Here is a 115,343-nt window from a genome sequence, read left to right on the forward strand (position 1 = left end):
GCTTCGATCATGATTTCCAGGTCGAAAGCTATTTGCGCCATCAGGGCAAATCCTTTGTCGACCGGTTTGATGCCAACAGTTACCTCTATATCACCCGCGCGATGGATTATTTTGACCTGTCGGTGGAATTTGATGGCCGCCTGGCAGAGGCCTTTCGTGGGTCCAACACCCGGTTCTGCGTGATTTCATTTTCATCGGACTGGTGCTTTACCACCGCCGAAAGCCGCCGGCTGGCCCATGCCCTTAATGCGGCATCGTGCAATGTAAGCTGTGTTGAAATCGAAAGTGACAAGGGCCACGACGCCTTTTTGCTCGACGAACCCGATTTTCACATGGTCCTGAGCGGCTTTATCGAGGGGGCCGCCGAAGCGCGCGGACTGAAATAACATCATGACACAGACACCCAATCAGGGCGCGGTTAACGCGCCTTCGGCCACACCGTCCGACCGTATCCGCGTTGATTTGCAGTTGATTGCCGACATGGTCGAACCGGGCACGCGCGTGCTTGATATCGGCTGTGGTGATGGCGAATTGCTGGGATATCTTAAACGCACCAAAAATGTCGATGGTCGCGGGCTTGAACTTTCCAACGAAGGGGTGCGCAATTGCGTGGCACAGGGCCTGCCGGTCATGCAGGGCGATGCCGATCGCGACCTGCTGGATTACCCCAATGGGGCCTTTGATTACGCAATCCTTAGCCAGACCCTGCAGGCCACCAACCGCCCGCGCGAAGTGCTGGGCGAATTGCTGCGTATTGGCCGCAAGGCGATTGTATCCTTCCCCAATTTCGGCCATTGGCGCGCCCGTTTTGATTTGATGTTTCATGGCCGCATGCCGCAAAACCCCAACCTGCCGATCATGTGGTATGAAACCCCGAACATCCATTTCTGCACCGTGCGCGACTTTGTTGCGCTTTGCAAAGACATGGATCTGGTGATCGAACGGTCAATGGTCCTGAATGAAAGCGGATCGAAGGTCAGCCTTGGCAGCCATTCCGCCCTTGCCAATTTCTTTGGCAACCAGGCCCTGTTCATGCTGAGCAAAAAGGGCTAGGCACGCGCCCTTTCCTATTTTTCAAAGGCCCTGCTGGCAAATGTGCCGCAGGGCTTTTGCATGTTTGAAGCTGCCCCCACGGTTCACAAATGCCCCCTGCCCCCGTCAGCAAGGCAATGAATGCAAACCGGGGAGATCAGGGTGCAAAACACCATCATCAAAAAATGCGGCCAGCGCGGCATGGTGCTGCTGATGCTGGGCCTGCTGGCAGCATGTGCGCAAAAGGCGGATGCACTTAAACTTTCCGCCCATCAATTCAGCCTGGCAGCCGACAAAGCAATTACATCGCTTGATGACATGCGCACCGCCGAATTTGCCGCACCAACCCAAAGTACGGATGCACAGCAGGCGGAATTTATCGCTAATCTGAACGATTTTACCGGCACATTGACGGCCAGTAATATCCCTGTCCTGATAAATCCCGATGCCATCACCATCGACCCGGATGTGAACGCCAAATGGGAACAGGATATGGCGAACCTGCACAGCGATTATCAGCGCTTTGACGCCATCTTTACCGATATTGGCGAAGACGACCTGTTTGGTATTGGTGCGATCCACAAGGCGGGGCCAATCCTGCAAAAACTGCGCAGCCAGCTTGCGGCACTGGGCCAGACATTGGGCACAACCCCGCCGGTTTTTCTGGTCCGGCGAAATGCCCTGGTCGCAACGATCAACAAAATCCACAACGACAAAACCACCAGTGCGGATACCCGCACCGGCCAGATCAAGGCCTGGTGGCAACAATGGCAACAATTGCAGGCCGATGAACAGCAAAGCTATCAAACCGCCCTGCAGGATTTTGTCAGCGCAGGCCAGCTTGGCGCACAGTTGCAGGACCAGATCAGTAATTACAGCAAAATCAGCACGCAATCGGTGCTTAAGGACATTGATGACGGGCTGAATTTTGTTGCCGAAAACCGGGGATTGGGCATCAAACAGCTAAAACACAAGGCGGGCACCATGCTGTTGCAAACGCTGGCCGATCAGGAAATGGGTGCGGGAAATGCGGCGGCAAAAACGCTGCCTTCCGCCCAAAACAGCCCGGCAACGCAATAGCACGCAATCGGCACACCAACCTGCCCAGTCACCCAAATTGCCTTTAAATGGAGCCTTAAATGTCCGACCTGACCAACATGATTGCCGCTGCCATTGAAGCGTTCAATACCATCGACGCAAAATACCAAATGGCCGATATCAATACCCAAGCCAAACTTTCAGACACACGCAGCCAGGCCGCCACGGCCCTGGTAAAACTGCGTGACAAGCAGCTGGAACAGGATACCAGCATCAATGAAGCGGATATTGCGGAAATGAATCAGCTGACAGCGCAGATCAAGGACGGTGCAGCCTTGCAAAAGGATTTTGCGGATTTTTTAGGGATATTGGCAAAATACGTTGCCGTTTAGGACATTCCCCTAACGCCAGCACTGCGGGGCTGGCGGGAGCCGCCCCGATAAACCCGACTGAAAACAAAAGCAGATTTGGCGTTACCAGCGCTTTAAATCTGCTTCATCGCTTTGTTTGGCGGTGACCCATTTTTCACCGCTATCGGTTTCTTCACGTTTCCAGAAAGGCGCGCGGCTTTTCAGGAAATCCATGATGAAGTCACAGGCTTCAAATGCGGCCCGGCGATGGGCGGAAAGCGTAATCACCAGCACAATCCGTTCCCCGGCCAGCAAACGGCCAAAACGGTGAATGATGCGCACATCATCCAGCGGCCAGCGTTCGGCGGCATCTGCGGCAATTTTTTCAAGCTGGCGTTCGGTCATGCCGGGATAATGTTCCAGCGTCATCGCGCTAACGGCTTCATCCCCGGCGATATCGCGCACCAACCCAACAAAACTGACTGCCGCACCAATATCGGTTCGGCCTTCGGTCAGGGCTGCAAGCTCGAAACCGGGGTCGAAATCGTTTTGTTGAACCGTAATACGCGCCATATGCGCCCCCTGAAATACAATCAGTCCAGATGCTTAAGCCCGGTGCGCAGATAGATATAGCCCGTCTGCACCGTCACAATACCGGCAATCCACAGCAACACATCGCCGATCAGGATGGACGGAATCATTTCAGGCGAGGCATCCCCCACCAGCAAAAAGCCGATTGCCAAAATCTGGGCGGTTGTTTTCCATTTCGCAAGGACCGTAACGGGCAGTGGTACCTTCAATTCGGCCAGATGTTCGCGCAGGCCCGACACCATGATTTCGCGGCACATGATGACCACGGCAGGCAACACCGCCAAACCGGAAATACGGCCAAACGCCACCATCATCATCAGGGCCGCCGCCACCAGAAGCTTGTCGGCAATCGGATCAAGGAAACGGCCAAGTGGTGAAACCACATTCATGCTGCGCGCAAGATAGCCATCAAAAAAGTCGGTCACACCCGCAAAGGCAAACAGGGCAAACCCGATCCAGTTGCCTGCCGGTCCGTTGATATAGAATGATATCACCAATGCCGGAATCACGATGATGCGCGACAAAGTCAGCAGATTTGGAATCTGGTTTTTCATTAACGGGCCTGTATACGGATATTTGGGGCGTTCAAATGGATGATAACCACCCATCAGCGGGGCCAGCCGACCCCGGGACGCCCAATTAGTAAAGGCTTGCGCCTGCAACCACAAGGGCCGTGTTCATTTGCCATAAAACGAAAACACGGCCCTTGCAGCGAACATTAAATTCAGTCGTTTTCCGTGGCCTGCGCAGCGGCAAGATCCGCCTTGCCACGCCCGATGCTAAGCACCTGGTATAGAATAATCGCCGCCAGGGTTGCGGTGCCAATACCACCAATGGCAAAGCCACCCACATTGACGGTGAAATTACCGGCCCCGAAAATCAGGGTGATGCCCACGGTAAACAGGTTACGCGGATCGGAAAAATCAACCCGGTTATCGACCCACAAACGCACCATTGCCGCGGCAATCAGACCAAATACCGCAACACCAAGCCCCCCCAGCACCGGGGCAGGAATGGTATGAAGCAATGCACCAAATTTGGGCGAGAACCCCAGCAGGATGGCAATGATGGCTGCGATCACAAAGATCAGGGTTGAAAAGACGCGGGTAACCGCCATGACACCCATATTTTCAACATAGGTCGTCACCCCGGTCCCACCGCCGGACCCTGCCAGCATGGTTGCCAAACCATCGCCAACAAAACCACGGCCGATATAACGGTCCATATTCTGCTTTGTCATGCCGCCAATGGCCTTGATATGCCCAAGGTTTTCAGCCACCAGAATAAAGGCCACAGGGGCGATCATGACCATGGCAGAGCCTTCAAATCGCGGCGCGACGAAATTGGGCATCCCGAACCAGGCTGCCTGCGATAATTCGCTGAAATCAATGGCGGGCATCAGGCCCAAGCCGTTCCCCAGAACCAGAACCAGCAAATAGCCCAGTAAAATACCGGCGAGAATCGAAATACGGCGCAGCGCAATCGGCGCATAGACCGACACCAGCGCCACCGACAGCAGGGTTAGCAGGGACACCAGCATATGAATGCCGTTCCCGGAAATGCCGTTGATCCCGACCGGCGCCAGATTAAGGCCAATTGCCGCACCAACGGCCCCGGTTACCGCAGGCGGCATCAGTTTTTCAACCCAGCCGGTCCCCGTTGCCATCACGATTACGCCGATCAGCACATAGACCGCGCCTGCGGCAATAATACCGCCCAATGCCCCGCCAATATCGGGATTGGGGCCTGTGCCTGCATAGCCGGTAGCCGCAATCACCACCGCGATAAAGGCAAAGGACGACCCCAGATAGCTCGGTACACGCCCGGCAGTGCAGATAAAGAATATCAGCGTGCCGATACCGGAAAACAGAATGGCCAGATTGGGGTCAAACCCCATCAGCAGCGGCCCCAAAATGGTGGAGCCTGACATTGCCACCAGGTGTTGCAAGCCCAGCGGAAACATTGTTCCCCACGGCAGGCGTTGATCAGGCAGCACGGTAGAAGACCGGGTCAAAGACCAGGAAGGAAAATAGCGCATCTTTGGTAAGCCGATTTTTATGGACGTTTCGCGCGAAGGTGCCCTGCCACGGCAGCAAGACGCACCGGGTATCGCGCCCCTGACCGGAAAAAGCAAGGTCATATAGGCAGGTAAAGGACGATGCCGGGTGATAGAAGGCAAACGCGGTGGATGTTCGGTGCTATCTGGTAACGTTGGGCGACGTTAAGAGACATTAACGGAAGTCAGGGCAAGGCGGGTGATGCTGATGCCATTTTGCCAGTGCGGGGAAGCGGGGCGAATCAGCAATCCCGATTTTGGGAATCGCGACCATGTGAGCGATGCGAAAACAAAATTGAGTGGATAAAACCTGTCAGGGCGGATTTACAGGACCGCGACTGACCGCGCTGGCATTCCCGGCAATTGCGGATTACAAGGGCACGCAAGCGGGCGGCCCTGCCCGTGGATCAGGCCGAACTGGGCGCGCAACGCCATTTTGCGCGCCGCATCAATTGCGGCAAAAGAATCCGCAGTGTTTTTGCCGGCCTGATTTTATCGTTCTGTTTTGAGAACGCACAGTTGCCACATTACCGGCTATGCCCTGCCCGCCCCAATCGTTAAGTTAGGTTCATACAGCAAGCCAATCTAACGAAACGAAGGAGGCTGCCCTTGAAAATACTTAGGAATGCAATGTGATAAAAACCCGGCGGTATGTGCCCATTTGCCGCCTTGGTTAAATTCCCCGCATTGCCCATTCCCTTAACGTTTTCTCTTTCCCTTTTGTCGTGGTCAACTTCCCCCCCCCCCGACCCCGTGACCACGGCAGATATAGCGGCCCCCTTCCCCGGGGGGCCGTTTTTCTTTTTGGGGTTGGTGCGAAGCTGCGCTAGCGTTCCGTTTTTAGGGCGAATGCCGCCCTGCTTGGCTGCCCGCCGCCACCGCATTTTTGTGTGCAGCGCAAAGCGCGGATATTTCCGCAAAATTTTTTCCCGCCAATTTTTATAATTATCCCTGCCCCTTTGCGCGTATTTCCCGGTCACAGTGCAACGCAGCATTGGTAGGACCTATTGACAGGTTGCCGAATTGCGGCATTATTCATCCTACCAATAACAATTAAAAGTTCTGCGCTATTGCGCTGAATTCATTAGGGCGGAAACATATCCCTGCCAATCAAACAGGGATAAGGAAATTCGATGAAAATAGCTGACCCCGCATGGAGATCCGGCGCATCGGTTGCGTGTGACAAAATTGGCCGTGCCATTGTTGCCGGCCGGTTCCCCGAACATACGCGCCTGCCCAAGGAAGCCGAACTGGCCGCCGAATTTGCCATTTCGCGCAACACCCTGCGCGAGGCAATGAAGGCACTGGCGGCCAAATCGCTGATCGAAATTGCCCCGCGCCGTGGCACGCTGGTTTTGCCGCGATCACGCTGGAATATCCTTGATCGCGATGTTGCCGAATGGGCCGCGCAGATTTTTATCAATGATCCCGGTTTCATGAATGAATTGCTGGCATTCCGCCGCCTTTTGGAACCTGCCGCCGCCGAGGCTGCCGCCCTGCACGCCACGCCTGACGAAGCAGCCGACATCCAGGCCGCCTATCAGGAAATGGAACGTGCCGTTGAAATCGACGAGCTGGAAGTTTGGGTGCATGTGGATATCGAATTCCACAAGGCGGTTTTCAGGGCATCCCATAACCGTTTCATCCAGTCGGTGGCCGATTCTGTCATCCATGCCCTGCGCACCAGTTTCCTGGCGGTTAGCAACCAGCCCAGCAGCTACGCCCAGAATTTGCAGAACCATAAAATTCTGGCCGATGCCATTGAACGCAAAGATTCCAAAGCCGCCAAACTGACCGCGGAAAAACTGATCGAAACCACCGCCGATGTGCAGCGGAAGATGCTTCGATAACCAGACGACCTGATACCAACCGCAAACAGGCAGCCGTCAGAGCTGCCGGTGCAAAATGACCAAACCAGTGGAGGAAATGATGAAAAAAGTTACGACCCTTGCCATTCTTGCAGCATCTGTTCTGGCAAGCAGCCCGGCCTTTGCCGAATATCCTGAACGCCCGATCACGCTGATCGTGCCTTGGTCCGCCGGTGGTGGCACCGATGCCGTCGGCCGCACCATTGCCGAAGGCCTGCAGGAAAAACTTGGCAAGCCGGTTAATGTGGTGAACCGCACCGGGGCGGGTGGCGTTGTTGGCCATACGGCCATGGCCGATGCCGATGCTGATGGCTACACCATCGGGCTGGCAACGGCTGAAATCACCACCTACAAATCAATGGGCACCTCGCAGATCACCTATCAGGACCTTACCCCAATCGGTCTTGTGAACTTCGATGCATCGGCATTCAACGTTGCCGCGGATAGCGACTGGGAAGATGTCAAATCCGCCCTGGCCGATATCAAAGCCAATCCCGGCAAATATAAAATGTCGGGCTTTCCGGTGGGCGCGGCCTATCACCTCGCCTTTTCGGGTTTCCTGAATGACAATGGCATTGACCCCAAATCGGTTCCGGTTGTGCCCAGCCAGGGTGCGGCACCGGGTTTCCAGGAACTGGCCGCTGGTGGCGTTGATATCGTGCCGTCATCCCTTCCCGAAGCCATCCCGATGCGCCAGGCCAAACGGGTAAAGACCCTGGCCGTTCTGTCGGACAAACGCCTTGATGCCTTCCCCGATGTTCCGACCGTGGAAGAAGCGATTGGCAAAAAGGCCGTTGGTGGCACCTGGCGCGGCATTGTAACGCCCAAGGGTGTGCCCGATGAAGTTGCCAAAAAGCTTGAAGCAGCCCTGAAAACGGTTGTTGAATCATCGGCCTATACCGATTTCATGAGCAAACGCGGCTTTGGCGTGAAATGGCTTCCGGCGGCAGATTTCGAGGAATTCATGAAAAACGCCGATGAAAGCAACGCTGCCGTGATCAAGAAACTTGGTCTTGGCGAATAATTTCCTGCCTGTTCGGAATTTGACATGAAAATCAACGATGCCCTTTTCGGGATCGTCTTTGTCATCGTGGCAAGCGCGATCCTGATCACGGTGCAATCGTTTCCGACCCTGCCGGACCAGCCCTATGGTCCGGCAACCTTCCCCACAATCATTGCCATCATCATGTTGCTGGGCGGCATTGCATTGTGCATTTCCGGGTATCGGGAACGGGCACACCAACCCCTGATCCAGATTGCTGCCATCATGAAAACCCGCGACGGCCTTGTGCGCATGGCCTCGGTGCCGGTCTTCATGGTGCTTTACATCCTGCTAAGCAAACCTGTCGGCTTTCCCATTGTCGTGCCGGTTCTGCTTGCTGCCTTCCTGACCATCACCACACGCAAATGGCTGTTATCGGTTGTCATTGCCGTGGCGACCACTGCGGCACTGTGGCTGTTTTTCGTCGATTTCCTGATGGTTTCCCTGCCGCTCGGTATCCTGACAAAGGTGATTTACTGATGGATGTTTTTTATTCCGCGCTAGAGCAGGTATTTCGCCCCGATGTGTTGCTGATCATTCTGGGATCATCGATTTACGGCATTGTCATTGGTGCCATTCCCGGCCTGACGGCAACGATGGGCACGGCACTGCTGGTGCCGATCACGTTTTTCATGGACCCGATCCCCGCGATTGGGGCCATCGTTTCGGCCACGACCATGGCGATTTTTGCCGGTGACATTCCCGGTGCGCTTTTGCGTATTCCCGGTACCCCGGCATCGGCGGCCTATACCGACGAAGCCTATCAGATGCGCGAAAAGGGGCTGGTTGAGCTGGCCCTTGGCACCAATGTGATCTGTTCCATGATCGGCGGGCTGGTTGGTGTGCTGGTTCTGGTACTGGCTGCACCGCAAATTGCCGAATTTTCCCTGATGTTTTCCAGCTATGAATATTTCTGGCTGGCCGTTCTGGGCCTTTCCTGCGCGATCATGGTGTCACGCGGTTCGGCGATTAAAAGCACATTGTCACTGACCATCGGCTTGATGCTGTCGATGATCGGGATCGATGTGGTGATGGGCATCAAACGTTTTACCTTTGGTGATACCGAACTGGTGGGCGGCATTTCCATTATTCCCACCCTGATCGGCATGTTCGCCATTACCGAAATTTTGCGCAAAATTGGCGAATTGCGTGAATTGCCCCCCGTACCGCCGGTGCATGTATCGCGCATGATGTCGGGCGTTGGATCATCGATCTGGAAATATAAGGGCGGGATTACCCGGTCATCCCTGCTGGGCACCATGATTGGCGCACTGCCCGGTGCCGGGGCCGATATTGCCGCCTGGGTTTCCTATGCGGTATCCAAAAAGTTTTCCAAAACACCGGAAAAATACGGCACCGGCCATATCGAAGGCATTGTTTCGGCATCCAGCGCCAATAACGCCGCCCTGTCGGGTGCCTATGTGCCGACACTGGTTTTTGGCATTCCCGGCGATACCATTACCGCCATTCTGATTGGTGTTTTGCTGATGAAGGGCATTACACCGGGACCAATGGTGTTTGTCATGGATGCCGGGCTGGTGAATGCCATTTTCATGGTGTTTGTGCTGGCCAATATCATCATGGTGCCCATCGGCATTGGGGCGGTTTTGATGTCGCGCCATGTGCTGGGCATTCCGCAAGCCATCCTGTTTCCCATCATCCTGCTGTTTTGCGTGATCGGTGCCTATGCCGCAAACAATACCCTGTTTGATGTGTGGGTGATGCTGGTGGTGGGGCTTGTCGCCTATGTGCTTGAGGAAAACGATTTCCCGCTGGCCCCCATGATCCTGGCGCTGATTTTGGGACCATTGATTGAAGAAAACTTCATGAAATCCATGATCAAGGCCGATGGCAACCTGCTGGACTTTTTCAGCCGGCCGGTCAGCGGCACGCTGGGGGTTGTGACACTGGCAATCTGGGCGGTGCTGATCGTGATGTCGCTGCGTAATCGCCATCGCAAGCAAACCGCCGATATCCCGGCATAACAACGCATTTGCATAAATTTGCGGCCCCGGCCGCACCGAGGTTTGAATGACTAGAACAATCGTTATCATTGGCGGCTCCAGCGGGATTGGCCATGCCATTGCGTGTGGCTTTACCCGCCAGGAAAACAGCCACGTTATTGCAACCGGTATCGAGGCATCGGCCCCCGAAGGCTTTGCCGGTGACCTGCTGGAATTCCAGTCGCTTGATGTTGGTAACACCGCTGCCGTAAAGGCCTTTTTCTCGACCCTTGACCGGCTTGATGTGCTGGTGAATTGCGCCGGTATCATCCGCCGCAATGGCGAGGAATTTACTGCCAGCGGCTTTGAACAGGTGATTGATATCAACCTCAATGGCACCCTGCGCTGCTGCGAGGCGGCAAAACCGCTTCTGGCACGCAATGGCGGCTGCATTATCAATACTGCCTCGATGCTGACCTTTTTTGGCAGTGCGTTTTCCCCGGCCTATTCGGCATCCAAAGGCGGCATCGGGCAATTGACCCGTTCGCTTGCCAGTGCCTGGGCCAGCGAAAATATCCGCGTTAATGCCATTGCACCGGGCTGGATCAAAACCGACCTGACCGCCGCCCTTGAGAAAAACACCGAACGCAGTGCGCAAATCATTGCCCGCACTCCGATGCAACGCTGGGGCAACCCCGATGATCTGGTGGGACCGGCATTGTTTCTGGCATCTGATGCGGCCGGTTTTGTAACCGGCGCACTTTTACCTGTTGATGGCGGCTATAGCGCCAACTAGGCCCGCCAAAACCATAAACCAGCGTGTTGGTGACACGGCCCGTAAAAACACAGGCTTTGCCACCTTCACCACACCGACCATCGCCCAAACATGACTGGCCCGCGCCCGATATCGACCGGCGACCGGACCTTGGTTGCGAAAACGCATTATGGCCTGACACCAACCGCGATCGTGATCCGGCCCTGGTCTGGTTTTCGGCTCCGGTCCCTGCCTCAGCTTCGGCCCGGATCAAGATCCGCGCCTGCCAGCACCTTTTGAAAGGACACAGCATGACCGAATTTGAAAATGACAGCGCCCTTTTTACCACCCTGAAAACCGAGCTTTTCACCGCTGTAATCGGTGATGTGCTTGACCAGATGGGCCTGACCCGTCAGTTCCTGCCCGCTGAAATTGCCCCACTGGTGCCGGGCACCAAAATTGCCGGGCGGGCAATGCCCGTGCTGGAGGCCGACATTTTCGATAACGGCCATCCGGCTTCCAACGGCCCGCTTGCCAACAAGCCCTTTGGCCTGATGCTTGAGGCACTGGATGATTTGCGGGAAAACGAAATCTATATCGCCACCGGTGCGTCGCTTCGCTATGCGCTGTGGGGGGAGCTTATGTCCACCCGCGCCCTGCATTTAAAGGCAGCCGGTGCCATTCTTGATGGCTATGTTCGTGATGCACAGGGCATTCGCGATTTGGGCTTTCCTGCCTTTTGCCGGGGCATTTACGCCCAGGACCAGGGACCGCGCGGCAAGGTGATTGATTTTCGCTGCACCATTGAAATTGGTGGTGTGAAGATTGCACCGGGTACGCTTTTGTTTGGTGATGAAGAAGGCGTTCTTGCCATCCCGCGTGAGGCCGAGGCCGAAGCCATTACCCGCGCCCTGGAAAAAGTGAAAAGCGAAAACATCGTTGCCGATGCCATCAAAGGCGGCATGAGCGCGACCGATGCCTTCGCCACCTATGGCGTTATGTAACCAGCAATGCCCTAACGCCCTATCCCCCTGGTGCCACCAAAGCCACCACACCCGACCCGGCGGAACAGGGCGCATACAGAAATACCCGGCTTGCAGGCACGCCCACAACACGGGGCATCAGGCACAACGACAAAGCCCGCCTGCAAACCGCACAGGACAGGACCAAGGAGAAAACAGAAATGACAGATACCAGCCAGGATCAGGCCCGCATGCCCTATCAATTGGCCATGCCCGCCGAAGCCGGACGTGACATTGTCGTGGAACATGCCATCCCGCAGGATGACCGCATCTGGGTGCCGCAGGCAGAAAATGTATGGTTCCGCCCGCTTTGCCTGAATGCCAGCCAGGGATACTGGGTGAACCTGTTAAAGGTGCGCAAATCAGGCGTGCTGAGCCGCCATCGCCACCCCAACCCGGTGCATGGCATGGTCCTGAAGGGCCGCTGGCATTATCTGGAACATGACTGGGTCGCCAATGAAGGCGGATATGTTTATGAACCGCCGGGAGAAACCCACACCCTGGTCGTGCCCGATGATGTCGAAGAAATGATCACGATGTTTCAGGTAAATGGCGTGATGTATTATGTCGACCCGTGGGGAAAACATATGGGTTATGAAGACGTTTTTACCAAAATCGACATGTGCCGCGCCCACTACACCAAAATCGGCCTTGGTGCCGGTTATGTGGATCAGTTTATTCGCTAACTCAGGCAAACGGCCGTAATCAGCGACTAACATCTGTTGCCATTGACGATGGCTGAGGGAACAGGTGGTTATTCAAAAATGTATCAGGCAGCGCATTTAAATGGCTGCCTGATATAAATTTGAAATAGGGAGGCAACGCCGCGCACTGCGCCGATGATCGCCTTAAGTATCACCATGGAAATGGTCATAGATCTTTTTGGCGATACCCGCACTGATGCCATCGACCGCTTCCAGATCGGCAAGGCCGGCATCGGCGACGCCACGGGCGGAACCAAAATGATGCAGCAACGCCTTTTTGCGTGCGCCACCAATGCCCGGCACGGCATCAAGCACGCTTTTGCCGATCTGTTTTGACCGTTTGGCGCGGTGCGTACCAATGGCCCAGCGATGGGCCTCATCGCGCAGGCGCTGAATGAAATAAAGAACCGGGTCCTTCTGATCAAGGCGCACGGGTTCCTTGCCGGGGATATGCAGCACTTCCTTGCCCGCATTTCGGTCCACCCCCTTGGCGACACCAACCAGCATCACATCATCAATGCCCTGATCTTCCAGCACCTGCATCGCGACACCAAGTTGACCCAAACCACCGTCGATCAGGCACAGGTCCGGCCAACTGCCATTTTCACGATCGGGGTCTTCCTTTTGCGCACGGGCAAAGCGGCGGGTCAGCACCTCGCGCATCATGGCAAAGTCATCGCCCGGGGCGATATCGCCCTTGATGTTGAATTTGCGATAGGCATTTTTCATAAAGCCTTCCGGCCCGGCCACAATCATGCCACCGACCATATTCGTCCCCTGAATATGGCTGTTATCGTAAACTTCAATGCGTTCTGGCGGACTATCAAGGTCCAGCTTGTCGGCCAGGCCATCCAGCAGCTTGCGCTGGGATGCGCTTTCGGCCATGCGGCGACCCAATGCTTCGCGTGCGTTGGTCAGGGCATGTTCGACCAGCTTGCGCTTGCCGCCGCGCTGGGGCACCAGCAATTCCACCTTGTGGCCGTTATTGATGGCCAGGGCTTCTTCAACCAGTTTCTGGCCTTCGATTTCGTGGCTTAACAGCACCTGGCGCGGGGCGGGTTTATTGGCATAAAACTGCCCGACAAAGGCCGATAGAATTTCCGGTATTTCGGCGGATTGTTCGTGCCTTGGAAAATAGGACCGGTTGCCATAGTTCGAGCCGCTGCGGAAAAAGAATACCTGCACACAGCTTTGCCCGCCTTCATGATGCAGGGAAATGACGTCGGCTTCTTCCAGCCCCTCAAGGTTGATGTCCTGATGCGACTGAATTTGCGACAGCGCGCGAATACGGTCGCGATACATCGCTGCCTTTTCAAATTCCATCTGTTCGGAGGCATCAAGCATGCTGGCTTCGAGCTGCTTGAGGATGGCCTTGCTGCGCCCCGACAGGAAATCACGGCAGATATCAACCAGCCCGTCATATTCGGGTTTGGAGATGCGGTCCACACACGGGCCGGAACAGCGTTTGATTTGATACAGCAGACACGGACGCGAGCGGTTGGAAAAAACAGCATCGGTGCAGGAACGCAGCAAAAAGGCCCGCTGCAAATGATTGATGGTGTTGTTCACCGCCCAGGCCGAGGCAAAAGGCCCAAAACAGCTGCCATCCTTTGCCCGCGCCCCGCGATGTTTCACAATACGCGGATAACCGTGATCCTCGGTGATCAGGATATAGGGAAAGCTTTTGTCATCGCGCAGCAGGATGTTGTAGCGCGGCTTAAGCTTCTTGATCAGGTTTGACTCAAGCAGCAGGGCTTCGGCTTCGGTGTGGGTGGTGATGATTTCCATGCGCACCGCTTGCGCCACCATGCGGGCAATACGCAGGGGCAGACGGGCAATATGGGTATAGCTGGTCACCCGTTTTTTCAGGTTCTTGGCCTTGCCGACATAAAGGACCCGATCCTTTTCGTCGATCATGCGATAGACGCCCGGAGACCCTGGCATGGTCTTTAACGCATGTTTGATGGCTGCCACCCCGCGACCGGCTTTTCCGTCATGAAGATCGTCGAGCGACAGGTCAATATCGCGCGGTGTGGAAGATGGCGTTGCCGGGGAAGTCATCAATACGTCCTGAATTGTACAAAAACCGAGCAAAAGCAGCCCAAAGGCGAGTTTTTCTATACGATGGTTTAGCCGAATCTGATTAGAAAATTACAGTACCGGGAGGGAATCGCCCCCCGGGAAAAGTTTCCACCAAGCCTGTGGATAAGTATGTGGGTAATAGGGGGGCTGAACTCTAGAGCCGTTGAGAGTCTTAACGTTCTATGAATTGCCCATATTTTAGGCATAATTACTAAGTTATTGAAATAATTCAGAAAAAATACTGTCAACCTGAAAACATTCCGTAATCTTACCGTAAAATATCTTTTTTCCTCTTTGTTTTTGTCGCCAAGAATGCTTGTGAATAATTGGCCCAAACGATTCGCCCTTAGGGAATCACAGATTCGCCATCATCATGGGCATCACATCGAAATTTATACACTTCAAATCGCGCCAATCAGCGCGCGAGATTAAAGCGTTCGATTTCGACCCCGACCGCGCCGACATCTTCAAAAACATCGAGCTTTTCTACCCGGACGCACACCTTGCGAACCCGGCGATCGGTCAGACACATGGCCGCGATGTTTTCGCTTAAGGTTTCCACAAGGTTCACATGGCCGTCTGCACAAATTGCGCGCACGCCTTTGACCAGTTCCTCGTAACAAAGCACACTATCAAGGTCGTCATTCTTGGGGCCTTCGCCTTCGACCACCGAAAGATCCAGATTGATGCGCACCCGTTGCGGGGCTTCTTTTTCAAAATCGTAAACACCGATCGAGGTGTTGATCACCATGTCGCGCACAAAGACGCGCCGCAAGCTGCCTGCCTGATCGGCATAAGGCAGGGTGGTAATATTATCGTCCTGTTTCAGACCTGCGGTCATTATGGGTATCCTTCGTGCTGCGCGGGAGGGGACAACTGGCATCAACCACCAGCTATCGGTGGTCGGATCATTCGACAGGCAATTCGTTCCTGTCGCAGGGGGCCCAATTCATATGTTGTCCACCATCAAGGGCTAACATTTGCCCCGTGACGGCAGGTGCTGCAAGGAAAAACCGTATCGTGTCGCAAATCTGCTGCGGGGACGTCCCAATCCCCAACGGTGTTTTACGGCACTGGGCGTCGAAATCTTCCTGGCTTTGGCGCACACTGGGCAATACCGGGCCCGGGCCAATGGCATTAACGCGAATGCGCGGTGCCAGGCCCAACGACAGGGTTTGCGTCAATGTCCAAAGCCCCGCCTTGGACAGGGTATAGGTGGTGAAATGCGGCGTCAGGTTCCAGACCCGCTGATCAATGATATTCACAATCAGCCCGGAACGGTCATCGGGAAGCTGGCGGGCGAAATCCTGTGACAGGACAAAAGGTGCCCGCAAATTGACTTCCATATGAAAATCCCAGCTTTCGCGGGTTGCAGTTTTCACATCGTCATATTCAAAGGTCGAGGCATTGTTCACCAGAAGCCCGACAGGCCCCAGGGCCAGTGTTGCCTGGTCCATGATACCGGCTGTTTCGGTTTCGCTGGCAAGGTCGGCGCAAACCACATGGCATTTGCGGCCCAGATCGCGAATTTCGCCTGCCAGTTCATCGGCCGCCTCGCGCGAGCGATTGCAATGCAGGACAATGTCATAGCCCTGCCCCGCCAGATCAAGCGCGACAACACGGCCGATCCGTTTGGCGGCCCCGGTTATCAGGGCGGTTTTGGGCATATTTTCCGTCATGCTGTGACCATCCGTTTCCTGCCAAATCCCGTAAAGCTTGCCAATCCGGCCCAAAGACCAGGGCGCACGGTGATTTTCGTTTTTAACATTTATCCTGCAAACAGCGTACCGACATAGGCCGCATAGGCCGCCATGAATACGGCACCGGTAATACGGCCAATGCGCTGTGCACTATAGGCCACCACCAGCAGTGCCACCGTCACACCCAGCATGATCCACATATCGGACTGTGCGATTTGGGCGGGCACGGCAATGGGCGAAATGATCGAAACACCGCCAATAATAACCAGCAGGTTCAAAAGATTTGACCCCACCACATTGCCCAGCGCCACGTCGGAATGCCCGCGGAATGCCGCAACCATCGATGCCGCCAGTTCCGGAAGCGATGTACCAAAGGCGACCAGCGTCAAACCGATAACGGCTTCGGAAACCCCGAATTCACGGGCAACCGTGACACCACCATCCACCAGCAGGTCCGCCCCGAAGGTCAGCCCGACAATGCCAATAACGGTGGCGATGATCGGTTTGAACCAGCCACTGGGGACTTCGCCAACTTCATCGGCTTCGTCTTCATGCAGCGAGCTGGCATCGCCCGGGCTTTTTTTGTCATGCTTGTAGGTGAAATACCAGATCGCGATCAGCACCGCCAACATCACCGCACCGGCCCAGCGTTCGATCACACCACACATGCAAAGGCCAATAAACAGCACAGTGCCAAGCAGCATCGCCCCGCCGTCGCGGATTGTGGTGGTGCGGCTGGCGGCAATTGGTTTTAACACGGCGACAGCGCCCAGGATCAGCAGGATATTGGCAATATTGGAGCCAACCACGTTACCCATTGCAATGTCGCCCGACCCGGCCAGGGCTGCATTCAGCGACACGACAAATTCAGGTGCCGATGTGCCCGCGGCAACAATTGTCAGCCCGACAATGACCTTGGAAATCCCCATGAGCAGGGCAAGGCCCACCGCGCCCCGCACCATGAATTCGCCCCCGGCCGTCAAAAGAACAAGTCCGCCAACGATTTGCAAATAGGGTATAAGCTGTTCCAAAACCGGTCCGCCATTTATCATTAAAAAAATTGCGCCCTGTTTACCGGGCGCTGCCGCGCAAGATGGCATTGCCACCCCGCAAACGCAAGCAATCTCCCCCCAGATAACGGCACAAAGACCGGCTTGAACAGGGGCATATTTTGGCGTTGTTACCTAAAACACAGCCTGCTGTCGCGCGATGTGCCAATAGATATGTGTATCGCCCCAAAGCACAATGGCAATTGGGCGGGTCATGTGTTTCTCCTGCCAGAAACGGGTGCGGAATTTCTTGTTACCCCCGGCATCCAAAAATCCGAAAGGTTCACTGCCAGCCCACAACGGCACCGCCACCAGCCATCGATTTTGATCAATTCGCCCTGCCCGATTTTCGCTGCCCTCACCGTCGCCATCGGCAAATCCATATCCCAGATTTACATCGTTTTTTCATTGCATTGCGCTATGGTAAGAATAACCGGGAACGTTTGGTGACTGGCCTGAAATTCAACGCCCCTGGATAATTATTCATGCCCCATAGCAATGTGCTGTTCGAGCTGTTCCTGATTTTAAGTGCTGCGGTGATTGCAGTGCCTATTGCCCAGCGCCTGCGTGCCAATTCCATCATTGGTTTTTTGATTGGCGGGCTGGTGATCGGGCCGTTCGGGCTGGGGCTTATTCCCAGCAACAGGGACATTTCCACCGTTGCCGAACTGGGCGTTGTTTTCCTGCTTTTCATGATCGGGCTGGAACTGTCGCGTGAACGGTTGCGCGTGATTGGCGGTAAATTTGCCGCCCTTGGTGTTTTGCAAATTATTGTCACGCTGGGCATCGGTTTTGTCGCGCTGATGACGATTGATCTGCCACTGCCAAGTGCGCTGGTGATTGCCGGCGCGCTGGCTTTGTCATCGACCGCGATTATCCTCAAACAGCTTTCCGATGAACGCCAGCTTCACACCCGGTTTGGCCGCGCAGCCCTTGCGGTTTTGCTGTTGCAGGACGTGGCGGTTGGCCCGTTCCTGATTATGGTGCAGGCCGCAGGCAACACCACCAGCACCACCAGCCCCTGGGTCAGCATCCTGGCCGGAGTTGGGGCGGTTGCGGTGTTATTGCTGGCCGGGCGATATTTATTGCGCCCGATGTTTCGCGCCATTGCCGCCCTGCATAACCCCGAACTGTTTGCCATTGGCACCCTGTTTGCCGTGCTGGCGGCCAGTACGCTTACGGAAATGGCCGGGCTTTCCATGGCGCTGGGTGCGTTTATTGCCGGTGTGATGTTGGCCGAAACCGAATTTCGCCACCAGATCGAAGCAGACATTGCCCCGTTTCGTGGGGTGTTTCTGTCGCTGTTTTTTATGTCGGTGGGCATGTCGGTCGATATCGGGGTGGTGTACCACCACGCGATTACGGTGGTTATGGGCGTGGTTGCCCTTCTATTGATAAAGGCGGCGATCCTGTTTGTGCTGTCGCTGGCAACCCGGTTTGACCGGGCGGTTTCGATCCGCATTGCGATGGGGCTGGCCGGTGGCGGCGAATTTGCCTTTGTGATGTTTACACTGGCCGCCCAAAACGGTGCCATTACCCCCGAACTTGCCGCCATTCTGGTGCCGATTGTTGCCATTTCCATGGCCGTAACACCCAGCCTGATCAGCCTGGGCAAAAAGCTGGAAGATATCCTGCATCCGCGTGAAACCGACCAGCTTGGCGATATTGAAGCCCATACCGAAGGTGTGGAACACCATGTGCTGATTATCGGCTGCGGGCGTGTTGGCCGGGTGCTGGCACGGTTGTTAAGAACCCGCAACATTCCCTTTATCGTTCTGGAATCCGACGCCCAACAGGTGGCTCGCGGCCGGGCCGAAGGATTGCCGGTTTATTTCGCCGATGGTTCCAGGCCGGAAAGTTTCCGGGCAGCCCACACAGAACAGGCCCATGTTGCCGCCGTTGCCATGGGTTCGCCGCATGAAACCGAAAAAACCGTGGCATTGCTGCGCCAGCATTACCCACATCTGAAGATTTTCGCCCGCGCACAGGATATTTCCCATATTGGTGCCCTGTCGCGCAGCGGTGCCAATGCTGCCATCCCCGAAGTGCTGGAAACGGGTTTGCGCCTGTCGGACCATGTGCTGTCAGCCTGTGATGTACCGCAGGATGAAATTGATGCTGAAATTGCCAAATTCCGCCGGGCGGACATGCTGCTGATGAATGAACTGGCCCCGCGGTCGTCAGGACATTCATCCGCCTCCGCAACGAAAACGGCCCCTGTGGGCACCAAAGGCACCGGGGCCGGTAACAAAGCGTAGATGCTGGGCCGAGAACCAAGGCCCATGAACAGCAGCCAGTGTCATTTGCCTGACAACATACATCGCGGCGCTGAATATCAACTTGCCAGCAGAAATAAAACAAGGCCCTGCCAATGTGACAGGGCCTTGTATTTTCAGTGTAAATTGCGAAATTCTGTCACAATTACGATAAATAAAAAGGCCGATCAGGCAGCCGCGTCATCATCCAGGGCATAACCGGCCGCGCGAACGGTGCGGATAACGTCCTTGGTGCCTTTGACATCGTTCAGGGCTTTGCGCAGACGACGGATATGCACATCCACCGTGCGGGTTTCGACATAGATATTCGGCCCCCAAACAGCGTTAAGTAACTGTTCGCGCGAGAAAACCCGGCCCGGATGCTCCAGGAAATAACGCAGAAGACGAAATTCCGTCGGCCCGAGATGGATGGGTTTACCGCTGCGATTGACGCGATGCGCAGCCAGATCCATTTCGATATCGGAATAGATCAACTGCCCCTGTGGTTGCGCCGGGCCGGAGCGGCGCAAAAGCGCACGGATACGGGCCAGCAATTCGCCAATGGCAAAGGGTTTGGTCACGTAATCGTCGGCCCCGGTATCGAGGCCGCGAATACGGTCGCCTTCTTCACCACGCGCGGTCACCATGATCACCGGCAAATCGCGGCTTTCAGGTTTACGGCGGATCTGACGGCATACTTCGATCCCGGACATGACCGGCAGCATCCAGTCCAGAAGGACCAGATCAACATGGGTTTCAGCCATGATTTTCAGGGCTTCGTCCCCGTCACCGGCTTCGACAACATTCATGCCTTCCCGTTCGAGGTTGTAGCGCAGCATCGTGACGATGGCGGCTTCATCCTCGACAATAAGAACCGTAGGATCCATCCTGTTATTCCCCTGCCTCGTTGGGTTCAATCACAGCGAAATTGGCAGCATCATTTTTGGGACGGCCATCAACCGGCAGATCTTCACCCTTGATGCGGTAATAGATCGTTTCGGCAATGTTGGTGGCATGGTCACCGATGCGTTCAATGTTTTTGGCAATGAACAAAAGATGGGTCGATGCGGTAATATTGCGCGGGTCTTCCATCATGTAGGTCAGCAATTCGCGGAACAGCGAATTGTACATATCGTCGACTTCCTGGTCGCGGGCCCAAACGCGCTGTGCTTTTTCAGCATCGTTTTCGATATAGGCGTCCAGAACGTCCTTGATGATTTCCTGTGCCAGACGGGCCATGTTCGGAATGACCTGAACCGGGCGGATCGGCGGGATCTGGTTTAGAACCTGGGCACGTTTGGCGATGTTTTTAGCAAGGTCGCCAATACGTTCAAGATCGTTTGACAGCTTGAGCGCGGTCACAACCTGGCGCAGGTCATCGGCCATCGGCTGGCGCAGTGCCAGAACGCGAACGGCGAAATCCTGAACTTCCTGTTCAAGTTTGTCGATGCGCAGGTCGGAAACAATGACCTGTTCAGCCAGTTCGGAATCACGCTTGGAAATCGCGCGGATCGCCGAAATCAGCTGGCTTTCGGCCAGGCCGCCCATCTGGGAAATGATATTGTTCAACCGGGTCAGTTCATCATCGAATGAACTGACAATATGGCTTTCTTCTTTTCTCATCGAATTACCTCCTGCCCGGCTTAGCCGAAGCGACCAGTGATGTAACCCTTGGTCCGTTCGTCTCGCGGGTTGGTAAAGATTTGGTCCGTTTCGCCGACTTCCACCAGTTTACCCAGGTGGAAAAAAGCCGTGCGCTGCGACACACGCGCGGCCTGCTGCATGGAGTGAGTGACGATGACAATTGTGTAGTTCGAACGCAGCTCGTCGATCAGTTCTTCGACCTTGGCGGTCGCGATCGGGTCAAGCGCGGAACAGGGTTCATCCATCAAAATGACTTCAGGGCTGACAGCAACCGCACGCGCAATGCAAAGGCGCTGCTGCTGACCGCCGGAAAGACCGGTTGCCGGTGAGGAAAGACGGTCTTTAACTTCTTTAAGCAGGCCGGCTTTTTCCAGCGAGGTCATGACGATTTCGTCAAGTTCGTCGCGGGAATTGACCAGACCATGAATACGCGGGCCATAGGCCACGTTATCAAAAATCGATTTCGGGAAGGGGTTCGGTTTCTGGAACACCATGCCGATACGGGCGCGAAGCTGCACAACGTCGATCGATTTATCGTAAATATCGCGGTCATCAAGGGTGACCTTGCCATTGATGGTCACGCCATCGATGGTGTCGTTCATGCGGTTCAGGCAACGCAGGAACGTGGATTTACCACAGCCCGACGGGCCGATCAGGGCGGTGACTTCGCGTTCGACAACATCAAGATCGACATTATAAAGCGCCTGGGCATCACCGTAGAACAGGTTCAGTTCGCGGGCCGCCATTTTGGACTTGCCGCGCGTGTGCGGTGCGTTTGTCATTGCGTCAGCAGTTACAACAGCCATTTTACCACTTCCGTTCAAATTTCTTGCGCAGGAACACGGCCAACCCGTTCATCAGGATCAGGAAAGCCAGCAATACCATGATCGCCGCAGAGGTTTTTTCAACAAAGGCGCGTTCGGGGCTGTCTGCCCACAGATAGATCTGCACCGGAAGAACCGTTGCCGCATCCATCGCACTGCCCGGAATATCAACAATAAAGGCCACCATGCCGATCATCAGCAGCGGTGCCGTTTCACCCAGTGCCTGGGCCATACCAATGATGGTCCCGGTCAGGATGCCCGGCATTGCCAGCGGCAGCACATGATGGCTGACCGTTTGCACCGGCGATGCCCCAAGGCCCAAAGCAGCCTGACGAATGGACGGCGGTACAGCCTTGATCGCCGCGCGTGCGGCAATGATGATGGTCGGCAATGTCATCAGGGCCAGGGTCAGACCACCGACAACCGGGGCCGAACGCGGCAGATGCATTACATTGAGGTAAAGCTCCAGCCCCAGCAGACCAAACACGATGGACGGAACAGCCGCCAGATTGTTGATATTGACTTCAATAACCTGGGTCAGGCGGTTTTTCGGGGCGAATTCCTCAAGGTAGATGGCCGCAGCCACACCAATCGGGAAGGACAGAACCAGCGTAACGATCAGCGTATAGAACGACCCCACGGCCGCCCCCCAGATACCGGCAAGTTCCGGTTCGCGGGAGTCACCATTGGTGAAGAAGCGGGTATGGAAACGTTTTTCAATCGCGCCACTATCGGTCAGCGACTGGAACCAGCCGATCTGGTCGTCATCAAGACGGCGGCTGGCTTCGCTGGTTTCGGCACTGATATAGCCCTTGTTGAGCATGTCGAAATCATCACCGGCAATCAGCCAGACCTTGCGGGTCTGCCCGATCAGCGACGGATTATCGAGCACGCGTTCACGCAGGTCATAGGATGCACCGCTTGAAACGATGTCATAAAGCTTGCGCTTTTCCGACCGCGAGGTGACTTCAGGGAAGCGTGCACGCAGGGCATCCTTGATCAGGCCATCAAAATTGGCGCGGCCGATTACTGCCGGGTCGCGGGTCGCGTCCGGGTCAATCGTAGCCGGGTCAAAGGTGATTTCGATTTGGACAAAGGTCTGCACAAAGGCGCTATAGCCCTTGGAGACAATCGAATAACCCAGCATGACCAGGGCAGCGAGTGCCAGCATGATCGCGGCAAGACCATAGGCCTTGAAGCGGCGTTCGGCGGCATAACGCTTTTTGATATTGCGGGCGATGTGGGCGCTGTCCCAGTCAACCGGCTTGCGCAGGTTGGCAGCATCGGAACCAGCGGCGCGATCTTCCATCAAGGATGCCATATCAGTCATATTTCTCGCGATACTTCTGCACAACCTTCAGGGCGAACACGTTCAGGCCCAGGGTCACTAGGAAAAGAACCAGACCAAGAGCGAAGGCCGACAGGGTTTTTGCACTGTCAAATTCCTGGTCACCCACAAGCAGGGTCACAATCTGGACGGTCACGGTGGTTACGGCCTGCAGGGGGTTTGCCGTCAGATTGGCGGCAAGACCGGCAGCCATCACCACGATCATGGTTTCACCAATTGCACGCGACACCGCCAGCAGGATGGCGCCAACGATACCGGGCAGTGCAGCCGGGAAAATAACCAGGCGAATGGTTTCGGATTTGGTTGCCCCAAGACCGTAGGAGCCATCGCGCAATGCCTGGGGCACCTGCGACATCACGTCATCCGACAGCGAGGATACGAACGGGATGATCATAATCCCCATGACCAGACCGGCCGCCAGCGCACTTTCCGAACTGACACTGAGGCCCAGAACCGCACCGCTATCGCGCAGGAAGGGAGCGACCGTCAATGCGGCGAAGAAACCGTAAACGACCGTCGGCACACCAGCGAGGACTTCGAGTGCCGGTTTGGCCCAGGCCCGGAAGCGGGGTGATGCATATTCACCCATATAAATCGCCGAAAACAGGCCGACAGGCACGGCCACCAGCATAGCGATAAAGGTGATCAGCAGGGTCCCGGCGAAAAGCGGGATCATGCCGAAGGCGCCGTCCGATGCCACCTGGTCGGCACGGATCGCGGTTTGCGGGCTCCATTCCAGACCAAAGAGAAATTCAATCGGGCTGATCTTGCTAAAGAAATGCAGGGCTTCAAACAGCAGCGAGAAAACAATGCCAACCGTTGAAAGAATGGCAATCGCCGAACAACCGATCATTAAATAGCGAACGGTGCGTTCGACATTGTTGCGTGCGCGCATATCCGCAAGGATGCGGCGATAGGAAAAACCAAGACCCAGCAGCGCAACAGCCAGCAGCACAACAATCAGTGCCGTATTGGAAATGGAATGGAGCACAGCCAGACGCTGACCGGCTTCAATGACTTCCGGGGCCACATCAAGATGATGGCCATTATCGGCAGCGATCAGCGAGATGGCATTAAGTGCCAGCGACAATTTGCCCGGATCGGAGGTAATTTCCACGGGCAGGTCACTGATCACAAGTGCCTCGGTCACAGGGCCCTGCAACGCATACCAGACAATCAGCAATGCCAGTGCCGGCAGGCCACACCAAAGGGCAGTGTAAGTGCCATAATGGATCGGCAGTGAATGCAGATTGCTAAACCGGCCGCCAGAAAGTGCAATAGCCCTCTTGCGTCCGAAGACGAAAGAGAGCGCACACAGCAGCGCAATCGCCAGCAACAAGAAAGTCAGAGACATTATGTTATTCCATTTGCCTGAAGGAACCCGGTACCGGATAGGCGTTCCCAGTGCTAGTGGGGCAAAATAGTCAAAAATACAATTCTTAAACGAAAGAAACCGGTGGCAACCCGCAGGGCTGCCACCGGCTCAATATCAGATTACATGCTGAGCGGGGTCAGGTTTTTCGCAGCTTCGCGAACCTGTTCACGCTCCGATGCTTCCATCGGGATCAGACCGCGATCTGCCAGGTAACCTTCGTCACCCCAGGCTTTGTCGGCGGTGAACTGTGCGATGTATTCTTCCATGCCAGGAATGGTGCCAACGTGGGCATTCTTGACGTAAAAATACAGCGAACGCGAAACCGGGTAGGAAGCGTCAGCAATGGCTTCGAAGGTCGGCTCAACGCCGCCGATTTTCGAACCGTGCAGTTTGTCGCCGTTCTGGTCGAGGAACGAGAAGCCGAAGATGCCCAGGGCAACCGGGTTGGCTTCGAGTTTCTGAACGATCAGGTTGTCGTTTTCGCCAGCTTCGACATAGGCACCGTCTTCACGGACACCGGCGCAAACAGCTTTGTGCTTGGCTTTATCGCTGTCTTTAAGGGCAGCAATTGCCGGGAATTCGTTGCAGGCTTCTTCGAGTACCAGCTCGGTGAAGGCATCACGGGTACCGGAGGTCGGGGGCGGCCCGAGAACTTCGATCTTTTCATCCGGAAGGGACGGATCGATTTCTTTCCAGTTTTTGTACGGGTTTTCGATCAGCTCGCTGCCGTCTTTGGACGGAACGATTTTGGCCAGTGCCAGGAAGATCTGTTCTTTGCTCAGCTCGAACTGCGGAGCTTCTTTGGAGTTGGCAAGAACGATGCCGTCATAACCGATTTTAACTTCGGTGATGGCTTCAACGCCGTTTTTGGCGCAGGTTTCAACTTCGGACTTTTTAATGCGGCGCGAAGCATTGGTGATGTCGGGGTTCTGTTCCCCAACGCCAGCACAGAACAGCTTCAAGCCACCGCCTGAACCGGTCGATTCAATAACCGGTGTTTTGAAAGAAGTGGTCTTGCCGAATTCTTCCGCGACAGCGGTTGCGAACGGAAACACGGTGGACGAACCAACGATACGAATCTGATCGCGCGCATGTGCGGCGCCGGTCAAGGCAACGCTCGCGAGTGCTGCAATAGCGAGTGTCTTCTTCATGTAAATCCCCATTTGTGTCGTTCCCGTCTTGGGAACTGTGCAACGATCTGCGAGGCGGACTTTACAGTTATGCTTTTACCGTATTGCGTCAGTTTTGTGAAGGTTATGTTACAGTGACTCAAACCCACAAAAACAGCCAAATAATACAATCAATTCAATAGGATAATTTAAGACACAAATGCGCGAAAAACCGGATTTTCCGGCATTCCATGATCAAATGAACAGCTACGTGTCATCAAATGTTACAGTGTCATTCCTCAACTTCAGGGTCAGCAGGAACCATGAGTCGTTCCTTTTATGGTTTCGCAAACAAAGAATAATGGCTGGACGCAACGGCACCCCGTCTTCCCGGCCCCGCTGCGACCTAAAACCACTATGCGGACAACCACAAATCCGCCCTGGCGGGGATTGCAGGCAAATTCGCAAGGCGGCCTCTTTTAGCGCAGGTGAAAAGTCCCCAATTCAGGTATATATGGTGTCGCAAAGCAATGCGGTGCGGAGCACATGCGCAGGGGTGCGCAGGGCAGAAGCAAAAGACCCGATAATAAAACAAATCAAACAGGGGATAACGGCAGGCCACAACGGCCACCGCGTGATGGGGAGAATGAAGGTGAATTCGCAAATTGATGCGTTAAAGGCCAGCCTGGACAAGCTATCGGGCGAGATGGGTGAAATGTCGCAAATGGCAGCCCAGCATTTTGATGAACTGCATGATGCGGTAAACAATGTCGCCAGCCATACCCTGGCGATGGAAGCCATTATTGCGGCGATGCTGGCCAATATCGAGATTGACCAGCAGGCCGTTACCAACTGGATCCGGGCAAAAACGGCCGAGTTTTCATCGCCCGAACATGGCGAATCCGCCGCCGAAACCATCGCCCGCGATTTTCTGGCAAATAATTAGGGTTAACCGCCCTCTTATATATATGGTGCATAACAGTGGTGATGGCGGCCGGGCAGCGGACCGACACCGCATTGCCCTAGCCAGCTCAATCAATACCCTCCCCTGGGCCTGAACGCAGGAAGCTTCCCCGTTACCCATGACCAGCCAGCTTTGACGGACATGGACCGCCCGTAGCCCAGTCGAGAAGCTGGACGGTGTGAATAACCTTCAGATCATTTGTTTCCAGTTGGATCATGCAGCCAATGTTGCCCGTTGCCACGATATCGGGGCGGGTATTGCGGATATTTCCCTGCTTTCTATCACGAAGCTGGGTGGAGATTTCGGGCTGTAACAGGTTATAGACACCTGCCGAACCACAACATAAATGCCCCTCGGCAATTTCAAGCACATCAAACCCGGCCTTGCGCAGCAATTCGCGCGGCGGATGAATGATTTTTTGCCCATGCTGCATCGAACAGGCGGAATGATAGGCCACCCGCAGCTTGCGATCATCAAACGGGTCAATGCTACTGGCATCAGTCGCCTTGGTGTTTGCAGACGCAACTGACGAAACAGCCTGCCCCCGCCCTTCGGATACAGAGGCGGGCGCAGGCGATGGCGCAGGTGACGGCCCGGTTTTCGGTGCAGAAAAAGCGGACCAGCCGGCATGGTGCGCAAGCGATGCCAAACCATAATCACCGCGCGCAGTAACAGGCGAGACGATATCTGCTGGCAGGTCGATCCGGGCGAGATATTCGGTAATGTCGCAGGCAAGACCTGCAATCTGGCGGGCCTTTGCCGCCCACTGGCTATCCTGGGCCAGCATGGTGCCGTAATCCTTGACCGTGGTGCCACAGCCCGACGCGGTAATCACAATGGCATCGAGGCCTTCGCCACCGGATTGTTTTAATTCAGCATGCCAGGCGGCGATATTGGCGATGGCCTGTGCATGGGACTGGTCTTCGCGGCCCATATGATGCACCAGCGAGCCACAACACCCGGCCCCCTTGGCGACAACAATTTCTATCCCCAGCCGGGTCAGCAGCCTGACCGTGGCTTCGTTGATATCGGTTTCAAGCACCTGCTGGGCGCAGCCGGTCAAAATGGCAACCCGGCCTTTGCGTTCTCCCTTTGCCGGAATGACCTGGGGCCGGTCCACCCAACTGGGCGGCGGCAACGGGCGCGCGCCCATTTTTACCATGCCTCGCAAACGCCCCGGCAACAGCCCCGCAAAGGGTGCCGCCAGTTTCGCCCCCAGCAGGGAAACACGAAATAACGACGGGCGCGGCACCACCCAGGCCAGAAGTTTGCGTAACCAGCGATCCCCGAACGGGCGCAGATAGGTTTTTTCAATATGGGCGCGGGCATGATCGATCAGGTGCATGTAATCCACACCCGATGGGCAGGTCGTCATACAGGACAGGCAGGAAAGGCAACGGTCCAGATGGCGCACAACACGTTCATTGGCCGGTTTGTCATTTTCCAGCATATCCTTGATCAGGTAAATGCGGCCACGCGGGCTGTCGAGCTCGTCCCCCAGGGTAACAAAGGTCGGGCACGTCGCCGTGCAAAACCCGCAATGGACGCATTTGCGCAAAATCTGTTCGGACTGGGCAATGGCCGGGTCGGCAAGCTGCCGGGCTGTAAAACCTGTTTGCATTTACGCCCCCGCCTTCATATCGGCCAAAACACTCGCCCCCGGTGAAAGCGGCGCCATACGCCCGGGGTTGAGAATACCGAACGGATCAAAATTTTCGGAAATTTTATGGTTAATTCGCGAAATTTCAGGCGAAACCGGATGAAAAATGGGAAAATCCCGTCGCATATCCTCTGGCGCACGTATCAGCGTGGCATTACCGCCCGCCTGCCCGGCAATTTCGCGAATATGCGATGCCAACGATATATCGCAATGCACATATCGCACCCAGATAAGCCCACCGGCCCAATCGAGCATAAAATCAACCTCGCCCGCCCCGACCAGCGCCCGCAAGGCAGTAACAACCGCCGCCCCCGATGCCGGTGGCACGGATAGACGCCATAAAATGCCAGCGTTCCCCTGCATCGGGGTTACATCGGCAATGGCCTGCCACAGTGACAGGCTGTCCGCCATTGGCAAAATGGCATTGGGGCCAATATCGCCCAGCAGCCGCGCCAGTGCCTCTGCCCGCCAGATGACGGATTGTTCAGGCCCTTCCAGTCGCAGGGCAACAGCGTTTTGCGCAGATGCGGCAATTTCCTGTGCGGCACCATCATGAATACACGCCGAACATAGCGATGCTGGCACCCAGGCCGCGCCGGAAACTTCGTTTTCGCTGCCCATTGCCAATGTCATCGCACGCCCGGCAAATGAGACATCATCACAGGGGATAATAACGGTGCGGGTGGTTTCGGGCCGGGGCATCGCCTTCAGGGTTATGGTATGCATCACCGCCAATGTGCCGAAAGACCCGGCCATCAATTTGGAAAGATCAAAGCCGGTCACGTTTTTCATCACCCGGCCACCTGATTTAAAGTCCTCCGCCCGGCCACTTATGGCCTCGAACCCCAAAACATGATCGCGCGCCGCACCGGATTTTAACCGCCGTGGGCCGGAAAGGTTACAGGCCACAAGCCCGCCCAATGTCCCGGAATGCGAAGTCATCCCATCACCCAGTAATAATGGAAAATCACCCGGCTCAAACTGGAATTGCTGGTTTTTATCGGCCAGCAGTGCTGCAATTTCGGCAATGGGCGTGCCCGCATGGGCAGAAATGACCAGTTCTTCGGGCTGGTAAAACAAAATGCCGGTCAGCTTTGACAGGTCCAGCACATGCGATGCCGCAACCGTATGGCCATAGGCACGCTTGCTGCCCTGACCGATAATTTCAAGCGGCACTTTATCCGCAACGGCCCAGGCAATGGCATCGCGCAATTGCGACGAACTGGTCGGGGTGATTGTTTCAGCCATGGCGGCTTCCTCTCCTGAGACGCGATGCCGGTTTTGCGGGAACCTGGCACGGCGTTTTTAGCGTTTATTATGCGTTGTTCCGGCTTTTTGCCGGTTAAAAGCGGGGAATATCGGGAAATTTGGCCGCAATAGCCCGCGCATGCAGGGTTTTAAGCTCTCCACAGCCATGAAGAACGGGAAAAACCTTGCCGGGGTTCAGCAACTGGTCTTCGTCAAAGGCCAGTTTCAGGCGTTCCTGATGCTTTAAATCATCTTCGGTAAACATTTCCGGCATCAGGTCGCGTTTTTCAATGCCAATGCCATGTTCACCCGACAGGCAGCCACCAACCTCGACACACAATTTCAAAATATCGGCACCAAAGGCCTCTGCCCGTTCCAACTCGCCGGGCTGGTTAGCGTCAAACATGATCAATGGGTGCAAATTGCCATCACCGGCATGAAAAACATTGGCGACCCGCAAGCCATGCCGTTGTGAAAACACCTGCATTCCCGTCAGCACATCTGAAAGACGGCCACGCGGAATGGTGCCGTCCATGCATATATAGTCTGGCGAAATGCGGCCAATGGCGGGAAAGGCGTTTTTCCGGCCCGACCAGAACAGGGCGCGTTCTTCTTCGCTTTCGGAAATGCGCGAATAAACAGCACCGCATTTTTGCGCGATATTGCCAACCCGGTCGATCAAATGGTCAACCTCGATTACCGGGCCATCAAGTTCGACCAGCAATAGCGATTCCACATCCAGCGGATAGCCCGCATGGACAAAATCCTCGGTCGCGCGGATGGCGGGCGCGTCCATCATTTCAAGCCCACCGGGGATAATGCCGCTGGCAATGATTTTTGCCACACAATCCCCGCCGGATTGATTATCGGGAAAGCCCAGCAGCATGGCGCGCGCGGTTTCGGGTTTGCGCAAAATGCGCACGGTAATTTCGGTAACAATCCCCAAAAGCCCTTCGGACCCGGTGATAATGCCCATCAGGTCATATCCCGGTGTATCAAGGCCCTTGCCGCCCAGGCGCAAAATGTCCCCTTCGATGGTGACCATTTCAATGCCCAGCACATTATTGGTGGTAAGCCCGTATTTAAGGCAATGCACCCCGCCAGAATTTTCGGCGATATTGCCGCCAATGGAACAGGCGATCTGGCTTGACGGGTCCGGGGCATAATAAAAACCACGATGTTCGACTGCGCGTGTAATGCCCAGATTTGTCACACCGGGCTGAACGACACAGGCCCGATTATCCCAGTCGATATCGAGCACGCGGTTGAATTTCATCATGCTGATGGTGATGGCATCGGCCATGGGCAGGGCACCGCCCGAAAGACCGGTGCCCGCCCCGCGTGGTACCACGCGAATTTTGTTTTCATGGCAATATTTCAAAATTGCCGCGACCTGCCTGGTATTGTCGGGCAGCACCACAATCATCGGCAACTGGCGATAGGCCATAAGCCCATCGCATTCATAAGGCCTGAGCGCATCTTCCTCGGCAATGACCGCACCGGATGCGGGCACTATGGCCCGCATCGCTGCGATGATTTCCTTGCGCCGGGCAAGAACGGACTGGTCCGGCTCAGGCATTTTCAGCATATGGTTACTCCGTCAGTTCAACCAGCAGATCCTTGCTGTCGACCTGCGTGCCCGCCGGGGCGTGGATTTTCGCCACGGTCCCGTCTTTTTCGGCATGCACGGCCGTTTCCATTTTCATTGCTTCAAGCGCACAAATCACATCACCCGCCTTGACCTTCTGGCCTTCGGTGACCGAAACCTCGACCACAAGACCCGGCATCGGGGCTGCGACATGCAGGCCGTTGCCATCTTCGGCCTTGGGCCGTGATTTACCCGAAACCGCCAGTTTGTTATCAGCAACCTTTACGGTACGCGGCTGGCCGTTCAGTTCGAAAAATACTGTGCGCTGGCCTTCATCATCGCCAAATTCCGACGTTGCCAGATAACGGATAACAAGGGTTTTGCCCTTTTCGATATCAACCGAAATTTCTTCGCCCTGGCTCATGCCATAGAAGAAAACCGGGGTTGGCAAAATCGACACATCGGCATTGTGGCTGCGATGTTCGGCATATTCCAGGAACACCTTGGGATACATCACATAGGATGCGACCTCGGCATCGCTGATATTGCGATGGGTTTTCTTTTCGATCTCGGCCTTGGTAGCGGCGAAATCGATCGGTTTCATATGCTTGCCCGGACGATCCGTCAGGGCTTCGCCACCTTTAAGCACCTTGCGTTGCAAAGCGGGCGGGAAGCCCCCCACCGGCTGGCCGATTTCACCCCGGAAGAATGAAATCACGCTATCGGGGAAGGCGATGTCCTTTTTCGGGTCCAGCACGTCCTGTTCGCTAAGGCCGGATGTAACCATCATCAGGGCCATATCACCCACCACCTTGGAACTTGGTGTAACCTTGACGATATCGCCAAACATGCGGTTGACCTTGGCATAGGCCTTGGAAACTTCGGGCCAGCGTTCCTCAAGCCCGACAGCACGGGCCTGATGGCGCAGGTTGGTATATTGGCCGCCCGGCATTTCATGAACATAAACGTCCGACGTACCGCTGCGAATGTCGCTTTCAAAGCCGGTATAATAACGGCGCACCTGTTCCCAATAGGTCGAAACTTCGCGCAGGGCTTCATAATTAAGCCCCGGATCGCGGTCCAGGCCGCGATAGGCCTGGGCAATGGAACCAAGATTGGGCTGTGACGTCAGCCCAGACATGGAATCAAGCGCGCCATCGACCGCATCAACACCGGCATCGATCGCGGCCATCACGGTAGATGCCGAAATGCCGCTGGTATCATGGGTGTGGAAATGGATCGGAATATTGACCGTATCCTTTAGCGCCTTAAACAGTGTGGTTGCCGCCGCCGGACGCAACAGACCGGCCATATCCTTCAGGCCCAGAATATGCGCGCCCGATGCCTCAAGCTGGCGGGCCATATCAACATAATAGTCCAGGTTATATTTGGACCGGTCCTTGTCATAGATATCACCGGTATAGCAAATGGCCCCTTCGCACAGCTTGCCGGTGCGCAGGACGGAATCCATCGCCACCTTCATGTTTTCAACCCAGTTCAGGGAATCAAACACGCGGAACAGGTCCATGCCATGTTCGGCGGCCTGTTTGACGAAATAATCCACCGCGTTATCGGGATAGTTGGTGTAACCCACCGCGTTAGACGCGCGCAGCAGCATTTGCGTCAGGATATTTGGCACCGCTTCGCGCAGCTTTACCAAACGGTCCCACGGGTCTTCTTTCAAAAACCGCATGGCGACGTCAAAGGTGGCCCCGCCCCAGCATTCAATCGAAAACAGGTCGGACAGGCCATGCGCGTAATACGGCGCGATCTGCAACATATCAAAGGTGCGCATGCGCGTTGCGATCAGGGACTGATGGGCATCACGCATGGTGGTGTCCGTCATCAGGACGCGCTTCTGGTCTTTCATCCAGCGCGCAAAACCTTCCGGCCCCAATTGATCAAGCTTCTGTTTGGTGCCCGGGCGGATTTCCTTGAGGTCGATGGATTTTGGCATCACCGGCGGATTGAAATTGGCCGGTTCGGCACGGCCTTCAACCTCGGGATTGCCATTAACGCTGACTTCGCCAATGAAGCGCAACAGGCGTGTTGCACGGTCACGACGGCGGGCAAATTTAAACAGCTCTGGCGTTTCGTCAATAAAGCGGGTGGTGTATTCGCCAGCGCGGAATTTGGGGTGGTTGATCAGGTTTTCAAGAAAGGCCAAGTTGGTCGTGACACCACGAATACGAAATTCGCGCAGCGCACGGTCCATACGGTCCACTGCTTCACGCGGCGTGCTGCCCCAGGCGGTGACTTTTTCCAGCATTGAATCATAAAACGGCGTAATGACTGCGCCGGAATACGCCGTGCCACCATCCAGACGAATGCCAAAACCGTTCGCCCCGCGATAGACCTTGATGCGCCCGTAATCAGGGACAAAGCTGTTTTCCGGGTCTTCAGTCGTAATACGGCATTGCAGGGCATGGTCGCGCAGCTTGATTTTTTCCTGCCATGGAATACCCGTTTCGGACGGGAAACCAATTCGCCCACCCTGCGCGATCAGGATTTGCGCCTTCACCAGATCAAGGCCGGTGACGCATTCGGTAACGGTGTGTTCGACCTGAATGCGGGGATTGACCTCGATAAAATAGAATTTGGATGTATCAACATCCATCAGGAATTCGACGGTGCCGGCATTAACGTAATTTGCCGCCTTGCCCAAACGCATCGCGGCATCACACAGCTCGGCGCGCTGGTCTTCGTCAAGGTAAGGCGCCGGGGCGCGTTCGACCACTTTCTGGTTGCGGCGCTGCACCGAGCAGTCACGCTCAAACAGATGCACCAATGTTCCGTGGGTATCGCCCAGCATCTGGACTTCCACATGGCGGGCACGGCGGATCAGTTTTTCAAAGTAAATCTCGCCATTGCCAAAGGCGGCTTCGGCTTCGCGTTTGGCGGCCAGAACCTGCTTTGCCAGGTCTTTGCCATTTTCGATAACGCGCATCCCGCGGCCACCACCGCCCCAGCTTGCCTTAAGCATGATCGGATAACCAACCTGCTGGGCGATTTTGGTGACTTCGTCCATGTCATCGGGCAAGGCAGCGGATGCAGGCATTACAGGCACACCGGCCTTTTCGGCCAGGTTACGCGCAGCAACCTTGTTGCCCAATGTGCGCATGACCTCGGAATCCGGGCCGATAAAGGTGATGCCGGCATCGGCACAGGCATCGGCAAAATCGGGATTTTCAGACAGGAAGCCATAACCCGGATGAATGGCATCTACCCCGGCATCGCGGGCAACACGCAAAATATCTTCGATATCAAGATAGGCACGAATAGGTTTGTTACCCTTGCCAACCCCATAGGATTCATCGGCTTTGAACCGATGCAGGGCAAAACGGTCTTCATCAGAAAAAATCGCGACTGTGCGAATGCCAAGTTCGTTGGCGGCACGCAAAACGCGAATCGCAATTTCACCGCGATTGGCAACCAGAAGCTTACGGATTTTCTTGGGTGCTGGACGTGACATTTACGACCGGACTCCTACCAGATATGATTGGCAAAAGCGGCCCTGAACGCCCCTGCCGAAAGCCAAGAGAAACGCCACGATACGGTCCTGTACTGTGTTGCGGTGCGGAAACCCGGCAACACCGTATCCTGAGTGGCGAATGCAGATATGAATGAACGTTAAACGCGAATTGCATATCCGAAGTTCCTGGCGCCTGGTGGGCAGGCGACGCTTTTGATATATGCCCAATGCCCGGCCTCTGTCAAAACAGTAATTTCAACTGGTAATACCAATTTTGGAATTTCGGCGCCACAAGCTTTCCACGATGTGAAAACAACTTTGTTGCGAAAACCGCAAAAAACCGACCATTCCATTACGTTTTTTCATTCTCAAACGCAGACATTCCCTTGTTATGTGTTATTGTCTCGCCGCTTTTGGGGAGCCATTCCATTATTCTTTAGTTGAAAACCGCCCGACCATGCCCAAACTGAATTTGCGCCTGAAATTTCTGTTATTGTCGATCCTGCCGCTTCTGCTGGCGGCAAGTGCGATTTCGGGGCTGGTTTTTGCCCAGGCGGAACGGCTGGCCAAGGCGGAAACACGCACCTTTGAACGCAATATTGTCGAAGCCCGCAAAGAAGAGCTGAAAAGCTATCTTCAGCTCGCGATGGCATCGATCAACCATATCTATTCGGTGGCAAGCCCGCTGGATGCGGTTTCAAAGGAACGGGTCAAAGCGATTATCAATGACCTGTCCTATGGCAAGGATGGCTATTTCTTTATTTATGACCGCGATGGCACCGCCCTTGTAGACCCGCCCGAGCCCTGGCGCGTGGGCAAAACATACTGGAATTTGCGCGACCTGAATGGCAATTCGGTTATTCAGGCCCTGATCAAAAACGCCGAAAATGGCGGCGATTTTCTACGCTTTATCTGGGACAAACCCTCCACCGGGGAACCGGCCGAAAAGATCGGCTATTCGCTGATGCTTGATAAATGGGGCTGGATGATTGGCACCGGGATTTACATTGACGATATTTCCCAGCAGGTCACGGAAATTGAAACTGAAGTTGCCGCCCATATCCGCGAAACCACCATTTCGATTATCGGCATTACGGTGCTGGCTGTGTTGCTGGTGGGGATTTCGGGCACCGTTGTTACCCTGTCGGAACGCAAGCTGGCCGATGCCAAACTAAAAGAACTGGCACACCGCGTGGTGGATGTGCAGGAAGAAGAACGCCTGCGTGTTTCGCGTGAATTGCATGACGGCATCAGCCAGATACTGGTTTCGGTGAAATATTCCATTGAACTGGCAAGTGATCGTATGCGCCAGAATATGTCGGACGCCGCCATACCGATTGAAAAAGCTGCCAAGCGATTACAAGACGCCATTCAGGAAGTACGGCGCATTTCGCGCGATTTGCGCCCTGCCGTTCTTGATGATCTGGGCTTGAAACCCGCCATAGAAAGCATGTGCAGCGAATTACAGGACCGTTCGGGCATGCAGATTACGGTGAAATGTGATCCGATTGAAAATGCTCTGAACCCGGCAAAGAAAACAACGCTTTACCGTGTGCTGCAGGAAAGCCTGACCAATATTGAACGCCATGCCGATGCCACCCACGTTAATGTGCGCATTCGCCGGGATGGCGGCAGCGTTGTGATGACGGTGGCCGATAATGGCACCGGTTTTGAAACCAAAAGCTATATCCGCAATCGCGACCCGCGCGCGGGCATTGGCCTGCGCAATATGCGCGAACGTATGGAATTTCACGGCGGCGGGTTAAGTGTCACATCCGAGCTGGATGATGGCACAACAATCACTGCTTATGTGCCCGTTACCCCCGGAACACCCCCATTACCCCCGGCATTAAAGGCATAATGCGGGCTTTTTTGGCATTTTGGGGCTGCGCCATCGGCTTTTTTATGCCTAATTGAACCTTCCCCGGTAACTTTCCCCCAGAAAGCGCACCGACCATACCGACAGGGACCGAGACGACGACGATGACAAGTGACGCTATTGCTTTTTCCCCGGATCGCCCGATCCGCATTCTGCTATGTGATGATCACGCCCTTGTAATGGATGGCATCCGTTCCCGTCTGGAATGTTATGCCCATATCTCGATAGTCGGCGAGGCCAGCAACGGACAGGAAGCGCTTGATCTTGCGGGCAACCTTCATCCTGATATCGTGCTGATGGATATTTCCATGCCGGTCATGAATGGCCTTGAGGCAGCAGAGCGCTTTCGCGATACCCTGCCCGATATCAAGGTGATCATGCTAAGCATGCATGAAAACCCGGAATATCTGCGCACCGCCAAACAGGCCGGTGTACGCGGCTTTATCCTGAAAGATGTTTCATCAAACGATATGGTCCGCGCACTTGAAGCCATTGCCAGTGGCGGCGAGGCCTATAGCCCGACCTTTGACAAGATCGACGCCACCGAAGATGCCAGCGATGATGGCATGCCGCTGACCACCCGTGAACGGACGGTTCTGCGTTTGCTCGCGCGTGGTGCCAGTAACAAGCATGTCGCGCGCGAACTTGATATCAGCGTTCGTACGGTTGAAACCCACCGCCGCAATATCAAACGCAAACTTGGCATCGACAGTTCGGCAGGTCTTGTGCGTTATGCCATTGAAAAGGGCTTGGTTACGCTTGATAGCGCAGCGGGTTAAGCCCGCATTTACCGCTATTCCCTGGCTTTTCTGAAACAGTTTTTAGAAAAACAGGCAATTGAATTTGATTTCACGAATGCTAAATAGTACAGCAGATTGTAGTGATTTAAATTCACGCCATATGAAGTTGCGGGATCAGGGGCTGACCCGCATCTGCGAGAGGGGGTATTCGTGTCCCAGACCGGCTTTACCAAACCCAAACCCGACATGCTGCGTTGCAAAAGCTGCGGTGTGCGCCAGCTTGCCCTGTTTACCGACCTGACCGACGAGGATTTCAAACTGGTTCACCAGCCGGTTGATGAAGTCCGGGTTGCGCAGGGCGATGTACTTTATCACGCCGATGACCGGGCCGATTGCCTGTTTACCCTGCGGTCCGGCTTGATCAAGATGACACATTACCTGATTGATGGTTCGCAGCGCGTGGTGCGCCTGGTACGACCGGGTGGGACCCTTGGCCTGGAAGCACTGGTTGCGGGCCAATTCGCCCATAACGCCGAAGCCCTGCAGGACAGTGTCTTGTGCCGCATCCCGGTTTCGGTTGTTGAAAAGCTGGACCGTGAAAGCCCGCGCCTGCACAAACAGGTTTTAACCCGCTGGCACCAGACCGTGATGGATGCCGATTACTGGCTGACGCAAATGTGCACCGGGTCTGCGCGTGAACGTGTGGCGCGCCTGTGCCTGTTTCTGGCCGAAGATGACGAAGGCCTTGCTGCCTGCCATTTGCCGGGCCGCGAAGATATTGGGGCGATGCTGGGCATTACCACCGAAACCGCCAGCCGCGTTATCGCCGATTTCCGCCGTCAGGGCCTGCTGACCACCCATTCCCGGCGCGAATTTTCGATGAATATCGACAGCATGCGCAATCTTGCCGGGATCGAAGATTGCGCGGCCTAAGCCGCCCGAACCCTTCCTTCCTCTGATTGGGCAAGAATAGAAGGCAGCGTCATTGGCGCTGCCTTTCGTCCCTTTGCCAAGGGCTTTTAACGGCGCATGGCCGCAGGCAGGGTTGTCTGGAAGGCTGATTTGGGACCACAGGCATGGGACAGGCGTTCATATTCCTGCGCGGTATCGATCCTGGCGTGGTCGCGCTGGCGGGTGGCATCGATTTTTGCCAGCAATGCCTTAAATTCCCGCCCGTATTTTGACAGCAGATTGCGAATACGCGCCGACGCCATTTGCGCGGGCAAGGGCTGCATACGGGCAAAATCATCTGTCACCTGTGCTAGATAAGCAGGCAATGCATTGCGAATATCAAGCTCCATATGCTGGTTGATGGCAACATGCTGGCCTTCATGGGCATAGACCACATCATACTCGCAACTGCCTTTGGGCAATTCGCTGGCAATATAAACCAGATGTTCGGTCACACTTACCGTTGGATGGATCAGGGCCGGTAACAGGCAATAAGTCCCATTGCCCAAAGCCACCGGTTCAATGCGCATTTCAAATTTGGCCTGCATGGCATAACTGGTCAGCCCGGTTACAAACCAGTCGGCACTATGGGTGGTTTTGCTGTTAAGCCAACGAACCGAACGGTTACGATCAAGCTGTGGGGATTTGGGTTCAAAATCGAAGGTGATTTTTGGGGGCGTTACCGTCGGGCAGGATGCCGCATATGCGCCCTGCCCGCCAAAGGCCACCACACCAAGTATCACCAGCAGAACAAAACCTGCAAGGGCCGTTACCCGAAGGCCGCGACGCACCAGAAATCCCCCAAATCCTTTACCAATCTGCATTGCCTGAAATCTGGCGCTCACCGCCGATATCCCCCCGACCTATAATGCTTTTTGCTGCCTTGGCTTTACTTAAACCTGCCGGATCTGGCTGTTTGAAAATGCCGATATTTACCAACCGGCCGAAGAAACACAGATGGGGGATGATCAGCATTTTGACAATGCAAACACACCATGCGCCTGTTCACATTATCCTTAAAAGCTGGTGTAAATGCAGGCAGGTGTAATGATTATTCAGCAAGCCAGCGCCGCAGCACCGCCACCACCCGGTCCGGGTCGCTATCGACAAGGGCGCTGGCGCGCTTGACCAGATTTTGTTCAATCCGCCCTTCGATACCTTCCAGCGACAGGGTCACCGGGGCAGCGCCTTCGACCAGGGCAGCAGACGGCACAACTGGCTGCACCTGCCCTGCCACCGGCGTTAAACGGGGCGTGCGCCCCGGCAGGTCACGCGGCAGGGGCGGTGCAGGTTTGGCAGCCAGTGGCATTACCGGCTTATCGTCATCATCTGGGTGCATGGGCAATTGTTGCGCCGATAATGGCCTTAAACAAGTGAATTGTCGCACAGCTCCCGGTATCGGCCCGCTTGGCACTGGGATATTCCCCTCGCATAATTCCGATGGACGGCGGAATTACCAACGCACTGACGGGCATTTTGACCCGGCAATGCGTTGGCAAAGTGTCAGCTTACTCGCCAGGGCTTAGTGCAGCATGCGGCGCTTTTTGCTTTTGGTGCAATCACCGCAGGCTGCAACCAGCTTTTCCATTGCGGCCTCGGCCTCGTCATCATCAAGGTGATGTGCCTTCATGTTTTTCTGGATTTTGCAGCATAGCGACTGGCCTTCGGGGAAGGTTTCGTCGGTCCAGAAGCATTTTGACGGGTCGAAATAGCCGATTTCGTCGAGGAACGAGACGCCATAATAATAGGCTGCCCCGACCGAGTTATAAAAACTGGTATCGTCAATAAAGCCGCCATCGGCTGTCATGGAAACATTCAGACACCAGTCGAGAAGTTCGCCAATATCGGTACTGGCCTGCTGATGGGCCGCGTCATCAACACTGGACCAGCCTTGGGCGAAAATTTTGGCAACGTCGTAATTATTATGGTTGTTAAAGTCGCCATTATGCTTCCAGCCATAAGGATATGCGCCGTCACGCAGGGCCAGGGTGGTTGCAAAAATCTGCGGCCAATAGGCGACCTTGCCATGCTGATAGGAAATATTGTGGAAAGTCAGGCTAAGGTCGGTGCTTTTGACAAGGGGGCCATCGGCCTGGTCAAACCACGCCCCCCAATAGCCGCTTTGGGAATCCTGCCAGTCATCCAGCCAGGCTTTGTAGGCTGCGATGTAATCATCGGTCAGATCAAAGCCCTTCACATACTGGCGGAAATAATCGCGGATCTCGCTTTTGAAACACATTTCCGACAGGGCGGCACTAACCGCGCCCAGCGCATCGCGACGGTCCAGGCCATCGGCATAGATTTTTGATGTGCGCTGGTCATTCAGCCAGTTCTGCATCCCTTCGATGGTGGCAATCGGCGCCATGAAATCAAAGGGGTATTCGGGTGCCTCATCCTCGTCGGCCATTTCATTGACCGCATCGATCATGGCATCGACCTTCAGGAACCACTGGCTATAACAGGGCCCCCATGATCCATCGACGGGGGATTGTTCTTCGGCCCAATCCTGATCGGTATTTTTAAGCGACTCGGCAAGGTCGGAAATCGCCTTTTGCAGCGTTGACCAGTCTGCCGTGTATTGAAGCAACCATTTGCACTCAATCATCCTTTGGTCGGACGCGGCCATGCTGTTACCCTGCGCCTGCAGGCGCGAAAGCTTTTCTTCCAAAGGTGAAAGCTGGCTGGCAAATTTTTTCTGTTGCGAAATATAATTTTGATCAAAGGCGCAAAATTGCTTATTTATCAGACTATTGTAATCAATCATCATAATTCATCCTGAAATGGCACTGGCCGCAAGGCACCTGCTAACTACCCCATAAAGAACAGTTTTTCATAAAACCATTCCGGTAACTTTTTCGCGAACACAATCCATTAAATGCCATCAAAACTTTACCTTGATACATTTTTTCTTTACTCACCACCTATGGATAGCGGATACGATACCTATAGCTTGTTATAATACAAAAGCATAAAATCAGTGGAGCCATTCGTGCCTCGGATCAAATTCCAAACCCGCACTTTAATCATGGCAGTGGTCCTTGCATTCGCGTTTGGCGCGAAAAGCAGCCATGCCGTCGAGTTTGGACAGGCCCCACTCTTTGCCGACCAGGTAAAGAACAACCATCTTCCCCCTGTTGAAGACCGCCTGCCACGTACCCCGATGATTGTATCGCCTGTCGATAATCTGGGAAATTATGGTGGCACCTGGCATATGGCGCAGCTTGCAGAGCGCGACTATGCCCTTCTGATCAGAACCATAGGTTACGAACCGCTTTTGCGCTGGACTCCGCAATGGACCGGGATCATCCCCAATGTCGCGCTGTCCTTTCAGACCAACGATAACGCAACTGATTTCACCTTTCGGTTGCGCCCTGGCATGCGCTGGTCGGACGGGCACCCCTTTAGCGCCGATGACATTGTTTTCTGGTATGAAGACATTCTTCAAAACCCGGCGCTAACCCAGATCATTCCCGACTGGCTGACCTGTGGCGGGCAGCCGGTGCAGGTGGAAAAGGTCGATGATTATACGGTAAAGTTCCATTTTGCAGCACCCTACGGCCTGTTTTCAACCTTCCTTGCACAGCCTGAAGGTGTAGAGCCGGTATCCTATCCGGCACACTATCTGAAAGAATACCTGCCCAAATATAACCCCAAGGCCGAGGCCGAAGCGGCCCGTCTTGGCTATGGCAGTTGGGAAGAACGTTTTGTCGATGTTTTTGGCCACCCCGGCAGCATCGATGATCCGTCGCGCTGGCTTCACCCCGAAGTACCGACCCTGAATGCCTGGGTCATGACCGGGGTTTATGGCAAGCAGGACCCGCTGATTGCCACGCGCAACCCGTATTACTGGAAGATCGACCCGACAGGCCGCCAGTTGCCCTATATTGACACGGTTTCGTTCAAACTTGTCGGCAGCAAGCCCGAAGCCATCAAACTGGCGATGGATGGGCAGATCGACATGCAGGAACGCCATATCAGCAACAGCACCGATGAAATTCTCGCACGGCGCAAGGACATGTCGTCCTTTACCCTGATTGAAAGCGACATGAACAAGATGACCATGTCGCTGAATTTGAACAATCCGAACCGCGTGCTGCGCACCCTGTTCCAGGACAAGAATTTTCGCGTCGGGCTGTCGCATGCCTTTGACCGCGACGCCATTATTGACCAGTTCATGCCCGAGGCCCTGCCCCACCAGGCAGCCCCCCGACCCGAAAGCCCGCTTTTCCATTCGGTTCTGGCGCGCCAGTTCATCACCTATGACCCGGACCTGGCGCTGGATTACTTTGCCAAGGCTGGCCTTGTGAACCGCGATGGCCAGGGTTTCCTGCTAACCGCCGATGGTCATCGGGTGACGTTCAATATCGACACCGTGGGTTCGTCACGCTTTGAAATGCTGCAGGCCGTAACCGCCTATTGGCGGAAACTGGGGATTGATGTGAATGCGCGCGATGTACCGCGTGACCAGTTTTACGAACAGCGCAGCGATAACAGCTTTGATGCCACGGCATGGGGTGGTGATGGCGGGCTTGATGCCATGCTGATTCCCATCAATTATCTGCCGATTTCAAAGGATTCCTGGTTCGCACCGGCATGGGCAGCATGGTATCTTGACCATGACAATGCCAAGGCCGTTGTACCGCCGCGGGTCGTGCAAAAACAGCTGTCGCTGTATGACAAGCTGAAATCAACCGCAGATGCAGAACAACAGAAAGACCTGATGCGGGCGATACTCGACATAAGCGCGGATCAGTTTTATGTTATGGGGGTGGCTTTACCGCCAAATCGCAAGGGCATAGTTGCGAACAACTTTAAAAACGTACCCAAGGTAATACCTGCAGCCTGGAGTTTTGCCACACCGGCACCAACCAACCCGTCGCAGTATTACATTGAGGATAAGTGATAGAAAAAGGCCGGGGGACGACCGGATCAGGGCGTAGAGGGTAGCTTGAAAAAACTGTTCGACCGGCTGTTTGGCAGTCTGGCGTTCAAAATTGGTTTTGCGATTGTGATCGTTGAAACCATTTTTCTTGGTCTGTTTGGTGGATATTACATCCAGTATTTCGGGGCGGAAATTGATCGTCGCACGGCAGAACAAATTAGTGCTCCTGGGCGGCTGATCCAGGAAGAACAGCTTAAGATTTCCATTATCAGTGACAAGGTGCAGCTCCGTCGGCTGCTGGGCCCGCATGTCATTGATGCAATGGCGGTCGGTTTTGATGGCACCATCTATCATTCCATGGACTCGGCCCTTATCGGCAACAATATCTCCGATCTTGAAAATTTCCCGTCGCGCTGGTTTGGCTCGGATATTGTCGAGCCGCAGCTTTTTACCGTTCATGATGCGTCGGGGCGGCAAATGGTCAGCATCACGCCGCTTTTCAGCCTGAATGCGACACAGCCCTTCATGTTTGTGTATTTCAAGGTATCGACCGTCGGCCTTGAAGAAAGCCAGCAGCGCATGCAATCGGTGCTGCTGATCGGGTCGGTGATGTGCCTGATCCTGACATCGGGCCTGATCTTTTTGCTGATGCAGCAAACGGTTTTGCGCCGCATGACCAGCATGGCGCAATTTGTCAGCGATATTCAGTTTGGAAAAATCGGTGCCCGCCTGCGCCCGGCCAGCCGCGACGAAATCGGCTCGCTCGAACGCGGCCTTAATGCGATGGCCGAAAGCCTGGAACGGCGCACCAGCCAGCACCAGATCGCCCAGGATGCCCTGCGCGACAGCGAAGAACGCTTCCGCGACTTTACCCTGTCATCGGCGGACTGGTACTGGGAAATGGGCCCGGACCTGCGCATTACCTTTGCGTCCTATAAATTCTATCAGTTGATCGAGGAACTGCATGGTTCCCCGCAAGGACAGCGGTTTGACACGCTGGGCCTGACTGCGCGCGACCATGAAAGCTGGGGCGTGCTGATGAGCCGCCTTGAAAGCCACCTTGCCTTTCAGAATTTTGAATTTTCCTGGCAGGGTAAAGACCGCGAAATTCATTTTGGCCGCATTAACGGCGTGCCGGTATTTGACCTTGATGGCGTATTCAAGGGCTATCGCGGCACAGGCAGTGACGTTACCGCACAACACCAGGCCACCGAAGAACAGCACGCCCTGCAACGCCAGCTTGCCACCTCGCAAAAGCTGGAAGCCGTGGGTCAGATGGCCGGCGGGGTTGCCCATGAATTCAATAACTGCTTGGCTGGCATTCTCAGCTTTGCCGAAGTGGCGCGTGCGCGCATTGATGACCCGGCACGGGTTGAAGAATATATCAGCCACATCATTTCGCTTGGCGAACGGGCAACCAGTGTTGCCGACCAGCTTTTGATGTTCTCGCGCCGCAAGGTCGAACAGCCAACCGTGGTTCAGGTCAATGATGCCGTCCTCGAGATGGAAAAACTTCTGACCACCTTGCTGGAACACCGGATCGAACTTGAAATCTGGACCTGTGAAACACCGCTTTATACCCGCGTTGACCCGACCCAGCTTTCGGCCTGTATCCTGAACCTGGCCATCAATGCACGCGATGCCATGCCCAATGGCGGTGATCTTCAAATAAGCTGCTCATACGAAACCATTCCGCCGGAAGACCAGCGCGACCCGCTGGATGAAATAACCTATCCCGATTGCACACCGGGCGATTATGTGGTGATCACGGTGCAGGATACCGGCACCGGCATTCCTGATGAAATCCTCGATCATATCTTCGAGCCATTTTATTCGACCAAGGAACCGGGCAAAGGCACGGGCCTTGGCCTGTCGATCGTGCATAATTGGGTCGAAGAATCCAATGGCTGCATTGATGTTGAAACGGTCGAGGGTGAAGGCACGACTTTCTCGATCTATCTGCCACGCTGTGAACCGGGCACCGTCACCGCCCAGCCGATTGACACCATCAGCTATCATCCCGGCAATGGCGAACGCGTACTGATTGTTGATGATGAACCGTCATTGCGAACAACAGCGCAAATCATTTTGCAGGATGCCGGCTTTAACGCCATCTGTGCGGAAAATGCCGATGCCGCCCTTAAAATTCTGGCCGAACAAAAAGACGGCGAAAAGATTGACGTTATCCTGAGTGACGTTGTCATGAGCGGCCTTAGCGGGCCGCAATTGGCCATTGAAGCATTGCGCCAATACCCGCATCTAAGCATCGTTTTCATGTCGGGCTATCCGGCGCGGACCCGTCAGGAAATGGAAAAAATGCTGGGCGAATATATCTTCGTTAAAAAGCCGTTCCGCCCGGCCCAGTTGCAAAAAGCCATCCACGAGGCCATGGTCCAGAAAACCGAACGCCGCCGCGACCGCGACCTGCAGGACCATTAATCCCGCCAATCGATATGGCCTTTATTGCCAGCCAGCCCTTGAATGGTAAGGCCCAAATGCGGTGATATTCACCGCGTTTGCCGGGGCATGCATGGGGCTGCTGACGCCTGAGCGGTGTATGGCAGTGTCCCAAACGTGAACACAGCACTTTCACCTCACCCCACCCGCGAAATGCCGGGTTAGTTTATTTTCACGCTGCTTTGTGACAGCCGTCACTTCAAAATGGTTAAGAAAGTCCTATATCTAAGTTACAGGATGGACTTGCCGGTAACATAAGGGGCCAATCCGGACCCGCCCGGCAAAACAGACGAGGAAGCACAGACCATGGTTGGTTCAATCGGTTCAGGCTTGAGTTCGGCACAGCAGGCCCTGTCAGACAGGATTACGCCGCAACGCGCAGATGGCGCGCCGTTAAGCTCGGCTGGGGCATCGATGAAAAAGGCCGAAGGTCTGATGGAAAGCATCGCCTCCATCGTGACAGATTATCAGCCGCTGGAAACCAGCGGCCACCGCGGAACGCGCGTTAATATCGTGACGTGAGCATCAAGGTTTATTGCCTCCCTCCCCGTTGGCTTCTACTGGGGCAGCGTACGCGCTGCCCCTTTTCTTTTGCGCAGCCATCCCGCCCATACCAGGCACCGCACCGACAGTCCGTATCAACAGCCGGGATACCCGCAAGGCTTGATCCCCAGCCCTAAATGCACAAATTAATGGGCATGGGGCATGAACCAGACGACACAGCATCAGGCAAACTGAATGGTTCAGATTTCAATTAAAATCCCCTAGAATAGGATGATGGCAACAAGGGAAGAATGATGGCGTTACCCCCGCTTGGCAGTTCGCGCACCAGCACAGGCGATATTACCGAAGCCCCGACCCGATCCGGTCCGGGACGTTTGTCTACGCCCGGTGCTCGCCGCACAGTGGTTGATCGCCCATCTACCGAACTTGATATCCTGAGCCAGCTTGCCCGCCTGCGTAACCTTATCGCATCCGACCAGATCGACCATTCCGCCCGGCGCGGCACCTATCTGGACCTGCTGCTTTAACGCGTCTTTCGCGTTTGATCCTTCGGCCTCGTCTTGCCAGATAGCATCAAAGGCACATCCCCATACAGATCAGACCGGTTTCCATACACAAGGCTGGCTAGCCCCGTGTGACGTGAAATGTGGTTTACGAGCATTGATCGCTGGATCAGCCAGCCGAGCCCATGCCCCATCCCCAGCAGCCCATAGCAATGATTTACACAGCACAAAAAAAGATACCCCGCACCGAGATGCGGGGTAAGTTGGTTTGTCCGGGTGTTTGGACAAGGGAGCTTACGCAAGCTGCGTGAGGGTAATCACGCAGTTGCCTGGTCTTCGCTCTCGGAGCGAATAGGGTGTTCCAGCTTGTCGACGATTTCCTTCGGCACGACCTGCCAGAAGTAACCGCGCTCGCGATCCCAGTTATCAAGGATGTTGCGGGCAAAACCGCTATCGGTTTCAGCAACATGTTCCTCGATCAGGCCACGGCACAGATCGTCCCAATGCTGGGTTTCAATACGTTGATAGAGAACCGAACCATCATTGACGACATCGCCAAACTGATCGTCACGGTCATAGATGAAGGCCATACCGCCGGTCATGCCTGCACCAAAGTTTTCACCAACCTGGCCGAGAATGACTGCCGTACCACCTGTCATGTATTCACAACCGTTGGAACCGCAACCTTCGACAACCACGGTTGCACCGGAGTTACGAACACAGAAGCGTTCGCCAGCCTGACCAGCAGCAAACAGCTTGCCTGCGGTGGCCCCGTAAAGGACGGTGTTACCGATGATGGTGTTTTCGTTGGTTTTAAGCGAGCTGGACGGACGCGGACGCAGAACGATGGTTCCGCCCGAAAGGCCCTTGGCAACATAGTCGTTGGCATCGCCATGTACTTCGATTTTAAGGCCCTGAACCGAAAACGCCCCAAGTGACTGACCGGCCGAGCCGCGCAGACGAACATGCAGATGGCCGGGTTTCAGGCCAAACATGCCGTATTTCTGCGTGATCAGGCTGGAAATGCGGGTGCCGATGGCACGCTGCGTATTCTGGATATTATACTGCAGCTGCATTTTTTCGCCGTCATCAAGCAACGGACGGGCATCCTTGATCATTTGCGCATCAAGGGTGTCGGGAACTTCGTTACGGCCTTCGGTGGTGCAGTAACGCGGGTGCCCTGCGGCATCAGCCTGTGCCAGAAGCGGGTTCAGGTCAAGGTCAACAAGGTCTTTCGCGCCGCGGTGCACCTGCTGAAGCAGGTCGGAACGGCCAATCACATCCTGCAGGTTGTCATACCCCAGTTCTGCAAGCACATCCTTGACCTCTTCGGCCATGAAGGTGAACAGGTTGACCAGCTTGTCTGCGGTGCCGTTGAATTTGGCGCGCAGTGCAGGGTCCTGGGTACAAACGCCCACCGGGCAGGTGTTGGAGTGGCACTGACGCACCATGATGCAACCCAGCGCGATCAGCGATGCCGTACCGATACCGAATTCTTCTGCACCCAGCATGGCACCAATCACAACGTCACGGCCGGTTTTGAAACCACCATCGACGCGCAGCTTCACGCGGTGACGCAGGTTATTGAGCGTCAGAACCTGGTTGACTTCCGACAGGCCCATTTCCCACGGAATACCGGCATATTTGATCGAGGTTTGCGGGCTTGCACCCGTACCGCCATCATAACCGGAAATCAGGATCACGTCGGCCTTTGCCTTGGCAACACCAGCGGCGATCGTACCAACGCCCGAACGCGACACCAGCTTCACACACACGCGACAACGCGGGTTGATCTGCTTAAGGTCGTAAATCAGCTGGGCAAGGTCTTCGATAGAATAAATATCGTGGTGCGGCGGCGGCGAAATCAGGGTCACACCCGGTGTCGCATGACGCAGCTGTGCAATTTCAACCGTTACCTTAAAGCCCGGCAACTGCCCGCCTTCACCCGGTTTTGCCCCCTGGGCGACCTTGATCTGAATTTCTTCGCAGTTGTTCAGATATTCAGCCGTCACGCCAAAGCGGCCCGATGCCACCTGTTTGATCGAGGAACGGGCGTTATCTCCGTTGGAGCGCGGACGGAAACGTTCACGCGATTCCCCGCCTTCACCGGAGTTCGATTTCGCACCGATCCGGTTCATGGCAATGGCAAGGGCTTCGTGGGCTTCGGTCGAAAGGGCACCATGCGACATGCCGGGCGTAACGAAACGCTTGCGGATTTCGGTGATGCTTTCGACTTCTTCCTGACGGACCGGTTTGCGATCAGAACGGAAGTCCAGCAGGTCACGCAGATGCAGCGGTTCGCGCTGACGCAGACCTTCGCTGAATTTGCGGAAAGTATTGTAGCTGCCGGTGGTGACAGAAGACTGCAATGTATGGATCAGCGGACCGGTCCAGACATGGCGTTCACCACTGCGGCGGTATTTATACAGACCACCGACCGGCAGGCTGACAACATTACCAGCAAAGGCATCTTTGTGCTGGGCGATCGTGCGGCGCTGAATACCCTGAAGGCCGATCCCCGAAATGCGCGAAGGCATACCCGGGAAGAATTCAGCCACCAGCGAACGCGAAAGCCCGATGCTTTCAAAGTTATAGCCACCACGATAGGAACTGATGATCGAAATGCCCATTTTGGACATGATCTTGAGCAGGCCCTGGTCAATCGCGGTTTTAAAACGCTGCATGACTTCGGCAGTGCTGTGGATGTTCGGGAACAGGCCACGGGCGTAACGGTCCAACAGGCCTTCCTGGGCCAGATAGGCGTTCACCGTGGTCGCACCAACACCGATCAGAACGGCAAAGTAATGCACATCCATGCATTCGGCCGAACGCACGTTAAGCGAAATATAGGTCCGCAGCGAGTTTTTGACGAGGAAGCTGTGAACGCCACCAACTGCCAGCACCATCGGAATGGCGGCATGGTTTTCGTCAACACGCTCGTCAGTCAGAATAACGTGCAGGGCACCACCGCGAACGGCTTCTTCGGCTTCTTTCTGGATGCGGGTAATCGCATCACGCAGGGCCGACGGGCCAGCCTGAATGTCAAAAGTGGTGTCAATTTCAACAGCACTTTCGCCCATATAATCGCGCATGGCTTCGTATTCGCCGGTGGTCAGAACCGGGCTATCGAGCTGCAGCAGGTCACACTGGCTTTCATCTTCTTCAAGAATATTGCCAAGGTTGCCCAGACGCGTTTTCAGGCTCATGACGCGGGCTTCGCGCAAACTGTCGATCGGCGGGTTGGTCACCTGCGAGAAGTTCTGGCGGAAGAAGTGATGCAGGCCACGATAACGGTCCGAAAGGATCGCAAGCGGGGTGTCATCCCCCATGGAGCCAATGGCTTCCTTGGCGTCTTCAGCCATCGGATGCAAGATCAGTTCCAGATCTTCGTGCGAAAGACCCATCGCCTTTTGCATGCGCAAAAGCTGTTCTTTGCCATAGCTGGCCGGTTCGGATTTTTCCGGGGAAACCAGATCGTCAAGAACCTTGGTCCGGCCGACCCATTTCGACCAGTCACGACGATGGGCAAGCTTATCCTTAAGCTCGGTATCGTGGTACAGCTTGCCTTCTTCAAGGTTAACCGCAATCATCTGGCCCGGCCCGAGGCGACCTTTTTCAACGCAGGTTTCCTCGTCGATATGGACCATGCCGGTTTCAGAACCCGCAATCAGCAGGCCATTGCCGGTAACAGCATAACGCAGCGGACGCAGACCGTTACGGTCCGTACCGCCCAAAAGCCATTTACCACCATAGGCCGCAAGTGCCGCCGGGCCATCCCACGGTTCCATAACCGCGTTGCAATAGGCATACAGGTTTTTATAGCTATCAGGCGTGGTTGCCTTTTTCGACCAGGCTTCCGGCACCATCATGGTTTTAACCATCGGCAGGTCGCGACCTGCACGCACCATCAGTTCAAACACGGCATCCAGAGCAGCCGAGTCCGACGAACCGGGCTGAATGACGGGTTTGACATCTTCGATGGTGCTGGAGAATGCCTCGTGACCCATGCGGGCTTCGTGGCTTTTCATCCAGTTGACGTTACCGCGCAGCGTGTTGATTTCGCCGTTATGGGCCAGCACGCGGAACGGCTGTGCCAGCGGCCAGCTCGGGAAGGTGTTGGTCGAATAGCGCTGGTGATAAACGCAGAAATTGGAAATGAAGCGTTCGTCACGCAGGTCGGGATAGAAGATATCGACCTGTTCGGCCAGGAACATGCCTTTGTAAATGATCGAACGGCAGGACAGCGAGCAGATATAGAAGTCCTTGATCGATTCCGACATCACCGCCTTTTCGATGCGGCGACGAATGACATAAAGATCAACTTCAAACTGTTCTTCATCAACCGTGGCAAGGCCACCAACCAGAACCTGTTCGATTTCCGGGCGGGTCGCGTTTGCCTTTTCACCGATCACCGACACATTGACCGGCACCTGGCGCCAGCCAAGGATCGAATAACCCATTTTCAGGATTTCGGTTTCAACAATGGCGCGGCAGCGCTCCTGGGCAGCCATGTCGATACGCGGCAGGAAAACCTGGCCCACGGCAATCATGGAATCCGGGGCTTCCTGATTGATCAGTTTCAGGTGCGCTTTGAAAAAATCCTGCGGGACCTGCAGGTGGATACCCGCGCCGTCGCCGGTTTTGCCGTCGGCGTCAACAGCACCGCGATGCCAGATCGCCTTAAGTGCTTCGATACCGGCTTCAACAACTTCGCGGCGCGGTTTGCCATCGATAGCACCGATCAGACCGACGCCACAGCTGCTGTGTTCGTCTTCGACATCATACAGGCCTGCTGCCGAAAGGTGTTCGGCGTTACGCTCGAACCGGGCGATTTCTTCGGCACCGTGATCCTTGATAATTTCGTTCATGGCTTTGTCTCTCCAAAATGCGGCGGCGGGCTTAGGCGGCTGCTTCTTTCCGCGCCAGCAAATATTCGTCAATGCGATCGGCAGCATCGCGACCATCACGGATCGCCCAAACCACCAGCGACGCACCCCGTGCGATGTCCCCTGCAGCAAAAACGCCATCCAGATTGGTCATCATCGAACGGAAATCGATTTTCACGGTACCCCAGCGTGAAACACCCAGTTCCGGGGCTTCAAACAGGGTCGGCAGGTCTTCGGGTTCAAAACCAAGTGCCAGGATCGCCATGTCGGCTTCCATCGTGTAGCTGGAACCTTCGATGACTTCCGGGCTTTGACGGCCACCGGCATCCGGGGCGCCAAGGCGCATTTTCACGGCACGAACACCGGTGATTTTGGTGTCATCGCCGACAAAGGCTTCCGGGTTGGTCAGCCAGACAAATTCAACGCCTTCTTCCTCGGCATTGGCCACTTCGCGCTGCGAACCGGGCATATTGGCGCGGTCACGGCGATAAAGGCACTTCACCGACTTTGCCCCCTGGCGAATGGCGGTACGCACGCAATCCATTGCGGTATCGCCACCACCAATGACAACTACATGTTTGTCCTTGGCATTAAGCGTGCCGTCTTCATAAGCCGGGACGCTATCGCCCAGACCCTGACGGTTCGACGTGGTCAGATATTCCAGCGCCGGATAGATGTTTTTAAGGCCAACGCCGGGCACCTTAAGGTCACGTGCCTTGTAAACGCCCGTTGCGATCAAAACGCTGTCATGCTTGCGGCGCAGATCCTCAAGGGAGGCATCCCGGCCAACTTCAAAGTTGGTGTGCATGACAATGCCAGCTTCTTCCAGAAGCTTGATGCGGCGTTCGACGATGTGTTTTTCCAGCTTGAAGCCCGGAATACCATAAACCAGCAGGCCGCCCATGCGGTCATAACGGTCATAGATATGGACTTCATAACCCTTGAGGCGCAGTTGTTCGGCTGCAGCCATACCAGCAGGGCCACCACCGATAATGCCAACCGACATGCCGTTTTCCGATGCAGGCACCGGGGCCTTGACCCAGCCATTTTCAAAGGCGGTATCGGTAATGTATTTTTCGACCGAACCAATGGTCACCGCACCATGCGTGGATTGTTCAATCACACAATTGCCTTCACACAGGCGGTCCTGCGGGCAGATGCGACCGGTAATTTCCGGCAGGTTGTTGGTGGCCGATGAAATGGCATAGGCCTCTTCCATCCGGCCTTCGGTTGTCAGGCGCAACCAGTCAGGGATGTTATTATAAAGTGGGCAGTGGGCCTGACAGAACGGCACGCCACACTGCGAACAACGCGCAGCCTGGTCGGCAGCAGCATCGGGTTCGAAGCCGGCATAAATTTCATCGAAGTCTGTCCGGCGCTCAGCGGCTTCACGCTTCTGAGGATATTTTTGTTCAAGATGGACAAACTTAAGCATCTTTTCTGTCATTGAGCCCCCCAAAAAGGCTGTTTTGTTGCGGGAGTGGACCCTTATATACCTGCGGGCGAAATGAGAATCCAGCACAAAATGCACGTTAGGTCAACTATACTGACTTATTTACCAAAAAGCCCAGACAAAAGCTGGGGTTTTAGAGGGATTTTCCGGTGTCAAAAAAGTTTAATTAGTACCAAAATGGTACTAATTCAGTTATTCGCCTAGAGAAAACAAGCTGCTATAAGCATTTCTCCTTTCATAAATCAGCACCGAGGCAGGTGTGACTCTTCAGCACATAATCCTTCTCGCAGTCGTTCAGGGTATTACTGAATTCCTGCCCATCAGCTCATCTGGCCATCTTGTCCTGACCCCCGCCATTACCGGCACTGCCGATCAGGGCCTTCTGCTGGATGTTTCGGTTCATGTCGGAACACTGCTTGCGGTTCTGATTTATTTCTGGCGCGATGTCCTGGCCATGATCATTGGCTTTTTCCGCCTGTTTACCGGCCGCATGACACCGGGTGCGCGCATGGCGCTGCATATTGTTGTTGCGACGATTCCCGTGGTGGCCGTTGGCTTTTACCTTAAGGAATCCGGCATCGAGGAGCAGATGCGCTCTGTCGAGATCATTGCCTGGACCACCCTTGTTTTTGGCATCATCCTTTGGGTTGCCGACCGGGTTGGCATGACGATCAACCGGATCGAACATATGGGCTGGGCCGGATCGATCTTTATTGGTCTGGCACAGGTGATTGCATTGGTTCCCGGCGTCAGCCGGTCGGGCATCACCATGACGGCTGCCCGCCTGATGAGCTATGAACGGTCGGACGCCGCACAGTTTTCCATGCTGATGTCGATTCCCGTCATTCTGGGTGCGGGCCTCCTGGCCGGACTGGACCTGCATAAAGCGGGCAATATGGAACTGAACCGCGAAGTCATGATGGCGATCGGCTTTTCCTTCATCACCGCGCTGATCACGATTGCCGTGCTGATGTCCTGGTTAAAACGCGCAAGCTTTACCCCCTTTGCTATCTACCGCATCCTGCTCGGTGCGGCCCTGCTGGTTTGGGTTTACGGGTATGGCACCGCCCCGCTTGATACCCTGTTTTAAGGCGTATCGCGGCAGGTCGCCGCATACGCGGCACATATCCTGATTTTCAAACGCGAATCCAACCGGGTTCGCGTTTTTTGTGCCTGTACCGCGAAACATCAGCTAATCCCCGGCTACTTCCCTAACACCTCGCCTGTCCCGGTTTTCACGCAAAAATCCCCATCCATAAATCTGCTTGCCCAAACACATAAGTATGTGCTTATGTGTTTGCATGATGGAAAACGATATCTTCAAAGCCCTGGCCGATCCGACCCGGCGCACCATTTTTGAAAAGCTTGCCAGCGCGCAAGGCATGAATGCCAGCGCCCTTCGCGATGGCATGAGCATCAGCCAGCCTGCCATGTCACAGCACCTGGCCGTGTTGCGCGAAGCAAAGCTTGTGCAGGAAGAACGGCAGGGACGGTTCGTGAATTACCGGATCAACCCCGAAGGCCTGGACCTGATTGTGCAATGGGTTGCCAGATACAGCACCTTCTGGCCGGAACGTGTGGATGCCCTGCGCCAAACCCTAAAGGAGATGGACCAGTGAGTGATCGCAAAAGCAGCAAAGGCGCCAACCGCAACAGCGCCAAACCCGGAAAACCTAGGCCATCGCACCGGCTGGAATTTGAATACCGGCTGGATGCCCCAAGCGAGAAAGTATGGCGCGCGATCAGCATTGCAGAAATTCGCGAAAGCTGGCTACCCGGTGCAAATTTGCGCGATGCAAAACCGATAAAGGAAATTTCCGGTAAGGAAGTGACCTATCAGATGCGCGACCCGCTGCCACCCCATCTTGAAAGTATCGTAACCTTTCACATTGCGCAAACGGGCGAAAACATGACCCGCCTTCGCATTATCCATGAACTGACCGATGCAAGATGCATTACGCCACCAATACCCGCCAACAGCAATACCCCGACCATGATGTGCGCGGCATAACGCCTGCCATCGCATCCAGCCCCTTGGCCCAAACGGATTACCAGAACCGGAGCCTTCCCATGCGCGAAATGATGCAATTGATCCCGATGGTGGTTGAACAGACCAGCGCGGGAGAACGGTCCTTTGATATTTATTCACGCCTTTTGCGCGAACGAATCATTTTTCTGAATGGCGAAGTAAACGACACGATTTCATCGCTTGTCTGTGCGCAATTGCTGTTTCTGGAAGCAGAAAATTCAAAAAAGCCGATCCATCTTTACATCAATTCCCCTGGCGGTGTGGTGACCAGCGGCATGGCGATGTATGATACCATGCGTTACATCAAGTCACCGGTTCATACCCTGTGCATGGGAACGGCGCGGTCAATGGGGTCTTTCCTGTTAATGGCGGGCGAACCGGGTTTTCGCGCGGCCCTGCCCAATGCCAGCCTGCATGTCCACCAACCCCTGGGCGGTTTTCAGGGCCAGGCATCAGACGTTTTGATCCATGCCGAAGAAATGCGCCTGACCAAACAGCGCATGATCACGCTTTATGCCAAACATTGCGGCCGCAGCTATGAAGAAGTGGAACGCACCCTGGACCGCGACCGCTTCATGACGGCGGAACAGGCCCTTGAATGGGGGCTGATTGACCGAATCCTCGAACATCGCGGCGCAAATGACGATGATGCGGCATAACACACGGCAGTTAAGCACGCGGGCCACCAGATAAACCTGTCACACCAAAAGCAGGAAGCGGCAAATATCGTCGCTTCCTGCCTTTTCCGCCGGGCAGGTTAGCCTGCGTGGGCAAGAATATTAAGCAAACGGCCAAACGGGTCGCGTACAAAAAAGCGGCGCACACCCCAGCTTTCATTCACCGGCCCATATTCCGGCACGATGCCAGCGGCACGTACCCGCCGTTCGGCTTCGGCGATATCATCAACCTCAATCGACAGATCGGGAACGGGCGTGCCCGAACCCCCTTCACTGGCGATGCTAAGCTGCACCGTCATGCTGGCCTGATTGCCAAATGTCACGATCCAGCCGTGATCCATCAAAATATCCAGCCCCAGAATATCACGGTAAAAGGCCGCAGCCTTTTCCAGGTCCTGGGATGCAATATTGGCAACGATCCGGCGTACCTGCATGGCGATGCTCCGTTCCCCGTTCTGTGTATGTCCTGTCGTGGCCGTGTTTGGCAGTGGCTGGCAATGTACGTGCCGCCCACCATCAAGGCGACAAGTCCAGCCGCCACCTAGGGACAAGGTACGATCAATCCTGCCAGATCGGCCCGCCCGATAAAACCATATGGGCCTGTGCGGGCATTTCTGGCGGGCAATCAATGGCCTCAACCAGGCGCATTAAAAACGGTTCATGCGACAGCAAAAATTCCAGCACCCCGCGCTGCACATCGCGGTTGCCAATTCCTGCGCGCAGATCGTTCAGATCCATGCCGGTCTGCATCAAAAGGCCCTGCAATAATTCCTCATCCCCGGCGACAAAGGCGATTGCCTGAATGGCAAGGGTTTCAGCAGCGTCGTTATTCATCATTCATGCCTATTTCAACCAGTTGGCCTTTGCCAGCGCACGCCAGATCACAAGCCCCGCCACCAGAATTATACCAGCAGCAATAAACCCCAACCGGGTGCCAGCCAGCAAAACCAGCCCCCAGAAACCAATGGTGCCAAACCCGATCGCCAGGCTTAAAAACGCGGCCTTTACCAGGCTGTCCTGCCCTTTCTGGGCGGCTTCGGCACGTTTGATTTCATCAACGACTTCATACCATGCCAGTTGTTGCCAGCGGGTATATTTCAGGCCGCTTTTGGGGCCTTTGCGCAAAAAATCGTCCAGTTGGCGTACAATATTGGTCGCGCGTTCTTCCGGGGCGACATATTTGCCAAACCGTTCCTTTTTTCGCGGTTGGTCGTCGTCATTTTCCGCCATTGTTTCGTTTGTAACCCTGTTTGATCCCCTATCGCTGGCACAGTGCGGGGCAACGCCTTTACATCCGGTAAATCTGCCACAATTGCCATGACCGGCAATTGCAACTTCCGACATCAATGCATATCTGATAGGTTCACGCAGTGCACCGGCGATGGCTGGTTTGCGTGGCGTAATTGCCCGATCGGGGATTGCGCATTGTGGTTAGGGAAACAGCACGATCTTTGGATCAATCGCCCGCCACATTTGCCTGTCAGCGGGCGGAAACACTGGTTTTTGCCCCGATGAAGCAGCCATTTTGATATGGCAAACAATAACTTGCGACAGGCAATTTTTTGGGAAGAAACGACCGCATTGGCGCGTTTTGCTAAGCCGCCAGATGCGGGATTTGTGTGTCTTTCGCGGCCTGCAACATGGTTTTGGGGCCCATTAACGCATTGCTGCTGGAAACATAAGGCGCCCTGGGGCCTTACGAATCGGCATAGCAGCGCAAGATAATTTGCACTTACGGGAATGGGAAAACAGCGATGAATGGAAAAGGAAGTGGTGCGGGCGGCCGGACTTGAACCGGCAAGGTCTGTTAGGACCGGCGGATTTTAAGTCCGCTGCGTATACCAATTTCGCCACGCCCGCAAGAACTTGGCAGAAAAGCCAGGGGCTGTTCGCCCCAAAGACAGGTCAGGTTTCTAGCGCGGCTTTGCGCGTGACGCAACATTCTATTGCACGGATTTATATTTCGGTAACTCCCCTGCGCTATCACCGAATGAATCGCAGATGACATGCCGGACCTAAGGTCCGTCAATTTCGCAAGTTTCACTACCATCAGGGACCGGTAGTGATTTTTACGGGCGGCAATTGCCGTGTAACCGCGAGCCGAGAAACAACAGACAATGAAACTGCGCTGGAGCATCATAGCCATCGGCACAGCCTGCGTTGCCGTTTCAACCCTGCCCCCGGACAGGGTGATTCCGCCGTGGATAAACAGCGCCCTTGCTGCCCAGGATAAAACATCGCGCACGACCGAATCGCCCATCCTGCGCACTGAAACCATGACGCGCGCCAAAAACCGACTGGGGCACCTTGACCGCCTCTCGGACCGCCTGGATGGCAACTTTGTTGCCAATAATCTGCAGCCCCTGTTTCTGGATGGCAGCACCCCGGCCAGCGACCAACCGCCCGGTGCCCTTGCAATGGGCACCGATGTTGCCAGCCAGATCGAAAGCCACAGCGGGCGTGATGCCCTGGGTTCCCTTGCTGAACGCATTGATTTTGACAGCGCCAATGGTTCCTTCCCGACCCAGGACCGCGCCACCGAACGTGCGATCAGCATCTGGGTTCATGGCACACGCCAAAGCATTGATAACCGCATTGCCGATGACGGGTTTAATCCCGGCCTGAATGGTGATGTGATCGCGGTTGATACCGGCGTTGATTATCGCATCGATACATCGACCATTGTCGGGGTCGCACTGGGTTGGGGCAGCACAGCCAGCGACATTGCATCGCGCCAGACGCTGTATCGGGAAAACAACGTTACTTTTTCCCCCTATTTTCTGACCCGTATGACCGACTGGCTGAAACTGAATGGCAGCCTGGGCATTGGCAGCAGCGACATTACGCGCACCGGCCTTTCAAGTTCTTACGAAAACACCAGTTCCAGTATGACCTATTCCGGGTCTGTCGGGTTTGATGCCGAACAGAATTTGGGCCAAACACCGCTAAGCCTGCGGTTAAGCGGCAATCTGATCAGCGCGCGCGAATCCTATGGCAAGCATTTCACCCCTAACGGCGAAATTGTTTCGGGCCATGTTGCCACATCAACCCTGTTCGATTCCGAGGCCGAAGCGCGCTATCGCATTGAAATGGGCGAACATATCTTCACCCCCTTCTTTGGTGAAAACCAGACCATGTCGGTTTTGAATGAAGGTTTCGGGCGCGATCAAAGCCGGCGTTATTTCACCGGCACCGACTATGCCTATACCCCGCTGAGCCTGAATGCGTCGTTGCAGGCTTTTCGCGAATTCAACCCCGGCGAAGAAACCTATGAGGGCATCAAGGGGGAATTGCGCTTTTCCACCAAGCTGCCGCGTGATTACGGCACCCTTCAGCCGTTTCTTAATACCGAACGTGATACCGATGCCGTAAAAGTCGGCGGCGGCATTGACCATTACTGGAGCGAATTTGCCGGGCATGTCGGCGTGCAGATCAACCAGACAGTGACCTTTGATCAGACCGACAAAGACCCGCTATCAGGGCTGGTGACGCTTAGCTTTAATATGTAACGGCAGGCCACAGGTGGTATTGGCGGCAAATCCTTTTTGTCGCCGCTTTTTCTGTTTTACAGCAAACCGTCTTAACCGTTGTCCCCCAATCTGCCCTGGCTTTTCGCTAGCGGCTTTCTTTAAGCCGCGCGGTTGATGGCCAATTTTCCACAGGGTAATCGCCACAAATATCCGCCCCTACCCGTTACGGATGCAATTTGGCAGATAGAGCCGAAATTAAGCGTGTTTCGGGCGACAAATGTGAACTGATTGCTTCTATTTGCAGGCAAAAGCCCCTAGGGTGCGAACAGATTTAATTTACCCTGCCAGGTAACATGCATGACTGAAACCGACAGCACCAAAGCCCCGCACAACACTGGCGATGACACGGCATCAACCGGCCCCAAAGGCAGCGAGCATTTGACCCCGCCGGTTTTTGACCAGTCCTTTCAACAGCAATTCATTGACCTGCTGTTATGGCGGCGCGATGTGCGCCGGTTTCGCACCGATCCGATCCCGGCGGCCGATATTAATGGCCTGATTGCCGAAGCCTGCCTGGCACCATCGGTGGGCAATTGCCAGCCCTGGCGATTTGTAAAGGTTAACGCACCCGAACGCCGCCGCGCCATTCGCGACAGTTTTGAACGTGCGAACCAGCAGGCCCTTGATGATTATGAAGGCGAACGCGCCCGGCTTTATGCATCGCTGAAACTGCAGGGCATGGACCAGGCACCGGTGCAGCTTGCCGTTTTTGCCGACGAAGAAACCGAAGCCGGCATGGGCCTGGGCCGTAAAACCATGCCCGAAATGCTGGATTATTCGGCCGTTGCTGCCGTGCAGCTTTTGTGGCTGGCGGCACGGGTCAAGGGGATTGGCGTGGGCTGGGTCAGCATTATTGAACCCAATGTCGTCCAGCAGGCGCTGGATGTGCCCGAACATTGGCGGCTGATTGCCTATTTGTGCATTGGCTACCCGGAAGAAGACCATGTCGTGCCCGAACTGGTCCGCCATGGCTGGCAGGACCGCATCGACCCGCGCGACGTCACGCTGGACAGATAGCAGATAACAGCCAACGCGGATTGGCATATTCAAATATCAGGGAATGACAAAATGACAGGCGAACCGGCCGGACAAAACACCGAAGCACCGCAGGACAAGAAGCTGCCAAACGGCCATTATTTCAAGATCATGGGATACCTTCTGACCGCGTGCTGGGTTGGCTATATCGTCATGATTACCAAGGGTGACACCAGCGATCCGATGTTTGATTACATCTTTTCCGTTCCGCTGGGCTTTTGGATTGTCGGCATGGTTATCGCCCATTTTGTGCGCAAAAAAGCCGGTGGCGACCGCCCGTAACCCGATTTTGACGCATTCCGGTCAAGGCCAGCAAAAAATGGCGCAAACCTGTCAGTTTGCGCCATCATCTTTGTGGTTATAGCGACGTTCATCATAGTAATCGTCATTATCGGAAAAGCCGCCCAGCATCATAACCCCGGCACCCATGCTGATGCCGCCAAAGGTTATGAACATGCCAAAGAACAGCAAAAAAATGAAAATCAGCGTATCGCGCGAGGCAGAGGCCAGCGTCCATATGCCGCCGATATCAAAATAAAGCACCAGCACCCCAAAAACGACCGACCCAACGCCGCCATACATCAGATGCGTCAGCATGAATTTGATGATCTTGAGTTCCTCGCCGCGTTTTTGCGGCTTTGGCCCGGCATTCAGTTTTTCCGGCATCATGCTGAAAACCTCTCCGATCTCGGCGGCCTGTTGGGCCTGCGGGTTATGAGGCGCTGTCTTCGGCGATCACTTCACGGCCAAAGCCGATAATGGCATCGGTAATACGGGTAATGGCGGCGTCCACATCGGCCTGTTCTTCACCACGTACAACCAATGTGGTCCCTAGCTTTCCTTCCCGCAAGAAGGGATAGGACCCTATATCAGTATTTTTGAATTCATCCTGGATTTTACCCAGGGCCTCAGCGATCGTCCCTTCGGGGATATAGCCGCCAACGGAACGCGAAATCATCGGCCGACCACCAACAAGCTGGTGTTTGATACCCTGGAACATGGCTTGCATGATCATGGGGACACCGGCCATGACATAAACATTTTCCATGCGATAGCCCGGCGCCTTGCTGACCGGGTTTTCAACCAGTTCGGCACCACGTGGAATGCGCGCCATACGCAGGCGGGCTTCGTTCAGGTCCACATCGGGGTTGGCGTAATTGCTACGCAGCAATTGCACCGCCTCGTCATTCAAATCCAGCGGCACGCCAAAGGCCTCGGCGATACAGTCCGATGTGATGTCATCATGGGTCGGGCCGATACCGCCCGTGGTGAACACATAATCAAATTTCGCCCGGCATTCATTAACAGTATCGATAATGGTTTGGGCGATATCAGGGATGACGCGGGTTTCTGCCAGGCGAATGCCCAGTTCGTTCAACTGTTCGGCCAGGTAGGGCAGGTTTTTATCATGCGTACGGCCCGACAGAATTTCATTGCCAATAATTAACAGGCAGGCGCGAACGGTTTTGGACATGACACCCTCATCATCTGAAATTGCCATGCCGGGACCGGCACAGCCTGAAACGCACATATTCATCAAAGCTGGTCAGCGCCAGCCAATGCCGCCCAGCCATGCAGGCGGGCAGGAAAAAATCAATGACAGCGCAACATGCCTGCCATTGGCCAATCATGCAGACATACAAGACGGCCCGGACAGGTGGGCGCAAAAGCAGCCTTACAGAAAGTCGCGCAGCATGGCCACCAGCGGCACATCGGCCGGGGGCATCGGATAATCGCCAAGGCGCACCGGGCGCACCCATTTGACCTGCTGGCCTTCCATCGGGCGAACTTCGCCTTTCCAGACGCGGCACAGATAAAGCGGCATCATCAGGTGGAAATCGTCATAGGTGAAGGATGCAAAGGTGAAAGGTGCCAGGCAGCTTTCGGTGATATCGATATCAAGTTCTTCTTTCAGTTCGCGCACCAGCGCCATTTCCGGGGTTTCGCCAGATTCAACCTTGCCCCCGGGAAATTCCCACAGCCCGGCCATGGATTTACCTTCCGGGCGCTGGGCAATCAGCACACGATGGTCAATATCGACCAGTGCCACGGCACTGACAAAGACGGTGCGTTCCGGCACGCGGCCCTGGCGCAAATCGACTGACATGCAGCCGCTATCTGGTTTTTGAACTGTCATGACACGGTTTTATCGCGCCATCCCTTTTCCGCCAAGAGACGATGCAATCCCGTTTGCGTTTTTTTGCGTATATAAAACAGATCCATAACAACGAAGCCCGCCATGCCCCGCCCCAGATTTTTGATCCTTGCCAGCAATGCCCTGTTTGCCACCCTGATTTTGGCGGGGTGCGACAGGCTGGGTGCCTTTAACAGCCTGCAGGCAGGCGATATCAAACCCGATATTGCCAACCTGCCCTATGGCCCCGACCCGCGCCAGAAAATGGATATTTACCTGCCGGGGCCACAGGCGCGCCCTGCCCCGTTAATTGTGTGGTTTTACGGTGGGTCATGGGATTCGGGGGAAAAAGCCAAATACGCCTTTGTCGCCAAACGCTTTGTTGAAATGGGTTATGGCGTCGCCATCCCCGATTACCGGCTTGTGCCCGAAATCCATTATCCCGATTTTGTAAAGGATGGCGCACTGGCCATGGCCGCCGCCCAAAAATTTGCCCAAAATCACCCCGGCGAAATTGCCGGGGACAGGCTGGTTTTGGCCGGGCACAGTGCCGGGGCCTATAATGCCGTGCAAATTGTTGCCAACCCGGCCTTTTTAAACGAAGCCGGGCTAACGCGCGATGATATCGCCGGGATCATCGGCCTTTCCGGCCCCTATGATTTTTACCCCTATGACGTCGCAGCCACGCAAATTGCCTTTGGCGACACCCCTGCCGATGATAGCCAGCCTGTAAACCAGGACCTGACAGACATGCCGCCATTATTGCTGATCACCGGGGAGGCTGACCGAACGGTATTTCCACGCAATTCCATCAAACTGGCCGAACTGGCACCACAGGCCACACTGGTTAAAATCCCCGATATGGGCCATGTGGGCACCGTGGTCGCACTGGGAACGTTTTTAACCGGTGACGTGCGGGTAACAGCCCCGATCCAGACCTTCCTGCACGATATTGCCCCCACGGGCGAACGGGGGCAGGCCGTTTCGATGTCGCAGAAGCGGCCTTAGCAACCGCGCCTGCACACACCAAAGCAACCTGCCACATCCATAAAAACCTTAGCCGTCAGGCGGCATTTGGTCGCAAGGCGGCGGCCAGGGATGCAACTTCGCCCAGGGCCTGATCACGCCCTTCGCGGGCCAGAACATCTACAAGGCGCGACCCCACCACAACCAGATCGGCAAATTGCGCCACTTCGCGAATTTGCGCCGCCGTTTTAATGCCAAAACCAGCCGCAATAGGCAGGTCCGTCTGGCGACGCAGGCGGCCGACAGCCTCCTGTATCTGGCTGGCATCGGGGGTGGCGGCCCCGGTCGTCCCGGCAATGGCGATATGATAGACAAACCCACTGGCCGGTTTTAGCAGGGCTGCCAGCCTTTCGTCGTGGCTGGTAGGGGCTGTCATCGCAATCAGATGCATCCCAGCCTGTTCGACCTGCGCACGGCAGGGGCCTGCATGTTCCAGCGGCAAATCAACGATGATAATGGCATCAGCCCCGCTGGCACTGGCATCGGCAAAAAAGCGCGCGGTGCCATACCGGCGCACCGGGTTGAAATAGCCCATCAAAACAATGGGCGTTTCATCATCACGCTCCCGCACTTCGCGCAGCATTGCCATCATGCGTTCTATGGTCTGCCCACCCTGCAGGGCGCGGATATTGGCGGCCTGCAAAATCGGCCCATCTGCGACAGGGTCACTAAAGGGCATGCCCAGTTCGATCACATCCGCCCCGGCAGCACCAAGATTGGCCAAAAGTTCTACCGTGGTGTCGTAATCCGGGTCACCACCGGTAAAATAGGTTACCAGACCGGCACGGTTCTGCCCTTTTAACTCGGCCATTTTACGATCAAGGCGGTTCATTACTGGTCCTCCGCTTGCGGGGTGGTATTGTTATTGGCGGGCTGCTTTGCCTTTTCCTGTCCATGGCGCAAAACGGTTGCCATATCCTTGTCGCCGCGGCCGCTCAGGCAAATCACAAGGCTTTGGTCCTGACGCATGGTGGGTGCCAGTTTGCGGGCAAAGGCCAGGGCATGCGAACTTTCAAGGGCGGGTAAAATCCCCTCGCGCCGGGTTAACCAGTGGAAGGCATCAACGGCCTCGTCATCGGTAACTGATGGATAAATCACCCGTTTCATATCGTGCAAAAGGGCGTGTTCGGGGCCAACACCGGGGTAATCCAACCCCGCCGAAATGGAATGGGCATTGCGAATTTGCCCGTCATCATCTTGCAGAAAATAACTAAGGCAGCCATGCAAAACACCGGTTTCCCCGGCACCGATGCAGGCAGCGTGCGCGCCACTTTCAATGCCGTGGCCGCCAGCCTCGACCCCGAAAAGTTTCACATCCTTATGTGCCAGAAACGGATAGAAAAACCCGATCGCATTGGAACCACCCCCAACGCAGGCCACCATTGCATCTGGCAAACGACCGGTTTTCGCCTGGATCTGGGCATGGGTTTCGCGACCAATGATCCGCTGCAAATCACGCACAATACGCGGATAAGGATGCGGCCCGGCCCCCGTACCTAGCAGATAATAGGTATCGGCGACATTGGTGATCCAGTCGCGCAGGGCGTCATTCATCGCATCTTTCAGGGTTGCGGTGCCCGCATGAACCGGGCTTACCGTGGCACCCAGCATTTTCATGCGCTGCACATTGACCTGCTGGCGGGCAATATCCTCGGCCCCCATATAGATCACGCATTCCAGCCCGAAAAGCGCACAGGCCGTGGCGGTTGCCACCCCATGCTGCCCGGCCCCGGTTTCGGCAATGATGCGGCGTTTCCCCATGCGGCGCGCCAGCAATATCTGCCCCATGCAATTATTGATCTTGTGCGCGCCGGTATGGTTCAAATCCTCGCGTTTCAGGTAAATCTGCGCGCCACCCAATTCGCGGGTGGCATTTTTGGCATGAAAAAGCGGGCTGGGCCGACCGACAAAGTCGGTTAAAATTTCTTGCAGCTCGGCCCAATAGGCCGGGTCATTGCGGGCTTCTTCATAAAACTGTTCCAGGGCACGAAGGGCGGGCATCAGGGTTTCAGGCATATATTGGCCCCCATAGTCGCCAAACTGGCCCAGTTCATCGGGTTCTTCATGATGAAAATTATGGTCTGTCGCGGGCTGCATCGCAGTGTTTCCTCGTTCCGTGATCCGTTTCTGGGCACAAACTAGGCAAAACGGTAGAGATGCGGAATCGACAAATTCTTGCCTAATGCTGTTAGAAAAAATAACATCTAGAAATGTCAAGATTACCGCCGCTTAACGCCCTTCGCGTTTTTAACGCTGCCGCGCGCCATTTGAATTTTTCACTGGCGGCAAAGGAATTGTGCGTCACCCACAGTGCGGTCAGCCACCAGATCCGCCATCTCGAAGACTGGATGGGATGCACCCTGTTTGTGCGCCATGCCGGGGGTGTGCGCCTGACCGATGCGGGGCAAAGCCTGCAACAAACCACGCAGCAGGCCTTTGGTATGCTGGAAACGCGCTGTATTGAAATTATGACACGGCGTGAACCGGCCCGCCTGGGCCTGGGTGCCCCGGCCAGTTTCCTTGCCAACTGGCTTATTCCGCGCATTGAAAAATTTGAAAACCACCATCCTGACATCGCCCTGAAACTGCAAACCAGCACATCGATTGCCGATCTTTTAAACCACAATGTCGATGCGATTATTCTGGCCGGGTCGAACTGGCCTGCGGGCGTGACTGCCGTTCCGCTATTTGCCGAAACCATCGGCCCAGTTTGTGCAGCAACGCTGGCTGAAAAAATCACAAACCCGGCCGATATTGGCCACCATGCCATATTAAATACATCCTCGCGCCCCGGCGCATGGGCAGATTGGGTAAAGGCCCTAAAAACGAACCAGACACCAAACCCCGCCAGTACCAGGACCGCCAGCGCCAGCATCAGCCCAACGGGCCGACAGTTCGACCATCTGGGTTTGATGCTGGAAGCAGCCATTGCCGGGCTTGGCATTGCCATTGCGCCGGAACTTCTGGTCACACAGGAGCTTTACCGCAACCGCCTGCATGCCCCGCTGGGATTTGTGCCATCGGGCGCATTCTTTTGCCTGTGTTATCGCAAGGATGACCCGGAAAATGCCCAAATGACCAGCCTGCTGGCATGGTTGCGCGACGAGGCCGGGTTGGATGTTGAAGTTGAGGCTAAAACCAAGGCCTGACCGCGTACGGTAAGGACATATCCGGGCCCGGGTCCGCAGCCTTGCGACATTCTGCCAATTAAGCGGCGATCACATCACACCGCACCCGCACCGCACCACGCAAACTCTCTTAAAACCGCATTCCGGGCATAAAAAAAAACGCGCCACACGAAGCGGCGCGTTTTTAATCTGGCAAAGGTCAATCAGCCGATTTGACCGTGGCAATGTTTGTATTTTTTGCCTGAACCGCACGGGCACGGGGCATTGCGCGAAACGCGGCCCCAGGTTGCCGGGTTGTTCGGGTCAACCGGGCCAGTTGCCTGACGGGACTGCGCAGTGTCCTGCATGCGTTCCTCGGCGGCGGTTGCTGCCGTGGCATCGCTTTCAGGGGCCGGGTGGCTTTCGTGCATTTCCTGCTGGCGGCGCGGTTCAAGGTCTTCCGGGCGCGGGGCAGACTGCAATTCAACATGCGACAGCATCTGCGTGACACGTTCACGCAACATGCCCAGCATGCCTTCAAACAGGTTAAAGGCTTCGCGTTTGAACTCGTTTAACGGATCACGCTGACCATAGGCACGCAGGCCAATGCCCTGACGCAGATGGTCAAGTGCCAGAAGGTGGTCTTTCCATGACTGGTCAAGCAACTGCAACAGCAGGCTTTTTTCGACCTGACGGATGATATCGGCACCATAATTGGCAACCTTGGCGGCCATTTTGGAATCAACGGCTTTTTCGATGCGTTCCTGCACGACAGACGGATCAATGCCTTCTTCCTTGGTCCAGTCTTCGACCGGCAGATCAAGGCCGAACAGGCGCAGGCATTCTTCATGCAGCGAAGTTGCTTCCCATTGTTCCGGATAAACTTTTTCCGGGCAATGGCGGGCAACCAGACCTTCGATGACTTCGGCGCGCATTTCCGCGACGTCTTCGGCAACGTCTTTGGCCTGCATCAGGTCGCGGCGCTGTTCATAAATCACCTTACGCTGGTCATTCATGACATCGTCAAATTTCAGCAGGTTCTTACGAATGTCGAAGTTGCGGCCTTCAACCTTCTGCTGTGCCTTTTCCAGCGCCTTGTTGATCCAGGGGTGGTAAATGGCTTCGCCTTTTTCCAGCCCCAGCTTCTGAAGCATGCTGTCCATGCGTTCAGAACCGAAAATGCGCATCAGGTCATCTTCGAGCGACAGGAAGAATTTCGATGCCCCCGGGTCACCCTGACGGCCCGAACGGCCACGCAACTGGTTATCGATACGACGCGATTCATGGCGTTCAGTACCAATCACAAACAGGCCGCCAGCTTCGTGAACCTTTTTCTGGTCGGCAGCGACTTCTTCGCGAATGCGGGCGATGCCTTCTTCGCGTTTTGCATCCTCAACATCGGCCAGTTCAAGTTCGGCACGCATTTCAACGTTACCGCCAAGTTTGATGTCGGTACCACGACCGGCCATATTGGTGGCAATCGTGATTGCACCGGGTGCACCAGCCTGGGCAACGATATAGGCTTCGCGCTCATGCTGCTTGGCGTTCAGGATTTCGTGCGGAATTTTACGCTTTTTCAAAAGCGCGCTGAGCATTTCCGACTTTTCAATCGACACCGTACCCACCAGGGCCGGCTGGCCGCGGTCATGGCATTCGACCAGCAGGTCGGCAATGGCATCCCATTTTTCTTCGGCAGTACGATAGATTTCGTCGTCATAATCTTTACGGGCAACCGGGCGATGGGTCGGAATTTCAACCACGCGCAGACCGTAAATTTCTTCAAATTCCTCGGCTTCGGTCATGGCCGTACCAGTCATGCCCGAAAGCTTCGGATAGAGACGGAAATAATTCTGGAAGGTGATCGAGGCCAGGGTCTGGTTTTCGTTCTGGACTTCGACGCGTTCCTTGGCTTCAAGCGCCTGGTGCAGGCCATCGGAATAACGGCGGCCTTCCATCATACGACCGGTAAATTCGTCAATGATGACAACCTTGTTGTCCTTGACGATGTAATCGGTATCACGCTGGAACAGCTTGTGCGCCCGCAAAGCCTGGTTGGTGTGGTGCACCAGATGAATATTGTTGATGTCATAAAGGGTTCCTTCGGTCAGGATTCCCATTTCTTTCAACAATTGTTCGGCATGCTCGGTCCCTTCTTCGGTCAGGGTCACGGCACGGGCTTTTTCGTCTTTTTCGTAATCTTCGTCGGTCAGCTTGGGGATAAGCTGGTCAACCGCCTGATACATGGCCGAGCTGTCTTCGGCGGGGCCGGAAATGATCAGCGGGGTACGGGCTTCGTCAACCAGGATCGAGTCAACTTCGTCGACGATGGCATAGTTGAATTCGCGCTGAACCATGTCTTCCAGACGGAATTTCATGTTATCGCGCAGATAGTCAAAGCCAAGTTCGTTATTGGTGGCATAGGTGATGTCACAGCGATAGGCCGCGCGGCGCTGGTCATCGGTCATGCCATGCATGATCACGCCAACCGACATCCCCAGAAAGCCGTAAACCTGCCCCATCCATTCCGCGTCACGACGGGCCAGATAATCGTTGACCGTCACAACGTGAACGCCCTTGCCTTCGAGCGCATTAAGATAAACCGGCAGGGTCGAAACCAGGGTTTTACCTTCGCCCGTCTTCATTTCGGCGATTTTGCCGTCATTCAGAACAATGCCGCCTGTCATCTGCACATCATAATGACGTTCGCCGCGAACACGTTTTGCGGCTTCGCGCACCGTGGCATAGGCATCGGGCAGAACCTGGGCAAGGGTCTCACCGTTTTTCAGACGATCGCGCAGCCATTCGGTGCGGGCGCGCAGGTCTTCGTCAGACAGTTTTTCGACCTCGGGTTCCAAGGCGTTGATTTGCTCGACCGTGGCCCGAAGGGCTTTGATTTCACGATCGTTAGCTGAACCGAAAATTTTCCGGGCAATGACGCCGAGCATTAAAACGTTCCTGGATAAAATGAAAATAACAAACAGACGGGTTCCGGGATAATACCGGGCCCGATCACAGATAGAACCCTGACTTTGATCTGTCAACGGAACGAACCACTAACTTGCATGTGATATGCCCGCATTCATACCATTCCGTATAAATCTGCCCGTTTTTTGGTTCTTGAGATGGGCGTAAAAAGGCATTATGGTAAAACCTTAAGTTTTCAAAGCGGGCAAGTAGCCCGAACATATCGCCCGATCCGGCAAAACCGGCCATGATCCCGCGATATCGTGCCTCAGGAGGAGGATATCATGGCGGATATATCCGCATTTGGCCCGCTGCGTGGCGGATCGATTCCCAATACGGATGCCCGTTTGACCCAGGGGCATGGCACAGATTCCGAAGCAGGCACGCGTCTTGGCCGCCCGGCATCTCAGGCTGTTGACCGCCTGTCGCTTTCGCCCCAGGCCGTAAGTGCGGCACAGGCCAGCGACAAATCGGGCAAAACAGACGCAAACCCGCTGGTTTCGGCTGACGGACTGGGCAATGATGCCCTGTCATCGGCGCTGGAACTGGTGCGCGACAGCGTTACCGAAATGTTTGCCCTTTCCGGCATGAGCGATAGCGACGCCAAAGCCGCGACCCAGTCGCTGTTTGACAATATCAAGGAAATGGCATCAGGCTCTGACAGCTTTGATTTTTCCTTCAAACAGGCGATTGCCAGCCATTCGCGCAGTGAAATTGCCTATAGCAACGGCAATGCATCGGCAGCGGGCTTTGCCGAGTCTGCCATGTTTGCCGCCCAGTCGCTTGATATCAGCATCGACAATACCACCGGCGATTTTTCATTCAGTTACAATACCGCCAAGCTGGAAGTTTCCCGCGTATCGGTTGCCGCCATTGGCAATAGCGCCGGTGCCGCCATGGGCGCATTGGGCACGGCCCTTAACGGGCTTTCGGGTGGCGGGCTGGTTAACAGCCTTGGCCAGTCGGCCGGGGCAGGCACGGGCGGGCTTCTGTTTGATATGAACGGCACAGGCGTTGCCGACTTCATCAAGGATCTTCTGGAAAAAACCACCGGGGATTCCAGCGCCGCCGCCAAAACAACCGACCAGCAGGGCGATGCCGCCGCAGGCAATGCAAATGCAGCCAGCACCAGCCAGGCTGGGCCAAGCAGCGCTGATCTGGCCCTGAAACATGCAAGCGACCTGCAATCCCAGTTGATGAAACAGGCCGCAGTGATTGTGCGTGAAGTCCAGCAGATGATGCAGCCCGATGAAAACGGCGTTGACCGTCCGATCACCAAACTGGGGATCGAACTGATGCTGCCGCTGGGCCGTGCGGGCAATGATGGCACATCGCCAACCTTCCAGATGCCCGATGGCAACAAGGTTGCAATTGCCCCGGGCGATGATGCATCGGGCCTGAACGCGTAAACCGCCTTTTCCTGAAACGCTGTCATAACGGAGACAGCCGATGGTTTCACTTGGCATGAATAGCGCGGCACAGGGCCGCGCCAGCGCACTGCTTTCCACCCAGCAAGCCGGTAACGGCGGCAGTGCCAGTCTGCAGGCCAGCGCCTCCACGCGCAGCCAAAGCGCGATCAGCATTAATGCCACCACGAATGGCGCAACCAGTGCCGCGCGCACCGCACAGGGCGCGGCAGGCAATGCCAGCACCACATCGGTTGGGGCCAGTGCATCCTCGCAAATATCGCAGCAGCTTCATCTAACCGTGAATGGCGGCGATGTGGTCAATGATGCATCGCGACGTATGAACCGCGATGCATTGATTGTTTTTGCAATGCTTGGCGTTCCGCCCGAACAGGCCCGCAAAATGGCGGAAGACCTTTCGGGGACAGCAGATGCCGTCGTAAACCATCAGGGTTTCAATGCTGCGCTTCGTAATGCGGGCCAGGGAACCGGCGGGTTTTCGCTGGTGGCAAGCAGCGTCGAATTGCAGGTCAGCCAGACCGACATTCAGGCCAGCAGCAGCAATGGTGGTGTGACCCGCATTTCGGTGAGCGATTTTCAAATGCGCGTCAGCCAGATTCGCATGGAAATTGGCAATGTCACCCAGCAGGACCCGCTGATTTTGGACCTGGATGGCAATGGCATTGATATTACCAGCCTGCGCGACGGGGCAGTTTTTGACCTGGATGGCAATGGCACAAAGGACCGCGTGGCATGGGTTGCCGGCAATGATGCCCTGCTGGCACTCGATAAAAACAAAAACGGCCAGATCGATGATGGCACCGAACTGTTTGGCGATCAGAATGGTGCCAAAGACGGTTTTGCCGAACTGGCAACCTATGATGATAACAGCGATGGCACCATCGATGCGCAGGACAAGGTGTTTTCATCGCTGATCCTGCTCCATGCCGATGGCTCGCAATCCAGCCTGAGCGACGAAGGCATTGCCAGCATTCGTGTTTCCGCCATTACGCCCTTATCCGAACGCCTTGTCGGCGGCACACTGGCAGCCGAAGGCGAATTTGTGCGCGATGATGGCAGCGTTGGCAAAACCGGCGAAGTCCTGCTCGACATGCAGGCGTGACAATGCCTGCTTTCGTATGAAGCGGGCATTACATGTCATTGGTGAATGACGCATCCCATCCGCGATTGCCAATCCGGTCTAAAATTTGCTCACAAATCCCATTGCCCGGCGTCTGTTGGCGGCCTGTTTGCCGCTCACATATGCTTTTCCATCAATCCCGCCCCGCCCTTTATTCCTGCCTGGCAAAAAACAAAGGTTGGTTTTGTCAAACCATGTAAACGGCGTGGCCTTTGGGGCGAAAACCGGAAAAGCGCACCTGATTGGCACGCAAGCTCCCTTAAATTGCCGCATTATACCGTTAGGGAACGGGAAATGACTGTCGCATTATCACGTTTACGCCAGCCAACCGGGAAAAAACCGTGACATTGGCGGCTGCCTCTTGTGCCGTGATAAAGGATATGATTTACCCGTTAGATATCAGGAACAGGGCCTCTATGGCCCCGAATAAATAAATCTGGAGAAAACATGCTGCGTAAAACCCTTCTTGCCGCTTCACTGGCCTCGGTCCTTCTTGCATCACCGGCCATGGCGCAGGATTCCGCCCCGGCTGAAGACAAGGTTCTGGCAACCGTCAACGGCGAAAAAATCATGGAATCCGAAGTCCGCGCAACGCAGCAGGGTCTTCCGGCACAATACCGCCAGTATCCGTTTGAAGCCCTGAAGCCGATGCTGCTGGACCGTGAAATCAGCCAGCGCCTGCTGACCATGGCTGGCGAAAAAGACGGCCTGAACGACGATGCCGAGGTCAAAGACCGCGTGGCAGCCATGAAGCGCCGCATCGTTGCTGAAACCTATCTTGACCGCCAGATCGACAAGATCGTGACCGAAGATGCCGTGAAAAAACGTTACGACGAGTTCGTTAAAACCAACGAACCGGAAAACGAAGTGCATGCTCGCCACATCCTGCTGGAAAACGAAGCCGACGCCAAAGCCGTAATCAAGGAACTTGATGGTGGTGCGGATTTCGCCGAACTGGCCAAAGAAAAATCAACCGGCCCGTCCGGCCCGAATGGCGGCGATCTGGGCTTTTTCACCCATGACCAGATGGTGCCGGAATTTGCCGATGCCGCGTTCAAAATGGAACCGGGCAGCTACAGCAAGGAACCGGTTAAAACCCAGTTTGGCTGGCACGTGATCAAGGTTGAAGAAACCAAAAAAGGCGAACAGCCGAGCTTTGAAGAAAAGCGTAACGAGCTGGCCGCAGAACTGACCCAGGATGCCTATAAAAAGCTTATTGCCGACCTTCGCGCCGATGCGAAGATCGACAACACCCTGGAAACCCCGGAAGCCAAAGAAAGCAAATAAGCCAGCGGTTGTGCCAACCGGCACCCCAGATGCTTGATTGCAGATGACGAAACGGGGTTGGCCCAATGGCCTGCCCCGTTTTTATTTTACAAGAGACAGCCTTTCGGATGGCATTGGTTCATCCGTTTTCGCATTGCCGGTAACCCCGGCCAGACAAGGGACATTAAACACATGGCTGCACATTCCGTTTCGCCGCTTGCCCCGGCCGCATTTCCCGAACTGCCCGCAATCAATGGCGTGAAGCTGCATACCGCGACCCTTGGTATCCGTTATAAGGGCCGCCCGGACGTCCTGCTGGCAGAACTGGCCGAAGGCAGCGCCGTTGCCGCCGTTTTCACCACATCAACCACTGCATCGGCTGCGGTGCGCTGGGGCCGCGAGGCATTGCGCGGCGGCAAGGCACGGGCATTTCTGGTAAATGCGGGCAATTCCATTGCCTTTACCGGCAAGGCTGGCGAACAGTTTGTCGCTGATGAAGTTGCTGCCACCAGCAAACTTTTGTCCTGCGAGAAAAACGAAATTTTCACCGCATCGACTGGCGTAATCGGCGAACCGGCCAAGGCTGACCGCATTACCGATGCCCTGCCCGCCATGCTGGCAGAAACCGCATCCTGGAGCGATGCGGCCCGTGCGATCATGACAACCGATACCTTTGCCAAAGGTGCTACCGCCAGTGCCGAAATTGATGGCACCACGGTTAAAATCGCGGGTATCGCCAAGGGTTCAGGCATGATCGAGCCGAACATGGCAACCATGCTGGCCTTTGTGTTTACCGATGCCAAAATCCCGCATGCGACCCTGCAGGCCATGCTGGCAGACTGCAATGGCCGCAGCTTCAATGCCATTACGGTTGATAGCGACACATCAACTTCCGACACCCTGCTGTGTGCCGCAACAGGTGCCGCTGGCAATGCCGAATTTGATGATCCCAATGGTCCGGACCTGGCTGCATTTAAAACCGCGCTGGAAGCCGTCCTGGTTGATCTGGCCCACCAGATCGTGCGTGACGGCGAAGGTGCCAGCAAGTTCATCACCGTCAATGTCACCTCGGCCCTGAATGATGGCGAAGCCAAAACAGCAGCCAAGGCCATTGCCAATTCGCCGCTGGTGAAAACCGCAATTGCCGGTGAAGACGCAAACTGGGGCCGTATCGTGATGGCTGTTGGCAAATGCGGCGTCATGGCCGACCCCAACAAGCTCACAGTTTCAATTGGCGGCATTCCGCTGGCCCATAAGGGCGAACGCGTTGCCGATTTTGACGAAGCCCCGGTAACCGCCCATATCAAAGGCCAGTATATCGAAATTGATGTTGATCTTGGCTTTGGTAATGGCAGCGCGACGGTGTGGACCTGCGATTTGACGCATGGTTACATTTCCATCAATGCCGATTACCGCAGCTGATTTAACGCTGCCTGGCAATAAGACGACAAAGGCGCCCGCGGGCGCCTTTGCTGTTTTTATTTCGGTTTTTCCGGCAATTTGTCCTTGGGCGGCAACAGGGCGGCATGCAGGTTGCAACCCTCAAAATCCGCACCTTCGGTATCGCAATTTTTAAAACTGGCGCCCGAAAAATTGGCCCCGTGAAACCGGGTATTACGCATCCGGGTTTCGGTAAATTTCACATTGCGCAAATCACATTGCTGCAGGCTGGCGTCGCTGATATCGGCTTTCCAGCTATCACCCGTGGCAGCCCCCGACGCATCACGCTGCGCCACCGGGCCAAGCTGCACGCCCAGCAACACGGCCCGGTCAAGCTTTGCCCCCATCATGCGCGCACCCGAACAATGCGCACCGGTCAGCTTGGCACCTTCCATGCTGGCATTGCGAAAGGATGCGAGGATCAGCACTGCATCCATAAATTTGGCATCGCGCAAATTGCAATTGTCAAAACAGGCCCCGGTCAGGTCGCTGCCTGAAAGATCAATGCCGACCAAATCCTCGCCCGACAGGTTAAGCGGACTGCCATTTTGCCCCTCGCTGCTGATCCAGGCGGCATGCTGGTCGATGCGTTCCTGAATAAGGTCCGGCAATTTCGGCCCGCGTTTTAACCCAATCGCGCCATTGGTGTTACAACGGCTAAGATCAACTTCCGACAAATCGACATTGCGCAGGTTCACCCCACTTAAATCCGCCCCGGTCAGGTCCGCATATTTAAGGCGCGCCCCTTTCAGATTGGCGTTTTTAAGCTTCACCCCTGTCATTTTACAGCCGCTAAGGTCCGCACCTTCCAGATTGACGGCAAACATGTTGGCTTCGCTCATATCGACATTGTGAAGCTTGGTATTGGACATGTTGGCGTTGGCAAGGTTGGTGCCCCACATTTTGGCACCCGAAAGGTCCGCGCCACTTAAATCGCTGCGCCGGCTGATCTGGCGTTCACGCCCGGCTTCAAGAATAACAATGGAGCCCGCGCGCAAATCGGCCTCGGTAAAGTCGGTGTCGCACAGACGGCTGCGCGCCATATTCACACCGCGCATATCCGCGCGATTGAAAAACGACCCTTCAAGATCGGCTTCGACAAAATTGCTGGCAAACAGATCGGCAAAATCAAAACGGACATCATGCATGACCGCCTGAATGAAATTGGTGCCAGGCAGCACGGCATTTTCAAGCGTGATCCGCCGGACTTTCAACCGGGACAAATTGGCATTACGCGCCTGCAAACGCTTGCCCCCCGGTTTTCGCGCGACAAACGCCTGATGCAGGCGGATGGATTCATATAGCTCTTCGCGCGTCATCACCGCTATAGGCCCCCCACATAACCAAACCGGCTTTTCTTGTTATCGGTTCCCGAATGTCCGGCCTGTCTTGATGTCCCCGACCAGGTCATACTCCCTTTTGTACGGCTAAAATTATACAATAGACGCAGCATTCGACAACGTTAAAGCATCGTTAACGGGCGTCCTTTCATCAGCATTTGATCAACTGGCGCGCAAACCCTGTGATTGACGTGGCGAATTTTTTACCCACCTGCCAGACCGATACGCGTTCTGCCACACTGTAATGCGATTAAAAATCAAAAAAAGCCAAGCAATTACACCAATAAAGAGAAAAAGTGGCGTATACTCAGAAAACGGTATTTCCCCTGTCCTTACCTTTATTTCAACGGTGCGAACCCCCAGATAACAAAGGACAGGATGCGTTGGTTAGCAGGGCTATTGAATGAATAAGGTCTTATTCGTTGATGACGACGAAAACATACTGAATGGATTGCGCCGCCGGCTGCATGCACGGCGGCCCGCCTGGAAGACCCATTTTGCCACCAGTGGCAAGATGGCGCTGGAAATGTGCAACAGCACCGATATGGATGTCGTTGTCAGCGATATGCGCATGCCCGGCATGGATGGATCGGCCCTGCTTGAACAGATCCGCATTGCCCACCCGGCGACAACCCGCATCATTCTTTCCGGTTTTGCCGAGGACGAGGCAATTTTGCGCACCGTTGGCCCGGCGCATCAATATCTGGCGAAACCCTGTGATGAAGGCCTTCTGGTTGATACCATCGAACATGCCCTTGAAATGAAGGACATGCTGCAGGGCCCGGGCTTGCGCGCGCTGATGTCGGGCATTGATGCCATTGCATCACCGCCCGATACCTATATGCGCCTGGTGCAGGCCCTGGAAGACCCGATGACCGGCAATGATAAAATTGCCGCCATTGTGTCGGCCGATATCGCCCTGACGGCCGAAGTCCTGAAACTGACCAATTCGGCCTATTTTGCCATTACCCAGAAAATCAGTTCGGTGTCACATGCGGTGCGCATGATCGGCATGGATACGTTAAAATCACTGGCCCTTTTCATTGGCCTGTTTCAAAGTTTCACAGGGCCAGGCCACATTACCCAGCGCCTGAAACTTCTGTGCCATCGCAGCCAGCAGATCGGCGTTACCGCCGCCCTGATCGCCGAGGCCGAAGGACTGGGTAAACAGATAGCCGCAATGGTGCCATCGGCCGGGATGCTCAGCCATATTGGCAGCCTGGTTCTGATGATGAACAAAACCAGCGAAATGCAGGATGTGGTCGCCCGGGTCGAACATGAAGATGTATCGATCATTGATGCCGAAACCGAACAGTTTGGCGCGGCCCATCCGGAAATTGGCGCCTATCTTTTGGGGTTATGGGGTTTTCCGGGGCCGGTGGTGCAGGCGGTTGCCTTTCACCACAGCCCGTGGCGCGTGCCCGAACGCAACATGACGCCCCTTGCCGCCATTTATTTCGCCCAGCTTTTATGCCGCGATATCAACAACCAGAAACGGGCCAAACCCTTCGCCGAACAGATAGACACTGCCTATCTGGCCGAAATAGGCAAAACCGACAGGCTTGAAATGTGGCGTGAAATCGCCATCAAGGTAAATGAACAATACAAAACCCTGACCAGGTAACTGAAAAGGAGGGTGCGATGGAAACGGACAAGGTTCTTTTTGTTGATGATGATGAAAACCTGCTGCGCGGTGTTCGCCGCACCATGCGCGGCAAATTCAACCTGTCGATTGCGGTGGGCGGGGAACAGGCCTTAAAAACCCTGGCCGAAGACGGCCCCTTTGCCGTGTGTATTGCCGATATGCGTATGCCCGGCATGACCGGCGTTGAGTTGCTGGAAACCATTTCCAAAAAATACCCGGAAACGGTTGGCATCATGCTGACAGGCAATGCCGACCAGGCCACCGCGATCGAGGCGATCAACCGGGGCAGTATTTTCCGTTTTTTCAACAAGCCCTGTGACGATGCCATGCTTGAAAGCGGCATTCGCGCCGCCCTGCGCCAGTATCAATTGATCACGGCCGAACGCAACCTGATCGAACAGTCCCTGGCTGGCAGCATCAAGGTTTTGACCGATGTGCTGGCGCAATTGAACCCCACCATTTTTGGCCGTGCAATGCGCGTCAAACAATGGTGTGACCAGATCGCCGCAGCGATTGAATATCCGCAGCCCTGGGAACTGGGCCTTGCCGCCCTTCTGTGCCCGATTGGCATGGTTTCACTACCGCCCGATCTGCTTAGCCGTATGTCAGGTGACAAGCCCCTGCAACCGCTGGAACGCGATATCGTCAAACGCACGCCTGAGGTCGCCGCCAAACTGATTGCCAATATCCCGCGCCTTGAACATGTTGCAGAAATTGTCGGCATGCAGAACCGCAATTTTGATGGCACCGGCTTCCCTGAAAAGGGACCAACGGGTGTTGAAATCCCGTTGGGGGCAAGGGTTTTGCGTATTTTAAACGCGCTTGCCGAGCGTGCACGTGGCGATACCCTTGTCACCCATAATTTCGACGAACTGCTTTATCATAAAAACCGTTATGACCTGGATTTGCTGACACAGTTGCGCTCGCTGCTTGCTGTGGTCGATACGGTTTATGATGAAACCATCTATCCCGACGGGCAGGAACTGACCATCACCCTAAAGGAATTGCGGGTCGGTGATTACCTGCTGACCGATCTGGAAACCCAGGAAGACCGGATTTTGCTGACGCATGGAAATTTCATTTCCGAAGTACAGCTACAGCGCCTTAGAATATTTGAACGGCTTCACAAGTTCCGCGAACCGATTGAAGTACGCCGGGGTGGGCGCACGCTTCGCCGGGGAACCGATGTTTCTAAAGCCCGCGAGGCGCGTGAAACCGAACATGCCGGGATTGAAGGCACACAGCCCCATACCGACCCTGCCCCGCACGCGCATGAACCAAAGGCCTGACACATATGACTGCTTCTGCCGTGACACCCGAAAGCGTCCTTGATGCGCCCGCCGAGCCGAAAGACATTTTATCGTCCAGCGACAAGGCCGATTTTGACCTGATCGCTGCCGTGCGCGAACTGGGCCTGCCCGATGAAATTTCTGCCCGCGTCGAACTGCTGATCGAGGCACAGAAAAAACGCCAGCGGGAATCCGCCCAGCGGCTTCAGACGATTCTGGACAGTGTTGTTGAAGGCATCCTGATTGTCGATGGCGTGGGTCGTGTGCAGGATTGCAATAAATCGGCCTGTGTTTTGTTGCGCGCCCAGCATGATGACCTGGTGGATTCTGGCGCGGAAGAAATGTTTATCGACCGCAAAAACACCGTGCGCCACAAATTGCTGAACCGCTGCATCAATATCAGCAGCGGCATTTTGCGCTATGACTATACCGAAACCATGGGCCAGCGCCGCGATGGCGACAGTTTCCCCATGGAAATCATTGTCAGCCCGGCCCATTTCATGGGTGAAAACAGCTTTCTCTATATCTTTCGCGATATTACCCGGCGCAAACAGGCCGAAGAATCACAAAAGAAGCTGGAAGGCGAATTGCGCGAAGCCCTGAAACTGGAGGCTATCGGCCATCTTGCGGGCGGTATTGCGCACGAAATCAACACGCCCAGCCAATATATCCGCGATAACCTGAAATTCCTGAATGATGGTTATGGCTCGCTATCGCGCCTGTTGGGTTCCGCCCTCAACACCCTGTGGAAGCATCGTGACTCCCTGCCCGAAGGCACCTTTCGCGAGTTTTCCAAACAGATGCGCGATGCCGACCTTGAATTCCTGCTTGATGAAATTCCCCATGCCACCCAGCAATCGCTTGATGGCATTAACCAGGTAGCGCGGATCGTACTGTCGATGAAGGAATTTTCCCATCCCGGCAGCAGCGAAAAAACGGCAACCGATATTAACCGTATCCTTTCCAACGTGATTGTCATTTCACGCAATGAATGGAAACACAGCGCCGAACTAACCGAAGAACTTGACCCCGAACTGCCGCACATTCCGTGTTTTGTGAACGAAATCAACCAGGTGTTCCTGAACCTGATCGTCAATGCGGCCCAGGCGATTGAAATGTCGGGCCGAAGCGTTGAGGAAGGGCATATTCACGTGAAAACCACCGCCATTGATGACCAGATCCTGGTCAGCATCAGCGACAATGGCACCGGCATCGCCAAGGAAAACCGATCAAAAATCTTCAATCCGTTTTTCACGACCAAGGAAGTCGGCAAGGGCACGGGACAGGGCCTGTCGATTACCCACGATATCGTGCAGGTAAAACATGGCGGGCGGATCTGGTTTGAAACACAGATGGGCAAAGGCACTACCTTCCATGTCCTGCTGCCGGGTGACGACCGCAGCGGCACCAAAGCCACCCCGGCAGACAAAAAATAACTGGTTGGCGGACGAAATAGCGGCAGCTTCGGCCATCGGGCCTATTGCCGCTATCAAGCTGTTGCGTTATCGCGGGGCGAACAGAATAACCATCGCCCCGACAAGGCACAGGCTGGCCCCGGCCATATCCCAGCGGTCCGGGCGCATGCCTTCGACCAGCCATAACCAGCCAAGAGAGGCGGCAATATAAATGCCGCCATAGGCCGCATAGGCCCGCCCGGCAAAGGCACTGTCAACACGGGTCAGCAACACGGCAAAAACCACCAGCGCCAAAAGCCCTGGCACCAGCCATAGCGCCGATTTTCCGGCCCGCAACCACGACCAGAAGGCAAAACAGCCACCAATTTCGGCAATGGCAGCCGCCACATAAAGCAGCACGGACATCACCTGCCCCGTCCCAACAAAGACCCGGCCTTATAGCACAGATTACGCCACCAATGACGGCTGGCCGTCAGCACATGCACGTTTGCTGGCCGCAAGATGCGCCTGCGCCGTTGATAATTACCAATTGATGGCAAGCCGCAGCCCCCCCCCCGGCCGTTAAAAGGCCGGACGCAAATCACCGGCATATTTGCCCGCCCAGTTGGTCAGAACCGGGGTCAGGCTATCTTTTAAAATCTCGGCCCTGGCATCGTCGATCACGCTATGACGGCGCAACAGGGCACCCATGGCAACCTCCGCCCCGCGCTGTGCACCATCATCGATTTTAAGGGCAACACCCAGCCCCTGTTTGGGGAATGCTGCGCAATAAACGCCTTCCGCACCCACCTTGATCAGGGCATCTTCACCGCAGACTTCCATAATTTTGGTACAGAAACGGCCCGTGCCAGCCACCATAAACGGATCAGCGGCACAACCCTTGCGAACCCGCTCCACGGCTGCTTTACGGGCATCAGAAAGCCCTGCCGGATCTGCCATGCGGGCCATTGCCAGGCCCAGATCGCGCAGGCGCATGCCGATAACCGGAATACCGCAGCCATCAATACCGCGCGGGGTTGCCGATAAATCGCAATCCCCCATTTCTTCAAGCACGCGAATAAGGCGCTGCTGTACCGGGTGGGATTCCTCGATATAGCCTGCCGGGTCTTCGCCAAGATGCACCGCCGTTGTCAAAAAGCCGGAATGCTTGCCTGAACAGTTATTATGCGCCTTGGTCAGTTGCACATGGTCCACGGCCTGCTCAATGGCCGATGCCAGGCGCAGCGAATAATGCGGCGCACATTCCAGCGTATCAACCGACAGCCCCAGCTTTTCCAACCAGGCGGTTACCGTATGGGCATGGCGTTCCTCGCCGTTATGGGACGAACAGGCTAGCGCGATATGCTGGTCTTCCAGTGCAAAGGCATCGGCAGCCCCGGTTTCCACCAGCGGAATGGCCAAAAGCGGCTTGATGGCAGAACGCGGATACATCAGCGCATCAATATCACCCCCCTGTTCGACCACAGTGCCATCGGCCTTCATCACCACATAACGGCCGCGATGAAAACTTTCGACCATCGTGCCACGGGTTGCTTCGGCAAGAATGGGGTTGGCAATGCTGGACATGGGGGCTCCACAAATATCGCGATGTTGGTTGATGGTAATGATGAAAGGAAACAGCCTGCATTCAGCTATGCCTGAAATCACCCGCCGCTGGCAAGGAGACTTCATCTTGCGCAGCGCAGCAAAATTACCGCATGCCGCATACCCGAAGCACCCTGCCCCAACACAATAATTTAACAGGGGCACGACACCCGTTAAGGCAACGCCAGAAACACCCGATAAGAAAAATTGAACAAGATATTTCAATCATAACGGGAGTTTCCAGAAATGAGACGGACGCTACTTGCCCTGGGTGGCATTTTTATGCTGCAGGGGTTTGCATACCCCGCCCTGGCCGAAGACAAATGGCTGGACCCGCAGGATGCCATCGCGCAGCTTTGGTCGGGTCGCGCCCCTGTCGGGCAGGGTGCGCAGTGGCCGGTTAATCAATGCAATCAGTGGGATGCGCTACCTGCCGATATTCAGGCCGTATCAACCAACACCGATTCTGGCCTGGTTATTCCCAGTGTGGACGTTAACCGCGCCGTATTGACCAATGGCCTGCAACAAATGGCAAAGTCGCTGCTGGCTTACGATTTATCCACCATGGAAGCCGGGCATTTTTATCCGCCAGCAGATATTGACGGCCCGTTCATTCTGGACCCCGAATTCTGGCAGGATGCGGCACGTTCACCGCATGGCAATGCGTTGGATCATCTGCCTGTTCTCGATACATCGGGCTTTAACAACGAACTGCACATGACCGAAGTTTTGAAAACCCAAAACCGGGCCGAAGTGATGAATACACTGAATGCCACCCCCGGCATGACCAACAGCCAGCGCTGGAATTATTACGCGGCACGCTTTGCGAAGGTCGGTCAGGATACAATCCCGCTGACCGGATATGTCGAATTCACACAAATGGAAGACCAGTGGGATAATCAATACAGCTTTGCCGCCGCTGATGGCCGCATCGTTTATGATTACATCAATAACAAGGTCTATTTCACCCCGGCCCATTACAAACAGTGGAAACAAGCCGATTTCAAACCCGATGACACCCCGGCCTATGGCTGCACGCCGGAAGGCACCTGCTGCGACCCGTTTTTTCAAATCACGCAACAGGCCGCCACACAATAATGGTGGCATCAGGTGCGATCATGCCTTCGCACGCAAAAGCCAAGACCAAAACAGGCCGGACAGGAGCAAATGCGCCCCTGCCCGGCCGTTGCTTGTCGGTTACCAGCAACGGCACATCCCTAAAACCCTGGCATCAAATCCGCGGGGCGATCACGGGGATCGCGGTTTCATTTTTATATTCCTTCAGCACCAGGCTGGATTGCACATCGCGCACATTGGGCATGGACAGCAGCTTGTGGGTTACAAAATCTCCAAAGCTTTCAATATCCGGGGCCAGAGCCATTAACAAAAAGTCCTGCCGCCCGGTCATCGCCCAGCAGGACAGGATTTCAGGCAGATCGTTCATGGCGCGGGCAAAATCCTCGGCCCCGGCTTCGGTATGATGCTGCAGGCGAACCTGCACCGTTGCCAGCACACCCAAACCCATTTTCTTACGATCCAGCAGGGCAACCGTTTTGCGAATAAGCCCGGCTGCTTCCAGCTGTTTGACCCGGCGCAGACAGGGAGAGGGTGACATACCAACAATTTCAGCCAGTGCGACATTGCTGATACCGGCATCCTTTTGCAGGGCATTAAGGATCTTAACATCGGTAGCCGACAATGAAATTTCGGTCATTTTTCACCCCATTTTGCAATTCATACGTCACATGATGACATATCAAGCACCAAAACGCACCCAGTTCGCCGGGAAATGACGCCAATTTTGCTGTAAAATAGAACATCTACAAACAGCAAAAACCGGCCACAGAATGCCGGGTACAAACCAGTCAGCGAGGACGTCATGAACAAGTTTCAGGCCGAGAAGCCAGCCGCCACCAGCGAAGACCCTTCCTTTAGCCAGGCAGGCAGCAACGCCGCCCAAAGCGCGCACCAGCCGCCTGCCCCGAATTTGCGTGGCGATTACAGCCATGTGCATGACGATTACACCGTCGATCAGGAATGGGAAAAATACAGCGACGCCGAACATGCCCTGTGGCAGGAGCTTTATCAGCGCCAAAGCGCGATTTTGCCAGGCAAAGCGGCGGATGATTTTATTGCCAATCTGGCGCGCATGGATGCGGCAAATGCCATTCCGCGCTTTGATAAAATCAGCGAACAGCTTTTTGCCGCCACGGGCTGGCGACTGGTGGCTGTGCCAGGCCTGGTGCCTGACGACGCGTTTTTTGACCATCTTGCCAACCGGCGTTTTCCGGTCACGGTGTGGCTGCGCAAACCCGAAGAAATCGACTATCTGGTTGAACCCGATATTTTCCACGATTTTTTCGGCCATGTGCCCATGCTGTTTGACCCGGTCTTTGCCGATTATCTGGCGGCCTATGGCGCCAAGGGGCCAGAAGCCATTCGCCATGGTGCCCTGAAACAGTTGGCCCGGCTTTACTGGTATATGGTCGAATTTGGCCTGATCAAAACTACAGATGGTCTGCGCGCCTATGGCGCAGGAATGTTGTCATCAAAAAGCGAGACTTTGTATTGCCTTAGCAATCCAAAACCAAATCGGATCGGATTTGCACTGGAACGAGTGATGCGAACAGACTACAAGATCGACGATTTTCAAAAAACCTACTTCGTCCTTGAAAGCTACGAACAGCTTTTCGAGGCCACGTCGCAGGATTTTGAAGGTCTCTATGCGCGTCTGGCCGCCCTTCCGGTGATCCCACCTTCGGGGGTTTTGGCATCAGACCGCGTGTATCACTTCGGTAACGAAGGATACGCCTTCGATGGCACCAATTAAAAACCAGGTGCCTGGACAAGGGAGCTTGCCCGTCGGTCGCATCGCGACCGGCGGGTTTTATTTTGCCCTGACCGGCCCAAAAAACGACCTGCCAGAGCAAACCCGGCCCTGCTGATTTTAAAATGGAATGTGATGATAAAACCTAGTGGCTGGTGACGTTTTCAAGCACGCGGTTAAGCTGTGCGATCACCACCATCGGGCTTGAATCCTTGCTGATAAAATCAGCTGCACCAAGGGCTTCGGCCTGGGCGCGTGTATCGGCGTCGAAATGGGCAGAGAAAAACAGTACAGGCACGTCATTGGAGCTGGGAAACCGGCGACGGATTTCACAAAAGGCTTCAAAGCCGCTCATGCCCGGCATTTCCAGATCCAGAATAATGGCACGGGGCGCCATGCCATCAAGAGAATCGATCAGATCATCGGCGCAATCAAATCCTGCAACCGCATAGCCCGCACGGCGCAACACCGTTTCAAGCGCAGCTTTGGCGCTGGGGCTATCGTCTGCAAAGGCCACCAGACCCGACAGGTTGGGATAGGGCGGCACGGCGCTTAGCGCGTTCATGAATGGCTTCTCTCCGAATTTCAGGACATCCCGACCATAGAGGCTGAAAATGTCGAATTGGTTAAATGTCGAAATTTTGCCGCAATTAAACGGCTTCTTCGCGCAACGATGCCACAAAGGCCAGAAATGCTCGGGTTTTGGCCGGTGGATGGTGGCGCGAAGGGTGATAAACATGGGCGGGGAAAATTTCTTCGCCCCAGTCCGGGAACAATTCTGTTAACGCGTCGTCACGCATAAAATGCCGCGAGCCGATTTCCATCACCTGGGCAATGCCGTAGCCCGCGATGCAGGTGCTATATAGGGTTCCTGCGTCATTCAGCAGCAAACGCCCCTTTACCGGCACGTTTAACACCTCGCCATTTTTATGGAATTCCCAGTCAAACGGCCGGCCCGTTGCCGAATCGCGAAAATGGATACAGACATGCCCGTCACTTGCCAGTTGTGACGGATGGGTCGGCGTGCCATGCCGCGCCAGATAGGACGGTGCCGCAACCGTTAAAATGCGGGTATCAAACAGTTTGCGCGTAATCAGCGCGGATGGCTGCAATTCACCAAAGCGAATGGCCAGATCAAACCCGTCCCCCACCAGATCGCCCAAACTGTCGCGCGTGATCAGCTCCAGCTCCAGATCAGGGTGGGCATCCAGAAACTCGCCGAGGCGCGGCCCCAAAACCAGACGCGAAAAATAAGGGTCAATATTAACCCTAAGCCGCCCGCGTACCCGGTGTGCTGCCCCCGATACCGAGGCCGCTGCATCCTCCAGCCCTGCTAACAGGGGCATGACCTGTTCGTAAAACCGGCGGCCTTCATCTGTCAGGGTTACGGACCGCGTTGTTCGATCCAGCAGACGAATTCCCAGCCGTGTTTCAAGGCGCGCCATCGCCCGGCTGATGCCCGATTGCGACATGTTCAGCATATCGCCCGCACGCACGAAGGAGCCCGTATCGACAATCGCCGATAAGACCCCCATTCCGTTCAACATGCGTTCGTCAAATGCCATTTAATGATTTTTTGTCATTTTTAATATGACATTCATGATATCGCGAAATGAAATGCAAGGCGACATATTCCTGCCCGAACACCGATTTTTTCGTCAAAGGAGGATAAAATGTACGTCATCACCGGAATTACCGGGCAGGTCGGAAGCAGCCTTGCCACCACGCTTCTGACACAGGGCCACAAGGTGCGCGCCGTCGTACGCAACGCGGAAAAAGGCCAGGAATGGGCCAATAAGGGATGCGACGTTGCCCTTGCCGATGTCGGGGACGCACAGGCCCTTGCAGAGGCCTTTCAGGGCGCAGAAGGCGTGTTTTTGCTGCTGCCACCCAATTTTGACCCATCAGCCGATTTTCGCGAAAGCAGGGCGATTATTCGCAGTTTTTGCCAGGCGTTAACGCAGGCAAAACCGGCCCGTATCATTTGCCTGTCAACAATTGGCGCACAGGCAAGCCAGCCCAACCTTTTGGGCCAACTGGGCCTGATGGAAAAGGAACTGGGGGCGCTGAACCTGCCGGTCAGCTTTTTGCGTGCCGCATGGTTTATGGAAAATTCCCTGTGGGATGTGCTGCCTGCGCGGGAAACCGGCGTCATCCCGTCTTACCTGCAACCGCTTGATAAACCCGTTCCCATGGTTGCCACCCGCGACATCGCCCAACTGGCTGCCAAATTGCTGACCCAGGCTGAAAGCCCCACCAAAATCATCGAACTGGAAGGCCCCGAACGCATTACCCCCAACCAGATCACCGCCGACTTTGCCAAAGCCCTTGGCAAACCCGTAACCGCCGAAATCATGCCGCGGGATCAGTGGGAAAGCATGTTTCGCGCCCAGGGCATGAACAACCCCGAACCCCGCATGCAGATGCTCGATGGCTTTAACGAAGGCTGGATCGAATTTGAAGGCAATGCCAGCAGCCGTCTGAAAGGCACGACCCGCTTTGCCGATGTGCTACCCGAACTGATCCGCCGCGCAGGCTGATCGCGCTGGCGTCCGACCCTAACAGCCCAGCACCTTTGCCCCCCCCGGCATCACCACCCCACATCACCGCCCGGCCCGATCACTCCGGCCGGGCGGACGGGCTGGCTGACATTATGGCGTAACGACATGCCGGGTCTGTCCGATCATCCGTCACTGCATATCAACATCCCCGTATCAGCCCCAGCCCCAGCCCCGACCCATTTCAAATAATGGACGCCCCATGAAGTCACATGACAGAACATCATCAATCTCGGTCGCACCGCCCACAAACACCGCCAGCCCCGTAAATGACAACGCCGATGCCATTCAGGAAACCGGTTATACCCTGCCAAAATCGCTAACGCTGCTGCTGGCGGCAGGATGCACATTGATTGCGGGCAGCGGATATTTCGCCCAGCCGATTTTGGGCATCATTGCGGGTGATATCGGCCTGCCACCAAGCAATGCGGGCAGCATTATCATGCTGGTGCAGTTGGGCTTCTGTCTGGGGTTGGTTTTAATTGCGCCACTGGGTGACCGAGTAGAAAACAGGCGACTTGTCTGCATTATTCTTGCCGTTCTGGTATTGGGCCTGCTGACGATGGGAATGGCAGGCAATGCCGCCATGCTGCTTGTGGCGGCATTGCTGGTTGGCATGATGACAACGGGTGTGCAGATCATCATTGCCATGGCATCGCATCTTTGTGCCCCGCATTTGCGCGGGCGGGTCGTTGGCACCATTACCAGCGGTATCCTGACGGGTGCCATGATCGCCCGGCCTGCCGCCAGCCTGATCAGCACCCGTTTTTCCTGGCGCGACATCTATATTGCCGATGCCCTGTTTCTTGCCCTGTTCATTGTGGTTTTGCGCCTTGCCCTGCCCCGCCATATGCCCGACGGCACATTACCCTACGGCAGGCTGGTGGCATCACAACCCGCCCTTCTTAAAAACCATCCGCCGCTTCGACGTCTTGCCATGGCACAGGCCTGCCTTTTTGGCGGGTTCAGCCTGTTCTGGACGGCGGCACCCCTGGCATTGGGAAGCGACTTTAATTTGGGGCAAACCGGCATTGCCCTGTTTGCCCTTGCTGGCGCGGGTGGTGCCATTGGCGCGCCAATTGCCGGCCATGCCGGGGACCGGGGCCACACAACGACGATGCGTATTGCCGGGGCCATTCTGGTTTGTTTTGGTTTCATTTTAACGCTGCTGCCCAGCCTTGCGGCCTGGCTGGTTGCCGCCATTATCATTGATGCTGGTGTGCAGTTTTCCCATGTCAGCACCCAGCGGGTAATTTTGGGCCTGAACCAAGCGGCCCGCAGCCGCATGAACGGCCTTTATATTGCAATATTTTTTCTGGGCGGGGCGATATGTTCCGGCCTGGCACCGATGCTGGACCAGGCAGGCTGGCAATATGTCGCCTATGCGGGAATCGCCCTTGCCGCAATCGCCAGCATCATTGCCATTCGCAACCGGCATTTGTAACGGGCAAGGATGAATAACACCAAAGTCTGACGCCGTGGTTGCCCGCATCCGCCGCGAATTGGGGCAATACATTGCCAACACACCGTGTCTTTCGCCCTGAAATCACATGATTTTTTTGCTTTCCATCGCAATTTCGCACAGCACCATCCGAATAAATAGGTATTTCCATGCCTATTTACTGAATTGGGGGAGGGTGCTATAAACAGGGCCGTCGCAGCAAGGCGACATGAAACCTTTTCCGGGAATTCGGTGCGGCATCAGCCAAAGCCGGAACTGCCCCCGCAACTGTTGGTTCCGTAACGTCAGGCCGAAAACAGGGTCTTTCTCCACTATGGAACAAGTCAGATTACCGGGATTGTTTCGCTCTCTAGCTGGCCGGGCGGGGTGTACCGGGCGACGGGGACCCATGGCACCGCACCAGACCTTTTACCGGTGCTTCGTATCGACCGCGACCGGGAGCAACCATGACCGATCAGAGCTTGAAACTGGCATCTGAATTTCCGCCTGCCGATTACGCGGCCTGGCGCAAACTGGCCGAAGCCGCCCTTAATGGCGCGCCGTTTGACAAAAAACTGGTAACGCATCTGCGCGACGGTTTTGATGTTCAGCCCATTTACACAGCCGATGATCTTGATGGTGCCACCGCACAGATCCATGACGGCCTGGTTGCCACCAGCAAACAATTGCCCGCAGGCGATGATAGCGGCGCAACCGGCTGGGATATTCGCCAGCTTCATGCCCATCCTTCCCCCAAAACCGTTAATGACGCCATTCTTGAGGACCTTGAAAATGGTGTAACATCGGTGTTGCTGCGCCTTGACCATGCAGCCCGGTTTGGCAACGGCCCCAGCGGCGATGATGCCGGGCTGGGCGGCGTCATGATTTATAACCTTGATGATCTCAACAGCGCGCTAAATGGTGTTTACACCAACCTTGCCCCCGTTGCCCTTGATGGCGGGGCGGCGGCTATCCCCTTTGCTGCTTTGCTGGCTGCGCGCATGGGCCATGAAGACAATGCTGCCGATGCCGCCCCGGCCTTTAACCTGGACCCGATTGGTACATTGGCAAGCGAAGGGTACTGCCCCACCAATATCGAGGATGCGCTGGAACAAACGGCATCCTTTGCGCAAAGCATTGCCGCGAAATTCCCCAATGCCACGGCGGTTAATGTCAACAGCACCTGCTGGTTCAATGCCGGGGCGACCGACAGCATGGAGCTTGCCATTGCGCTGGCAACCGGCCTTGCCTATTTCCGTGCGCTTGTGGCGGCAGGCATGGACGGCACCAGGGCTGCGGCGAACATTACCTTCACCACCGCCATTGGCACCGATTTTTTTGCCGGTATTGCCAAGCTGCGTGCCCTGCGCCTGATGTGGCGGCGCATTTTACAGGCATCGGGCCTTGAAAACGGCCCGGTCACCATCACCGCCATTTCAGCCGACCAGATCATGACCAAGGTGGATCCGTGGGTGAATATGCTGCGCACAACAGTCACCAGCTTTGCCGCCGGGCTGGGCGGGGCCGATAGTGTCGTGTGCCTGCCCTATGACCATGCCATTGGCCTGCCAGACAGCTTTTCACGCCGCATTGCACGCAACACGCAACTGATTTTGCAGGAAGAAAGCAATGTCCACCGCGTGATCGACCCGGCAGGGGGTTCCTGGTTTATTGAAAACCTGACCCGCGATCTGGCGCAAAATGCCTGGCAGAAATTCCAGGAAATTGAAGGTAATGGCGGCATTACCAATGCGGTTGAAAATGGCAGCCTGGCGCGCGAAATCGCCGATCTGTGGCAAAAACGCGAAAACCGCCTTGCCACCCGGCGCGACCCGTTAACCGGTGTTTCGGAATTCCCCAATATCGAGGAAGCCGCCGTGACCTGCGAGATGCCCGATATTGCCGCCCTGCGCGCAACCGCCGCATCACGCCCCACCCCGGCGACAGGTGCCATTGGCCATGGTTTTGCCGATCTGGTTACCGCTGCAACAAAAGGGGCAAATATCGCACAGCTTTTTGCCGCCCTTTATGGTGATGCAACGCCAACCCGCATTACCCCGCTGGCCCAGCATCGCCTTTCTGAATCCTTTGAAGGCAACCGCAGGCGTGCATCCGCCCATCAGCAGGAAACCGGCAAAGCACCACAAATTTTCCTGTGCAACATTGGCCGCGTTGCCGAACATACGGCACGAGCATCCTTTTCCCGCAATTTCTTTGGCGCAGGCGGCATTGAGGCAATTGCCAATAACGGCTTTGCCACCGGCCATGATGCCGCCAATGCCTTTGGCGAAAGCGGGGCGAAAATCGCCATCATTTGCGGATCAGACACGCAATATGCCGAACATGCCGCCGAAATGGCAAAGGCCCTGAAAGCTGCCGGGGCCAGCAAAATTTACCTTGCCGGGCATCCCGGCGATAACCGCGCTGCCTTTGAGGCGGCTGGTATTGATGATTTCATTTTTATGGGGTCGGATGTGATTGCCACAACCACCGCAACCCTTGACCATCTGGGAGTGAAATAACCATGACCCGGATCCCCGATTTTTCCGACTTGCCCCTGTTTGACAGCACTGGTGATGCACCTTCGGCCCCTGCATCGGCCGTGCCGTGGACAACACCCGAAGGCATTGATGTAAAGCCGGTTTATGGCAGCGATGACATTGCCGGGCTGGACCATTTGCACACCATGCCGGGCATGCCGCCCTTTTTGCGCGGCCCCTACCCCACCATGTATGTGCAGCGCCCCTGGACGATCCGCCAATATGCCGGTTTTTCCACGGCCGAGGAATCCAACGCCTTTTACCGCCGCAACCTTGCCGCCGGGCAAAAGGGCCTTTCCATTGCCTTCGACCTGGCCACCCATCGCGGATATGACAGCGACCATCCCCGTGTTGCGGGCGATGTCGGCATGGCGGGTGTGGCAATCGACAGCATCTATGACATGCGAACGCTTTTTGATGGCATTCCGCTGGATCAAATGTCGGTTTCCATGACAATGAATGGCGCGGTATTGCCGGTGATGGCACTTTATATCGCTGCGGCCGAGGAGCAGGGGGTAAAACCCGCCCAGCTTTCCGGCACCATCCAGAACGACATTCTCAAAGAATTCATGGTGCGCAACACCTATATCTATCCGCCCAAACCATCGATGCGCATCATTTCGGATATTTTTGCCTTCACGTCGCAAAATATGCCGAAATTCAATTCCATTTCGATTTCCGGCTATCACATGCAGGAAGCCGGGGCGACCGCCGACCTTGAACTGGCCTATACCCTGGCCGATGGCGTGGAATATGCCCGTGCGGGCATGGCAGCCGGGCTGGATATTGATAAATTTGCCCCGCGCCTGTCGTTTTTCTGGGCGATTGGCATGAATTTCTTTATGGAAATCGCCAAAATGCGGGCCGCGCGCATGATCTGGGCCAAGCTGATCAAACAGTTTGACCCGCAAAGCAACAAGTCGCTTTCTTTGCGCACACACAGCCAGACATCGGGCTGGTCGCTGACCGCGCAGGATGTGTTTAACAATGTCATCCGCACCTGTGTTGAAGCTATGGCCTCCACACAGGGTCATACCCAGTCGCTTCACACCAATGCACTGGACGAAGCCCTGGCCCTGCCAACCGATTTTTCCGCCCGCATTGCCCGCAATACCCAACTGTTTTTGCAGCAGGAAAGCGGCACAACCAACGTGATCGACCCGTGGGGTGGCAGTTATTATGTCGAACGGTTGACCCGCGATCTGGCTGAAAAGGCCTGGGGCCATATCGCCGAGGTCGAAGAACAGGGCGGCATGGCCAAGGCGATTGAAGCCGGCATTCCCAAAATGCGCATCGAAGAAGCCGCCGCCCGCACCCAGGCCCGCATCGATAGCGGCCGCCAGACCCTGGTCGGTGTGAACAAATACCGCGTAACGGACGACCGCCCGGTGGATGTTTTGCAGGTCGATAACGCCGAAGTCCGCCGCCAGCAAATTGCCAAGCTTGAACGCCTGCGTTCCGAACGTGACGATGCAAGCGTTGAAAGCGCCTTGAACGCACTGACCAATGCGGCGGGTTCTCAGTCGGGCAATTTGCTGGAACTGGCCGTGCAGGCCGCCCGGGCAAAATGCACCGTTGGCGAAATTTCCGACGCGCTGGAAAAGGTTTATGGTCGCCATCAGGCCGTCATCCGGTCTATCGCCGGGGTATATAAAACCGAGGTCGGTGCCAATAACGCGGCACTGGAAAAGGTCGCGAAGCTGATTGATGCCTTTAGCGAAGCCGAAGGCCGCCGCCCGCGTATCCTGATTGCCAAAATGGGCCAGGATGGCCATGACCGCGGGCAAAAAGTGATCGCCACTGCCTTTGCCGATCTGGGCTTTGACGTCGATATCGGCCCGCTGTTCCAGACCCCGGAAGAAGCCGCCCGGCAGGCAGCCGAAAACGATGTGCATATTGTCGGCGCAAGTTCGCTTGCCGCAGGGCACTTAACGCTGGTGCCGCAATTGCGGGCGGAGTTGGACAAGCTGGGCCGTGAGGACATCATGATTGTCGCGGGTGGCGTGATCCCGCCGCAGGATTTCGACAAACTGTTTGCCGCCGGGGCCGAAGCTATTTTCCCGCCCGGCACCGTCATTGCCGAAGCCGCCAGCGAATTGCTGGAAAAGCTGCTTGATGATGAGACATCGGACGCAGCCTGACGGCAAAGCAAACCTAAATCCACATATCGACCGGGCCAAACAATGCCCGGTCGATGACCTGAAATTCGCCCGATAACGACGGAATGGCGTTATTCGCCAACAGCCCGATCAGAGGACGATAAGGCGGCAAAATGGAACGCTTTATCGCAAAGCCGCCTTGCTGGCACCAGCACCCGCGCCATATGATGGCGGGATAAAGCAAAGCAACCACCCCACCGGAATACCAAAGGGCAGTACAAATTTTGCGAACGGGAAAGGAAAAAAGGTGAAGGAAACCCTGCGAACCATTCCCGGCACCACCAGTACCACAAGCCCGCGCGCGCGGGTAAAGCGCCGCGTTCTCAGCACCGGGGAAATTGTTGAAGGTGTTCTTGCGGGCAACCGCACCATTCTTTCACGTGCGATTACCCTGGTTGAAAGCCGCAAGCCCGAACATTTTATTCAGGCACAGCAGGTCCTTGAACAGTTAATGCCCCACACCGGCGGGTCACGGCGCATTGGCATTACCGGCGTTCCCGGTGTTGGCAAGTCCACCTTTATCGAGGCCTTTGGCACCAAACTGACCCGCGAGGGGCACAAGGTTGCCGTGCTGGCGGTTGACCCGACAAGTGCGCGATCCGGCGGGTCCATTCTGGGTGATAAAACCCGGATGAATGACCTGTCGATTGATCCGAATGCCTATATCCGCCCATCACCCAGCAGCGGCTATTTGGGTGGTGTAAACCGCATGACCCGCGAAACCATTTTGCTGTGCGAGGCTGCCGGGTTTGACGTGGTGCTGGTGGAAACCGTGGGGGCCGGGCAAAGCGAAACCATGGTCGCACAAATGACCGATTTCTTTTTGGTGCTGATGCTACCCGGGGCGGGCGATGAATTACAGGGCATTAAAAAGGGTGTGCTGGAAATTGCCGATCTGATTGCGGTCAATAAATCCGATGCCGACCCGGCCAAGGCCCGCGAAGCCAAACGCGAATATTCATCGGCGCTGCGTATTTTACAGCCCACCAGCCACCACTGGCGCCCGCAATCCATGATGGTATCATCCCTTACGCGCGAGGGGCTGGATGATGCCTGGGATTTGATCAAACAGCATCGCCAGATCATGGAAAAAGAAGGCGAATTTGCCGCCAAACGCGCCCGCCAGCAACATGACTGGATGTGGACCATGCTGCGCGACCGCCTGCTGGAAACCTTCACCCGGCGCGAAGATGTCAAATCGACCCTGCCTGACCTTGAAAAAAATGTGCTGAATGGCAGCATCAACCCGACACAGGCGGTTGAACAACTGCTATCCATTATGGTGGATGGGAAAAACAACAATTAACGTATTTGGGTGATTGCCTGTTGGGCCAAGCACCACCCGCGCAACAAAAAAGGGCCGCACGCTGGCAGCCCCTTTTGAAAACAGGTTTTTGGCACGAAAAGAAAGTTACTTCTTTTCGTCTGTTTCCAGCTTTGCCTTAAGCTGCTGCAGCTTTTCAACTGCTTCAGAAATCTCGCGGTCCATGTGGGAATAGCTCTCACGTTCGTCGCGCGGCATAGCTTCCAATTCGTCCAATGCTTTTTGCACGATATACAGCATCGTTGGGATCCTCCAAAACGTCGTTTATGGTGTCTTTTATAATCAAATCAATTGATAACGCCTGCAAAATTGGCGCAGACGCCGGTGCATTTCTATCCTTTCGGGACTATCAGATAAATAGGGTTTTGCAATGAAAATAACCAGCCTTGATCACCTTGTTTTGACTGTCAAAAGCGTAGAGCGCACGGTGGAATTCTACCAGACCGTTCTGGGTATGACGCGTCAGAATTTTGGCAAGGGGCGGGTCGCATTGCATTTCGGGTCGCAGAAAATCAATCTCCATCCTGCTGATGCCATACCTGATGATAACGTTTTACACCCCACACCCGGTTCCGCGGATTTGTGTTTTTTGACAGAAACTCCGCTTGACGATGTGATGGAACATCTGCAAAAGCACGGGCAGAAAATTATTGAAGGGCCGATCAAGCGAACAGGTGCCACTGGCCCCCTTCGGTCATTCTATATTTACGATCCGGACGAAAACCTGATCGAAATCAGCAATACGCTTTAGGGAACAAACGTGATGACGCAATTGGTGCTGGCACCAATGGAAGGGCTTGTGGACTGGCGTGTTCGGCAATTGCTGAGCGCGGCTGGCGGGTTTGACCAGTGCGTTACCGAATTTATCCGCGTTTCCCAAACCCTATTTCCGGCCCATGTCTTTTACCGTTATTGCCCCGAACTGCATCAGGGCTGCAAAACGGCCAGCGGCCAACCCGTTCTGGTACAGCTTATGGGTCACGACCCGGACCTTCTGGGTGAAAATGCAGCCTTCGCCGTTGAACTGGGCGCACCGGGCATCGACATCAATTTTGGCTGCCCGTCAAAAACCGTCAACAAACGCGAAGCGGGCGCATCGCTTTTGAAATGCCCTGAAAACCTTTTTAACATTGTGCGGGCCGTGCGGGCCGCAGTACCTGGCCATATCCCGGTCAGCGCCAAAATCCGCCTGGGCTATGCCGATAAAACCCTGTTTCTGGAAAATGCCCGTGCGGTTGAAGAAGGCGGCGCACAGCATTTAACCGTCCATGCCCGCACAAAAATGGAAGGCTACAAGCCACCTGCACATTGGGAATATCTGGCGCGCATTCGCGAGGCCATTTCCATCACCATGACAGCAAATGGTGAGATCTGGACAGTTGAGGATTATATCCGCTGTCGCGATATTTCCGGCTGTACGTCCTTTATGCTGGGGCGCGGTGCCATTGCCTGCCCCGACCTTGCCGCACGTATCAAGGCACATGAAGCAGGCGAGGATTTGCAAAAACAATGTTGGGCCGATGTTTTAGACATTCTGCTGGCCTATATCGACCTTCTGGCCCAGGACGGTGCGACAGAAAACCATCAGGCCGGACGCATCAAACAATGGGTTTCGATGATGCGCAAAGGCCACGGCCCGGCCTCACCCTGCTTTGACGAGATCAAACGTATCCGAGAGATTGGCGAATTGCGCGAAAAGCTTCAGCGTGACCGCGAAAACCCGGAATATCAACGACCCGAAGAACCAATTGCCGCCTGATTTACGGCAATATCGTTAAATTTCCGGCTATTTCCGAAAACCAGACCAACCTGACACCCTTCGTAGAAAAGCAAAAACCCCCGCCAGTGACGGGGATTTTCGTTTGCATCATCAGATCACCAAGCTTTCCCGCTTAGCCAGCTTTTGCCAGCATACCATGCGGGTCGAGCACGAATTTTTTGGCAGCACCCTGGTCAAAACTTTCATACCCCTGAGCGGCATCTTCAAGCGAGATCACCTGCGCATTGACGATATCGGCGATTTTCAGCCGGTCATGCAAAATTGCCTGCATCAGTTGGCGGTTATATTTGATGACCGGGGTCTGGCCGGTATGGAAGGACTGCGCCTTTGCCCAACCCAAACCAAACCGCAGCGACAGGCTGCCCTGTTTGGCGGCCTCGTCCACAGCACCCGGATCTTCGGTTACATAAAGGCCCGGAATACCGATGGAACCAGCCGCACGGGTAATTTCCATCATCTGGTTCAAAACGATTGCCGGCTGTTCGCCGCCGCTATGACCGCGGGCTTCAAAGCCAACGGCATCAATGGCGCTGTCAACTTCAGGGCTGCCGGTAATTTCGGCAATCATTTCGCCCAAGCGGTCACTTTTGGAAAGATCAACGGCCTCGAACCCCATATTGGATGCATGGGCAAGGCGTTCCTTGTTGAAATCACCAATCATGACAACAGCCGCACCCAAAATGCGCGCCGATGCCGCCGCAGCCAACCCAACCGGACCAGCACCGGCCACATAAACGATTGAACCCACACCAACACCGGCCTGCACCGCGCCGTGAAAACCAGTTGGCAGAATATCGGACAGCATCGTCAGATCGCGAATTTTCGACATTGCCTGATCCCGGTCCGGGAATTTCAGCAGGTTAAAATCGGCATAGGGCACCATCACATAATGGGCCTGACCGCCAATCCAGCCGCCCATATCGACATAACCATAGGCCCCACCAGCGCGCGACGGATTTACCGTCAGGCATACGCCGGTATCCTGCGATTTGCAGCACCGGCAACGGCCGCAGGCCACGTTAAACGGCACGGAAACGATGTCACCAACTTCAAGCTGTTCAACATCGCTGCCTTTTTCAATGATTTCGCCCGTGATTTCGTGGCCCAGAACCAGCCCCGGTTCCGCCGTCGTCCGACCGCGCACCATATGCTGGTCCGACCCGCAAATGTTGGTGGAAATCACCTTCAGTATTACGGCATGGTCCAGCTTGCGCCCATTGGGCGCAGACATGACAGGATCGGGAATATTCCGGACTTCAACGTTGCCCGGCCCAACATAAACGACACCTCTATTACTGCTCATTTGCTTCCTCCGCTGAAAATGCCCCTGATTTTCGGGGCTTCGATTATTTGTTGTCGTGGTGCGTAACACGTGATTTCACCCGCCCGAAAACAGGGGCGCATGGTGGCCGCCAAACAGAATACCGGCACGGCAAACCGCAGGCGCAAAGCCACAGAAACCCGTTCGCAAAACCGGGCTTTGCGTTGCATGAAATGATGAATGCGGGCTTACGCCCCGTTATGACGGCGTATTATCGGGACAGGCATGGCACCAAATACCTGCCAAAGGCACGGTTATGGTCATGGTCAAAAATGCATATGCGTTTGACTGCCCCTGCAGGAAAAGACCGCCATGAACGCCGGGCGAAAAAACATCCCGTAGTTTATTTTTAGAACCGTAGCAGAACCAAAACGAGAAAAACCGAAAATTTGCGACGTTTGTTTTGTAAATTTGCGCATCCCGGCAATTCTTTTGCCTGAGGCCCAACCGCCAACCATCTCTTCAGCCCTACTCTCACATTAGCGTAAACCAAGTGCCCACACCGAATCCTCGTAGAATGGCCAGAAACGTTGACTTTCTGCATACGAAAACATTACTTTTAAATAAATATTATGATTATTGATTTGGGGAAAAGCCATGACAGCTGAGAATTTTTGGCCTTTCATATATAACTTCAACCCATTTGATTGGTCTGCCTTGTCTGCAGTCGCTGCTTTACTTGGACTTGCAATAAATATATTTCTTCTCGCCACTGTATACATAGGATATCGCAGTATCCGAGACGGGCAGGCAGCACATGTGTCCAATATCTTAATTTGGGCAGCGGAACAGATGGATTCGATTAAAGAAGACATTCAGGTAATCAGAAATAACAAAGATCCCCACAACGAATTCTCTGATGAATACCAGTCTTCAGCCCGACGAGTTTCAGCTATATTTCAAAGACTTGGATACATGGCGCACAATGGACTGATTAACCCCATCCACTTCAAGAACATGTGGGGACTGTCTTTTGTTCTCATGTGGCAAGAACTTGAACCTTGGGTTAAACATTTAAGAGAGCAAAATGGTGAACCGAAAACGCTTTCCGAAGGTGCTTTTTCGCGAGTAGATTTCGAACGAATGGCATTAAAGTACGAGAAACATTTCAGTGAAATCATTAATCGAATGCAAAAGACGCAACCCACTGACGAAGACTTAACTGACAAAGACAAGCATTAATCAAAAATTTACATCCGAAGTCATCTGACAACTTCTATGAAATGCGCACATTTTAAAATTTCCAAAACTATTTCCTCATAAAGCCCAAAACAAAACCCGCACATGCCAGGCATCTGCGGGTTTTGTTTTTTTCAGGTTTGGCCAAACCAACTATCCGTGGAAGTTGAAATCATCGGCTTTCAGGTTGTGGTCAATGCCCATCAGCGTGATCGAGGCATCATGGCCCAAGTCAATCACCAGGTTCTGGCCGCTGGCATCAAGATGCATGTCGGCTTCGATCTGGTTGAAATTGTTATAGTTCCATTCACTAAGATCGATGATGTCTTCGCCTTCGGTGAAGTCGGTGATTACATCATGGCCGGTAACATCACCCGCCACAAACTGATCCCAGCCCGAACCACCGGTCAGCGTATCATCGCCCAGGCCGCCATAAAGCGTGTCATTACCAGCACCGCCGGTCAGTACGTCATCGCCTGCATTGGACCAGATCACGTCATTGCCATTGCCGCCATGAATGGTGACATCGCCATAGCTTTCGTTCTGGCTGGTCAGATCAACGATATCATCTCCATCACCGGCATCAATAACCTCGATCCCGGAAATACGCGGCGAAGTGCCCGGATCACTTGCCGTATCGTCAAGGAACAGGGCGTCATTACCGCTGGTCAGTTGCAGGGTATCAACGCCATCGCCACCGTTGAAGATGTCGTTGGACTGGTTGTACCCATCGAGATTGACCATATCGCCCGTACCGGCATCACCGCCATCATCATGGCCATACCCATTGCCATTATGGAAGAAATGGCCCCAGCCACTGGTATTGCTGTGCCCGTCTTCGCCCGGTGCACCGTCATTCAGGGCGTACCACTGGTTATTCCAGTGACCATCGGCATTATATTGCAGCACGTCATCGCCTGCGCCACCGTCAAGCACGTCCTGCCCGGCCCCACCGGAAAGCACGTCATTGCCGCTGCCACCATGCAGGGTATCGTTGCCTTCACCGCCAATTAGCACATCATCACCGGCATTGGACCACAAAATATCGTCGCCCGTGCCGCCATCGATGGTGACATCGCCATAGCTGTTGGTTGAACTGGTCAGATCGACGATATCGTTACCATTGCCAGCATCGATAACTTCGATGCCGGAAATGCGCGGTGATACCCCCGGTGCGGACAGGTCATCATGCAGGATCAAGGCATCATTGCCCGAAGACATAACCAGCGTGTCGTGGCCTTCGCCACCATTAAAGATGTCGTTGGACTGGTGATAACCGCTCAGATTGATCTGAACATTGCTGCCCGGTGCATTCGGGTCGCCCATATCACGCACCGCATTGCCCGACGTCCAGTTGGCATCGTCATGATATTGCAGGACATCGTCACCGGCACCGCCATCAAGCTGGTCCTGGCCACTGCCGCCCCACAGGGTATCGTTGCCATCGCCACCAACAAGGTGGTCATTGCCCGAACCGCCCCACAGGGTATCGTTGCCAAGGCCGCCCAGCAGGTCATCATTGCCGCCACCGCCCGAAAGCAGGTCATCGCCATTCAGGCCCGAAAGCAGGTTGGCACCTTCATCACCAAACAGGGCATCGGCAAAGTTCGACCCAATCAGATCCTCGATCGAGGTCAGGAAGTCCTGCCCGGCACCACCCGATGCCGTATGAACCGAAAGGTCAACGGCAACAGCCGCGCTGGCATTGGCATAGCTTGCCGTATCCCGGCCCGATCCGCCATCAAGGCTGTCATTGCCGGCACCGCCGCTTAGCGTATCGTTACCATTGCCACCCCACAGGCGGTCATTGCCATCGCCACCATCAAGGATATCGTTGCCGGAATCACCGTTCAGGCTGTCATCGCCGCTTTGACCATACAGGGTATCATCGCCATCTTCGCCAAACAGGCGATCATTGTTGGCGCCACCGTCAATCACGTCATTGCCGGTACCGCCATAAAGCGAGTCATCGCCATTTTCGCCAAACAGGGTGTCGTTACCATCTTCGCCCCAGATACGGTCATTGTTATCCTGACCGTTCAGAACGTCATGGCCGGTGCCGCCCTTGATCGAATCATCGCCCGAACCACCATAAATGGTGTCGTTGCCATCATCGCCAAACAGGCGATCCTGGCCCTGGCCACCATCAAGCGTATCATCGCCGGTGCCACCCAGCAGGCTGTCATCGCCATCATTGCCCAGCAGCACGTCATTGCCATCGCCACCTTCAAGGCGATCCTGGCCGCTGCCGCCTTCAAGGCGGTCATTACCCTGATCCCCATAAAGGCGATCATCACCGTCATCGCCATAAAGGGTGTCATTACCATCCATACCGCGCAGGGTATCCTGCCCGCCAAGGCCCATGACCGTGTCATCACCGGCAAGGGCTGCGATGGAATCATTGTTGCTGGTGCCATAAAGCACATCGCGATATTCGGTCGGGCCGCTGGTACCGGTAACACCAACGAAGGAATCCGCGCTCAAATCTTCAAGGCGGATATCTTCAAGGGTCAGCGTGCCTTCGCCATTAAGGAAAATGACGACATCATTGCCAACCTGCGACATGTGACCGGCAAGGTCCGACCAGTCGGTAATGCCCATCGCCGTAAGCGAGATTTTGTCCTGCCCGATGGCAAAATCAGTAACAAGCTTGTTGCCCGCATTATTGGAAACAACAATCGTGTCATTGCCGGAACCACCGGTGAAGGTATCGTTACCTGCCCCGCCATCAAGCGTGTCGTTGCCATCAGCACCAAGCAGATAATCATTGCCAGCATCGCCATTCAGAATGTCGTTGCCATCACCACCCCACAGGGTGTCATCACCATTGCCGCCGGAAAGGGTGTCGTCGCCGCCACCATTGTTCCAGTCGCCCGCCAGCAGGTCATTGCCATCGCCACCGGTGATAATGTCGTTCCCAGCACCGCCTTCGATGGTGTCATTGCCGCTGTCGCCCGAAAGCGTATCGTTGCCGGCACCGCCAAAGATCAGGTCTTCGTTATCGCCCCCCGAAACGATGTCATTGCCATCGCCCGCTTCGATCCAGTCATTACCGCCCGACCCGAAGATGGTGTCATTTTCCACGCCGCCAATCAGGTGGTCATTACCATCCTTGCCGTCGATGTAATCTTCGCCGCCTTCGCCATCGATAACGTCATCGCCAGCACCACCAAACAGGGAATCATTGCCATCCCCGCCGGAAATCACATCGGCCCCGTCCTCGCCATCGATCCAGTCATCACCCGAACCGCCATCAAGCACGTCATCCTGGTTACCCCCAAGGATGGTGTCATTGCCCGAACCGCCAGAAATCTGGTCATTGCCATCATTGCCGATCAGGGTGTCGTCGCCAGCACCCCCTTCAACCACGTCATCACCGGCCAGCGCATCGATATAATCGCCCGCCGACGTCCCCGAAAGCACGTCGTCATAGGGGGTTGCACCGATAAAGCCGTCAACATCCTCGAAGGTATCGGCACTGATATCGCGCAGATGCACCCCACGCAGGGTCAGCGAACCATTTTCACCCAGATCAATCACCAGGTTGCCATTCACCTCCGACAGGCGTGATGCCAGATCGGACCATTCGGTAATGCCAACACCGGCCAGCGAGACGCGGTCTTCGCTGGTGTTGAAATCGGTTACCACCTTGTGGCCGTCGGTGCTGGTGACGATGACATGGTCTGCGCCCGATCCGGTTTGCATGGTGTCGTCACCAGCACCGCCATCCAGGCTGTCATTGCCGCCGCCGCCATTCAGGATATCGCGGCCATCATCACCATAAAGGGTATCATCACCCAGTTCGCCATACAGCACATCGTTGCCTGCACCACCATGAACGGTGTCGCCGCCATCGCCAACCCAGATGGTGTCGTTGCCCAGACCACCATCAATGGTGTCAATGCTGGCATCGGCCTCGACATTGTCAAACACGTCATTGCCATCACCCAGATCAACCACATTGTCCTGGCTGTTGCCATAGATGTAATCGTCATGGGCCGAGGCAATTACCCGTTCAATACCCGAAAGAATATCGCCAGCGGCATCGCCGCTCAGGCCTTCATTTGCCGCCCACGGATTACGTGCATTGCCATCGGTTGCGCCAAGATAGGCTTCAACGCCCTGGGCAGAATGGCTGTAATCAACGGTATCGATGCCTTCGCCGCCCATCAGGGTATCGGCACCGGCACTGCCCATCAGGGTGTCATCACCAGCACCTGCATCGACAACGTCATTACCGGCACCGTCATGGATAATATCATTACCCTCGCCGCCCAGAATGGTGTCATTGCCATCGCTGGTCCACAGCACGTCATTGCCGCTGCCACCATCAACCGTGACATCGCCATACCCATATTGTGAACTGGTCAGGTCAACCACGTCATTGCCAGCACCGGCATTGATTACTTCAATGCCCGATATACCAGCCGCAGCCGTGCCGCCCGCATGGTCCGCATCCAGGATGATGGCATCATTGCCATCCGTACCGTTCAGGGTATCAATGCCTTCTCCACCGGCGAAAACATCACCCGACATTCCCATACCATCAAGCGATACACCAATGCCTGTGCCTGTGCTGGTCGGGCTGCCCGCATGGTCGGTGTCGCTGGTCGCGGTTCCGGTGTGATCGCCGGTAAACTGCAACACGTCATCGCCTGCGCCGCCAGCAAGGGTATCATCGCCAGCCCCACCGGAAAGGGTATCGTTACCATCCCCGCCCGACAGCACGTCATTGCCATCATTGCCCAGCAGGGTGTCGTTCCCTTCACCGCCGCTAACGGTATCGTCACCGCCAAGGGCATCGATCACGTCATCGCCGCTGGTTCCGGCAAGGGTATCGCCCAGGTCGGAGGCAATATTTTCAACACCATCAAACTGATCGGCACTTAGTTGCGCGATCGAGATACCTTCAAGGGTAATGGTCCCGCCCTGCGGCAGGGTGATAACCGCATTACCATTGGCATCATCGGCAATCATGCCCTTCAGTTCGGACCAGCTGCCAACATTAAGGTCCGGCAAAGAGATATGGTCTTCTTCCAGGCTGAAATTGCGCACGATGTCGTGGTCGGTGCCATCGGCGAAAATCAGGCTGTCGGCCCCGGCTCCACCATCAATAATGTCATCGCCAGCACCGGCAACCAGCGTATCGGCACCGTCACCACCCAACAGCAGGTCGTTGCCTTCGCCCCCTTCAATCAGGTCATTGCCCGTGCCACCCGACAGGGTGTCATCGCCAGCACCGCCTGCCAGCTGGTCATTACCATCACCACCCAGCAGGGTGTCGTTACCGTCACCGCCACCCAGCACGTCATTGCCAGCGCCACCGTCAAGCGTGTCATTCCCGGCATCGCCTGACAGGGTGTCGGCATCGTTACCGCCGCTTAGGCTGTCATTGCCGTCGCCACCAAACAGGGTATCGGCACCATCACCGCCCGAAAGCTGATCATCGCCCGCGCCGCCATCCAACATGTCGTTGCCAGCGCCACCGTCAAGCGTGTCGTTCCCGGCATCGCCTGACAGGGTGTCGGCGTCGTTACCGCCGCTCAGGCTGTCATTGCCGTCGCCACCAAACAGGGTATCGGCACCATCACCGCCCGAAAGCTGGTCATCGCCCGCGCCGCCATCAAGAACGTCGTCGCCGCCATCGCCGGAAAGGATATCGTTATCCGCCCCGCCCGAAATGCTATCGGCACCTTCGCCACCCAAAAGCGTATCGCTGCCGGCATCACCCGAAAGGATGTCCGCGCCATTACCGCCTTTCAGCGTATCGTTTCCAGCCCCCCCCAGCAGCGTGTCGTTACCGTCACCACCGCTAAGCTGGTCATTACCGGCGCCACCATCGATCAGGTTATCGCCGCTATTGCCAGCCAGAACGTCGTTTTTCGACGAGCCGATAATATCTTCGATCGAGATCAGACGATCGGCTTCGTTTGCACCGATCTGGGCGCTGCCCGAGGCGAGGTTTGCGATAACGCCACTGGTCGAACCGCTATAATCAGCGGTATCGCGGCCATCGCCACCATTAAGGGTGTCATTGCCCGCACCACCGGCCAGGGTATCATTACCGGCACCACCGTTAAGGACGTTGGCCGATGCATTACCGGTAATCGTATCGTCGAAATCGGAACCAACGACATTTTCAACATATTGCAGAATGTCATTGCCCGCACCGCCCGTTGCCGTGTTGGCGGAAAGGTCAACATTTACGCCGGAAATGGCATCGTCATACAGGACGGTGTCGGTATCGGCACCGCCATAGATGGTGTCATCGCCCAGGCCACCACGCATGGTATCGTTACCAACACCACCAATCAGGTAGTCATTGCCTGATGCGCCGTCCAAAACGTCATAGCCCGATCCACCGTCAAGCGTATCGTTACCCGCACCACCATAGAGGTTATCGGCACCGTTGCCGCCCAGCAGCGTGTCATTACCCGCATTGGCCCACAGGGTGTCATTGCCATTGCCACCATCGATAACGACATCGCCATAGGACAAATGATCGCTGGTAAGATCGACCACGTCATTGCCATCACCAGCCAGGATATTTTCAATCCCGTCAAGCTGGGCACCGGCCGGGGCATCGGTCACGACATCAAAACTGATGGAACGCAGGAAATAATCGCTGCTGTCGCTGCCCTGGCTGCCATCGGCATAGGGTTCGGCGGCAAAGGAAAGATAGCGGAAGGCAATTGGGTTGCCACTGGCATCCAGCACCGAGATTTCGGCCGTGCCAACATCACCGCTGGTATAATTGACGGTATCGCCGTTCAGATCACCACTGGCGACCAGATTGCCGTTGGCATCAAAGGCCTGCCAGCTACCGGTTTCACCACCGGATTCCCCGCGCAGCATGTTGGAAACCTGAACCATGGCACGGATTGAATCCGCGCCCAGATCGACAACGATGCTTTCGCTTTGGCCTGTCTGACCATTATGGTTGATCTGGCTGCCTGCCGGGCTGCCGCCATTATTGCCAATGCCGTTGCCGTCATAGGCAATGGTATCGGTCCCGGCGGCAAGGTTCAGCTTGCCGTTTTCATCGGTAACCGGCACACCAAAATCATATGCATAAAGCCCCGCACCAGACCATGCCGTTTGCACAGCCGTCGGGTTGGACTGATTGGTCAGGCCAAAGCTGCGGGTTTCGGTTGCGCCATCGCCGCCCAGGCCAAGTTTGGCCCCATCCAGCACCAGCGCATCATTGCCCCCCGAAAGCTGCAGGGTATCAACGCCCTCGCCACCAACAAAGCTGTCTGCGGTAATGGCATGATTGCCAATATCAGCCAGATCACCAGTACCGCCAACACCCGGGCTGCCCTGGTTTTCGGTGGTCGTACCCGATGCGGCCTGATCATCGGCATTGAATTGCAGGACGTCATCGCCCGCACCGCCGTCGATTTCATCGGTGCCCGCACCACCCGACAGGGTGTCGTTGCCTTCACCGCCACTTAGGGTGTCATCACCCGTGCCACCGGCAAGGCTGTCATCGCCCGCACCACCAGCAAGGGTATCATTGCCCGCATCACCCGACAGACTGTCATTGCCTTCGCCACCAGCAAGCGTGTCATCACCTGCACCACCCGACAGGGTATCGTTACCGGCATCACCGCCCAGCGTATCATTGCCAGCACCGCCGGAAATAGTGTCATTGCCATCAAGGCCGTCAATTTCATCATCGCCCTCGCCACCGGCAAGGACGTCGTCATAGGCCGTGCCGCCATCGGCGATATTGGCAAAATCATCCGCGCCCAGGCTGCCAAGTGCCACACCCTGCAACAGGATGGTGCCCCCCGCAGGCAGGTTGATAATGGTGTTGCCGTGGCCGTCATCGACCAGCTGTTCGCGAAGCTGGGTCCAGCTGACATAGCCGCTATCAGGCAGGGAAATGGTGTCTTCACCCGGTTTGAAATCGGTGACGACATCGTTATCCGTACCATCAGCAAAGCGGAAGGTATCATTGCCGGTACCGCCGGTCAGGGTATCGTTACCCAGACCACCATCCAGCAGGTCATTGCCCGCCCCGCCAAACAGGGAATTGGCACCGGTACCTCCCAACAGCGTGTCATCACCCGCACCACCAACGACATTTTCAAAACCCGAAACGGTGTCATTGCCCGTCGATCCGCTGCTGGCATGACCAGTTGCAAGGTCAACACTGACGGGGCCGACTGCGCGGCTCATATCCAGGGTATCAATCCCGGCATCACCATTCAGGATATCATCGCCCGCACCGGCATAAACCCAGTCATCGCCGGTTCCGGCATCGATACTGTCATTTCCGGCCGCGCCATCAAGCACGTCGTTGCCGCTGCCGCCAATCAGATGATCGGCCCCGGCACCGCCGGTTACCACGTCATGACCCGCACCACCATCCAGGCGGTTGCCCTGGTCATTCCCCGTCAGGAAATCACGACCGGCACCACCGGTAACATTTTCAATACCGGTCAGGGTATCGTGCCCGGTTTCATTGGACGATGCAGTACCATCAGCAAGGTTAACCACCGCACCCGACTGCGCCTGGGACATATCAAGGGTATCAAACCCGCCATCCCCTGCAAGCGCGTCATCCCCGGCACCTGCCACCAGCGTATCATTACCTTCGCCGCCCGAAACAACGTCGTTGCCCGCGCCATCGGCAATAATATCAAGGCCATCCCCGCCCGACAGGCTGTCATTACCCGCACCGCCATCAAGGGTGTCATCACCGGCACCACCGGTCAGGGTGTCGTTGCCAGCACCACCTGCCAGGCTGTCATTGCCAAGGCAGCCATCAACGCTGTCATCACCAGCGCCACCATCAAGGCGGTCATTACCGGCACCACCGAAAACGGTATCGTTCCCGGCGCCGGCATTTACCGCGTCATTGCCATCACCGGCATAAATGGTGTCATTGCCCTGGTTGGTCCACAGGGTGTCGTTGCCCGTGCCGCCATCAACCGTGACGTCGCCATAACCGAATTTCGACGATGTCAGATCAACAACGTCATCGCCTGCGCCGGTATTGATGACTTCAACATCAACAATGCCCGGGGTGCCGGTGCTGCCAAAGCTGTGATCATTATCAAGGATAATCGCATCCTTGCCCGATGTACCGAGCAGGGTATCGATGCCTTCGCCACCATCAAACACATCGTCGCTAAGGCCTGCACCATTCAGGTTGGCGACTTCGCCTGTTCCGGCAACGCCGGGGCTGCCAACATTGTTGGTGCTGTCGGCTGCGGTCCCGGTATGGTCGTTTTCAAAATGCAGCACGTCATCGCCTGCACCGCCCAAAACGGTATCGCGGCCTTCGCCACCACCCAGCGTATCCTGGCCATCGCCACCCGAAACAGTGTCATCACCGCTGCCGCCATCGATGGTGTCGTTGCCATCGCCGCCTTCAAGCGTATCGGAACCTTCGCCGCCACCCAGGCTGTCATCACCGGCACCGCCATCGATGGTATCATCACCGGCATCACCGCCCAGGGTGTCGTTACCGTCACCACCGCTTAGGGTATCGTTGCCCGAACCGGCATCAATGGTGTCATCACCATCGCCACCCCTCAGGGTATCGTCGCCTTCGGTTGCGATGTTTTCAACACCGTCAAAGGCATCGGCATTCAGATCAGCCAGGGCAACGCCCGTCAGCGTGACCGTCCCGCCCATCGGCAGGTTGATAACCGCATCACCATTGGCATTTTCGCCCAGATAGGGCTGCAACAATGTCCAGCTTGAAACATCAAGATCGGGCAGGGAAATAACATCTTCGCCAACGGTAAAGCCATTGACCACGTCATGATCGGTGCCATCGGCAAAGACCAGTGTGTCAGCCCCGGCACCCCCATCAATAACGTCGTTGCCAGAACCAGCCTCGATCACGTCATTCCCGGCACCGCCCAGCAGGCTGTCATCGCCAGCCCCACCAATCAGCGTATCGGCACCTTCACCACCCGAAAGCAGGTCATTGCCAATGCCACCGTCCAGAACATCATCGCCCGCACCACCCTGCAGGGTATCGGCACCTTCGCCACCCGAAAGCACATCATTGCCGTCGCCACCGTCAATCACGTCATTCCCGGCATCACCCGACAGGGTATCGTTCCCGGCATCGCCGCTCAGCGTGTCATTGCCAGTACCACCAAAAACGGTATCGGCCCCGTCGCCACCATGGGCGATATCATTGCCATCACCGGCATCAAGCACATCATCCCCGGTGCCGCCCGAAAGCGTATCATCGCCGGCACCACCCAAAAGGGTGTCATTGCCCGCGCCGCCATCAAGGCTGTCATTGCCAAGGCCACCATCAAGCGTATCGGTGCCATCACCGCCCAGCAGGGTGTCATTACCGACACCGCCCAGGACATGGTCGTTGCCATCACCGGCATCAATGATGTTATCGCCATCCGAACCGGCAATGGAATCATCCCCGGACGAGCCAATGACATTTTCAAAACCGGAAATCTGGTCGCTGCCAGTATTATCACCAATGGCAATACCCGCCGCCAGATTGACACTGGCCTGACCAGCACCGGACATATCAAGCGTGTCGCTGCCTTCGCCACCGGCAAGCGTGTCATCGCCAGCACCCGCCATGACCGTATCGTTGCCGCTACCGGCATCAATCACGTCATTGCCAGCCCCGCCGTCAATCACATCGTCCCCGGCCTGCCCGGCCAGGCTGTTTACGCCTGCATCACCAGTGATGGTGTCATTACCGCCAGAACCCAAAACATTTTCAATGCCGGAAACCTGGTCCGTCCCAGTTGCTGCCGAGGATGCGCTACCTGCTGCCAGGTTAACCGTTGCGCCATTGGCCCCGGACATATCAAGGGTATCAACCCCGTCGCCCCCTAGCAGCGTATCATTGCCAGCACTGGCAACCAGGCTATCGTTACCGGCACCGCCATCAACAACGTCATTCCCCGCGCCACCATTAAGCGCATCATTGCCATCGCCACCCAACAGGGTGTCGTTGCCGACATTGCCCCACAGGGTGTCATTGCCCGCACCACCATCGATGGTGACATCGCCATAGGCATATTGCCCGCTGGTCAGATCAACAACGTCATCGCCTGCACCAGCATCGATTACTTCGATATCGCTGATTGCCGGGTTTGCCGTGCCGTTGGCATGGTCGCCATCAAGAATGATGGCATCATCGCCCGACGTCCCCAAAAGGGTATCGTGGCCAGCACCGCCATCGAGGCTGTCATCGCTAAGGCCTTTGCCTTCAAGATCGGCAATGGCACCGGTTCCGGCATGGCCGGGGCTGCCGGCATGGTCGGTCTGATCACCGGCCTGGCCGACATGGTCCGCGCCAAATTGCAGGGTGTCATCGCCATTGCCGCCCGAAAGCGTATCGGTGCCCTCACCACCCGAAAGGGTATCGGCATCATCGCCGCCATCAAGCACGTCATCGCCAGTGCCACCATCAAGCGTATCATCACCGGCACCGCCGGAAACGGTGTCGTTACCAGCACCAGCCGCGACGGTATCATTGCCGCCAATGGTATCAAAATTGTCGTCGCCGTCGGTCCCCGTCAGGGTATCGTCGCCCGGAGTGCCAACATTTTGCACGCCATCAAACTGGTCGGGGCCAAGCTGATCCAGGCTGACACCCTGCAAGGTTACCGTGCCGCCCTGCGGCAGGTTGATTACGGCATCACCGGCACCGTTGCTGCCCAGAAGCGGCTGCAACTCGGTCCAGGTTGTAATATTGCTGTCAGGCAGGGAAATAACATCTTCGCCCGGCGTAAAATCGCTGACGATGTCGTGGTCTGTGCCATCGGCAAAAACAAACACGTCATGGCCTTCACCACCGGAAACAACATCGTTCCCGGCACCGGCATCAATGACGTCATTGCCTGCCCCGCCCGAAAGCAGGTCATCACCGGCACCGCCGGCAAGGGTATCATTGCCCGCACCACCATCAATGGTGTTGGCCCCGGCATCGCCGGAAAGCTGGTCATTCTGGGCGGAACCGGTAATGTTTTCAAACCCGCTGATCACGTCAGCCCCGGTCTGATCCCCATTTGCCGTACCGGCGGCAAGGTCAACCGTTACGCTGCCCTGCGCATTTGACAGGTCCAGCGTATCAATACCTTCGCCACCTTCAAGGGTGTCATCACCGGCATCAATCGCAACCACGTCATCACCGCTGCCTGCCATGACATGGTCATTACCTGCCCCGGCAGAAATGGTGTCATTGCCTGCACCGGTATCAATGGTGTTGGCAACGTCGCTGCCAATGACGGTATCATCGCCATCGGTGGCAATGACATTTTCAAAACCGTCAATGCTGTCGGTTCCGGTCGCATCCGATGTTGCGCTACCAGCAGCAAGGTCAATCTGCGCGCCGTGGGCATCGCCCATATCAAGGGTATCGCTGCCTTCACCGCCCGACAGCACATCATTGCCAGCACCAGCTTTGATCACATCATTGCCGATACCACCATCAATCACATCGGCGCCTTCGCCACCATCCAGGCTGTCATTGCCCTCACCACCCAACAGGGTATCAGCACCGGCACCGCCTGAAAGGGTATCATCCCCGGCACCACCGATCAGGGTATCAAGGCCATCACCACCAAGCAGCAGGTCATTGCCTTCGCCGCCATCAAGCACGTCATTACCCGTATCACCCGAAAGCGTGTCGGCATCCGCACCGCCCGAAAGGCTGTCATCACCCGCACCACCGAACAGGGTATCAAGACCATCACCGCCCAGAAGCAGGTCATTGCCCTCGCCGCCATCAAGCACGTCATTACCGGCATCGCCCGAAAGTGTATCGGCATCCGCACCGCCCGAAAGGCTGTCATCACCCGCACCACCAATCAGGGTATCAAGGCCATCACCGCCGAGCAGGACGTCGTTGCCCTCGCCACCATCAAGCACGTCATTACCGGCATCGCCCGAAAGTGTATCGGCATCAGCACCGCCCGAAAGGCTGTCATCACCCGTACCACCAATCAGGGTATCAAGGCCATCACCGCCAAGAAGCAGGTCATTGCCTTCGCCGCCATCAAGCACGTCATTACCGGCATCGCCCGAAAGTGTATCGGCATCGGCACCGCCTGAAAGGCTGTCATCACCAGCGCCACCAAACAGGGTGTCGCTGCCAGCGTCGCCAGCAAGGGTATCGTTGCCTTCGCCGCCATCGATAATATCGTTACCCGCACCACCACGGATGGTGTCGTTGCCGGTGCCGCCCGAAATTACGTCATTGCCATCATTGGCCCACAGGATGTCATCGCCAGCGCCACCATCGATGGTTACGTCGCCATAGCTGAATTTTTCACTGGTCAGGTCAACAATGTCGTTACCGGCACCCGCCTGGATATTTTCGATATCCACAAGCGCGGGCTGGTCCGCACCGCCATTGGCATGGTCACGATCAAGGATGATGGCGTCATCGCCATCCCCGGCAAGAAGGGTGTCATTGCCTTCGCCACCCACAAAGCTGTCAGCCGACAGGTTTTTACCCGAAATATCGGCAATTTCGCCTGTCCCGGCGCTGGTCGGGCTACCGACATGATCGGTACTGTCGCTGGCATCCGCAATTGCGTCGCCTTCAAATTTCAGGACGTCGTCACCTGCCCCGGCATCAATCAGGTCTGCGCCCAGGCCACCGGCCAGGGTATCGGCACCGTCGCGGCCAAACAGGCTGTCATCGCCCGCACCGCCCAGCAACAGGTTATCCCCATCCGACCCGGCAAGGGTGTCGTTGCCGTCACCGCCCTTAAGGTCTTCAATATCAATCAGGGTGTCATTGCCCGCGGCACTTTGCGCTGTGCCATCGGCAAGGTCGGCGACAACCGGTGTGGTGCGGTCACTGTAATCGGCCATATCCCGGCCATCACCGCCTGCCAGCGTATCATTGCCGCTGCCGGCCTGCAGGGTATCGTTACCATCGCCACCCAGAACGGTGTCATTGCCCGCGCCACCGGCAAGCGTATCATCCCCGGCACCACCGGAAATGACATTGTCCTGGTCGTTACCAGTGATGGTGTCGTTAAAATCCGACCCTTCGACATTTTCAAAACCGGAAAGGACATCATTGCCCGCCGCGCCGCCAGCCGTGCCAGAAGCAAGGTCAACATCCACGCCGCCGCTGGCATCACCATAAGACAGGGTGTCGTTGCCGATCCCGCCAATCAGCGTGTCATCGCCGCCAGCCCCAAGAATGGTGTCATCCCCTGCGCCGCCATCAAGGATATTGACGTTTTCATCGCCAATCAGGATGTCGTTGCCATCACCACCGGTGGCATTTTCAATGCTATCAAGAACATCATTTCCAGCCGCACCACTTGCGGTGCCTGCGCCAATATCCACGGTGACGGCTTCGTTGGCATCACCGTAATCGGCGGTGTCATTACCCTCGCCGCCACGCAGGGTATCGTCGCCTGCGCCACCAATCAGGGTGTCGTCGCCTGCGCCTGCATTGATAACGTCATCACCATTTTTGCCATCGATAATATCATTGCCATCAAGGGCATTGATTTCATCGTCAAGCTGGCTGCCATTCAGAACATCGTCAAATTCCGTGCCTTCGATGGTAACATAACCATAGAAATTGCCTGGCCCAAGGTCGTTAATATCAACGCCTTCAAGGGTCAGGGTTTCATCGGGTGACAGGGAAATAACAACATTGCCTGACGCATCGGTAAACATGCGATCAGACAGTTCTTCGTAGGTTTCAATGCCATAGGCAGAAAGATCGATTTTGTCGTGTTCGGGGTCGAAATCGACAACATTGTCGCTGCCACCACCAGGGGCGACCACAACCATGTCGTCGCCTTCGCCGGTAATGATCACATCGTCCGATGCACCGCCGATCAGGGTATCGTTGCCAAGGCCACCATCAAGGGTGGTGACACCATTGCTGCCAATCAGGGTATCGGCGTAATCGGTGCCAATAACATGTTCGATATTGCGAACAATGTCATTGCCCGCAGCACCGGTGGCATACTGGTTTACAAGGTCAACAACAACGCCGCCATCAATCCCAGAATAATCGGCAGTATCGTGGTCGCCATCGCCACCATCGATAATGTCGTCACCGGCATCACCATAAATCCAGTCATTGCCATCATTGCCCTGCAGGACGTCATCACCGTCACCGCCGCGTAGGATATCGTTGCCAGCGCCAGCATTGATGGCGTCATCACCGGCACCACCCATAATGGTGTCATTGCCGGCACCGGCATTAATATCATCGGCACCCGACCCGGCATCGATCACGTCATCGCCATCGCCGGTATCAATGGCGTCGTTACCGCCGCCCGCCATAATGGTGTTATCGCCCGATGATCCGGCGATCACGTCATTGAAATCCGATCCAATAACATTTTCGATGCTGCCCAGGGTATCGGTGCCCTGGCCGGTTGCGGTGCCTGCGCTCAGATCAACATGCATGCCACCTGTTGCCGCCGAAAAATCGACCGTGTCGCTGCCTTCACCCCCCAGAAGGGTGTCATCACCTGCGCCACCTTCAAACAGGTCATTACCCGAAAGGCCCGTCAGGACGTTATTGCCAGCATCGCCCCGCAACACATCGTCAAACAGCGTGCCGGTGACATTTTCAATGCCACTAAGGGTATCGTCGCCATCGCCACCGGTGACAGTATTGTCCTGCAGGCTGGCCGAAATACCCTGGCTTTCATTGGCGTAGTCGGCCGTATCAATGCCTTCACCACCGCGCAGATCATCACTGCCAGCGCCACCGGCAAGTGTATCGTCACCGCTGCCGCCATCCAGGATATCATTGCCTCCACCGCCAATAACCCGGTCATTCCCCAGACCGGCCGAAACGGTATCATCACCATCAAGGGCATTGATAACGTCACTGCCATCCGTACCGGTCAGCTCATCGACCTCATCGGTGCCAAGCTGAACATCAACACCTTTGAAATTATCCGCCGTCAGGCTGGCCGGATTAACATTCAGAAGCGTGATGCTGTCCTTGCCATTCAGGCTGATGGTCAGGTTGCCGTTGGCATCGGTGCCAAACATGGATTTCAGGGCATCGAACCCGCCGATATTAAAGGCGGTCAGGTCGATAACATCGCCGCCAACCTCAAAATCGGTAATCGTGTCGTTGCCATCACCGGGATTGAACACAACCGTGTCGTTGCCCGATCCCAGTGTCAGACGGTCATTGCCTGTACCGGCATCAAACCAGTCATTACCTGCCCCGCCAATAAAAGTATCGCTGCCGGTGCTGCCAAGGAAG

At 55.5% G+C, this 115,343-nt stretch carries 86 protein-coding genes and 1 tRNA gene (2 of these 87 only partly in view); 46 read left to right on the forward strand and 41 right to left on the reverse strand.

The window, feature by feature from the left end:
- The 4 genes from metX to CSC3H3_RS16860 all read left to right on the forward strand — a co-directional run.
- Window positions 1–386, forward strand: the end of a protein-coding gene (gene metX / locus CSC3H3_RS16845; protein WP_101285583.1) for a homoserine O-acetyltransferase MetX. Its footprint begins 772 nt before the window's first position; only the last 386 of its 1,158 coding nucleotides appear in the window; its start codon lies beyond the left edge, outside the window; it ends in the stop codon at window positions 384–386.
- Window positions 387–390: 4 nt separating this feature from the next.
- On the forward strand, window positions 391–1,053 hold the full coding sequence (metW, locus tag CSC3H3_RS16850; protein ID WP_101266524.1) for a methionine biosynthesis protein MetW: 663 nt from the start codon (window positions 391–393) through the stop codon (window positions 1,051–1,053).
- Between the two features lie 141 nt (window positions 1,054–1,194).
- Complete coding sequence (locus CSC3H3_RS16855) at window positions 1,195–2,112, forward strand: hypothetical protein (protein ID WP_157831941.1); 918 nt, start codon at window positions 1,195–1,197, stop codon at window positions 2,110–2,112.
- Window positions 2,113–2,171: 59 nt separating this feature from the next.
- Window positions 2,172–2,462: a hypothetical protein gene (locus tag CSC3H3_RS16860; protein ID WP_101285585.1), complete on the forward strand. Its 291-nt coding sequence runs from the start codon at window positions 2,172–2,174 to the stop codon at window positions 2,460–2,462.
- A gap of 81 nt (window positions 2,463–2,543) precedes the next feature.
- Here the strand turns inward: CSC3H3_RS16860 and CSC3H3_RS16865 are convergent, their stop codons facing one another.
- From CSC3H3_RS16865 to CSC3H3_RS16875, 3 genes are all read right to left on the reverse strand, one after another.
- Window positions 2,544–2,993: a molybdenum cofactor biosynthesis protein MoaE gene (locus CSC3H3_RS16865; RefSeq protein ID WP_101285586.1), complete on the reverse strand. Its 450-nt coding sequence runs from the start codon at window positions 2,991–2,993 to the stop codon at window positions 2,544–2,546.
- Between the two features lie 20 nt (window positions 2,994–3,013).
- Window positions 3,014–3,565: a CDP-diacylglycerol--glycerol-3-phosphate 3-phosphatidyltransferase gene (gene pgsA / locus CSC3H3_RS16870; RefSeq protein ID WP_101266706.1), complete on the reverse strand. Its 552-nt coding sequence runs from the start codon at window positions 3,563–3,565 to the stop codon at window positions 3,014–3,016.
- Between the two features lie 170 nt (window positions 3,566–3,735).
- Window positions 3,736–5,049, reverse strand: a complete 1,314-nt coding sequence (locus tag CSC3H3_RS16875; RefSeq protein ID WP_101285587.1) for a uracil-xanthine permease family protein — start codon at window positions 5,047–5,049, stop codon at window positions 3,736–3,738.
- 1,151 nt (window positions 5,050–6,200) lie between these two features.
- Here CSC3H3_RS16875 and CSC3H3_RS16890 point away from each other — a divergent pair.
- From CSC3H3_RS16890 to CSC3H3_RS16920, 7 genes are all read left to right on the forward strand, one after another.
- The gene (locus CSC3H3_RS16890; protein ID WP_101266537.1) at window positions 6,201–6,917 is read left to right on the forward strand and encodes a FadR/GntR family transcriptional regulator; all 717 of its coding nucleotides are present in this window, start codon (window positions 6,201–6,203) and stop codon (window positions 6,915–6,917) included.
- A gap of 55 nt (window positions 6,918–6,972) precedes the next feature.
- Window positions 6,973–7,959, forward strand: a complete 987-nt coding sequence (locus CSC3H3_RS16895) for a Bug family tripartite tricarboxylate transporter substrate binding protein (protein WP_215907519.1) — start codon at window positions 6,973–6,975, stop codon at window positions 7,957–7,959.
- Window positions 7,960–7,983: 24 nt separating this feature from the next.
- Complete coding sequence (locus CSC3H3_RS16900) at window positions 7,984–8,457, forward strand: tripartite tricarboxylate transporter TctB family protein (RefSeq protein ID WP_101266539.1); 474 nt, start codon at window positions 7,984–7,986, stop codon at window positions 8,455–8,457.
- Window positions 8,457–9,962, forward strand: a complete 1,506-nt coding sequence (locus CSC3H3_RS16905) for a tripartite tricarboxylate transporter permease (RefSeq protein ID WP_101266541.1) — start codon at window positions 8,457–8,459, stop codon at window positions 9,960–9,962. The genes CSC3H3_RS16900 and CSC3H3_RS16905 overlap by 1 nt, the downstream gene beginning before the upstream one ends.
- Before the next feature lie 46 nt (window positions 9,963–10,008).
- Window positions 10,009–10,716 (forward strand): SDR family NAD(P)-dependent oxidoreductase, encoded by a 708-nt coding sequence (locus CSC3H3_RS16910; protein ID WP_101285590.1) that lies wholly within the window; start codon window positions 10,009–10,011, stop codon window positions 10,714–10,716.
- Between the two features lie 269 nt (window positions 10,717–10,985).
- Window positions 10,986–11,678 carry an RraA family protein gene (locus tag CSC3H3_RS16915; protein ID WP_101285591.1) on the forward strand — a complete coding sequence of 231 codons (693 nt, stop codon included), beginning with the start codon at window positions 10,986–10,988 and terminating at the stop codon, window positions 11,676–11,678.
- Between the two features lie 179 nt (window positions 11,679–11,857).
- Window positions 11,858–12,382: a 2,4'-dihydroxyacetophenone dioxygenase family protein gene (locus CSC3H3_RS16920; RefSeq protein ID WP_101285592.1), complete on the forward strand. Its 525-nt coding sequence runs from the start codon at window positions 11,858–11,860 to the stop codon at window positions 12,380–12,382.
- Between the two features lie 162 nt (window positions 12,383–12,544).
- On the opposite strand, the gene uvrC is transcribed toward CSC3H3_RS16920, so the two are convergent.
- The 4 genes from uvrC to CSC3H3_RS16940 all read right to left on the reverse strand — a co-directional run bounded on the left by uvrC (window position 12,545) and on the right by CSC3H3_RS16940 (window position 17,213).
- Window positions 12,545–14,461, reverse strand: coding sequence for an excinuclease ABC subunit UvrC (gene uvrC / locus CSC3H3_RS16925; RefSeq protein WP_101285593.1), 1,917 nt, complete (start codon window positions 14,459–14,461; stop codon window positions 12,545–12,547).
- Between the two features lie 436 nt (window positions 14,462–14,897).
- Window positions 14,898–15,323, reverse strand: coding sequence for a dihydroneopterin aldolase (gene folB, locus CSC3H3_RS16930; RefSeq protein ID WP_101285594.1), 426 nt, complete (start codon window positions 15,321–15,323; stop codon window positions 14,898–14,900).
- 67 nt (window positions 15,324–15,390) lie between these two features.
- The gene (locus CSC3H3_RS16935) at window positions 15,391–16,161 is read right to left on the reverse strand and encodes an SDR family oxidoreductase (protein ID WP_101285595.1); all 771 of its coding nucleotides are present in this window, start codon (window positions 16,159–16,161) and stop codon (window positions 15,391–15,393) included.
- 89 nt (window positions 16,162–16,250) lie between these two features.
- Window positions 16,251–17,213, reverse strand: a complete 963-nt coding sequence (locus CSC3H3_RS16940; RefSeq protein WP_101286287.1) for a calcium/sodium antiporter — start codon at window positions 17,211–17,213, stop codon at window positions 16,251–16,253.
- Between the two features lie 503 nt (window positions 17,214–17,716).
- On the opposite strand from CSC3H3_RS16940, the gene CSC3H3_RS16945 reads away from it, so the two are divergent.
- On the forward strand, window positions 17,717–19,489 hold the full coding sequence (locus tag CSC3H3_RS16945) for a cation:proton antiporter domain-containing protein (protein ID WP_101285596.1): 1,773 nt from the start codon (window positions 17,717–17,719) through the stop codon (window positions 19,487–19,489).
- Window positions 19,490–19,674: 185 nt separating this feature from the next.
- Here CSC3H3_RS16945 and phoB read toward each other — a convergent pair whose 3' ends face one another.
- From phoB to CSC3H3_RS16975, 6 genes are all read right to left on the reverse strand, one after another.
- A complete protein-coding gene (gene phoB / locus CSC3H3_RS16950) occupies window positions 19,675–20,373 on the reverse strand; it encodes a phosphate regulon transcriptional regulator PhoB (RefSeq protein WP_073955491.1) in 699 nt (232 codons plus the stop codon).
- A 4-nt stretch (window positions 20,374–20,377) separates the two neighbouring features.
- Window positions 20,378–21,109, reverse strand: coding sequence for a phosphate signaling complex protein PhoU (gene phoU, locus CSC3H3_RS16955; protein WP_101266553.1), 732 nt, complete (start codon window positions 21,107–21,109; stop codon window positions 20,378–20,380).
- Window positions 21,110–21,129: 20 nt separating this feature from the next.
- A complete protein-coding gene (gene pstB / locus CSC3H3_RS16960) occupies window positions 21,130–21,936 on the reverse strand; it encodes a phosphate ABC transporter ATP-binding protein PstB (RefSeq protein ID WP_172963443.1) in 807 nt (268 codons plus the stop codon).
- Window position 21,937: 1 nt separating this feature from the next.
- Window positions 21,938–23,284 carry a phosphate ABC transporter permease PstA gene (gene pstA, locus CSC3H3_RS16965; RefSeq protein WP_101285597.1) on the reverse strand — a complete coding sequence of 449 codons (1,347 nt, stop codon included), beginning with the start codon at window positions 23,282–23,284 and terminating at the stop codon, window positions 21,938–21,940.
- Window positions 23,277–24,656, reverse strand: a complete 1,380-nt coding sequence (pstC, locus tag CSC3H3_RS16970) for a phosphate ABC transporter permease subunit PstC (protein WP_101266557.1) — start codon at window positions 24,654–24,656, stop codon at window positions 23,277–23,279. Before pstC ends, pstA begins: the two co-directional genes overlap by 8 nt.
- Window positions 24,657–24,796: 140 nt before the next feature.
- The gene (locus CSC3H3_RS16975; protein WP_101266716.1) at window positions 24,797–25,828 is read right to left on the reverse strand and encodes a PstS family phosphate ABC transporter substrate-binding protein; all 1,032 of its coding nucleotides are present in this window, start codon (window positions 25,826–25,828) and stop codon (window positions 24,797–24,799) included.
- A 610-nt stretch (window positions 25,829–26,438) separates the two neighbouring features.
- Between CSC3H3_RS16975 and CSC3H3_RS16980 the strand changes: the two genes are divergently transcribed.
- Entirely contained in the window at window positions 26,439–26,732 is a 294-nt protein-coding gene (locus tag CSC3H3_RS16980; protein WP_101266718.1) for a hypothetical protein, read from the forward strand.
- A 130-nt stretch (window positions 26,733–26,862) separates the two neighbouring features.
- Here CSC3H3_RS16980 and CSC3H3_RS16985 read toward each other — a convergent pair whose 3' ends face one another.
- The 4 genes from CSC3H3_RS16985 to CSC3H3_RS17000 form a co-directional block, all read right to left on the reverse strand.
- A complete protein-coding gene (locus CSC3H3_RS16985; RefSeq protein WP_101285598.1) occupies window positions 26,863–28,371 on the reverse strand; it encodes a heterodisulfide reductase-related iron-sulfur binding cluster in 1,509 nt (502 codons plus the stop codon).
- The gene (gene glcE, locus CSC3H3_RS16990) at window positions 28,372–29,658 is read right to left on the reverse strand and encodes a glycolate oxidase subunit GlcE (RefSeq protein ID WP_101285599.1); all 1,287 of its coding nucleotides are present in this window, start codon (window positions 29,656–29,658) and stop codon (window positions 28,372–28,374) included. It lies immediately after the preceding gene.
- A 94-nt stretch (window positions 29,659–29,752) separates the two neighbouring features.
- Complete coding sequence (locus CSC3H3_RS16995; protein WP_101286288.1) at window positions 29,753–31,237, reverse strand: FAD-linked oxidase C-terminal domain-containing protein; 1,485 nt, start codon at window positions 31,235–31,237, stop codon at window positions 29,753–29,755.
- A gap of 13 nt (window positions 31,238–31,250) precedes the next feature.
- Window positions 31,251–34,718 carry a pyruvate carboxylase gene (locus CSC3H3_RS17000; protein ID WP_101285600.1) on the reverse strand — a complete coding sequence of 1,156 codons (3,468 nt, stop codon included), beginning with the start codon at window positions 34,716–34,718 and terminating at the stop codon, window positions 31,251–31,253.
- A 457-nt stretch (window positions 34,719–35,175) separates the two neighbouring features.
- Between CSC3H3_RS17000 and CSC3H3_RS17005 the strand changes: the two genes are divergently transcribed.
- The 3 genes from CSC3H3_RS17005 (at window position 35,176) to CSC3H3_RS17015 (ending at window position 38,270) form a co-directional block, all read left to right on the forward strand.
- A complete protein-coding gene (locus CSC3H3_RS17005) occupies window positions 35,176–36,579 on the forward strand; it encodes a cache domain-containing protein (protein ID WP_101266566.1) in 1,404 nt (467 codons plus the stop codon).
- Between the two features lie 122 nt (window positions 36,580–36,701).
- Window positions 36,702–37,376 (forward strand): response regulator, encoded by a 675-nt coding sequence (locus CSC3H3_RS17010; protein ID WP_101266568.1) that lies wholly within the window; start codon window positions 36,702–36,704, stop codon window positions 37,374–37,376.
- Window positions 37,377–37,547: 171 nt separating this feature from the next.
- Window positions 37,548–38,270 (forward strand): Crp/Fnr family transcriptional regulator, encoded by a 723-nt coding sequence (locus tag CSC3H3_RS17015; RefSeq protein WP_245881159.1) that lies wholly within the window; start codon window positions 37,548–37,550, stop codon window positions 38,268–38,270.
- 86 nt (window positions 38,271–38,356) lie between these two features.
- Here CSC3H3_RS17015 and CSC3H3_RS17020 read toward each other — a convergent pair whose 3' ends face one another.
- The 3 genes from CSC3H3_RS17020 to CSC3H3_RS17030 all read right to left on the reverse strand — a co-directional run bounded on the left by CSC3H3_RS17020 (window position 38,357) and on the right by CSC3H3_RS17030 (window position 41,055).
- On the reverse strand, window positions 38,357–39,133 hold the full coding sequence (locus CSC3H3_RS17020) for a hypothetical protein (protein WP_245881160.1): 777 nt from the start codon (window positions 39,131–39,133) through the stop codon (window positions 38,357–38,359).
- Window positions 39,134–39,339: 206 nt separating this feature from the next.
- Window positions 39,340–39,633, reverse strand: a complete 294-nt coding sequence (locus CSC3H3_RS17025; RefSeq protein ID WP_157831942.1) for a hypothetical protein — start codon at window positions 39,631–39,633, stop codon at window positions 39,340–39,342.
- 177 nt (window positions 39,634–39,810) lie between these two features.
- Window positions 39,811–41,055 carry a hypothetical protein gene (locus CSC3H3_RS17030; protein ID WP_245881161.1) on the reverse strand — a complete coding sequence of 415 codons (1,245 nt, stop codon included), beginning with the start codon at window positions 41,053–41,055 and terminating at the stop codon, window positions 39,811–39,813.
- 258 nt (window positions 41,056–41,313) lie between these two features.
- Between CSC3H3_RS17030 and CSC3H3_RS17035 the strand changes: the two genes are divergently transcribed.
- The 4 genes from CSC3H3_RS17035 (at window position 41,314) to CSC3H3_RS17050 (ending at window position 46,658) form a co-directional block, all read left to right on the forward strand.
- Window positions 41,314–43,191: an ABC transporter substrate-binding protein gene (locus tag CSC3H3_RS17035; protein WP_101285603.1), complete on the forward strand. Its 1,878-nt coding sequence runs from the start codon at window positions 41,314–41,316 to the stop codon at window positions 43,189–43,191.
- A 45-nt stretch (window positions 43,192–43,236) separates the two neighbouring features.
- The gene (locus CSC3H3_RS17040; RefSeq protein ID WP_101285604.1) at window positions 43,237–45,609 is read left to right on the forward strand and encodes an ATP-binding protein; all 2,373 of its coding nucleotides are present in this window, start codon (window positions 43,237–43,239) and stop codon (window positions 45,607–45,609) included.
- Between the two features lie 324 nt (window positions 45,610–45,933).
- Window positions 45,934–46,149, forward strand: coding sequence for a hypothetical protein (locus tag CSC3H3_RS17045; protein ID WP_101266576.1), 216 nt, complete (start codon window positions 45,934–45,936; stop codon window positions 46,147–46,149).
- A 272-nt stretch (window positions 46,150–46,421) separates the two neighbouring features.
- On the forward strand, window positions 46,422–46,658 hold the full coding sequence (locus CSC3H3_RS17050; protein ID WP_245881162.1) for a hypothetical protein: 237 nt from the start codon (window positions 46,422–46,424) through the stop codon (window positions 46,656–46,658).
- Between the two features lie 293 nt (window positions 46,659–46,951).
- Here the strand turns inward: CSC3H3_RS17050 and gltB are convergent, their stop codons facing one another.
- The gene (gene gltB, locus CSC3H3_RS17055; RefSeq protein ID WP_101266580.1) at window positions 46,952–51,502 is read right to left on the reverse strand and encodes a glutamate synthase large subunit; all 4,551 of its coding nucleotides are present in this window, start codon (window positions 51,500–51,502) and stop codon (window positions 46,952–46,954) included.
- A gap of 31 nt (window positions 51,503–51,533) precedes the next feature.
- Complete coding sequence (locus tag CSC3H3_RS17060) at window positions 51,534–52,967, reverse strand: NAD(P)-dependent oxidoreductase (RefSeq protein ID WP_101285606.1); 1,434 nt, start codon at window positions 52,965–52,967, stop codon at window positions 51,534–51,536.
- Window positions 52,968–53,232: 265 nt separating this feature from the next.
- Between CSC3H3_RS17060 and CSC3H3_RS17065 the strand changes: the two genes are divergently transcribed.
- The 4 genes from CSC3H3_RS17065 to CSC3H3_RS17080 all read left to right on the forward strand — a co-directional run bounded on the left by CSC3H3_RS17065 (window position 53,233) and on the right by CSC3H3_RS17080 (window position 55,661).
- Window positions 53,233–54,063 carry an undecaprenyl-diphosphate phosphatase gene (locus tag CSC3H3_RS17065; protein ID WP_101266584.1) on the forward strand — a complete coding sequence of 277 codons (831 nt, stop codon included), beginning with the start codon at window positions 53,233–53,235 and terminating at the stop codon, window positions 54,061–54,063.
- A 211-nt stretch (window positions 54,064–54,274) separates the two neighbouring features.
- Entirely contained in the window at window positions 54,275–54,592 is a 318-nt protein-coding gene (locus tag CSC3H3_RS17070; protein ID WP_101266586.1) for an ArsR/SmtB family transcription factor, read from the forward strand.
- Complete coding sequence (locus CSC3H3_RS17075) at window positions 54,589–54,984, forward strand: SRPBCC family protein (protein WP_215907520.1); 396 nt, start codon at window positions 54,589–54,591, stop codon at window positions 54,982–54,984. The genes CSC3H3_RS17070 and CSC3H3_RS17075 overlap by 4 nt, the downstream gene beginning before the upstream one ends.
- A 59-nt stretch (window positions 54,985–55,043) precedes the next feature.
- Window positions 55,044–55,661 carry an ATP-dependent Clp protease proteolytic subunit gene (locus CSC3H3_RS17080; protein WP_101266589.1) on the forward strand — a complete coding sequence of 206 codons (618 nt, stop codon included), beginning with the start codon at window positions 55,044–55,046 and terminating at the stop codon, window positions 55,659–55,661.
- A gap of 98 nt (window positions 55,662–55,759) precedes the next feature.
- On the opposite strand, the gene CSC3H3_RS17085 is transcribed toward CSC3H3_RS17080, so the two are convergent.
- From CSC3H3_RS17085 to CSC3H3_RS17100, 4 genes are all read right to left on the reverse strand, one after another.
- Window positions 55,760–56,113, reverse strand: a complete 354-nt coding sequence (locus tag CSC3H3_RS17085) for a VOC family protein (protein ID WP_101285607.1) — start codon at window positions 56,111–56,113, stop codon at window positions 55,760–55,762.
- 124 nt (window positions 56,114–56,237) lie between these two features.
- Window positions 56,238–56,516 (reverse strand): DUF3572 domain-containing protein, encoded by a 279-nt coding sequence (locus CSC3H3_RS17090; RefSeq protein WP_245881163.1) that lies wholly within the window; start codon window positions 56,514–56,516, stop codon window positions 56,238–56,240.
- Window positions 56,517–56,522: 6 nt separating this feature from the next.
- Window positions 56,523–56,909: a hypothetical protein gene (locus tag CSC3H3_RS17095; RefSeq protein ID WP_101266594.1), complete on the reverse strand. Its 387-nt coding sequence runs from the start codon at window positions 56,907–56,909 to the stop codon at window positions 56,523–56,525.
- A gap of 541 nt (window positions 56,910–57,450) precedes the next feature.
- Window positions 57,451–57,539: transfer RNA gene (locus CSC3H3_RS17100), tRNA-Leu, on the reverse strand.
- Between the two features lie 257 nt (window positions 57,540–57,796).
- Here CSC3H3_RS17100 and CSC3H3_RS17105 point away from each other — a divergent pair.
- The 3 genes from CSC3H3_RS17105 (at window position 57,797) to CSC3H3_RS17115 (ending at window position 60,526) form a co-directional block, all read left to right on the forward strand.
- Entirely contained in the window at window positions 57,797–59,188 is a 1,392-nt protein-coding gene (locus CSC3H3_RS17105) for an autotransporter domain-containing protein (protein WP_101285608.1), read from the forward strand.
- Window positions 59,189–59,506: 318 nt separating this feature from the next.
- The gene (gene bluB, locus CSC3H3_RS17110) at window positions 59,507–60,226 is read left to right on the forward strand and encodes a 5,6-dimethylbenzimidazole synthase (protein ID WP_101285609.1); all 720 of its coding nucleotides are present in this window, start codon (window positions 59,507–59,509) and stop codon (window positions 60,224–60,226) included.
- Window positions 60,227–60,277: 51 nt separating this feature from the next.
- Window positions 60,278–60,526 (forward strand): hypothetical protein, encoded by a 249-nt coding sequence (locus CSC3H3_RS17115; protein ID WP_101285610.1) that lies wholly within the window; start codon window positions 60,278–60,280, stop codon window positions 60,524–60,526.
- A gap of 51 nt (window positions 60,527–60,577) precedes the next feature.
- Here the strand turns inward: CSC3H3_RS17115 and CSC3H3_RS17120 are convergent, their stop codons facing one another.
- From CSC3H3_RS17120 to mutT, 3 genes are all read right to left on the reverse strand, one after another.
- Entirely contained in the window at window positions 60,578–60,913 is a 336-nt protein-coding gene (locus CSC3H3_RS17120; protein ID WP_245881164.1) for a hypothetical protein, read from the reverse strand.
- A gap of 43 nt (window positions 60,914–60,956) precedes the next feature.
- Entirely contained in the window at window positions 60,957–61,718 is a 762-nt protein-coding gene (locus CSC3H3_RS17125; protein WP_101286292.1) for a competence/damage-inducible protein A, read from the reverse strand.
- Between the two features lie 201 nt (window positions 61,719–61,919).
- On the reverse strand, window positions 61,920–62,351 hold the full coding sequence (mutT, locus tag CSC3H3_RS17130; RefSeq protein WP_101286293.1) for an 8-oxo-dGTP diphosphatase MutT: 432 nt from the start codon (window positions 62,349–62,351) through the stop codon (window positions 61,920–61,922).
- A 132-nt stretch (window positions 62,352–62,483) separates the two neighbouring features.
- Between mutT and CSC3H3_RS17135 the strand changes: the two genes are divergently transcribed.
- Window positions 62,484–63,386: an alpha/beta hydrolase gene (locus tag CSC3H3_RS17135; RefSeq protein WP_101285611.1), complete on the forward strand. Its 903-nt coding sequence runs from the start codon at window positions 62,484–62,486 to the stop codon at window positions 63,384–63,386.
- A 55-nt stretch (window positions 63,387–63,441) separates the two neighbouring features.
- Here the strand turns inward: CSC3H3_RS17135 and trpA are convergent, their stop codons facing one another.
- Both trpA and trpB read right to left on the reverse strand, forming a co-directional pair.
- Window positions 63,442–64,236, reverse strand: coding sequence for a tryptophan synthase subunit alpha (trpA, locus tag CSC3H3_RS17140; RefSeq protein ID WP_101285612.1), 795 nt, complete (start codon window positions 64,234–64,236; stop codon window positions 63,442–63,444).
- Complete coding sequence (gene trpB / locus CSC3H3_RS17145; protein ID WP_101285613.1) at window positions 64,236–65,501, reverse strand: tryptophan synthase subunit beta; 1,266 nt, start codon at window positions 65,499–65,501, stop codon at window positions 64,236–64,238. The genes trpA and trpB overlap by 1 nt, the downstream gene beginning before the upstream one ends.
- A gap of 113 nt (window positions 65,502–65,614) precedes the next feature.
- On the opposite strand from trpB, the gene CSC3H3_RS17150 reads away from it, so the two are divergent.
- Window positions 65,615–66,553: a LysR substrate-binding domain-containing protein gene (locus CSC3H3_RS17150; protein WP_101285614.1), complete on the forward strand. Its 939-nt coding sequence runs from the start codon at window positions 65,615–65,617 to the stop codon at window positions 66,551–66,553.
- Window positions 66,554–66,735: 182 nt separating this feature from the next.
- On the opposite strand, the gene secA is transcribed toward CSC3H3_RS17150, so the two are convergent.
- On the reverse strand, window positions 66,736–69,456 hold the full coding sequence (secA, locus tag CSC3H3_RS17155; RefSeq protein ID WP_101285615.1) for a preprotein translocase subunit SecA: 2,721 nt from the start codon (window positions 69,454–69,456) through the stop codon (window positions 66,736–66,738).
- Window positions 69,457–69,759: 303 nt separating this feature from the next.
- Between secA and CSC3H3_RS17160 the strand changes: the two genes are divergently transcribed.
- From CSC3H3_RS17160 to argJ, 4 genes are all read left to right on the forward strand, one after another.
- Window positions 69,760–70,884 (forward strand): hypothetical protein, encoded by a 1,125-nt coding sequence (locus CSC3H3_RS17160; protein ID WP_101285616.1) that lies wholly within the window; start codon window positions 69,760–69,762, stop codon window positions 70,882–70,884.
- A 40-nt stretch (window positions 70,885–70,924) separates the two neighbouring features.
- Entirely contained in the window at window positions 70,925–72,004 is a 1,080-nt protein-coding gene (locus CSC3H3_RS17165) for a hypothetical protein (protein ID WP_101285617.1), read from the forward strand.
- 465 nt (window positions 72,005–72,469) lie between these two features.
- Window positions 72,470–73,309 (forward strand): peptidylprolyl isomerase, encoded by an 840-nt coding sequence (locus CSC3H3_RS17170; RefSeq protein ID WP_101266616.1) that lies wholly within the window; start codon window positions 72,470–72,472, stop codon window positions 73,307–73,309.
- A 171-nt stretch (window positions 73,310–73,480) separates the two neighbouring features.
- Window positions 73,481–74,710, forward strand: a complete 1,230-nt coding sequence (gene argJ, locus CSC3H3_RS17175) for a bifunctional glutamate N-acetyltransferase/amino-acid acetyltransferase ArgJ (RefSeq protein ID WP_101286294.1) — start codon at window positions 73,481–73,483, stop codon at window positions 74,708–74,710.
- A gap of 56 nt (window positions 74,711–74,766) precedes the next feature.
- Here argJ and CSC3H3_RS17180 read toward each other — a convergent pair whose 3' ends face one another.
- On the reverse strand, window positions 74,767–76,047 hold the full coding sequence (locus tag CSC3H3_RS17180; RefSeq protein ID WP_101266620.1) for a pentapeptide repeat-containing protein: 1,281 nt from the start codon (window positions 76,045–76,047) through the stop codon (window positions 74,767–74,769).
- 424 nt (window positions 76,048–76,471) lie between these two features.
- Here CSC3H3_RS17180 and CSC3H3_RS17185 point away from each other — a divergent pair, with 424 nt between their 5' ends.
- The 3 genes from CSC3H3_RS17185 to CSC3H3_RS17195 are packed head-to-tail and all read left to right on the forward strand — an operon-like array spanning window position 76,472 to window position 80,438.
- The gene (locus tag CSC3H3_RS17185; protein ID WP_101285618.1) at window positions 76,472–77,692 is read left to right on the forward strand and encodes a response regulator; all 1,221 of its coding nucleotides are present in this window, start codon (window positions 76,472–76,474) and stop codon (window positions 77,690–77,692) included.
- 17 nt (window positions 77,693–77,709) lie between these two features.
- Entirely contained in the window at window positions 77,710–79,002 is a 1,293-nt protein-coding gene (locus CSC3H3_RS17190) for an HD domain-containing phosphohydrolase (RefSeq protein WP_101285619.1), read from the forward strand.
- 5 nt (window positions 79,003–79,007) lie between these two features.
- Window positions 79,008–80,438: a two-component system sensor histidine kinase NtrB gene (locus CSC3H3_RS17195; protein ID WP_101285620.1), complete on the forward strand. Its 1,431-nt coding sequence runs from the start codon at window positions 79,008–79,010 to the stop codon at window positions 80,436–80,438.
- 66 nt (window positions 80,439–80,504) lie between these two features.
- On the opposite strand, the gene CSC3H3_RS17200 is transcribed toward CSC3H3_RS17195, so the two are convergent.
- Together CSC3H3_RS17200 and CSC3H3_RS17205 are read right to left on the reverse strand one after the other, a co-directional pair.
- Window positions 80,505–80,822, reverse strand: a complete 318-nt coding sequence (locus CSC3H3_RS17200) for a YnfA family protein (RefSeq protein ID WP_101266735.1) — start codon at window positions 80,820–80,822, stop codon at window positions 80,505–80,507.
- A gap of 156 nt (window positions 80,823–80,978) precedes the next feature.
- Window positions 80,979–81,983 (reverse strand): asparaginase, encoded by a 1,005-nt coding sequence (locus CSC3H3_RS17205; RefSeq protein ID WP_101285621.1) that lies wholly within the window; start codon window positions 81,981–81,983, stop codon window positions 80,979–80,981.
- A 264-nt stretch (window positions 81,984–82,247) separates the two neighbouring features.
- Between CSC3H3_RS17205 and CSC3H3_RS17210 the strand changes: the two genes are divergently transcribed.
- A complete protein-coding gene (locus tag CSC3H3_RS17210; RefSeq protein WP_101285622.1) occupies window positions 82,248–83,099 on the forward strand; it encodes a hypothetical protein in 852 nt (283 codons plus the stop codon).
- A gap of 133 nt (window positions 83,100–83,232) precedes the next feature.
- On the opposite strand, the gene CSC3H3_RS17215 is transcribed toward CSC3H3_RS17210, so the two are convergent.
- Window positions 83,233–83,715, reverse strand: a complete 483-nt coding sequence (locus CSC3H3_RS17215) for an Lrp/AsnC family transcriptional regulator (protein WP_101285623.1) — start codon at window positions 83,713–83,715, stop codon at window positions 83,233–83,235.
- 165 nt (window positions 83,716–83,880) lie between these two features.
- On the opposite strand from CSC3H3_RS17215, the gene phhA reads away from it, so the two are divergent.
- On the forward strand, window positions 83,881–84,831 hold the full coding sequence (phhA, locus tag CSC3H3_RS17220; RefSeq protein WP_101285624.1) for a phenylalanine 4-monooxygenase: 951 nt from the start codon (window positions 83,881–83,883) through the stop codon (window positions 84,829–84,831).
- 142 nt (window positions 84,832–84,973) lie between these two features.
- On the opposite strand, the gene CSC3H3_RS17225 is transcribed toward phhA, so the two are convergent.
- Entirely contained in the window at window positions 84,974–85,393 is a 420-nt protein-coding gene (locus CSC3H3_RS17225) for a response regulator (protein ID WP_101266636.1), read from the reverse strand.
- A gap of 85 nt (window positions 85,394–85,478) precedes the next feature.
- Window positions 85,479–86,393, reverse strand: coding sequence for a LysR family transcriptional regulator (locus tag CSC3H3_RS17230; protein WP_101285625.1), 915 nt, complete (start codon window positions 86,391–86,393; stop codon window positions 85,479–85,481).
- 108 nt (window positions 86,394–86,501) lie between these two features.
- Here CSC3H3_RS17230 and CSC3H3_RS17235 point away from each other — a divergent pair, with 108 nt between their 5' ends.
- The 5 genes from CSC3H3_RS17235 (at window position 86,502) to meaB (ending at window position 94,832) form a co-directional block, all read left to right on the forward strand.
- The gene (locus CSC3H3_RS17235) at window positions 86,502–87,368 is read left to right on the forward strand and encodes an NmrA family NAD(P)-binding protein (RefSeq protein ID WP_101285626.1); all 867 of its coding nucleotides are present in this window, start codon (window positions 86,502–86,504) and stop codon (window positions 87,366–87,368) included.
- A 220-nt stretch (window positions 87,369–87,588) separates the two neighbouring features.
- Window positions 87,589–88,830 (forward strand): MFS transporter, encoded by a 1,242-nt coding sequence (locus CSC3H3_RS17240; RefSeq protein ID WP_101285627.1) that lies wholly within the window; start codon window positions 87,589–87,591, stop codon window positions 88,828–88,830.
- Between the two features lie 464 nt (window positions 88,831–89,294).
- Entirely contained in the window at window positions 89,295–91,349 is a 2,055-nt protein-coding gene (locus CSC3H3_RS17245) for a methylmalonyl-CoA mutase family protein (protein ID WP_101285628.1), read from the forward strand.
- A 2-nt stretch (window positions 91,350–91,351) separates the two neighbouring features.
- On the forward strand, window positions 91,352–93,508 hold the full coding sequence (scpA, locus tag CSC3H3_RS17250) for a methylmalonyl-CoA mutase (protein WP_101285629.1): 2,157 nt from the start codon (window positions 91,352–91,354) through the stop codon (window positions 93,506–93,508).
- A gap of 265 nt (window positions 93,509–93,773) precedes the next feature.
- Complete coding sequence (gene meaB, locus CSC3H3_RS17260) at window positions 93,774–94,832, forward strand: methylmalonyl Co-A mutase-associated GTPase MeaB (RefSeq protein ID WP_101285631.1); 1,059 nt, start codon at window positions 93,774–93,776, stop codon at window positions 94,830–94,832.
- Window positions 94,833–94,937: 105 nt separating this feature from the next.
- On the opposite strand, the gene CSC3H3_RS24480 is transcribed toward meaB, so the two are convergent.
- A complete protein-coding gene (locus CSC3H3_RS24480; RefSeq protein ID WP_157831943.1) occupies window positions 94,938–95,090 on the reverse strand; it encodes a hypothetical protein in 153 nt (50 codons plus the stop codon).
- Window positions 95,091–95,220: 130 nt separating this feature from the next.
- On the opposite strand from CSC3H3_RS24480, the gene CSC3H3_RS17265 reads away from it, so the two are divergent.
- Both CSC3H3_RS17265 and CSC3H3_RS17270 read left to right on the forward strand, forming a co-directional pair.
- Window positions 95,221–95,601 carry a VOC family protein gene (locus CSC3H3_RS17265; RefSeq protein WP_101285632.1) on the forward strand — a complete coding sequence of 127 codons (381 nt, stop codon included), beginning with the start codon at window positions 95,221–95,223 and terminating at the stop codon, window positions 95,599–95,601.
- A 12-nt stretch (window positions 95,602–95,613) separates the two neighbouring features.
- Complete coding sequence (locus CSC3H3_RS17270; protein ID WP_101285633.1) at window positions 95,614–96,609, forward strand: tRNA dihydrouridine synthase; 996 nt, start codon at window positions 95,614–95,616, stop codon at window positions 96,607–96,609.
- Window positions 96,610–96,742: 133 nt separating this feature from the next.
- Here the strand turns inward: CSC3H3_RS17270 and fdhA are convergent, their stop codons facing one another.
- Window positions 96,743–97,933 carry a formaldehyde dehydrogenase, glutathione-independent gene (gene fdhA, locus CSC3H3_RS17275; protein ID WP_101285634.1) on the reverse strand — a complete coding sequence of 397 codons (1,191 nt, stop codon included), beginning with the start codon at window positions 97,931–97,933 and terminating at the stop codon, window positions 96,743–96,745.
- Between the two features lie 615 nt (window positions 97,934–98,548).
- Between fdhA and CSC3H3_RS17285 the strand changes: the two genes are divergently transcribed.
- A complete protein-coding gene (locus CSC3H3_RS17285) occupies window positions 98,549–99,133 on the forward strand; it encodes a DUF4760 domain-containing protein (RefSeq protein WP_101285636.1) in 585 nt (194 codons plus the stop codon).
- Window positions 99,134–99,283: 150 nt separating this feature from the next.
- On the opposite strand, the gene CSC3H3_RS25040 is transcribed toward CSC3H3_RS17285, so the two are convergent.
- Window positions 99,284–115,343: the 3' portion of a hypothetical protein gene (locus CSC3H3_RS25040; RefSeq protein ID WP_281262535.1), read on the reverse strand. Its footprint extends 10,298 nt past the window's final position; 16,060 of the gene's 26,358 nt are visible here — the last part of the coding sequence; the start codon falls outside the window, past its right edge — the gene reads right to left on this strand; it ends in the stop codon at window positions 99,284–99,286.

The sequence above is a fragment of the Thalassospira marina genome (genome assembly GCF_002844375.1).
GTDB lineage: Bacteria > Pseudomonadota > Alphaproteobacteria > Rhodospirillales > Thalassospiraceae > Thalassospira > Thalassospira marina.

What these genes read in the sequence shown, in the direction of transcription:
- metW (WP_101266524.1), top strand. Translation starts at nt 391, where the DNA reads ATGACACAGACACCCAATCAGGGCGCGGTTAACGCGCCTTCGGCCACA.
- CSC3H3_RS16860 (WP_101285585.1), top strand. Translation starts at nt 2,172, where the DNA reads ATGTCCGACCTGACCAACATGATTGCCGCTGCCATTGAAGCGTTCAAT.
- CSC3H3_RS16865 (WP_101285586.1), bottom strand. Translation starts at nt 2,993, where the DNA reads ATGGCGCGTATTACGGTTCAACAAAACGATTTCGACCCCGGTTTCGAG.
- pgsA (WP_101266706.1), bottom strand. Translation starts at nt 3,565, where the DNA reads ATGAAAAACCAGATTCCAAATCTGCTGACTTTGTCGCGCATCATCGTG.
- CSC3H3_RS16875 (WP_101285587.1), bottom strand. Translation starts at nt 5,049, where the DNA reads ATGCGCTATTTTCCTTCCTGGTCTTTGACCCGGTCTTCTACCGTGCTG.
- CSC3H3_RS16890 (WP_101266537.1), top strand. Translation starts at nt 6,201, where the DNA reads ATGAAAATAGCTGACCCCGCATGGAGATCCGGCGCATCGGTTGCGTGT.
- CSC3H3_RS16895 (WP_215907519.1), top strand. Translation starts at nt 6,973, where the DNA reads ATGACCAAACCAGTGGAGGAAATGATGAAAAAAGTTACGACCCTTGCC.
- CSC3H3_RS16900 (WP_101266539.1), top strand. Translation starts at nt 7,984, where the DNA reads ATGAAAATCAACGATGCCCTTTTCGGGATCGTCTTTGTCATCGTGGCA.
- CSC3H3_RS16905 (WP_101266541.1), top strand. Translation starts at nt 8,457, where the DNA reads ATGGATGTTTTTTATTCCGCGCTAGAGCAGGTATTTCGCCCCGATGTG.
- CSC3H3_RS16910 (WP_101285590.1), top strand. Translation starts at nt 10,009, where the DNA reads ATGACTAGAACAATCGTTATCATTGGCGGCTCCAGCGGGATTGGCCAT.
- CSC3H3_RS16915 (WP_101285591.1), top strand. Translation starts at nt 10,986, where the DNA reads ATGACCGAATTTGAAAATGACAGCGCCCTTTTTACCACCCTGAAAACC.
- CSC3H3_RS16920 (WP_101285592.1), top strand. Translation starts at nt 11,858, where the DNA reads ATGACAGATACCAGCCAGGATCAGGCCCGCATGCCCTATCAATTGGCC.
- uvrC (WP_101285593.1), bottom strand. Translation starts at nt 14,461, where the DNA reads ATGACTTCCCCGGCAACGCCATCTTCCACACCGCGCGATATTGACCTG.
- folB (WP_101285594.1), bottom strand. Translation starts at nt 15,323, where the DNA reads ATGACCGCAGGTCTGAAACAGGACGATAATATTACCACCCTGCCTTAT.
- CSC3H3_RS16935 (WP_101285595.1), bottom strand. Translation starts at nt 16,161, where the DNA reads ATGACGGAAAATATGCCCAAAACCGCCCTGATAACCGGGGCCGCCAAA.
- CSC3H3_RS16945 (WP_101285596.1), top strand. Translation starts at nt 17,717, where the DNA reads ATGCCCCATAGCAATGTGCTGTTCGAGCTGTTCCTGATTTTAAGTGCT.
- phoB (WP_073955491.1), bottom strand. Translation starts at nt 20,373, where the DNA reads ATGGATCCTACGGTTCTTATTGTCGAGGATGAAGCCGCCATCGTCACG.
- phoU (WP_101266553.1), bottom strand. Translation starts at nt 21,109, where the DNA reads ATGAGAAAAGAAGAAAGCCATATTGTCAGTTCATTCGATGATGAACTG.
- pstB (WP_172963443.1), bottom strand. Translation starts at nt 21,936, where the DNA reads ATGGCTGTTGTAACTGCTGACGCAATGACAAACGCACCGCACACGCGC.
- pstA (WP_101285597.1), bottom strand. Translation starts at nt 23,284, where the DNA reads ATGACTGATATGGCATCCTTGATGGAAGATCGCGCCGCTGGTTCCGAT.
- pstC (WP_101266557.1), bottom strand. Translation starts at nt 24,656, where the DNA reads ATGTCTCTGACTTTCTTGTTGCTGGCGATTGCGCTGCTGTGTGCGCTC.
- CSC3H3_RS16975 (WP_101266716.1), bottom strand. Translation starts at nt 25,828, where the DNA reads ATGAAGAAGACACTCGCTATTGCAGCACTCGCGAGCGTTGCCTTGACC.
- CSC3H3_RS16985 (WP_101285598.1), bottom strand. Translation starts at nt 28,371, where the DNA reads ATGCAAACAGGTTTTACAGCCCGGCAGCTTGCCGACCCGGCCATTGCC.
- glcE (WP_101285599.1), bottom strand. Translation starts at nt 29,658, where the DNA reads ATGGCTGAAACAATCACCCCGACCAGTTCGTCGCAATTGCGCGATGCC.
- CSC3H3_RS16995 (WP_101286288.1), bottom strand. Translation starts at nt 31,237, where the DNA reads ATGCCTGAGCCGGACCAGTCCGTTCTTGCCCGGCGCAAGGAAATCATC.
- CSC3H3_RS17000 (WP_101285600.1), bottom strand. Translation starts at nt 34,718, where the DNA reads ATGTCACGTCCAGCACCCAAGAAAATCCGTAAGCTTCTGGTTGCCAAT.
- CSC3H3_RS17005 (WP_101266566.1), top strand. Translation starts at nt 35,176, where the DNA reads ATGCCCAAACTGAATTTGCGCCTGAAATTTCTGTTATTGTCGATCCTG.
- CSC3H3_RS17010 (WP_101266568.1), top strand. Translation starts at nt 36,702, where the DNA reads ATGACAAGTGACGCTATTGCTTTTTCCCCGGATCGCCCGATCCGCATT.
- CSC3H3_RS17030 (WP_245881161.1), bottom strand. Translation starts at nt 41,055, where the DNA reads ATGATGATTGATTACAATAGTCTGATAAATAAGCAATTTTGCGCCTTT.
- CSC3H3_RS17035 (WP_101285603.1), top strand. Translation starts at nt 41,314, where the DNA reads ATGGCAGTGGTCCTTGCATTCGCGTTTGGCGCGAAAAGCAGCCATGCC.
- CSC3H3_RS17045 (WP_101266576.1), top strand. Translation starts at nt 45,934, where the DNA reads ATGGTTGGTTCAATCGGTTCAGGCTTGAGTTCGGCACAGCAGGCCCTG.
- CSC3H3_RS17050 (WP_245881162.1), top strand. Translation starts at nt 46,422, where the DNA reads ATGATGGCGTTACCCCCGCTTGGCAGTTCGCGCACCAGCACAGGCGAT.
- gltB (WP_101266580.1), bottom strand. Translation starts at nt 51,502, where the DNA reads ATGAACGAAATTATCAAGGATCACGGTGCCGAAGAAATCGCCCGGTTC.
- CSC3H3_RS17060 (WP_101285606.1), bottom strand. Translation starts at nt 52,967, where the DNA reads ATGACAGAAAAGATGCTTAAGTTTGTCCATCTTGAACAAAAATATCCT.
- CSC3H3_RS17070 (WP_101266586.1), top strand. Translation starts at nt 54,275, where the DNA reads ATGATGGAAAACGATATCTTCAAAGCCCTGGCCGATCCGACCCGGCGC.
- CSC3H3_RS17080 (WP_101266589.1), top strand. Translation starts at nt 55,044, where the DNA reads ATGCGCGAAATGATGCAATTGATCCCGATGGTGGTTGAACAGACCAGC.
- CSC3H3_RS17085 (WP_101285607.1), bottom strand. Translation starts at nt 56,113, where the DNA reads ATGCAGGTACGCCGGATCGTTGCCAATATTGCATCCCAGGACCTGGAA.
- CSC3H3_RS17090 (WP_245881163.1), bottom strand. Translation starts at nt 56,516, where the DNA reads ATGATGAATAACGACGCTGCTGAAACCCTTGCCATTCAGGCAATCGCC.
- CSC3H3_RS17095 (WP_101266594.1), bottom strand. Translation starts at nt 56,909, where the DNA reads ATGGCGGAAAATGACGACGACCAACCGCGAAAAAAGGAACGGTTTGGC.
- CSC3H3_RS17105 (WP_101285608.1), top strand. Translation starts at nt 57,797, where the DNA reads ATGAAACTGCGCTGGAGCATCATAGCCATCGGCACAGCCTGCGTTGCC.
- bluB (WP_101285609.1), top strand. Translation starts at nt 59,507, where the DNA reads ATGACTGAAACCGACAGCACCAAAGCCCCGCACAACACTGGCGATGAC.
- CSC3H3_RS17115 (WP_101285610.1), top strand. Translation starts at nt 60,278, where the DNA reads ATGACAGGCGAACCGGCCGGACAAAACACCGAAGCACCGCAGGACAAG.
- CSC3H3_RS17120 (WP_245881164.1), bottom strand. Translation starts at nt 60,913, where the DNA reads ATGATGCCGGAAAAACTGAATGCCGGGCCAAAGCCGCAAAAACGCGGC.
- CSC3H3_RS17125 (WP_101286292.1), bottom strand. Translation starts at nt 61,718, where the DNA reads ATGTCCAAAACCGTTCGCGCCTGCCTGTTAATTATTGGCAATGAAATT.
- mutT (WP_101286293.1), bottom strand. Translation starts at nt 62,351, where the DNA reads ATGTCAGTCGATTTGCGCCAGGGCCGCGTGCCGGAACGCACCGTCTTT.
- CSC3H3_RS17135 (WP_101285611.1), top strand. Translation starts at nt 62,484, where the DNA reads ATGCCCCGCCCCAGATTTTTGATCCTTGCCAGCAATGCCCTGTTTGCC.
- trpA (WP_101285612.1), bottom strand. Translation starts at nt 64,236, where the DNA reads ATGAACCGCCTTGATCGTAAAATGGCCGAGTTAAAAGGGCAGAACCGT.
- trpB (WP_101285613.1), bottom strand. Translation starts at nt 65,501, where the DNA reads ATGCAGCCCGCGACAGACCATAATTTTCATCATGAAGAACCCGATGAA.
- CSC3H3_RS17150 (WP_101285614.1), top strand. Translation starts at nt 65,615, where the DNA reads ATGTCAAGATTACCGCCGCTTAACGCCCTTCGCGTTTTTAACGCTGCC.
- secA (WP_101285615.1), bottom strand. Translation starts at nt 69,456, where the DNA reads ATGCTCGGCGTCATTGCCCGGAAAATTTTCGGTTCAGCTAACGATCGT.
- CSC3H3_RS17160 (WP_101285616.1), top strand. Translation starts at nt 69,760, where the DNA reads ATGGCGGATATATCCGCATTTGGCCCGCTGCGTGGCGGATCGATTCCC.
- CSC3H3_RS17165 (WP_101285617.1), top strand. Translation starts at nt 70,925, where the DNA reads ATGGTTTCACTTGGCATGAATAGCGCGGCACAGGGCCGCGCCAGCGCA.
- CSC3H3_RS17170 (WP_101266616.1), top strand. Translation starts at nt 72,470, where the DNA reads ATGCTGCGTAAAACCCTTCTTGCCGCTTCACTGGCCTCGGTCCTTCTT.
- argJ (WP_101286294.1), top strand. Translation starts at nt 73,481, where the DNA reads ATGGCTGCACATTCCGTTTCGCCGCTTGCCCCGGCCGCATTTCCCGAA.
- CSC3H3_RS17180 (WP_101266620.1), bottom strand. Translation starts at nt 76,047, where the DNA reads ATGACGCGCGAAGAGCTATATGAATCCATCCGCCTGCATCAGGCGTTT.
- CSC3H3_RS17185 (WP_101285618.1), top strand. Translation starts at nt 76,472, where the DNA reads ATGAATAAGGTCTTATTCGTTGATGACGACGAAAACATACTGAATGGA.
- CSC3H3_RS17190 (WP_101285619.1), top strand. Translation starts at nt 77,710, where the DNA reads ATGGAAACGGACAAGGTTCTTTTTGTTGATGATGATGAAAACCTGCTG.
- CSC3H3_RS17195 (WP_101285620.1), top strand. Translation starts at nt 79,008, where the DNA reads ATGACTGCTTCTGCCGTGACACCCGAAAGCGTCCTTGATGCGCCCGCC.
- CSC3H3_RS17200 (WP_101266735.1), bottom strand. Translation starts at nt 80,822, where the DNA reads ATGTCCGTGCTGCTTTATGTGGCGGCTGCCATTGCCGAAATTGGTGGC.
- CSC3H3_RS17205 (WP_101285621.1), bottom strand. Translation starts at nt 81,983, where the DNA reads ATGTCCAGCATTGCCAACCCCATTCTTGCCGAAGCAACCCGTGGCACG.
- CSC3H3_RS17210 (WP_101285622.1), top strand. Translation starts at nt 82,248, where the DNA reads ATGAGACGGACGCTACTTGCCCTGGGTGGCATTTTTATGCTGCAGGGG.
- CSC3H3_RS17215 (WP_101285623.1), bottom strand. Translation starts at nt 83,715, where the DNA reads ATGACCGAAATTTCATTGTCGGCTACCGATGTTAAGATCCTTAATGCC.
- phhA (WP_101285624.1), top strand. Translation starts at nt 83,881, where the DNA reads ATGAACAAGTTTCAGGCCGAGAAGCCAGCCGCCACCAGCGAAGACCCT.
- CSC3H3_RS17225 (WP_101266636.1), bottom strand. Translation starts at nt 85,393, where the DNA reads ATGAACGCGCTAAGCGCCGTGCCGCCCTATCCCAACCTGTCGGGTCTG.
- CSC3H3_RS17230 (WP_101285625.1), bottom strand. Translation starts at nt 86,393, where the DNA reads ATGGCATTTGACGAACGCATGTTGAACGGAATGGGGGTCTTATCGGCG.
- CSC3H3_RS17235 (WP_101285626.1), top strand. Translation starts at nt 86,502, where the DNA reads ATGTACGTCATCACCGGAATTACCGGGCAGGTCGGAAGCAGCCTTGCC.
- CSC3H3_RS17240 (WP_101285627.1), top strand. Translation starts at nt 87,589, where the DNA reads ATGAAGTCACATGACAGAACATCATCAATCTCGGTCGCACCGCCCACA.
- CSC3H3_RS17245 (WP_101285628.1), top strand. Translation starts at nt 89,295, where the DNA reads ATGACCGATCAGAGCTTGAAACTGGCATCTGAATTTCCGCCTGCCGAT.
- scpA (WP_101285629.1), top strand. Translation starts at nt 91,352, where the DNA reads ATGACCCGGATCCCCGATTTTTCCGACTTGCCCCTGTTTGACAGCACT.
- CSC3H3_RS24480 (WP_157831943.1), bottom strand. Translation starts at nt 95,090, where the DNA reads ATGCTGTATATCGTGCAAAAAGCATTGGACGAATTGGAAGCTATGCCG.
- CSC3H3_RS17265 (WP_101285632.1), top strand. Translation starts at nt 95,221, where the DNA reads ATGAAAATAACCAGCCTTGATCACCTTGTTTTGACTGTCAAAAGCGTA.
- CSC3H3_RS17270 (WP_101285633.1), top strand. Translation starts at nt 95,614, where the DNA reads ATGACGCAATTGGTGCTGGCACCAATGGAAGGGCTTGTGGACTGGCGT.
- fdhA (WP_101285634.1), bottom strand. Translation starts at nt 97,933, where the DNA reads ATGAGCAGTAATAGAGGTGTCGTTTATGTTGGGCCGGGCAACGTTGAA.
- CSC3H3_RS17285 (WP_101285636.1), top strand. Translation starts at nt 98,549, where the DNA reads ATGACAGCTGAGAATTTTTGGCCTTTCATATATAACTTCAACCCATTT.